Origin of the sequence: Mycobacterium vicinigordonae, assembly GCF_013466425.1 — a bacterium.
Taxonomy (GTDB): Bacteria; Actinomycetota; Actinomycetes; order Mycobacteriales; family Mycobacteriaceae; genus Mycobacterium; species Mycobacterium vicinigordonae.
The window spans coordinates 288,358-400,985 of record NZ_CP059165.1; the positions used below are offsets into that span (position 1 = coordinate 288,358).

Annotated in this window: 116 protein-coding genes, 1 pseudogene and 1 riboswitch (2 of these 118 only partly in view); of the genes and pseudogenes, 63 read left to right on the top strand and 54 right to left on the bottom strand. The window is 65.6% G+C overall.

Translation table 11 applies throughout. The annotated features are described in order from the left end of the window. The 3 genes in view from H0P51_RS01325 to H0P51_RS01335 are tightly spaced (at most 29 nt apart) and all read left to right on the top strand, a layout consistent with a single transcriptional unit that may run on beyond the window. Positions 1 to 501, top strand: partial view of a hypothetical protein gene (locus H0P51_RS01325; RefSeq protein ID WP_180916289.1) — the end only. It extends 612 nt beyond the left edge of the window; the window shows 501 of its 1,113 coding nt (coding positions 613-1,113); its start codon lies beyond the left edge, outside the window; the stop codon is at positions 499 to 501. A gap of 29 nt (positions 502 to 530) precedes the next feature. After that, positions 531 to 1,079 carry a UGSC family (seleno)protein gene (locus H0P51_RS01330; protein ID WP_180916290.1) on the top strand — a complete coding sequence of 183 codons (549 nt, stop codon included), beginning with the start codon at positions 531 to 533 and terminating at the stop codon, positions 1,077 to 1,079. 2 nt (positions 1,080 to 1,081) lie between these two features. Continuing rightward, a complete protein-coding gene (locus H0P51_RS01335; RefSeq protein WP_180916291.1) occupies positions 1,082 to 2,260 on the top strand; it encodes a CaiB/BaiF CoA transferase family protein in 1,179 nt (392 codons plus the stop codon). A gap of 227 nt (positions 2,261 to 2,487) precedes the next feature. On the opposite strand, the gene H0P51_RS01340 is transcribed toward H0P51_RS01335, so the two are convergent. Next, positions 2,488 to 3,027 (bottom strand): DUF3558 domain-containing protein, encoded by a 540-nt coding sequence (locus tag H0P51_RS01340; RefSeq protein WP_180916292.1) that lies wholly within the window; start codon positions 3,025 to 3,027, stop codon positions 2,488 to 2,490. A 190-nt stretch (positions 3,028 to 3,217) separates the two neighbouring features. Between H0P51_RS01340 and H0P51_RS01345 the strand changes: the two genes are divergently transcribed. After that, entirely contained in the window at positions 3,218 to 3,376 is a 159-nt protein-coding gene (locus H0P51_RS01345; protein ID WP_180916293.1) for a hypothetical protein, read from the top strand. A gap of 213 nt (positions 3,377 to 3,589) precedes the next feature. Here H0P51_RS01345 and H0P51_RS01350 read toward each other — a convergent pair whose 3' ends face one another. Further along, positions 3,590 to 4,402: a polysaccharide deacetylase family protein gene (locus tag H0P51_RS01350; protein WP_180918664.1), complete on the bottom strand. Its 813-nt coding sequence runs from the start codon at positions 4,400 to 4,402 to the stop codon at positions 3,590 to 3,592. Between the two features lie 208 nt (positions 4,403 to 4,610). Beyond that, positions 4,611 to 5,165 carry a pyridoxamine 5'-phosphate oxidase family protein gene (locus tag H0P51_RS01355; RefSeq protein ID WP_180916294.1) on the bottom strand — a complete coding sequence of 185 codons (555 nt, stop codon included), beginning with the start codon at positions 5,163 to 5,165 and terminating at the stop codon, positions 4,611 to 4,613. A gap of 68 nt (positions 5,166 to 5,233) precedes the next feature. Between H0P51_RS01355 and H0P51_RS01360 the strand changes: the two genes are divergently transcribed. Then, on the top strand, positions 5,234 to 5,884 hold the full coding sequence (locus H0P51_RS01360; protein WP_180916295.1) for a TetR/AcrR family transcriptional regulator: 651 nt from the start codon (positions 5,234 to 5,236) through the stop codon (positions 5,882 to 5,884). Here the strand turns inward: H0P51_RS01360 and H0P51_RS01365 are convergent. The 3 genes from H0P51_RS01365 to H0P51_RS01375 all read right to left on the bottom strand — a co-directional run bounded on the left by H0P51_RS01365 (position 5,881) and on the right by H0P51_RS01375 (position 8,321). Continuing rightward, on the bottom strand, positions 5,881 to 6,585 hold the full coding sequence (locus H0P51_RS01365) for a cutinase family protein (RefSeq protein ID WP_180916296.1): 705 nt from the start codon (positions 6,583 to 6,585) through the stop codon (positions 5,881 to 5,883). The two genes, H0P51_RS01360 and H0P51_RS01365, sit on opposite strands and share 4 nt — an antisense overlap. A 117-nt stretch (positions 6,586 to 6,702) precedes the next feature. Then, positions 6,703 to 7,680 carry an LLM class flavin-dependent oxidoreductase gene (locus H0P51_RS01370; protein ID WP_180916297.1) on the bottom strand — a complete coding sequence of 326 codons (978 nt, stop codon included), beginning with the start codon at positions 7,678 to 7,680 and terminating at the stop codon, positions 6,703 to 6,705. Between the two features lie 2 nt (positions 7,681 to 7,682). Continuing rightward, positions 7,683 to 8,321 (bottom strand): TetR/AcrR family transcriptional regulator, encoded by a 639-nt coding sequence (locus tag H0P51_RS01375; RefSeq protein WP_180916298.1) that lies wholly within the window; start codon positions 8,319 to 8,321, stop codon positions 7,683 to 7,685. Positions 8,322 to 8,438: 117 nt separating this feature from the next. Here H0P51_RS01375 and H0P51_RS01380 point away from each other — a divergent pair, with 117 nt between their 5' ends. The 4 genes from H0P51_RS01380 (at position 8,439) to H0P51_RS01395 (ending at position 14,164) form a co-directional block, all read left to right on the top strand. After that, on the top strand, positions 8,439 to 9,083 hold the full coding sequence (locus H0P51_RS01380; RefSeq protein WP_180916299.1) for a TetR/AcrR family transcriptional regulator: 645 nt from the start codon (positions 8,439 to 8,441) through the stop codon (positions 9,081 to 9,083). Between the two features lie 50 nt (positions 9,084 to 9,133). Continuing rightward, a complete protein-coding gene (locus H0P51_RS01385; protein ID WP_180916300.1) occupies positions 9,134 to 10,927 on the top strand; it encodes a flavin-containing monooxygenase in 1,794 nt (597 codons plus the stop codon). After that, positions 10,924 to 12,420 carry a flavin-containing monooxygenase gene (locus tag H0P51_RS01390; protein WP_180916301.1) on the top strand — a complete coding sequence of 499 codons (1,497 nt, stop codon included), beginning with the start codon at positions 10,924 to 10,926 and terminating at the stop codon, positions 12,418 to 12,420. The genes H0P51_RS01385 and H0P51_RS01390 overlap by 4 nt, the downstream gene beginning before the upstream one ends. Positions 12,421 to 12,550: 130 nt before the next feature. Continuing rightward, positions 12,551 to 14,164 carry a PE domain-containing protein gene (locus H0P51_RS01395; protein ID WP_180916302.1) on the top strand — a complete coding sequence of 538 codons (1,614 nt, stop codon included), beginning with the start codon at positions 12,551 to 12,553 and terminating at the stop codon, positions 14,162 to 14,164. Positions 14,165 to 14,200: 36 nt separating this feature from the next. Here H0P51_RS01395 and H0P51_RS01400 read toward each other — a convergent pair whose 3' ends face one another. Then, complete coding sequence (locus tag H0P51_RS01400; RefSeq protein WP_180916303.1) at positions 14,201 to 15,022, bottom strand: SDR family oxidoreductase; 822 nt, start codon at positions 15,020 to 15,022, stop codon at positions 14,201 to 14,203. Positions 15,023 to 15,083: 61 nt separating this feature from the next. Here H0P51_RS01400 and H0P51_RS01405 point away from each other — a divergent pair, with 61 nt between their 5' ends. Next, positions 15,084 to 15,677, top strand: a complete 594-nt coding sequence (locus H0P51_RS01405) for a class I SAM-dependent methyltransferase (protein ID WP_246398316.1) — start codon at positions 15,084 to 15,086, stop codon at positions 15,675 to 15,677. A 69-nt stretch (positions 15,678 to 15,746) separates the two neighbouring features. Here the strand turns inward: H0P51_RS01405 and H0P51_RS01410 are convergent, their stop codons facing one another. The 3 genes from H0P51_RS01410 to H0P51_RS01420 are packed head-to-tail and all read right to left on the bottom strand — an operon-like array spanning position 15,747 to position 18,020. After that, complete coding sequence (locus tag H0P51_RS01410; protein ID WP_180916305.1) at positions 15,747 to 16,565, bottom strand: SDR family NAD(P)-dependent oxidoreductase; 819 nt, start codon at positions 16,563 to 16,565, stop codon at positions 15,747 to 15,749. 7 nt (positions 16,566 to 16,572) lie between these two features. Next, positions 16,573 to 16,980: a nuclear transport factor 2 family protein gene (locus tag H0P51_RS01415; protein ID WP_180916306.1), complete on the bottom strand. Its 408-nt coding sequence runs from the start codon at positions 16,978 to 16,980 to the stop codon at positions 16,573 to 16,575. An 8-nt stretch (positions 16,981 to 16,988) separates the two neighbouring features. Next, positions 16,989 to 18,020, bottom strand: coding sequence for a zinc-binding dehydrogenase (locus H0P51_RS01420; protein ID WP_180916307.1), 1,032 nt, complete (start codon positions 18,018 to 18,020; stop codon positions 16,989 to 16,991). 131 nt (positions 18,021 to 18,151) lie between these two features. Here H0P51_RS01420 and H0P51_RS01425 point away from each other — a divergent pair, with 131 nt between their 5' ends. Next, positions 18,152 to 18,982, top strand: a complete 831-nt coding sequence (locus H0P51_RS01425; RefSeq protein ID WP_180916308.1) for a helix-turn-helix domain-containing protein — start codon at positions 18,152 to 18,154, stop codon at positions 18,980 to 18,982. Here the strand turns inward: H0P51_RS01425 and H0P51_RS01430 are convergent. The 3 genes from H0P51_RS01430 to H0P51_RS01440 form a co-directional block, all read right to left on the bottom strand. Continuing rightward, entirely contained in the window at positions 18,972 to 19,382 is a 411-nt protein-coding gene (locus H0P51_RS01430) for a DUF302 domain-containing protein (RefSeq protein ID WP_180916309.1), read from the bottom strand. The genes H0P51_RS01425 and H0P51_RS01430 overlap by 11 nt on opposite strands. 19 nt (positions 19,383 to 19,401) lie before the next feature. Continuing rightward, entirely contained in the window at positions 19,402 to 19,671 is a 270-nt protein-coding gene (locus tag H0P51_RS01435) for a metal-sensitive transcriptional regulator (RefSeq protein ID WP_180916310.1), read from the bottom strand. An 81-nt stretch (positions 19,672 to 19,752) separates the two neighbouring features. Next, positions 19,753 to 20,361, bottom strand: a complete 609-nt coding sequence (locus H0P51_RS01440) for a mycothiol-dependent nitroreductase Rv2466c family protein (protein WP_180916311.1) — start codon at positions 20,359 to 20,361, stop codon at positions 19,753 to 19,755. Between the two features lie 198 nt (positions 20,362 to 20,559). On the opposite strand from H0P51_RS01440, the gene H0P51_RS01445 reads away from it, so the two are divergent. The 4 genes from H0P51_RS01445 to H0P51_RS01460 all read left to right on the top strand — a co-directional run bounded on the left by H0P51_RS01445 (position 20,560) and on the right by H0P51_RS01460 (position 23,025). Then, a complete protein-coding gene (locus H0P51_RS01445) occupies positions 20,560 to 21,333 on the top strand; it encodes a DUF2127 domain-containing protein (RefSeq protein WP_180918665.1) in 774 nt (257 codons plus the stop codon). Between the two features lie 100 nt (positions 21,334 to 21,433). After that, positions 21,434 to 21,637, top strand: coding sequence for a hypothetical protein (locus H0P51_RS01450; RefSeq protein ID WP_180919291.1), 204 nt, complete (start codon positions 21,434 to 21,436; stop codon positions 21,635 to 21,637). A gap of 94 nt (positions 21,638 to 21,731) precedes the next feature. Continuing rightward, positions 21,732 to 22,196, top strand: a complete 465-nt coding sequence (locus H0P51_RS01455; protein WP_180918666.1) for an SRPBCC family protein — start codon at positions 21,732 to 21,734, stop codon at positions 22,194 to 22,196. A 22-nt stretch (positions 22,197 to 22,218) separates the two neighbouring features. Further along, entirely contained in the window at positions 22,219 to 23,025 is an 807-nt protein-coding gene (locus H0P51_RS01460; protein ID WP_180916312.1) for an SDR family NAD(P)-dependent oxidoreductase, read from the top strand. A gap of 3 nt (positions 23,026 to 23,028) precedes the next feature. Here H0P51_RS01460 and H0P51_RS01465 read toward each other — a convergent pair whose 3' ends face one another. Next, the gene (locus H0P51_RS01465) at positions 23,029 to 23,637 is read right to left on the bottom strand and encodes a DUF5134 domain-containing protein (RefSeq protein WP_180916313.1); all 609 of its coding nucleotides are present in this window, start codon (positions 23,635 to 23,637) and stop codon (positions 23,029 to 23,031) included. A 127-nt stretch (positions 23,638 to 23,764) separates the two neighbouring features. On the opposite strand from H0P51_RS01465, the gene H0P51_RS01470 reads away from it, so the two are divergent. Continuing rightward, the gene (locus H0P51_RS01470) at positions 23,765 to 25,690 is read left to right on the top strand and encodes a cytochrome c oxidase assembly protein (protein WP_246398962.1); all 1,926 of its coding nucleotides are present in this window, start codon (positions 23,765 to 23,767) and stop codon (positions 25,688 to 25,690) included. A gap of 12 nt (positions 25,691 to 25,702) precedes the next feature. On the opposite strand, the gene H0P51_RS01475 is transcribed toward H0P51_RS01470, so the two are convergent. From H0P51_RS01475 to H0P51_RS01490, 4 genes are all read right to left on the bottom strand, one after another. Next, complete coding sequence (locus H0P51_RS01475) at positions 25,703 to 25,921, bottom strand: heavy-metal-associated domain-containing protein (RefSeq protein ID WP_180916315.1); 219 nt, start codon at positions 25,919 to 25,921, stop codon at positions 25,703 to 25,705. Between the two features lie 21 nt (positions 25,922 to 25,942). After that, a complete protein-coding gene (locus tag H0P51_RS01480; protein ID WP_180916316.1) occupies positions 25,943 to 28,177 on the bottom strand; it encodes a heavy metal translocating P-type ATPase in 2,235 nt (744 codons plus the stop codon). A gap of 99 nt (positions 28,178 to 28,276) precedes the next feature. Further along, complete coding sequence (locus H0P51_RS01485) at positions 28,277 to 29,665, bottom strand: adenylate/guanylate cyclase domain-containing protein (protein WP_180916317.1); 1,389 nt, start codon at positions 29,663 to 29,665, stop codon at positions 28,277 to 28,279. 2 nt (positions 29,666 to 29,667) lie between these two features. Next, positions 29,668 to 30,273: a TetR/AcrR family transcriptional regulator gene (locus H0P51_RS01490; RefSeq protein WP_180916318.1), complete on the bottom strand. Its 606-nt coding sequence runs from the start codon at positions 30,271 to 30,273 to the stop codon at positions 29,668 to 29,670. A 137-nt stretch (positions 30,274 to 30,410) separates the two neighbouring features. On the opposite strand from H0P51_RS01490, the gene H0P51_RS01495 reads away from it, so the two are divergent. Continuing rightward, positions 30,411 to 31,328 (top strand): oxygenase MpaB family protein, encoded by a 918-nt coding sequence (locus H0P51_RS01495; RefSeq protein ID WP_180916319.1) that lies wholly within the window; start codon positions 30,411 to 30,413, stop codon positions 31,326 to 31,328. 65 nt (positions 31,329 to 31,393) lie between these two features. Here the strand turns inward: H0P51_RS01495 and rpsR are convergent, their stop codons facing one another. The 3 genes from rpsR to rpmB are packed head-to-tail and all read right to left on the bottom strand — an operon-like array spanning position 31,394 to position 32,061. Continuing rightward, on the bottom strand, positions 31,394 to 31,660 hold the full coding sequence (gene rpsR, locus H0P51_RS01500) for a 30S ribosomal protein S18 (protein ID WP_180916320.1): 267 nt from the start codon (positions 31,658 to 31,660) through the stop codon (positions 31,394 to 31,396). Continuing rightward, on the bottom strand, positions 31,661 to 31,825 hold the full coding sequence (gene rpmG / locus H0P51_RS01505; protein ID WP_180916321.1) for a 50S ribosomal protein L33: 165 nt from the start codon (positions 31,823 to 31,825) through the stop codon (positions 31,661 to 31,663). It lies immediately after the preceding gene. Next, positions 31,825 to 32,061: a 50S ribosomal protein L28 gene (rpmB, locus tag H0P51_RS01510; protein ID WP_180918667.1), complete on the bottom strand. Its 237-nt coding sequence runs from the start codon at positions 32,059 to 32,061 to the stop codon at positions 31,825 to 31,827. Before rpmB ends, rpmG begins: the two co-directional genes overlap by 1 nt. 75 nt (positions 32,062 to 32,136) lie before the next feature. Between rpmB and mrf the strand changes: the two genes are divergently transcribed. The 4 genes from mrf to H0P51_RS01530 all read left to right on the top strand — a co-directional run bounded on the left by mrf (position 32,137) and on the right by H0P51_RS01530 (position 36,165). Beyond that, positions 32,137 to 33,336 (top strand): ribosome hibernation factor-recruiting GTPase MRF, encoded by a 1,200-nt coding sequence (gene mrf, locus H0P51_RS01515; protein ID WP_180916322.1) that lies wholly within the window; start codon positions 32,137 to 32,139, stop codon positions 33,334 to 33,336. Further along, the gene (locus H0P51_RS01520) at positions 33,333 to 33,599 is read left to right on the top strand and encodes a type B 50S ribosomal protein L31 (RefSeq protein WP_180916323.1); all 267 of its coding nucleotides are present in this window, start codon (positions 33,333 to 33,335) and stop codon (positions 33,597 to 33,599) included. Before mrf ends, H0P51_RS01520 begins: the two co-directional genes overlap by 4 nt. A gap of 107 nt (positions 33,600 to 33,706) precedes the next feature. Further along, positions 33,707 to 34,597 (top strand): SDR family NAD(P)-dependent oxidoreductase, encoded by an 891-nt coding sequence (locus tag H0P51_RS01525; RefSeq protein ID WP_180916324.1) that lies wholly within the window; start codon positions 33,707 to 33,709, stop codon positions 34,595 to 34,597. An 8-nt stretch (positions 34,598 to 34,605) separates the two neighbouring features. After that, positions 34,606 to 36,165, top strand: a complete 1,560-nt coding sequence (locus tag H0P51_RS01530; RefSeq protein ID WP_180918668.1) for an AMP-binding protein — start codon at positions 34,606 to 34,608, stop codon at positions 36,163 to 36,165. A 1-nt stretch (position 36,166) separates the two neighbouring features. Here H0P51_RS01530 and H0P51_RS01535 read toward each other — a convergent pair whose 3' ends face one another. The 3 genes from H0P51_RS01535 to H0P51_RS01545 form a co-directional block, all read right to left on the bottom strand. Further along, positions 36,167 to 41,011: a cation-translocating P-type ATPase gene (locus H0P51_RS01535; RefSeq protein WP_246398319.1), complete on the bottom strand. Its 4,845-nt coding sequence runs from the start codon at positions 41,009 to 41,011 to the stop codon at positions 36,167 to 36,169. Between the two features lie 333 nt (positions 41,012 to 41,344). Then, positions 41,345 to 41,569, bottom strand: a complete 225-nt coding sequence (locus tag H0P51_RS01540) for a hypothetical protein (protein ID WP_180916325.1) — start codon at positions 41,567 to 41,569, stop codon at positions 41,345 to 41,347. Between the two features lie 63 nt (positions 41,570 to 41,632). Beyond that, positions 41,633 to 41,983, bottom strand: coding sequence for a cupin domain-containing protein (locus H0P51_RS01545; protein ID WP_180916326.1), 351 nt, complete (start codon positions 41,981 to 41,983; stop codon positions 41,633 to 41,635). A 187-nt stretch (positions 41,984 to 42,170) separates the two neighbouring features. On the opposite strand from H0P51_RS01545, the gene H0P51_RS01550 reads away from it, so the two are divergent. From H0P51_RS01550 to H0P51_RS01560, 3 genes are all read left to right on the top strand, one after another. Beyond that, positions 42,171 to 43,046 (top strand): rhomboid family intramembrane serine protease, encoded by an 876-nt coding sequence (locus tag H0P51_RS01550; protein WP_180916327.1) that lies wholly within the window; start codon positions 42,171 to 42,173, stop codon positions 43,044 to 43,046. Then, on the top strand, positions 43,043 to 43,504 hold the full coding sequence (locus H0P51_RS01555; protein WP_180916328.1) for an SRPBCC family protein: 462 nt from the start codon (positions 43,043 to 43,045) through the stop codon (positions 43,502 to 43,504). Before H0P51_RS01550 ends, H0P51_RS01555 begins: the two co-directional genes overlap by 4 nt. A gap of 225 nt (positions 43,505 to 43,729) precedes the next feature. Further along, positions 43,730 to 43,921 carry a ferredoxin gene (locus H0P51_RS01560; RefSeq protein WP_180916329.1) on the top strand — a complete coding sequence of 64 codons (192 nt, stop codon included), beginning with the start codon at positions 43,730 to 43,732 and terminating at the stop codon, positions 43,919 to 43,921. 16 nt (positions 43,922 to 43,937) lie between these two features. Here H0P51_RS01560 and H0P51_RS01565 read toward each other — a convergent pair whose 3' ends face one another. From H0P51_RS01565 to H0P51_RS01580, 4 genes are read right to left on the bottom strand one after another with little or no spacing between them, the layout of a single operon-like run. Continuing rightward, positions 43,938 to 44,705 (bottom strand): SDR family NAD(P)-dependent oxidoreductase, encoded by a 768-nt coding sequence (locus tag H0P51_RS01565; protein WP_180916330.1) that lies wholly within the window; start codon positions 44,703 to 44,705, stop codon positions 43,938 to 43,940. Further along, positions 44,702 to 46,300 carry an AMP-binding protein gene (locus H0P51_RS01570; protein WP_180916331.1) on the bottom strand — a complete coding sequence of 533 codons (1,599 nt, stop codon included), beginning with the start codon at positions 46,298 to 46,300 and terminating at the stop codon, positions 44,702 to 44,704. The genes H0P51_RS01565 and H0P51_RS01570 overlap by 4 nt, the downstream gene beginning before the upstream one ends. Then, the gene (locus H0P51_RS01575; RefSeq protein ID WP_180916332.1) at positions 46,293 to 47,045 is read right to left on the bottom strand and encodes a GntR family transcriptional regulator; all 753 of its coding nucleotides are present in this window, start codon (positions 47,043 to 47,045) and stop codon (positions 46,293 to 46,295) included. Before H0P51_RS01575 ends, H0P51_RS01570 begins: the two co-directional genes overlap by 8 nt. A gap of 12 nt (positions 47,046 to 47,057) precedes the next feature. Then, positions 47,058 to 48,680, bottom strand: coding sequence for an SMP-30/gluconolactonase/LRE family protein (locus H0P51_RS01580; protein ID WP_425489098.1), 1,623 nt, complete (start codon positions 48,678 to 48,680; stop codon positions 47,058 to 47,060). Positions 48,681 to 48,805: 125 nt separating this feature from the next. Here H0P51_RS01580 and H0P51_RS01585 point away from each other — a divergent pair, with 125 nt between their 5' ends. The 7 genes from H0P51_RS01585 (at position 48,806) to H0P51_RS01615 (ending at position 58,436) form a co-directional block, all read left to right on the top strand. After that, on the top strand, positions 48,806 to 49,696 hold the full coding sequence (locus tag H0P51_RS01585; protein WP_180916334.1) for an SDR family NAD(P)-dependent oxidoreductase: 891 nt from the start codon (positions 48,806 to 48,808) through the stop codon (positions 49,694 to 49,696). Further along, the gene (locus H0P51_RS01590) at positions 49,689 to 51,050 is read left to right on the top strand and encodes an aromatic ring-hydroxylating oxygenase subunit alpha (protein WP_180916335.1); all 1,362 of its coding nucleotides are present in this window, start codon (positions 49,689 to 49,691) and stop codon (positions 51,048 to 51,050) included. The genes H0P51_RS01585 and H0P51_RS01590 overlap by 8 nt, the downstream gene beginning before the upstream one ends. Then, positions 51,047 to 52,225: an LLM class flavin-dependent oxidoreductase gene (locus H0P51_RS01595; RefSeq protein ID WP_180916336.1), complete on the top strand. Its 1,179-nt coding sequence runs from the start codon at positions 51,047 to 51,049 to the stop codon at positions 52,223 to 52,225. The genes H0P51_RS01590 and H0P51_RS01595 overlap by 4 nt, the downstream gene beginning before the upstream one ends. Next, a complete protein-coding gene (locus tag H0P51_RS01600) occupies positions 52,222 to 54,063 on the top strand; it encodes a flavin-containing monooxygenase (RefSeq protein WP_180916337.1) in 1,842 nt (613 codons plus the stop codon). Before H0P51_RS01595 ends, H0P51_RS01600 begins: the two co-directional genes overlap by 4 nt. Next, a complete protein-coding gene (locus tag H0P51_RS01605) occupies positions 54,063 to 54,998 on the top strand; it encodes an SDR family NAD(P)-dependent oxidoreductase (protein WP_180916338.1) in 936 nt (311 codons plus the stop codon). Before H0P51_RS01600 ends, H0P51_RS01605 begins: the two co-directional genes overlap by 1 nt. 49 nt (positions 54,999 to 55,047) lie before the next feature. Continuing rightward, entirely contained in the window at positions 55,048 to 56,157 is a 1,110-nt protein-coding gene (locus H0P51_RS01610) for a CaiB/BaiF CoA transferase family protein (protein ID WP_246398964.1), read from the top strand. 335 nt (positions 56,158 to 56,492) lie between these two features. Then, a complete protein-coding gene (locus H0P51_RS01615; RefSeq protein ID WP_246398965.1) occupies positions 56,493 to 58,436 on the top strand; it encodes an acyltransferase family protein in 1,944 nt (647 codons plus the stop codon). On the opposite strand, the gene H0P51_RS01620 is transcribed toward H0P51_RS01615, so the two are convergent. Then, entirely contained in the window at positions 58,437 to 59,096 is a 660-nt protein-coding gene (locus H0P51_RS01620) for an O-methyltransferase (protein WP_180916340.1), read from the bottom strand. 61 nt (positions 59,097 to 59,157) lie between these two features. Then, a riboswitch (M-box (ykoK) riboswitch) is annotated at positions 59,158 to 59,331 on the top strand. Between the two features lie 232 nt (positions 59,332 to 59,563). Between H0P51_RS01620 and H0P51_RS01625 the strand changes: the two genes are divergently transcribed. Beyond that, on the top strand, positions 59,564 to 59,734 hold the full coding sequence (locus H0P51_RS01625) for a hypothetical protein (protein ID WP_180919292.1): 171 nt from the start codon (positions 59,564 to 59,566) through the stop codon (positions 59,732 to 59,734). 44 nt (positions 59,735 to 59,778) lie between these two features. Here H0P51_RS01625 and H0P51_RS01630 read toward each other — a convergent pair whose 3' ends face one another. Further along, a complete protein-coding gene (locus tag H0P51_RS01630) occupies positions 59,779 to 60,720 on the bottom strand; it encodes an NADP-dependent oxidoreductase (protein WP_180916341.1) in 942 nt (313 codons plus the stop codon). A 106-nt stretch (positions 60,721 to 60,826) separates the two neighbouring features. After that, a complete protein-coding gene (locus H0P51_RS01635) occupies positions 60,827 to 61,582 on the bottom strand; it encodes a L,D-transpeptidase (RefSeq protein ID WP_180916342.1) in 756 nt (251 codons plus the stop codon). 149 nt (positions 61,583 to 61,731) lie between these two features. Here H0P51_RS01635 and H0P51_RS01640 point away from each other — a divergent pair, with 149 nt between their 5' ends. Beyond that, positions 61,732 to 62,664, top strand: coding sequence for a LysR family transcriptional regulator (locus H0P51_RS01640; protein ID WP_180916343.1), 933 nt, complete (start codon positions 61,732 to 61,734; stop codon positions 62,662 to 62,664). Here the strand turns inward: H0P51_RS01640 and oxc are convergent. Continuing rightward, entirely contained in the window at positions 62,661 to 64,373 is a 1,713-nt protein-coding gene (gene oxc, locus H0P51_RS01645) for an oxalyl-CoA decarboxylase (protein WP_180916344.1), read from the bottom strand. The genes H0P51_RS01640 and oxc overlap by 4 nt on opposite strands. A 149-nt stretch (positions 64,374 to 64,522) precedes the next feature. Here oxc and H0P51_RS01650 point away from each other — a divergent pair, with 149 nt between their 5' ends. Then, a complete protein-coding gene (locus H0P51_RS01650; RefSeq protein WP_180916345.1) occupies positions 64,523 to 66,070 on the top strand; it encodes a FadD7 family fatty acid--CoA ligase in 1,548 nt (515 codons plus the stop codon). On the opposite strand, the gene H0P51_RS01655 is transcribed toward H0P51_RS01650, so the two are convergent. From H0P51_RS01655 to H0P51_RS01665, 3 genes are all read right to left on the bottom strand, one after another. Continuing rightward, complete coding sequence (locus H0P51_RS01655; RefSeq protein WP_343061758.1) at positions 66,026 to 66,577, bottom strand: hypothetical protein; 552 nt, start codon at positions 66,575 to 66,577, stop codon at positions 66,026 to 66,028. The two genes, H0P51_RS01650 and H0P51_RS01655, sit on opposite strands and share 45 nt — an antisense overlap. Positions 66,578 to 66,588: 11 nt before the next feature. Then, positions 66,589 to 68,757, bottom strand: coding sequence for an elongation factor G-like protein EF-G2 (locus H0P51_RS01660; RefSeq protein ID WP_180916346.1), 2,169 nt, complete (start codon positions 68,755 to 68,757; stop codon positions 66,589 to 66,591). 128 nt (positions 68,758 to 68,885) lie between these two features. Continuing rightward, positions 68,886 to 69,305, bottom strand: a complete 420-nt coding sequence (locus H0P51_RS01665) for a TIGR03668 family PPOX class F420-dependent oxidoreductase (RefSeq protein WP_180916347.1) — start codon at positions 69,303 to 69,305, stop codon at positions 68,886 to 68,888. A gap of 264 nt (positions 69,306 to 69,569) precedes the next feature. Between H0P51_RS01665 and H0P51_RS01670 the strand changes: the two genes are divergently transcribed. The 4 genes from H0P51_RS01670 to H0P51_RS01685 all read left to right on the top strand — a co-directional run bounded on the left by H0P51_RS01670 (position 69,570) and on the right by H0P51_RS01685 (position 74,610). Further along, complete coding sequence (locus H0P51_RS01670) at positions 69,570 to 70,616, top strand: S1C family serine protease (protein WP_180916348.1); 1,047 nt, start codon at positions 69,570 to 69,572, stop codon at positions 70,614 to 70,616. A 121-nt stretch (positions 70,617 to 70,737) separates the two neighbouring features. Next, positions 70,738 to 72,531, top strand: a complete 1,794-nt coding sequence (gene treS / locus H0P51_RS01675) for a maltose alpha-D-glucosyltransferase (protein WP_180916349.1) — start codon at positions 70,738 to 70,740, stop codon at positions 72,529 to 72,531. Next, complete coding sequence (locus H0P51_RS01680; RefSeq protein ID WP_180916350.1) at positions 72,528 to 73,883, top strand: maltokinase N-terminal cap-like domain-containing protein; 1,356 nt, start codon at positions 72,528 to 72,530, stop codon at positions 73,881 to 73,883. The genes treS and H0P51_RS01680 overlap by 4 nt, the downstream gene beginning before the upstream one ends. Positions 73,884 to 73,929: 46 nt before the next feature. After that, a complete protein-coding gene (locus tag H0P51_RS01685) occupies positions 73,930 to 74,610 on the top strand; it encodes a YoaK family protein (RefSeq protein ID WP_180916351.1) in 681 nt (226 codons plus the stop codon). Between the two features lie 18 nt (positions 74,611 to 74,628). Here H0P51_RS01685 and H0P51_RS01690 read toward each other — a convergent pair whose 3' ends face one another. The 6 genes from H0P51_RS01690 to H0P51_RS01715 all read right to left on the bottom strand — a co-directional run bounded on the left by H0P51_RS01690 (position 74,629) and on the right by H0P51_RS01715 (position 78,914). Continuing rightward, the gene (locus tag H0P51_RS01690; RefSeq protein WP_246398321.1) at positions 74,629 to 74,958 is read right to left on the bottom strand and encodes a hypothetical protein; all 330 of its coding nucleotides are present in this window, start codon (positions 74,956 to 74,958) and stop codon (positions 74,629 to 74,631) included. A gap of 92 nt (positions 74,959 to 75,050) precedes the next feature. Further along, positions 75,051 to 76,100: a diacylglycerol acyltransferase/mycolyltransferase Ag85C gene (gene ag85C / locus H0P51_RS01695; protein ID WP_180916352.1), complete on the bottom strand. Its 1,050-nt coding sequence runs from the start codon at positions 76,098 to 76,100 to the stop codon at positions 75,051 to 75,053. Between the two features lie 224 nt (positions 76,101 to 76,324). After that, positions 76,325 to 77,149 (bottom strand): ABC transporter permease, encoded by an 825-nt coding sequence (locus tag H0P51_RS01700; protein ID WP_180916353.1) that lies wholly within the window; start codon positions 77,147 to 77,149, stop codon positions 76,325 to 76,327. Next, the gene (locus H0P51_RS01705; protein ID WP_180916354.1) at positions 77,139 to 77,939 is read right to left on the bottom strand and encodes an ATP-binding cassette domain-containing protein; all 801 of its coding nucleotides are present in this window, start codon (positions 77,937 to 77,939) and stop codon (positions 77,139 to 77,141) included. The genes H0P51_RS01700 and H0P51_RS01705 overlap by 11 nt, the downstream gene beginning before the upstream one ends. Then, positions 77,936 to 78,388 (bottom strand): MarR family winged helix-turn-helix transcriptional regulator, encoded by a 453-nt coding sequence (locus tag H0P51_RS01710; RefSeq protein WP_180916355.1) that lies wholly within the window; start codon positions 78,386 to 78,388, stop codon positions 77,936 to 77,938. The genes H0P51_RS01705 and H0P51_RS01710 overlap by 4 nt, the downstream gene beginning before the upstream one ends. 28 nt (positions 78,389 to 78,416) lie before the next feature. Next, on the bottom strand, positions 78,417 to 78,914 hold the full coding sequence (locus tag H0P51_RS01715; protein ID WP_180918670.1) for a metallophosphoesterase family protein: 498 nt from the start codon (positions 78,912 to 78,914) through the stop codon (positions 78,417 to 78,419). 34 nt (positions 78,915 to 78,948) lie between these two features. On the opposite strand from H0P51_RS01715, the gene H0P51_RS01720 reads away from it, so the two are divergent. Next, positions 78,949 to 79,404, top strand: coding sequence for a MaoC family dehydratase (locus H0P51_RS01720; RefSeq protein WP_180916356.1), 456 nt, complete (start codon positions 78,949 to 78,951; stop codon positions 79,402 to 79,404). Between the two features lie 4 nt (positions 79,405 to 79,408). Here the strand turns inward: H0P51_RS01720 and H0P51_RS01725 are convergent, their stop codons facing one another. Beyond that, positions 79,409 to 80,704, bottom strand: a complete 1,296-nt coding sequence (locus tag H0P51_RS01725; RefSeq protein WP_180916357.1) for an acyl-CoA dehydrogenase family protein — start codon at positions 80,702 to 80,704, stop codon at positions 79,409 to 79,411. A gap of 93 nt (positions 80,705 to 80,797) precedes the next feature. Further along, a complete protein-coding gene (locus H0P51_RS01730; protein WP_180916358.1) occupies positions 80,798 to 81,502 on the bottom strand; it encodes a GAF and ANTAR domain-containing protein in 705 nt (234 codons plus the stop codon). Between the two features lie 221 nt (positions 81,503 to 81,723). Between H0P51_RS01730 and H0P51_RS01735 the strand changes: the two genes are divergently transcribed. Then, positions 81,724 to 82,329 (top strand): GNAT family N-acetyltransferase, encoded by a 606-nt coding sequence (locus tag H0P51_RS01735; protein ID WP_180916359.1) that lies wholly within the window; start codon positions 81,724 to 81,726, stop codon positions 82,327 to 82,329. A 32-nt stretch (positions 82,330 to 82,361) separates the two neighbouring features. Beyond that, positions 82,362 to 82,682, top strand: a complete 321-nt coding sequence (locus H0P51_RS01740; RefSeq protein ID WP_180916360.1) for a hypothetical protein — start codon at positions 82,362 to 82,364, stop codon at positions 82,680 to 82,682. 1 nt (position 82,683) lies between these two features. On the opposite strand, the gene H0P51_RS01745 is transcribed toward H0P51_RS01740, so the two are convergent. Beyond that, complete coding sequence (locus tag H0P51_RS01745; RefSeq protein ID WP_180916361.1) at positions 82,684 to 83,358, bottom strand: TetR family transcriptional regulator; 675 nt, start codon at positions 83,356 to 83,358, stop codon at positions 82,684 to 82,686. A gap of 70 nt (positions 83,359 to 83,428) precedes the next feature. On the opposite strand from H0P51_RS01745, the gene H0P51_RS01750 reads away from it, so the two are divergent. The 4 genes from H0P51_RS01750 to H0P51_RS01765 all read left to right on the top strand — a co-directional run bounded on the left by H0P51_RS01750 (position 83,429) and on the right by H0P51_RS01765 (position 87,272). Continuing rightward, positions 83,429 to 84,502 (top strand): flavin reductase family protein, encoded by a 1,074-nt coding sequence (locus H0P51_RS01750; protein ID WP_180916362.1) that lies wholly within the window; start codon positions 83,429 to 83,431, stop codon positions 84,500 to 84,502. A 29-nt stretch (positions 84,503 to 84,531) separates the two neighbouring features. After that, positions 84,532 to 85,644 carry a fatty acid desaturase family protein gene (locus tag H0P51_RS01755; RefSeq protein ID WP_180916363.1) on the top strand — a complete coding sequence of 371 codons (1,113 nt, stop codon included), beginning with the start codon at positions 84,532 to 84,534 and terminating at the stop codon, positions 85,642 to 85,644. Between the two features lie 66 nt (positions 85,645 to 85,710). Beyond that, positions 85,711 to 86,235 carry an SRPBCC family protein gene (locus H0P51_RS01760; RefSeq protein WP_180918671.1) on the top strand — a complete coding sequence of 175 codons (525 nt, stop codon included), beginning with the start codon at positions 85,711 to 85,713 and terminating at the stop codon, positions 86,233 to 86,235. Further along, complete coding sequence (locus H0P51_RS01765; RefSeq protein WP_180916364.1) at positions 86,235 to 87,272, top strand: LLM class flavin-dependent oxidoreductase; 1,038 nt, start codon at positions 86,235 to 86,237, stop codon at positions 87,270 to 87,272. The genes H0P51_RS01760 and H0P51_RS01765 overlap by 1 nt, the downstream gene beginning before the upstream one ends. Here H0P51_RS01765 and H0P51_RS01770 read toward each other — a convergent pair. After that, positions 87,269 to 88,393: a DUF1214 domain-containing protein gene (locus H0P51_RS01770; RefSeq protein WP_180916365.1), complete on the bottom strand. Its 1,125-nt coding sequence runs from the start codon at positions 88,391 to 88,393 to the stop codon at positions 87,269 to 87,271. The genes H0P51_RS01765 and H0P51_RS01770 overlap by 4 nt on opposite strands. Beyond that, the gene (locus tag H0P51_RS01775; RefSeq protein WP_180916366.1) at positions 88,390 to 88,965 is read right to left on the bottom strand and encodes a TetR/AcrR family transcriptional regulator; all 576 of its coding nucleotides are present in this window, start codon (positions 88,963 to 88,965) and stop codon (positions 88,390 to 88,392) included. Before H0P51_RS01775 ends, H0P51_RS01770 begins: the two co-directional genes overlap by 4 nt. 91 nt (positions 88,966 to 89,056) lie before the next feature. On the opposite strand from H0P51_RS01775, the gene H0P51_RS01780 reads away from it, so the two are divergent. Both H0P51_RS01780 and H0P51_RS01785 read left to right on the top strand, forming a co-directional pair. Continuing rightward, complete coding sequence (locus H0P51_RS01780) at positions 89,057 to 90,229, top strand: sulfotransferase family protein (protein ID WP_180918672.1); 1,173 nt, start codon at positions 89,057 to 89,059, stop codon at positions 90,227 to 90,229. 18 nt (positions 90,230 to 90,247) lie between these two features. Beyond that, entirely contained in the window at positions 90,248 to 91,129 is an 882-nt protein-coding gene (locus H0P51_RS01785; protein WP_180916367.1) for an alpha/beta fold hydrolase, read from the top strand. Between the two features lie 118 nt (positions 91,130 to 91,247). Here the strand turns inward: H0P51_RS01785 and H0P51_RS01790 are convergent, their stop codons facing one another. The 3 genes from H0P51_RS01790 to H0P51_RS01800 are packed head-to-tail and all read right to left on the bottom strand — an operon-like array spanning position 91,248 to position 93,178. Then, entirely contained in the window at positions 91,248 to 92,291 is a 1,044-nt protein-coding gene (locus tag H0P51_RS01790) for a zinc-binding dehydrogenase (protein ID WP_180916368.1), read from the bottom strand. A gap of 2 nt (positions 92,292 to 92,293) precedes the next feature. Further along, positions 92,294 to 92,506, bottom strand: coding sequence for a TOBE domain-containing protein (locus H0P51_RS01795; protein WP_180916369.1), 213 nt, complete (start codon positions 92,504 to 92,506; stop codon positions 92,294 to 92,296). A gap of 57 nt (positions 92,507 to 92,563) precedes the next feature. Next, positions 92,564 to 93,178, bottom strand: a complete 615-nt coding sequence (locus tag H0P51_RS01800; RefSeq protein WP_180916370.1) for a TetR/AcrR family transcriptional regulator — start codon at positions 93,176 to 93,178, stop codon at positions 92,564 to 92,566. Positions 93,179 to 93,292: 114 nt separating this feature from the next. On the opposite strand from H0P51_RS01800, the gene H0P51_RS01805 reads away from it, so the two are divergent. Continuing rightward, a complete protein-coding gene (locus H0P51_RS01805) occupies positions 93,293 to 94,645 on the top strand; it encodes a cytochrome P450 (RefSeq protein WP_180916371.1) in 1,353 nt (450 codons plus the stop codon). A 150-nt stretch (positions 94,646 to 94,795) separates the two neighbouring features. Here H0P51_RS01805 and H0P51_RS01810 read toward each other — a convergent pair whose 3' ends face one another. After that, on the bottom strand, positions 94,796 to 95,614 hold the full coding sequence (locus H0P51_RS01810) for a phytanoyl-CoA dioxygenase family protein (protein WP_180916372.1): 819 nt from the start codon (positions 95,612 to 95,614) through the stop codon (positions 94,796 to 94,798). A gap of 125 nt (positions 95,615 to 95,739) precedes the next feature. Further along, positions 95,740 to 95,934: pseudogene (locus H0P51_RS01815) on the bottom strand (hypothetical protein); the annotation flags it as partial. Between the two features lie 109 nt (positions 95,935 to 96,043). Between H0P51_RS01815 and H0P51_RS01820 the strand changes: the two are divergent. After that, positions 96,044 to 96,637, top strand: coding sequence for a TetR/AcrR family transcriptional regulator (locus H0P51_RS01820; RefSeq protein WP_180916373.1), 594 nt, complete (start codon positions 96,044 to 96,046; stop codon positions 96,635 to 96,637). Positions 96,638 to 96,735: 98 nt separating this feature from the next. Here the strand turns inward: H0P51_RS01820 and msrA are convergent, their stop codons facing one another. Continuing rightward, the gene (msrA, locus tag H0P51_RS01825) at positions 96,736 to 97,251 is read right to left on the bottom strand and encodes a peptide-methionine (S)-S-oxide reductase MsrA (RefSeq protein ID WP_180916374.1); all 516 of its coding nucleotides are present in this window, start codon (positions 97,249 to 97,251) and stop codon (positions 96,736 to 96,738) included. 105 nt (positions 97,252 to 97,356) lie between these two features. On the opposite strand from msrA, the gene H0P51_RS01830 reads away from it, so the two are divergent. From H0P51_RS01830 to H0P51_RS01845, 4 genes are read left to right on the top strand one after another with little or no spacing between them, the layout of a single operon-like run. After that, on the top strand, positions 97,357 to 97,863 hold the full coding sequence (locus H0P51_RS01830) for a nuclear transport factor 2 family protein (RefSeq protein ID WP_180916375.1): 507 nt from the start codon (positions 97,357 to 97,359) through the stop codon (positions 97,861 to 97,863). Further along, positions 97,860 to 98,894 (top strand): NAD-dependent epimerase/dehydratase family protein, encoded by a 1,035-nt coding sequence (locus H0P51_RS01835; RefSeq protein ID WP_180916376.1) that lies wholly within the window; start codon positions 97,860 to 97,862, stop codon positions 98,892 to 98,894. The genes H0P51_RS01830 and H0P51_RS01835 overlap by 4 nt, the downstream gene beginning before the upstream one ends. Positions 98,895 to 98,904: 10 nt before the next feature. Continuing rightward, on the top strand, positions 98,905 to 99,720 hold the full coding sequence (locus H0P51_RS01840; protein WP_180916377.1) for a class I SAM-dependent methyltransferase: 816 nt from the start codon (positions 98,905 to 98,907) through the stop codon (positions 99,718 to 99,720). Between the two features lie 34 nt (positions 99,721 to 99,754). Then, positions 99,755 to 100,129 (top strand): DUF427 domain-containing protein, encoded by a 375-nt coding sequence (locus tag H0P51_RS01845; RefSeq protein WP_180916378.1) that lies wholly within the window; start codon positions 99,755 to 99,757, stop codon positions 100,127 to 100,129. Here the strand turns inward: H0P51_RS01845 and H0P51_RS01850 are convergent. Beyond that, entirely contained in the window at positions 100,126 to 100,470 is a 345-nt protein-coding gene (locus H0P51_RS01850; RefSeq protein WP_180918673.1) for a nuclear transport factor 2 family protein, read from the bottom strand. The two genes, H0P51_RS01845 and H0P51_RS01850, sit on opposite strands and share 4 nt — an antisense overlap. Before the next feature lie 197 nt (positions 100,471 to 100,667). Between H0P51_RS01850 and H0P51_RS01855 the strand changes: the two genes are divergently transcribed. Both H0P51_RS01855 and dps read left to right on the top strand, forming a co-directional pair. Continuing rightward, positions 100,668 to 101,576: a DNA-3-methyladenine glycosylase family protein gene (locus H0P51_RS01855; RefSeq protein ID WP_180916379.1), complete on the top strand. Its 909-nt coding sequence runs from the start codon at positions 100,668 to 100,670 to the stop codon at positions 101,574 to 101,576. A gap of 67 nt (positions 101,577 to 101,643) precedes the next feature. Continuing rightward, the gene (gene dps / locus H0P51_RS01860; protein WP_180916380.1) at positions 101,644 to 102,195 is read left to right on the top strand and encodes a DNA starvation/stationary phase protection protein Dps; all 552 of its coding nucleotides are present in this window, start codon (positions 101,644 to 101,646) and stop codon (positions 102,193 to 102,195) included. 23 nt (positions 102,196 to 102,218) lie between these two features. On the opposite strand, the gene H0P51_RS01865 is transcribed toward dps, so the two are convergent. After that, positions 102,219 to 103,637, bottom strand: a complete 1,419-nt coding sequence (locus H0P51_RS01865; protein WP_180916381.1) for a chloride channel protein — start codon at positions 103,635 to 103,637, stop codon at positions 102,219 to 102,221. 112 nt (positions 103,638 to 103,749) lie between these two features. Here H0P51_RS01865 and H0P51_RS01870 point away from each other — a divergent pair, with 112 nt between their 5' ends. The 8 genes from H0P51_RS01870 to H0P51_RS29070 form a co-directional block, all read left to right on the top strand. After that, positions 103,750 to 104,721, top strand: coding sequence for a pirin family protein (locus H0P51_RS01870; RefSeq protein WP_180916382.1), 972 nt, complete (start codon positions 103,750 to 103,752; stop codon positions 104,719 to 104,721). Between the two features lie 2 nt (positions 104,722 to 104,723). Beyond that, positions 104,724 to 105,359, top strand: a complete 636-nt coding sequence (locus H0P51_RS01875; RefSeq protein ID WP_180916383.1) for a TetR/AcrR family transcriptional regulator — start codon at positions 104,724 to 104,726, stop codon at positions 105,357 to 105,359. A gap of 79 nt (positions 105,360 to 105,438) precedes the next feature. Next, positions 105,439 to 106,380, top strand: coding sequence for a class I SAM-dependent methyltransferase (locus H0P51_RS01880; protein WP_180916384.1), 942 nt, complete (start codon positions 105,439 to 105,441; stop codon positions 106,378 to 106,380). 20 nt (positions 106,381 to 106,400) lie between these two features. After that, positions 106,401 to 107,342 (top strand): class I SAM-dependent methyltransferase, encoded by a 942-nt coding sequence (locus H0P51_RS01885; protein ID WP_180916385.1) that lies wholly within the window; start codon positions 106,401 to 106,403, stop codon positions 107,340 to 107,342. A 118-nt stretch (positions 107,343 to 107,460) separates the two neighbouring features. Continuing rightward, positions 107,461 to 108,894, top strand: a complete 1,434-nt coding sequence (locus H0P51_RS01890; protein WP_180916386.1) for an aldehyde dehydrogenase family protein — start codon at positions 107,461 to 107,463, stop codon at positions 108,892 to 108,894. 39 nt (positions 108,895 to 108,933) lie between these two features. Further along, positions 108,934 to 109,794, top strand: a complete 861-nt coding sequence (locus H0P51_RS01895) for an SDR family NAD(P)-dependent oxidoreductase (RefSeq protein WP_180916387.1) — start codon at positions 108,934 to 108,936, stop codon at positions 109,792 to 109,794. Between the two features lie 8 nt (positions 109,795 to 109,802). Next, a complete protein-coding gene (locus tag H0P51_RS01900; RefSeq protein ID WP_180916388.1) occupies positions 109,803 to 110,771 on the top strand; it encodes an NADPH:quinone oxidoreductase family protein in 969 nt (322 codons plus the stop codon). Between the two features lie 688 nt (positions 110,772 to 111,459). Next, positions 111,460 to 112,628, top strand: the 5' portion of a protein-coding gene (locus tag H0P51_RS29070) for a PE family protein (protein ID WP_213016719.1). It continues 1,012 nt past the right edge of the window; only the first 1,169 of its 2,181 coding nucleotides appear in the window; it begins with the start codon at positions 111,460 to 111,462; its stop codon lies off the right edge, out of view.

The window sequence follows — 112,628 nt, forward strand, 5'->3', positions numbered from 1 at the left end:
CCCCACAGTGTCACCAACCATATTTCCGATGACCCGCAAGGGATCCTGGACTCCATCGCTTCGGCGATGAGCACCATCGCGCACAACAACGCCGTGCTCGGCGGGTCCTGCACCGTGGTGATCGGCGTGGAGCATGCCCACACTATCGCCTCTTTCGGCTGGTCACGGGACGACGTCCGGCGCTACCTGTGGCTCAACGGCACCAACGACTGGACCGACGTGAGCTACGGCAACCGCTACGCGCCGCCCGGTGGACAGACCTACAATCGCAATCTGCCCAAGTGGTATCCGCGCGAGGCGGGCCGGCAGGTACCGATCGTATTCACGCCCGACGACATTCACCTATTCGTAGCCGGCGGTTCCGCTGGACGATTCTCGGCGCTCCTGCCGGGGTGGAGCACCGCGACGACGCCGGTGCTACGTGCGGTCGAAGGAAGTGCCATGGAGCCCAATCTCGTTGCCCGCGAGCTGGACTGCCCCGATGGCGGCTGCCGACTCTGATGTCAGAACCCTGCGAGAGGAGCCAACGCATGAACGACTTCATCTATGACCCGTGCGGTGTCGTCGATGTGCAGACCATACCCACCGCCGCCCGCCCGCACGCCACTAAAGACCTGCGCCTGGGGGTGCTGAGCAATACCAAGTGGAACGCCGCCAAGCTGCTGCGCGCTACTGTACGTGAATTGAAGGACAGCGGAACGACATTCGCAACGGTCAATTTCTACGACAAGCACCACTTCTCCTCTGACGCCAGCCCCGAACTGATCGCACAGATCGCGGCCGAGAACGATATCGCGATGACGGCCATCGGCGACTGCGGCTCCTGCTGCTCGGCGTGCGTCAACGACGCGGTACGGCTGGAAGCAGCAGGGTTGCCGACGGTGGCCATCGTGACAACGGAATTCGAGCACGAGGCTCGGCTACAGCGCGAAGCACGCGGTATGGCCGAGCTGGAACCGGCGGTCGCTACGCACCCGATCAGCAGCCTGACCCTGGATCAGCTCGACGGTAGGGCGGCCGAGATCGCACCGCAAGCGCGCCGTATCTGGTTCGGCGCCCAGGTGGAGACAGCGTCGTAGCGATGAACACGGCTGCGGTGGGACCGCTTTCGCCAGTGCTGGTCGCCGATTTCTCCCGGGTCCTTGCCGGGCCGTTCTGCACAATGACCCTCGGCGACCTGGGGGCCGAGATCGTGAAGGTGGAACGCCCGGGCGGCGACGACACCCGAGCATGGGGCCCGCCGTTCGTCGACGGCGAGAGCACCTACTTTCTGGGTGTCAACCGCAACAAGCGCAGCATCGTCCTGGATCTGCGCGACCCCGAGGACCTCGCGGTCGCCAGGTCTCTGACCGAGCGAGCCGACGTTGTGGTGGAGAACTTCCGGCCCGGCACCATGGCCCGATTCGGGCTTGACGAGCCGACCCTCCGTCAGGCCAACCCTGCCGTTGTTTACTGCAGCATCTCGGCATTCGGCACTGGCGCCGGGCACGAGCTGGCCGGCTACGACCTGTTGGTCCAGGCGCTGGGCGGGTTGATGAGCATCACCGGGTCCGACGCTGATCATCCGACCAAAGTCGGCGTGGCATTGGTGGATGTGCTCGCGGGACTATTCGCGACCGTAGGTATCCTGGCGGCGTTACGGGAGCGTGACCGGACCGGACTCGGCCAACGCGTCGAGATTGACCTGATGTCGTCACTGCTTGCGGCCCTGGCCAATCAGTCCGCCAGTTACGTTGTGGCCGGAGAGGTCCCACGTGCTATGGGTAATGGCCACGCCAGCATCGCCCCTTACGACAGCTACCAGACTGGCGATGGTGCGATCGTCCTGGCGGTCGGCAACGACAAGCAGTTCACCCAACTCTGCCACGCGCTGAGTATTTCCGAACTAGCGCACGATCGGCAGTTCTCGACCAACGAACTGCGCGTGCACAATCGGGAGTTGCTGCGTGAACACCTCGAGCGCGCGTTGGCACCCAACTCAGCAGCTCACTGGTCGACAATACTTCCGGCACTGGGCATCCCCGCCGGCATGGTCAACGACATCGCAGGAGCCTTCGCGTTGGCCGAACAGTTGGGATTGCATCCGATCCACGACACCGACGACGGTGAGCACCTCGGCCGTCAGGTCGCCAGCCCGATCAAGCTCTCCGCCACGCCGGTGACGTATCGGACCAGGGCTCCGCGGCTGGGCCAGCACAGCAATGACATTCGAAGCTGGCTCTCGCGGCTCGCGCCGGGCGCAGCAACATCCATCCGCTAGGCTGCCGGGCACCGAACGGCGTGTGATGGCAACTTGACCAGCTGCATCAAGGAAATGTGGCCGAAGTCCATCGGTGGCGGCCGGTATTTCGGCGGATGGACCTACCCCACCTCCTGAAAACCACCGTCCGGAAACGGACTACATCTTGCTGGCCGGTACCGCGGGCTAGTTCTGCGCCGCGCGCAACGACTAATACATCAACTTCGCCACAACGTGGCCGTGACGGGTCACTTTGCGGCAGCGATACTTTGGCGCGCCAGTTCGGTAGCTATGTCGCACGGGTTGGGAAATGGCTTCCTATTGAATTGGATCGACCATTCGAAGAAGTCGTCCTGGAACTGGATGGCCACGTCGCACAGCCGGGCACCGAGCCGGTCGGTGGCCACGGCGACAAACCCGCTGTGTCCGTCGATGGTGATGTTGTCGACCGAGGTCCGGGTCAGATCTTCGTTCTTGCGCTCACGGCCGATGGGGCTACCGCGGAACCAGCTGAACGAAAACCACGGGCCGCTGATGCTGCCGTTGACCAGCCACTGACAGCCCAAGGAATTTCGGGCGGTGAGGACCAACCCCGCGGTGCCGGTCAGCTGGGCGACCGTCTGGTCGCTTACGCCCCCGCATTCCGGGAAGAACGGGCCGTGCGAGGCCTGCTTTGTGGTGCGGGGCGACGGCCGCGGCTGATCAGCGGAGTTGTGTGTCCCGCCGGGGCACGCGGCCAATAGCGGCACCGTGGCAGTAAGGACCGCCGAATACGCTACCTTCTTCATCCGCCGAACGCGCTGTTCATTCGCGTTGTGACGGTGTCGTCGAGGCGGCTGTAGCTGCACGGTCTCCTCCCTGCTGGACGGGCACCCTCCATCTTGGCCGACAGCTCGGCATATCACCTAAATAAGTGGCGACGCTCCGAATCCGTCACGGTGTTTGGCAGCGGCCGCGGGTTCGTAGCGGACAGGATCGGTGACTTCGTCCCGGACGGCGGGAGATCTGCGCCAGGTTCGCACGAAAGCTTGGTATGTCGTCAACGACCTCGGTATAGAAGCCGAAATCCTCGACGGTGTCGACGTAGGCGATGCGATGCCGGGATCGGTCATCTCAGAGACGATTTCGTATCCGTGATCCCGAAAGTGTCGTTTCTTGGCGACGAAGTCCATTGTCACCGTGCATAGTTGGTGAATGCCGCCGGCCGGGGGCGCCGCATCGACAACGAATCCGATTTGGAACAGCCGGTATTCGCCCTCGGGCCAGGCCGGTACCCTCGGCGTTGACACGTAGAGCGCCTTCATAATCTTCGGAGCTGGAGTCGGCTTGCCGCGGAAGCGACCGCCGCGGTCAGGGTGTCTTGAGGAAGACGTCGTTGAAGGTGACGGTGCGCAGATTGCGCGCGCGGATGATGTCGATCAGCTGGGGATAGACGTGCGTGACGGGCAGATGGTTGAGATGGCCGATCACGATGGCCTGCGGGGTGAAGTACTGGTCGGCCATCTTGACGATGTATTCCTCGGTGATCAGCGTCGAATCCGACAGTGATCCCGACCATAGCACCGGCACGCTGTAGCCGAGGTCGGCGGCCACCGCGTCGACGGCCGCATTGTGCTTGGCGTAGGGCGGGCGCCAATACGGTTTGGCGCCAACACCGTACGTCTTCTTGAGGAAGTCGTCGTTGCGAGTGAGCTGTTTGGCGATATCACCTTTGCTCAGCGTGGTCAGGTCGGGATGCGACCAGGTGTGGTTGCCAAGTTCGATCTGCCCCGAATCGACCAGCGGGCGCAGTGTGGCCAGGTTGTCGGTCCAGGAGTCGTACGTCCCGTTGACGAAGAAGGTCAGCCGGATGCCGGTGTCTTTGGCGAACTGGGTGTAGGCGGCCACGACTTCGGAGTTCGTGCCGTCGTCGACCGTCAGGGCCAGCAGATCACCGCTGCCGGGAAGCTGGCTCAGTACGCCACCCCCGGGCAGTCGGACTCGTGAACTCGGCGGTGGCGGCGGCAACAGCCCTGCGACGGTAGGACCAGGAGGTGGGGGAGCCGCCGCGGCGGCGGGCGTCTGAGCGAACGTGCGCGGCTGGGGGTCAACCATGCAGCGAGCCAGGCCCACGCTGGCGACGGTCGATGCGGCGAGGGATCCGAGGAAGCGGCGTCTGCTCAGCTCAGACATTCGACGGTCACAATCGAGCAGGTCCGCGACCCGATGCGCCACGAAGCGGGCAGGCCCGCGTTCGGGTTGCCAGGGTTGACACGCGACGACACCACAGCAGCGAACCGTACCATGACCAGCGCCGATACGCGGTGTTCGCAGCGGGCGGGTCGCTCACAGTCGTTGCGTCTGCCGTCACCACTAGACCTGCAATCGGTTCTTACTCGGGGTCGGCGGTGTCCCAGGGCACCACGCCGGAAACCCAGTGCGACAGTTCCTCGACCTGATCGTTGCGATGCAGGTGGCGCGGCGGGGTGGCAAAGGTCGAGTACGGTCGGCACCGGATCACCACGCGGTTCTCGCGGTCGCACATCGCCTCGACGGACGGGCGTGCCTCTTCGCCCAGCGGCTGGCCGGACATCCGCCCCGCGACCGCCATCATCACGTCGACCGCCAGGGCACGATCGGAGTCCAGAATCGCGTCGGCGTACACCTGCAGGTAGGTGAACGGCCAGCGCTCGTCGAGCACGCACAAGCTGATCTTGCCGTCGCGTTCAATGATTCGGGCCTTGCCGCGACCGGCCATGGTGGACACCAGCAATTCGTCGTCGTCGGTCGGGATGTAGTAGACGACCGACATCGCCGGCCCGTCGTTGCGGCGGCGGTAGCCGAAGACTGCGGTTCGGTGGGTGCGGACGAACTCGCGTCGCTCCGAGGGGAGCATGTCACGGTCGGTGGGGGCCGTGAACGGCTCCGCGGCCAGCGCAAGAAGCATGACGGAACATCCTTGAGGCAGGGGCGTTGATCCGAGTTTCAAATTATGGATACAGTGTGTCCATTAATATGGACGATGTCAACTTCGCCAGGCCCCGCGGGCGCCCGCCGCTGCCGTTTGACCGGATCCTCGGTACCGCACTCGATCTCGTGGACGAATGCGGCGCTGATGCGCTGTCGATGCGATCGTTGGCGCAGCGCCTCGGCTCGGGTACCGCCACGTTGTACCGACATTTCGGCGACCGGGCAGAACTGATCGCCATGGTCGTCGACCGGATGCTCGGTGAAGTGACGATAGACGCGCGGCAACCCTGGGATCGCGCGTGTATCGCGTTTGCGCACAGTATGTTTGATGCGCTGAGTCGCCACGGCAATGTTGCGTCGTTGCTTGTCGGCCACGTGCCGATGGGCGCCAACGCGCTAGCCCATCGCGAAGCGGTGCTATCGCTACTGCTCGAAAACGGCTTCAGCGGGCGCACCGCCGCGCGCACTTACGCCACCCTGTCGCGCTACGTCCTCGGATTCGCGATGCAGGTTCGGGGTTCAGCGTCCACCGAACGCGACGAAGACGAGCTAGCGGCGGCGTTTGGACGACTGGACCCCGAGCGGTACCCCGCGACGTCGGCCGCCGCCGGCGCACTGCCGGTGTCGCTGGCCGACGAGTTCGATTTCGGGCTGCGACTGCTGGTGTCCGGACTGCGCCGGCTCGAGCCGCGTTAGTTGCCGAAACCGGCCGGGGCGGGCGGTGGGCCCCCGAGGTGCGCGGCGGCGAATGCGACGCCCTGGTCGATCATCGCGCCGTCATCCGCGTACGAATTGTGCGCGGCGAAGTTCATGCCCTCCGAACACACCGGGTCGTCTGGTGCGCACACCTTCAGCGTCTTGGCTTGATACAGCGGACCGATGGCGACTGCCGGCTGGCCGAGAAATTCCATGGCCCGCACGTTGGGCGTCCCGAACAGCACGACCGAGGAGACGTGGTCGGCGACAGCGGGATCCAATGGTTTGGGCACGGTGGCCGGGTCGACTCCGTCGGGGACCTTGGCGGACGTGACGAATCCCATCACCGCCGCGCCCTGGGAGAAGCCGGAGAGCACCATCTTCGTCTTCGGGCAGGCCGTCGCCATCGAGTTGACGTGCGCCCCGGCGTCGCGGATGCCATCGATGCCGGTTGCCCACTCCTCACTCGCGGGATAGTTGACCGAGTACACGCCCAGCGATTGCGTGCCTATTCGTGGTCGCAGAGCGTCGACGAAGGCCTGCCCGGTCGCGCCCAGACCTTCCTCGCCGGTACCGCGCGCATAGACCACCTCGACATCGGGGCAAGGCTCTGCTGACGCGGACGGCATCGGGATTGACAACATTGCCGAACTCACGCCCGCGGCGACAACGGCCGCGGAACCAATAAACCTACCGATCATGGATACATATTTTGCCCACCTAACAGCATCCCAAACCACCCCTTACCCACCGAGGACGAGAAATTTCTCCCGATTTAACGCGGTGGTGTTGTTGATAGATGACAAGGCGAGGAGCAACTAGATGCGTGGGAGCACCTCGTCCACCAGTCGATGCAAGCTGGCCCAGCCTTCGTCGATAGGCAGCCCGCCGATCAACGGGTTTATCACGACATCCGTTCTGCCGCTCCCAATCTGGTCGACCAGTTGGTCGGGAGTGAGGATCTCCACCTGGTTGAGCCGACGCAGTTCCTCGACCGAGGCCGCGGGCGTTTCGTTGGGCCTGCGCACACCTTCACGTTTCCAAGCGCTGTACTCGGCTGTCTCGTTCATGATGAATCCGCCGTAACGCGCCCAGGCTTCGTCCGGGTCGGGGTGCAGCAGCGTGACGGTACTCCCATTCTCCGGGTAGTAGGCGAAGCCGGTCTTACCCTGAATCTCCAACTCCCTCTCGTACAGAGTCACCAACTCGGGCATCGCCATCGGGGGTGAGAACGGCAGCCCGAAACGTGCCGCCCGCCGTGCCGCCGCGGCCGTCATACCGCCGACGAAGAAGAACGGGTGCGGACGGGTGTACGGCTTGGGTGTGACGTTGACCACGGCCCCGTCGTACTCGAAAGGCTCGTCGCCCCAGGCCTTCAACAACACCGAGAGGCAATGGTCCATCAGTGCCCCGCGCTGTGACCAGTCTTTGCCGGCCGCGTGGTACTCCTCGGGGCGGTAGCCCAATCCGGCCACGAAGCTGAACCGGCCCTGGGTCAGGTTGTCGAGCACGGCGATGTCCTCGGCCAGTCGAATCGGATCGTAGAGCGGCACAATAAGAGCGTTGATGCTCAGGCGGGCATTCCGGGTGCGCCCCCCGATCGCCGCGGCCAGGATCAGCGGTGACGGCAGCCATCCCGTGGCGGCCAGGTGGTGTTCTTCGCCGCTGATCGCAGTGAAGCCGCTGCGGTCCGCGAACTCCGCCATGTCCAGCGCGGCCAGGTATCGGTCGCCGTGACGTGCCGCGGGGTCGGCGATGTTGGTCATGTTGAGTCGCAGCGCGGTGAGCAGGCCCATCGTCACGCGCTAGCGGTGGGTGTGGCGAACAACGTCCCGCGCAGTAGTTGTTTAGCGGAGTCCAGCGTCGCGGCGTAGGCATCCGCGGGCAGGCGCGCCGCCTGCTCCGACAGCCCGCGGGTGAGGGCACAGATGGCATCTACCGCGGCGGTCACGCTGGTCTCGGAGAGCAGCGCACCGTGGGCTCGGGCATCCTCGACGATTTCGGTGACGACAACGCGCAGGGCTTTGGACCCGGGATAGCTCGGACCGGTGTGTCGTAGCCGGGTGCTGCCTTGCGCGCGCCTCGCTCGCAGAAACGTCGCCAGCGACGGATGGTCGCGATTCAACAATCTCGACTCGTCCAGCACCGCTTCGAGCCGGTCGGTGATGTCGTCGGAGCGAGCGGCGGCGGCGCGCAGCCGCGGCAAGACGATACGTTCGATCTCATCGTCAGTGGCTTTGAGTAGATCGGCCTTGTTGGGGAAATAGTGATACAAGCTGCCGCTGGTCATGCCGGCTGCCCGGGCGATCTCGCGGATCGATGCGCGCGAATACCCGACTTCGGCAACACAGCGCATCGCCGCGTCGATGATGCGCAGCCGCGTCTGCTCGCCGACCGCGCCGGCCGGACGACCGAGTGCAGTTGGGCCGCCCGCCATCCCGGATACCTCCGCAGCCGCCATAATTAATTGATCGGTCGAATATATTTGACCATGGTCCGCGCCCCCGGTGCGGCTCCCTGATATGGCTGACGCTCAAGTGAGGACTCCACCGGCATGACCCGGACACAGCTGGGCCGTCCCGTCGGCGCCAGCGGCGAAGAGACCCGGCAGCGCATCATCGTTGCCACTATGCGGTGCGTCGCGGAGGTCGGCTATGCGAAGGCGACGATCCGAGAGATCGCCCGGATGGCTGGCGTGACCAGCGCCAGCCTGTACAACTATTTCCCGAACAAGTCGGAGCTGATGAAGGCGACGATCGCGGCCCGCGGCGAGGTCGCCATGCCGCGCCTTCAGCAGGCCGCCCAGGGGTCCGGAGGGGTGGTCGACCGGATTGCCGCGGTGCTCGACGAATGTGGTCATCTCATGCGCGAGTATCCGGATCTGGCCGCGTTCGAGTGGGCGATTCGGGCCGAGCACACCGAAATCGCGGCCGGGCTCGACCATTCCCACACCGAAGGCCCGCGGTTCGAAACGTTCCGCGAGATCATCGCGGGCGTCGTCGACGACGCCTATCGCAACGGCGAGCTGCGCGACCGGCAAGATTCGGGCAGCGCCGTCGATGCCGTCTACGCGCTCGTTTACGGCTTGACCGAATTGGCGGCCGCCGTGTCGCCGCACGACTACCAGGCCGCGTTGGGCGCTGCCAAAGTGCTGGTCAGAGGATCGTTGTTCGGGTCGGGGCGGCCTGCCGACACTTGATACGATCAACCGATTGATTAGGTCGGGCCCACGGAGAGTGAGGTCGAAGCTTGACCGAGACTGTGGGGAGCACGCTGGACGTCGAGGCGCTGCGTCGGAAGTATGCCGAGGAGCGGGCCCGGCGGTTACGACCCGACGGGATCGCGCAGTATGTGGAGACCGCGGGGGAGTTCGCGAGTTTCGCCGAGGATCCTTGGACGGACCATACGTTCGCGCGTGACCCCCTCACCGACGAAGTGGACGTCGCGATCGTCGGCGCCGGCTTCGGTGGGTTGCTCACTGCTGTGCGATTGCGGGAACTCGGTGTCGCGAGCATCCGGCTGATCGATCGGGCCGCAGACGTCGGCGGCACCTGGTATTGGAATCGCTACCCGGGCATCGCCTGCGACGTCGAGTCCTACGTGTACATCCCGCTGCTCGAAGAGCTCGGCTACATCCCGGAATACAAGTACGCCCCGGGCGCGGAGATCTTTGCGCACTGCAGGCGCATCGCCGAGCATTACGACCTGTACCGCAATGCCTGCCTGAAGACCGATGTCCATCAAATACGCTGGAATGCAGACACTTCCCGCTGGATCATCAAGACCAATCACGGTGATGTGATGCGGGCGAAATTCGTCTCGATGGCTAACGGCTATCAGGCCAAGCCCAAATTGCCCGGTATCCCCGGCATCAGTACTTTCCGCGGCCACATGTTCCATACCAGCCGGTGGGACTACGCCTATACCGGCGAGAGCCTGGAGAACCTGACCGGCAAGCGGGTCGGCATCATCGGTACCGGAGCGACCGCGGTGCAGTGCGTGCCGCACCTGGCCGTGGCGGCGCAGCGGCTGTATGTTTTCCAGCGCACACCCTCGTCGGTCGATGTGCGCGCCAACAGCCCGACAGATCCACAGTGGGCCAACACCTTACGGCCCGGTTGGCAGCGCGAACGCATCCAGAACTTCCAGATCCTGACCTCCGGCGGGCAGGCGGAGCGAGATCTGGTTGCCGACGCCTGGACGAGCATCACCCGCAAGCTGCCGGTGATGCGACACGACACCGACACGACCCTCAGTCCCGAGCAACGGACCCGCGACATCGAACTCGCCGACTTCGCAAAGATGGATGAGATCCGCGCGAGGGTGGCCGACATCGTGGTCGATCACGCCACCGCGGAGGCGCTCAAGCCGTGGTACGGGTACTTCTGCAAACGGCCTTGTTTCCACGATGACTACCTACAGACGTTCAACCGCGACAACGTGACTCTGGTAGACACGCGTGGTCTGGGCGTGCAAGAGATCACCGAGGCGGGTGTGGTTGTCGATGGCGTGACGTATGAGCTCGATTGTTTGATCTTCGCCACGGGTTTCGAGGTGGGCACCGACTACTGTCGCCGCAGCGGCTTCGAGTTGGTCGGCCGCGACGGCGTGTCTCTGACCGAACGGTGGCGCGACGGGGTCCGCACCTTTCAGGGTTTGTGCGCCAACGGTTTTCCGAACTGCTTCATCGAAAGCATCGCCCAGGCGGGGTTGACGGTGAACTTCCCTTACCTACTCGACGTGCAGGCCACCCACGCCGCGTGGATCATCGCGTGGGCCCTGGAACACGGTGTCTGCGAGGTCGAGCCGTCGGCCGCCGCCGAAGCCGCCTGGGTGGACACGGTGCTGCAGCGGTCGGCGGCGACCACCCAGCGGGCCAAAACTTGCACACCCGGCTATTACAACCGAGAAGGTAAGGCGGACAACAAGACTCGGCAGGGCAGCTTCTTCTTCGGTGGGCCTACTGAATATGCCGACATTCTTCAGGCGTGGCGTGCGGCCGGGGACCTCGAGGGTTTCGAGTTGCGTAGAGATCACCCGTGATCGGCCGGGGCCGATATGTTCTGGGGCGGCTGCGGGCCGCGACCCGGCGTCGGCGCGCACCCAAGGTAGCGATCATCGGGGCGGGGTTCGGTGGACTCGGAGCCGCGGTGGCATTGCGACGCGTTGGTATCGACGATCTGGTGATCCTCGAGGCTGCCGACGGTGTTGGGGGTACGTGGCGACGCAACACCTACCCGGGCGCCGCGTGTGACATCCAGAGTCACCTCTACTCGTTTTCGTTCGCGCCCAACAAGTCCTGGAGTCGAACCTACGCCCGGCAACCGGAGATCTTGGCCTATCTGGAGTCGGTTGCCGACGACTTCGACCTGCGCCGCCATCTGATGCTCGGCACCAGGGCGACCTCGGCCCGCTGGAACGGCGTGCGTTGGGACCTGTCTTTGGGCCATGGTGAGGTGTTGACCGTCGACGTCGTCGTCTGCGCGGTCGGACTGTTCGGCGCGTTGCGGTTCCCGGACATTCCGGGCCTCGATGATTTCGCCGGCACGCTGATGCACACCGCGCAGTGGGACCCAGGCGTGGACCTGGCCGGAAAGAACGTGGCGGTAATCGGTACCGGGGCAAGCGGGGTGCAGGTCATCCCCGAACTGGCCAAGGCCGCGGCGCACTTGACGGTGTTTCAGCGGACGCCGCCGTGGATGGTCCCCAAGGACGATCGTCCTTACAGCGCAACTGAATTGGCGCGATTTCGGCGCGACCCGCTGGCTACCCGCCGCACCCGGTGGCAGATCTGGAAGTTCCAGCACGACAACACCGCGACCATGGCCGACGATCCGGTGGTGGCCGCCCGCTCACAATTCGCGACGTCGTTCTTGGAGCGCGTCGTGCCCGATGAGCGGCTGCGGGAGGCCTTGAGGCCGGACTATCCGTTCCGGTGCAAGCGGGTGCTGTTGGGAGACGATTTCTACCGGGCGCTGCAGCGCGACAACGTCGACCTGGTGACCGATCCCATCGACCGGGTGACGGCGACTTCGGTGGTCACCGCTTCGGGTGGCGCGGTCGACGTTGACGCTGTGGTGTTGGCCACGGGATTCGAGACGTCGCAGTACCTGTCGGGCATCGAGGTGATCGGCCGGCACGGGCAGCGCCTACATGAACGGTGGGGAGCGGACCCCAGCGCCTACCTCGGTGCGGCCGTGGCCGGATTCCCGAACTTCTTCATTCTCTATGGGCCGAACACCAACCAGGGCGGCAATTCGATCGTCTACATCCTTGAGGCCGGGGCCCGGCTGGCGGCCAGCGCCATCACCCGGATTGCCCGTCGCGGGGGCTATCTGGATGTTCGCCCGGAAGCCGAGAAGCGATACAACGACCAGCTCTCGGCGGATCTCGAGCGCACCATCTGGACTCAGTGCACCAGTTATTTTCGTTCGCCGACCGGCCGCATCGTGACGCAGTGGCCGTACACGGAACTCGAGTATGCGCGCCGCACCTGGCGAGTACGCGGCGCGGACTGGGTGCACTGCCGAAATTGACGCCTGGCGGTTGGGCCCATGCCTGATAAATTATCAATCAGTTGATTAATCTGCTGAAAAAGCGAGTTCACGGCCGCGGCCCGAGTATACGATCAATTGATTGATTATTTACGCGCTCGGAAGGTCAGCTATGTCTTACGTGGTTGCGGTAGTGGAGTCAGCACAAACGGCATCGGCGGAGTTGATGCATGTCGGCGCAGCGCTGAGTTATGCGAATGCCGCGGCCGCACCGCCGACGACAGCGATCGCGGCCACCGCGGCGGATGAGGTATCGGTGGCTGTGGCGGCGCTGTTCGCCGGCCATGCTCAGGATTATCAAGAGCTCAGCACCCGATTCGAGGCGTCTTACCAGCGGTTCGTACAGCTGCTGAGCACCGGTGCCGGCAGCTATGCCACGGCGGAATCGGTCAATGCCGACCAGCTGGGCCAGACGGTGCTCGAGGTGGTCAACGCGCCGGCCCGCACGCTGCTGGGCCGACCTTTGATCGGCAATGGCGCCGATGGGGCGTCCGGTACCGGGCAGGACGGCGGGGCAGGCGGCCTGCTGTTCGGCGACGGCGGCAAAGGCGGTTCTGGCGCCCCCGGACAGACTGGCGGCAACGGCGGCAGCGCCGGTCTGATCGGCAATGGGGGTGCCGGCGGCCAGGGCGGGACGGCCGCGGATGCCAGTAAACCGGCACCCGTGGGCGGCAACGGCGGCAACGGCGGCTTATTGGTGGGCGACGGCGGCAACGGCGGGACCGGTGGTACGGGTAGCACCGCCGGCGCCGGCGGCGCCGGCGGGTCCGGCGGACGGTTCGCCGGTCACGATGGGGCCAGCGGAGCGACCGGAACCAAAATCAACGCCCCCACGAATCCCACCAACCCAACCAACCCGTCGGGCCAGAACGCCGTCGATGCCGCCAAAGACGGTGTCCTCAGTTCGTCCAGCGGCGGGACCATCACCAACAGCAATCTCAAAGAAATCTCCGGCATCGACGCGGGCATCAACAATCCGAATGTCTACTGGGTGCACAACGATTCCGGCGACTCGGCCCGCATCTTCGCGGTCGACGCCAAGACCGGGCAGACCTTGGCGACTTATACGCTGCAGGGCGCTACCGCGACCGACTGGGAGGACATCGAGGTCGCCCGAGGAGCCGACGGCAAGTCCTACATCTACGTCGGTGACACCGGCGACAACGGTCACTCGCGCAGCAGCGTGACTGTTTACCGGGTGGAAGAGCCCGCGGTCACCGGCACCGCCAGCAACCAAAGCAACGGGGCCCTCAACGGAGTCGAACAGCTCAAGCTGACCTACCCTGGCGGCGAAAAGATCAACTCCGAGGCACTGGCCGTCGATCCTCAGTCGCACAAGCTGATCGTCATCGAAAAGACCGATGGCGACGTCTCCCGAGTGTTCGCGACGGAGGACAGCGGCTACAGCGCCGTCGGCATGAGCAGCAGTAGGTTACTGACCAAGGTCGCGACACTGGATCTTTCTGATGCCAATTCCCAACTTGTCACCAGTGCCGACTTCTCGCCTGACGGGTCTGAACTGGCCGTCCGGACCTACGACGACGTCCTGTTATGGAACCGGACCACCGGCACCACCGCCTGGTCGCCGTTCAGCCAGCGACCGGTCGACGGACCGCTCGCTGGCGAGCAGCAAGGCGAGGCGATCGCCTTCCACCCCGAGGGGAATGGCTATGTCACCATCAGCGAAGGGATCAACCAGACGCTGCACGAGTACACGATCCGCTGATCCCACGATCTTCCGGCCGGTTCGTTCTCGGCTCGCCTAGGGGTTGCCGGTTTTCATCGCGGCGATCACGCCGCCGTCGACCAACAGGTCGGTGCCGGTGATGAACGTCGATTCGGGACCGAGTAGAAACGCGGTCGCCGCGGCGATGTCGTCGGGAGTACCGATACGACCGGTCCCCGACATTTCGATCATCGCGCGCATCCCGTCGCCGACCGCGGAAGCCAATTCTTCCTGGCCCATCGGGGTGGAGATGATCCCCGGGCTGATCGAGTTGATCCGGGCACCGCGGCGCCCCCACTGCGATGCGGCAGCGCGAACCCGAATATGGTTGGCCTGCTTGGCGATCGGGTAGGCGAAGGCCGACTCGGTGATGCTGTTGATGAAGTCGAGCTCCAGCAGTTCGCCGGGCGGGTTGTGTGCCAGCGACTTTTCGCGTTCCGGTGGCTGCGCGGCAAACATGTGGCCGGCCATACTGGCGATGACCACGCCGGCACCGCCCGGAGCTATGATCTCGCCGAACTCCTGCAGAACCAGGGCTGTCCCTAAAAGGTCGACTGCCATGACCGCTTGGGCGGACGCCTGGGCCGGGGAGAGTCCGGCGGTGTGCACCATCGCAGTGACGGGGCCGAGGGACGCGGCGAACTCGGCGAGCGCGTGCACCGACTCGGCGGCAGAGACGTCGACAGTCTGGCTCCTGACCTCATAGCCGTCGGCGGCGAGCGCTTCGGCAACTGAGGTCAGGGTCGCTTCGTTGTTGTCGGCCAGCAGGACTGTCTTGCCGCTGCCTAGCCGTCGCGCGATCGCTTGGCCCATGCCCCCCACGCCGATGACGGCCAGTACTTGCCGGTGTGCTGCCATTCCAACTCCTTGCGCTTTGCGCCCGTCGAAGAATAGGGGCTGCGCCGCTACGTTGGACGAAGTGTCGACGCGACAACCCTGGAATATCAACATTCATTACAACGCACTCGTGGATGCCGAGGTCCCGCCCAGTACCCAGCGGGTGCTCGACGTGGGGTGCGGCGACGGCTTCCTGGCCGCTCGACTGGTTCAGCGGATACCGCAGGTCGCTGCCCTTGATATCGACGGCGGCGTCCTGCAGCGTGCGCAGACCCGGTTCGCCGGCGCGCCGATCCATTGGATGCAGGGTGACGTCATGACGGTCGAGCTGCCCACGTTCGACGCGGTGGTGTCCAATGCCGCCTTCCACCACATCGACGACACCAAGGCCGCGCTGGCGCGTCTCTGCGCTCTGGTGTCGCCCGGCGGCACGCTGGCGGTCGTCACCTTTGTCAGAGTTTCGCTGCGCGAACTGTGGTGGCACCTGCCGTCGTGGATCGCCTGCACCATGGTCAATCGAGTCAGAGGCAAATGGGACCACACCGCCCCGATCAAATGGCCTCCGCCGGATACATTTTCGCAGCTTCGCTCCAACGTGCGCACGGTGCTTCCGGAGGCCCGCGTTCGCCGCTTGCTCTACGGCCGGGTGTTGATCACCTGGCGGGCGCCGGTTTGATGTGAGACCTCTCCGGGCCTGTACATCGCGACAGTCGTTGGGAGGGCCGAAATTTCCGAATTGCATGAGCTAATTGTCGGGACCCATGGATGCGGCGCTGGCCTGGATCATCAGATTCACCAACTGATTGCGGGTGAGCGAACCCATCATCTGAGTGGCGGCGCGCAAGTCCTCGCCCACGATCCAGGTCGGGCCGTTTGCGAGGTTCTCGAACGCCTCGGCAATCACGTCACTGACAGCGCAGGCGCCGGGCGGAACATCGTTGGGTGAGGCGATCTGGCCTCGGCTGTACTCGAGTTCACGCAACGCGGGCGTATCCGTCTTACCCAGGATCAGCCCCAAGACGTCGATTCCGTGGGGGTGCAGCTCGGCCCACAGCGCCTCGGCGAACACCATGTCGAACGCCTTGGAAGCGCCGTACGCGACCATGTTGGGGCCACCGGCCAACCCGGCGCCCGATCCGAAGATTACGATGCCACCTCGGCCCCGCTCGACCATTGGGCGCGCGAAATGATGGCACAACTGCATCGGCACCACGCAGTTGCGCTGCACCATCGACTCGGCCGCCTCGATCGGATTGGCCAGGAAGGGCTGGAAATTGGGGTCTGCCCCCGCGCAGTACACCAGTAATCCAAGCTCCAGATCGCTGGTCGCTTCGGCGATGACAGAAGCGGCATTCTTCGTTGCCAGATCGATTGCGAGAACCCGAGTTTTGGCTGTTGTAGTGGTATGGATCTGTGCGGCAACACTATCCAGCACCGGTCGGCGCCGAGCCAGCAGCACGACGTTAACCCCGTGTTCGGCCAGGCCCTTGGCGAACGCGGCGCCCACGCCGTCGGAGGCGCCTGCGACGAGGGCCCACGGTCCGTACTTGTCGGAAAACGTCATGCCCGGGCTACCCGACTGCTACGACGCGCACGGGGGTGAACTGGCGTCTTGAGATCCGCCACCCGTCGGTGGCGCGGACCAAGGCGTCGTCGTAGAACCCGATCGCGTTGACGCCACGCTGGTTGTCGGCGGCCATGATCACCGCGTCGATGTAGCTGCGGGCTTCGGCATGGTCGCCGTCGAGGGCGACGGCGATATTACTCAGCCGGTGCAGCGTGTATCCCGCCGCCGCGTGCACCAGGGCCATAAATTCGATCACCTCGACAGCCGTTCGCCAGGTGCCGATCTCACCGTAGTCGACGTCGCACTCGTCGGTGAAGACCGTGCCGAGCAGCTGGTACTCACGCCGGTCGATGGCGGTGGCGTAGCGGATGAGCAGGTCCGAAATATCCTGGCGATCTTCACGTTCGGTCATGCAGGCCCTCACTTGGGGTGGACGATGATCCTTGGCGGCCCGTCGGATTTGCGGACCAGTTCGAGTGCGTCGGGTACCTCGTCAAGGCTGATGATCCTGCCCACGCTCGGCAGCGGGTCCAACCGGCCCGACGCGATCGCCGCCAACGTCCCGTACCAGTCCTGCGGGTGCGGCCCGCCACCGAATTGGATGGTGACGCCCTGCCGGGTGGCGGTGGTGATGTCCAGGGTGTCGCCGGTGTACCAACCGCCCGCGCAATAGATTCGAGTTCCCATCTCGGCCTGCTCGACGATCCGCTGGATCAGACCGGCGGCCCCGACGCACTCGAAAACTACTGCGGTCCCGGGTAATCCGTGCTGTGCGCGCACCTCTCGGAAGGCGTCGAACGCTGACTGCGCGGCCGGGTCGACCACCACGTGCGCACCGAATCCGCTGCGGGCCAGCTCGCGGCGATCGGCCTTGTAGTCGGTGACGATGATCGGTTCGATGCCCCGGCTCACCAGAGCGGCGACCGCGGAGAGGCCGATTGCTCCGGCTCCGATAACGATCGGGACCTCACCGGATTGCAGCCGAGCCGACCGTACGTAGAACTCGCCCACCGCGAATGCGTCGGTGAGAGCGACCGCGTCGCTGGATACACCGCCTACGACCGGCTTGGCCGCCACTTCGGAAACCACCAGTAGCTCAGCGAAACTGCCCTGCGCCTCCGGATGCTGGCCGATTATGCGCAGGCCACCGGCTCCGCCATCGACCAGACGCACCGGCATCGCGGTCACCCGCTCGCCGACCGCGAACTGATCCGTACAGCCGGGGCCGAAACCGACCACTTCACCGACGAACTCATGGCCGAGCACGATGTCGCGGTCGTCGTCGTACAGGGACCGGCCGGTCGGATCGTCGACCGCCAGTTCCGGGTGGTCCATGAAGTGCACATCCGAGGCGCAGATCGCGGTGCTCAGCGTCTTGAGCAGCAATTCGCCCCGTCCCGGCACGGGATCCGGCGTCTCGCGGACCTGCAACCGGCCGTTCCGCAGCACCACAGCGTGCATCGCATCGACTTCCAGTATCTCGAATATTCGATATATGATCTCGAAATAACAATCTAACTGTAGGAAAGCCAAGAGTAGGGAGTCAAGCCATCCGCGGATCGAACTCGGCGCCTACCGCTCGGGTGCTCGACGTGGTGGAGCTGCTCGCAAGATCGGGCGACGCTCGACTGCGGTACTCCGACGTGGCGCGCGAACTCCGCCTGACCCAGGCGACCGCGCACGCGATCCTCAAGACGCTCTGCGACCGGGGCTGGGTCAGCCGCGACCCGGTGTCCAAGACCTTCGCCCTAGGCCCGGCGCTGGCGGTGGTCGCGGCGAGAACCGAGGTGGCGCGGCCATTAGCGCATTCGGCGCGGGCGGCCGTGCTGGCAGTATCCGCAGAGCTGGGGTATCCCGGCTCGGTGGTCGAGCGGTTCGGCGACTCGTTGGTGATCACGGCGTTCGAGGGCGCCGACGCCACCGAGCCCTCCGGTCTGCCCGGTGACCGCATTCCCTACGCGCCGCCATTCGGGGTCGCCTTCGCCGCCTGGGACACGCCCGAGGGGCAACGCGAATGGATCCGGCGCGGAGCCGGCTGCGACCGGGAACGGACACAGCGGTTGGAAGGCGTGCTGGCGCGAACCCGCCAACGCGGGTTTGACGTCGACTGCACCACCCCGGCGCTGGCGCAGGCCGCACAACTGGTCGGCGCGCTGCAGGGTGACGAGATGCCCGCTTCAGTACGTCAGCTCATGGACCAGCTTTTCGTCGAATTCACCACCAGCGGAGGATTTTTCGAAGACGATACCGGCGACGCGGCACTACCCGTGGTCACCATTGCGGCACCGGTGTTCGATCATCGGGGGCGGGTGGGCCCGATCGTCGCCGTGCACCCGCTGCGTGCCCTCACCCGCCAGCAGATTCAGACCGTAGGTGAGCGTGTGGCTGCAGCCGCCGCCCGGGTCAGCCGCTGAGCGCGCCAATTGCGGCCTGCAGCTTGGCGGCGGCGGCGTCAGCGATCTCCTGCAGGCCGGGTTGGTCGATGACGCGGACCATCAGCTGGGGATCCATGGCCTCGACAATGATTCCATCGGCAGGCCCGGCGGTGTCGGCGCGGACCACCACGTTGCAGGGCAGCAGCTGACCGATCTGGCGGTCTACGCCGAGAGCTCGATGTGCGAGCTGTGGGTTGCAGGCGCCGAGGATGGTGTAATCCTCTATGTCCTCGCCCAGCTTCTGCTTCAGCGTGGCCTTGACGTCGATCCTGGTCAGTACGCCGAAGCCCTGCTCGGCGAGCACCCGTGTGGTCTTGTCGATCGCATCCTCGAAGGAGCCATGCAGGGTAGTGGTCAAACCCGTTGTTTGCGTGGTCATTACGAATTCCCCTCTCGTTTCAGGCAAGTGCCAGGAAAAGCTTTTCAAGTTCGGCTTCGGTCAGCGGCGGCGAATCGCCATGCTTGGTTCCGTTGATGCAATCGCGCAGGCCGGATGCGACGATCTTGAACCCGGCGCGGTCTAGCGCGCGGGATACCGCCGCGAGTTGGGTAACCACGTCCTTGCAGTTGCGGCCCTGCTCGATCATCGTGATCACACCGGCCAGCTGACCCTGTGCCCGCCGCAGGCGATTGAGCACCGCGGCAATATTGTCATCGTGATCACTCATGTTTTCTCTCCGTCTCCCTGACCTTCGTCCGTTAAAACCAACGTACCCCAGGGGGTATTCCGGGGCAATGTAGGACGCGATTCAGGCATTCGGCCGCTGGACCTGGATGAACTCGGGGGTGGCGGCCAGTATGGTCAAGGCATCGAACAGCGCCTGGCCGGTCTCGAGTGTCGGCGCCGACGTCAGCACCGGGCCGAAAAGGGTCTTCCCGTCGATGCTCAGTATCGGGCTGCCGCCCGCCCCGCCGAGGGCGTCCTGGCTGGCCTGGTGTGCTTGGCGGACAGCCATATCCAGCGTCATGTCCGAGCACGCGTCGACCGAGGTGCGTTGGACCCCGGCGTCACGCAGGAGGTGCCCGGCAAGCTCCTCGCTCACGAGGGCCGACTGGTCGAAGTACCGCTGTCCGAACGAGAAATAGGCCACCGCGAGTCCCTTCGCGCCAAGCTCGGCTCGGACCGCCGCCATCAGTCGACCGACCCGCACTGAGTCGCGCATCCGCGCCCGTTGCGGGGTTGGCAGCTCGCGGCCTTCGTTCAGGATTGCTAAATTCATGAGACGCCAATCGATTTCGAAGTCCGCACGCTCAGCGACGCGGGCTAGCCAACGGGCGGTGTTCCAGGAGAAAGGGCATACCGGATCAAGCCATAGGGTGACGTCGTGGCTCGTCGTACGCCGTGCCGAAGGGTTCATTGCTGCCTCTCACAAATTTGGTAGGTACGCATCCCGCAATATACCCCGGGGGGTAATATTCACCGCAGTCGAGAGAGTATCGGCATATCGGATATAGCGAGCAGGACCGCGTGAGCCCCCTTGCGCGGTTTACTGCCTACGTTGAATGATCGGCCCATTCCCGATCAGCCGGCAGCGGGCCGGGCCGAAGGAGCGCACGTGGCCAAGAAGAACAACCGCACCGTCAACCGATGGGAGCTGGTTACCTGTGCCCTGAGCGGACACGCCACCTACGCTCCGGATGACGAGGCACTGGCCGAGCGTCTGCACGCCAAGACCGAACTCGGTGAGGTATGGCGTTGCCTGCGCTGCGGTGATTTCGCTCTCGGGCCGCCGCACGGGCGCGGCAAGCCGGAAGAAGCACCGACGATCATGCGCGGCAAGGCATTACGCCAGGCGATAATCATTCGAGCGCTCAGCATCGAACGGTTGGGCCGGGCAGTGGTACTTGGACTCGCGGCGTGGGCCGTCTGGACGTTCCGCGGTTCGCGCGGCGCCATCCAGGCCACCCTGGACCGCGATCTGCCGATTTTCCGTGCCGCCGGATTCAAGGTGGACCAGATGTCGGCCATCCACGAACTGGAGAAGGCGCTGGCCGCCAAGCCGTCCACATTGGCGTTGATCACCTGCCTGCTCGCCGCCTACGCCGTGCTGCAGGTGATCGAAGGCGTCGGATTGTGGCTGCTGAAGCGCTGGGGCGAGTATTTCGCCGTGGTAGCTACCTCGATCTTCTTGCCGCTGGAAATCCACGACCTGGCCAAAGGGATCACGATGACCCGGGTGGTGACCTTCAGCATCAACGTCGCCGCAGTGATCTACCTGCTGGTCTCCAAGAGACTGTTCGGACTGCGGGGCGGCCGCAAGGCCTATGAGGAGGAGCGCCACGGCGACCAGCTGCTAGACCTGGAACGAGCCGCGATGACGGCGGCCTGACGGTGTGACACAACCCGTCGAGTACCCGGAGTGTGCCGGATGCCATAGCGGGGTTCGCGCGCTGTTTACCCGATCGCCGCGTTTGCGCAACGCGGAACGGGTGAAATACAAGAACGTGATTTCACAAAGGAACGAAGCCGTGACCACACTGCAAAACTGGATCAACCAGAGTCCCAGCGGCTCCGACCTTGTCGCGCCGATCAAAGCGCGCGCCTGCCACGCCCTGTCCACCGTGTTGCGCACCGCGCCGCGTCGCTCAGCAAGCGGACCGCGCGTGATGGAGCGCGGCATAGAACGCTGCTGACCGGCCGATCGCCGACGACGACGCGTGGTTGAATTCGGCTATGGCGGAACCGGAATCCATGGCGGAACCGGAATCCATGGCGGAACCGGAATCTATGGCAGAACCGGAGCGAATCGTCAGCGCAACCCGGGAGATCGCCACCGACGCGGAGCGGATCTTCGAACTCATCGCGGATCCGTCCCTGCAACCGAGCTGGGACGGCAACGACAACCTGGCCACCTCTGACCACGGACAGCGGGTGCACAACGTCGGTGACGTATTCGTCACAACACTCACCCTGGGTCAAGACCGCCACAACCACGTCGTCGAATTCGTCGAGGGGCGCCGAATCGCCTGGCGCCCATCTGAACCCGGAAAAGAGCCGCCCGGGCATCTGTGGCGTTGGGAGCTGACGCCGATCAGCGCAACCCGCACCCGCGTCACCCACACCTACGACTGGTCCGCACTGACCGACGCCAACCGCCTGGCCCGGGCCCGCGCCACGACGGCCGATCGATTGCGCGCATCAATGGACCGCCTGGCGACGATCGCGGAAGCGACGCAGAACTCGACCGGGTGAACCTGCGGGTACGGTCCTGCATATGGCGCTTCCAGCAACAGGACCCGACCGCACGGCCGTCGTCACCGGCGCATCGTCCGGCATCGGCGAACAGTTCGCCCGCATCCTCACCGAAATGGGCCACCAGGTGGTGTTGGTGGCTCGCAGCGCCGACCGCCTCGCCCAGATCGCCGACCGGTTGGGCGCCAACGCGCACCCGCTGCCGGCAGACCTGTCCGACCGTGCCGCCCGCGCTGATCTCCCGGACCGGGTCGGCGAACTGGGCTTGACGCCCGACATTCTGATCAACAATGCCGGGCTATCCACACTCGGAGTGGTCGCGAAATCGGTTCCGGAGAAAGAACTCAACCTGGTTGAGGTGGACGTTGCCGCCGTGGTCGACCTCTGCAGCAGGTTCCTGCCCGGGATGGTCGCACGACGCCGGGGAGCCATCCTCAACGTGGCGTCGGTGGCGGGATTCGGGCCGCTGCCCGGACAGGCCGCCTACGGCGGGGCCAAGGCCTTCGTACTTTCCTACACCCACAGCCTGCGCGGCGAACTCAAAGGCACCGGCGTTACCGCCACCACCCTGTGTCCAGGCCCGGTAGACACCGGATTCGGCGAGGCGGCCGGATTCGACAAAGAAGAAGCCGAAGCAGCGCTTCCGCGGGTGATGTGGAAGCCGGCGGACCAAGTGGCTCAGGCCGGAATCGACGGCCTGGCACGCGGGCGGGCGGTCGTTGTCCCGGGGCTGGTCAACCGGGTGTCGTCGGCGCTGTTCCGGGTTGCACCGCCGGAATGGATGCTGCCGTTGCTTACCCGCAGTCATCCCGCGATGAAAGACGCGTGACGCCTAGTGTGTAAGGCCCATGTTGGTGAACATGATTGACATGCCCAGTGCCATTGTCGCCTGAGCCATGCAGAACAACCGCTCGCGCCGACCCTGGGTTCCGGGGTGTCGCCGCAGCGTGAGCAATCGATAGCCCCAGGCGAAGGTGGCCAGCGTGAATACGGTCGCCCAAACCCCATTGCCGATGTCGACCCAGCGCGGGCCGACCGCCGCCTCTCGCATCCCAGGCATGTCCATTCCCGGCATATCCGGCATGTCCTGGTGCTCTAACCCGGTCGGCTGGTTACTCATTACGTCGTACATCCAGGCCATCGCCAGCATCTTCACGACGTGGTACCCGCCCGCAAGACGTGCGGCCGCCGCTCGGGCGACGAAAACGGTCGTTGCCACAAACCAGACCGCAGCTGCCAGGAAGAAGATTTCGGCCGCCGTCGCCGGTACTTGCAGGCCCTGTGGCCAGGCCATCACCGCCATCGCTATTGCGGTCGTGATGTGCAGACCGTGGCTGATTAGCGAGACAACCGAACGTCGGTCGATGACCAGCGCCAAGCTCAGCGCACTGAGTAGGAACGTGCCTGTCACCACCAAACGCAACGGCAGGTCTTGGATCATTCACCGAAGACTATGCGGTCCGACGGTTGGCTACGACGCGCGGTCGTAAGCTGCAAGGGTGCACCCCGACGAGACCAGCGCCATCGCGCCGCCACCTGAACAGGTGACTCGACGGCACTGGGCGCGCATCGCGGTGCCGGCCGTCGGCTTTGCGGTCGTCGCGGTCGCCGTCGGGGCCTATGGGCTGATCTCCGGCCCACGTCGGTACGCCGAAGCCGGCAACCCGTATCCCGGCAGATTCGTCAGTGCCGCAGCCCCGGTCGGCTACTTCGTCACATCGCTGCTGGGGGCGCTGTGCCTGGGTGCGCTGATCTTGGTGGTGACGACGTCACGACCGGAACCCGACGGTCTGCTCGACTCGAATTCATTCCGCATTCACCTTGTGGTAGAACGTGTTTCGTTGGTATGGCCGCTTGCCGCCGGGGCGATGGCGGTGCTGCAGGCCGCACACGACACCGGGGTGGGGGCCGGTGCCTTGTTGGGCAGCGGTGCGCTCCTGGACGCGGTCACCGTTTCCGAGACGGCACGTGCGTGGGTCGTGGTGCTGATCTGCACCCTGCCGGTTGCGGTGACGCTGCGCTTCACCACCCGCTGGCTTCCGCACGTCGTGCTACTGGTTCCGACCGTGGTAGCCGTCGTGGCCCCGGCGGTGACGGGCAACGCTGGACAGGGTCCAGACCACGATTACGCGACCAGTGCGGCACTCGTGTTCGCGGTAGCACTGGCCACGTTGACGGGCCTGAAGTTGGTAACCGCGCTGACAGGAGCCTGCACCACCCGCCTGCTGGCGCTGCTGCAAGTCGGCGTCGGCGCGCTGACGGTGGGGTACGGGGCGCTGCTGCTCTACCTGCTGATCCCGGGCTGGTCGTTCGATTCGGACTTCGCTCGACTTGGGCTGCTCGCGGGCGCGCTGGTGACGGCGATGTGGCTGTCGGACTGCTGGCGGCTGGCCACCTCGCGCGGCTCGGGCGCGGTGCCGAACATGATGGGCGGACTGGCCATGATGGGCGGACTGGCCATGATGGGCGCGATGGGCGCGATCGCCGCCATGGCGACGCAGGTCGCCCCGCGGTTCCTGGAGCACCGCTACACCGGCTGGGATGTGTACCTGGGTTATGAGCTGCCGCACCCGCCCACCATTGTCGGTGTGCTGACGCTTTGGCGTTTCGACAGCTTCGTCGGGGCACTCGGCGTTGTGCTGGCGATCGGCTACACGGCGGGCTTTGTGCGGCTGCGGCGGCAGGGCAATCACTGGTCGGTAGGCCGCTTGGTGGCCTGGCTTGCCGGCTGTGCCTCGCTAGTGATCACCACCAGCTCGGGTGTACGGGCTTACGGGTCGGCGATGTTTAGCATGCACATGGCCGAGCACATGATCCTGAACATGTTCATTCCGGTGCTGCTCGTGCTCGGCGGGCCGGTGACGCTGGCCCTGCGGGTGCTGCCCGCCGCCGGTGAGGGCAATCCGCCGGGGCCGCGGGAGTGGTTGACCTGGCTGCTGCACTCTCGGGTGACGAAGTTCCTCTCGCACCCCGTCGTGGCGTTCATACTCTTCGTCGGATCGCCCTACATCGTCTACTTCACGCCCTTGTTCGACACGTTCGTCCGCTACCACTGGGGCCACGAGTTCATGACGATCCACTTCCTGATCGTTGGGTATCTCTTCTACTGGGCGATCATCGGCATCGACCCGGGCCCGCGGCGGCTGCCTTACCCGGGACGGATCGGATTGTTGTTCGCGGTCATGCCTTTTCACGCGTTCTTCGGCGTAGCGCTGATGACGATGACCTCGCCGGTGGGCGCGACGTTCTACCGATCGGTCAATCTGCCGTGGCTGTCCAGCATCCTGGAAGACCAGCACCTCGGTGGTGGGATCGCTTGGACCCTAACGGAATTGCCGGTCATCATAGTAATCGTGGCACTGGTGACCCAATGGGCGCGTCAGGACCGCCGCACCGCTGCCCGCTCGGACCGGCACGCCGACAGCGACTACGCCGACGATGATCTCGACGCGTACAACGCGATGCTGCGGGAGCTATCGCGGATGCGGCGCTGATGGGTTTGCCCGTCAGCCCACGACCGTGAAATTCCCTTCGCCATTCAAGGCCGCCTGAACTTGCTCGCGGGTGAGTTCAACGTTAGTCGAAATCCGCACGATAGAACTGCCTTTGGTGTCCAGGTCGATGCTGACGCCGGTCACCGGCTTCAGTTCGTTCAGCGCGGTCGTGATGGTGTCGACGCACCCTCCGCAGTGCAGTCCGTCCACGAAAAACGTCTGTTCGGCCATGGCTTGCAGCTTACCGGGAGCTTATCGGGCCCCGAAATTGCGCAGCCGCAGGCTGTTCGATACCACGAAGAACGAAGAGAACGCCATGGCAGCGCCGGCGATCAACGGATTGAGCAGTCCAGCGGCGGCGATCGGGATGGCGGCGACGTTATATCCGAACGCCCACAGCATGTTTACCCGGATGGTCCGCATGGTCGCGCGCGCCAGATCCAGCGCCTGTGGAACGATGGCCAGGTCGTCGCGCACCAGGATGACATCGGCTGCGCCGATCGCCACGTCGGTGCCACGGCCGATCGCCAATCCCAGGTCGGCGCAAGCCAAAGCGGGACCATCGTTGATGCCGTCGCCCACCATCGCGACTACCCGACCCGCGGTGCGCAGACGTTGAATCTCAGCCACTTTGCCCTCGGGCAGCACCTCTGCGATCGCGCTTTCGATACCCACTCGGGCGGCCACCGCATCGGCGGCAGACTGGTTATCACCGGTGAGGAGGATGGTTCGCAGCCCGCGCTGGTGCAGTGCTGCGATCGCGTCGGCCGCGGTGTCCTTAACGGTATCGGAGATGGCGACCGCGGCGCACGGCATGCCATCGACCGATACGAAAACGACTGTCTCACCGCGTGATTCACCATCGCGGCGGGCGGCGTCCAGAATCGCGTCGCAGGCTGCGGCGCGAGTGACCCAGGATGGCTTGCCGACCTCGACGCGGTGCTCGCCGACGACGCCCGACGCCCCGCACCCGGGCACCGCGGCGAAGTCGCTAACCGATGCGGGATCCGGTGCGGCTGCGGCGATTGCGGCCGCCACGGCATGCTCGGAGGCGGCTTCGACCGCGGCCGCCAACGCGAGCGTCGACTCGGCTGTATAGCCGGGAAGCACCGTCACACGGGTTACGCTCAGCGCTCCGACTGTCAGCGTGCCCGTCTTGTCGAACACCACGGTGTCGATGCCGCGGATGGTCTCCAGGGCCCGGTAGCCCTTGATGAAGATGCCCAATTGCGCGCCCCGCCCGGAAGCGACCATCATCGCGGTCGGGGTCGCCAAACCGAGGGCGCATGGGCAGGCGATCACCAGCACACCGAGTACTACCGAGAAAGCGCGTTCCGCCCCGGCGCCGCCGAGAAGCCAGGCCGCGCCGGCGAGTAGGGCGACCGCGAACACCGCCGGCACGAATACTGCCGCGATGCGATCGGCGAGGCGCTGCGCGCGCGCCTTCTGCCCCTGCGCCTCCTCCACCAGCCGGACCATGGCCGCGAATTGGGTGTCGGCGCCCACCGCGGTGGCTTTGACAGTTAACCGGCCGTCCAGCACGGTGGTGCCGCCGAGCACCGACGCGTTTGGGTGTACGCGCACCGGCTTGGCTTCTCCGGTCATGGCGCTGGTGTCGACGGCTGCGGATCCGTCAAGGACGACACCGTCCGCGGCGATCGTCTCGCCGGGTCTGGTCACGAAGCGCTGCCGCTTCTTGAGCTCGCCGGCCGGGATAACCAGCTCCGCACCGTCGTCCAGCAGCACCGTCACACTCTTGGCGCCCAGCTCCGCCAGTGCGCGCAGCGCGCCGCCAGCCTTGGACTTGGCGCGCGCTTCGAAGTAGCGGCCCGCCAGCACGAAGACCGTAACCCCGGCGGCGACCTCGAGATAGATCGCGTCGCTGTGCAGGATGGCCTGCCAGATGCCATGGGTTTGCCGGGGTGGGCGCGCGACCAGGACGGTGGACAGCGACCAGACGGTGGCCGCGACGATACCGACCGAGATCAACGTCTCCATGGACGCGGTCCGGTGTCGCACGTTGCGCAGCGCGACCGAATGGAAGGGCCAGGCCGCCCACGTCACGATCGGCGCGGCCAGGGCGATCAACGCATAGCCCCAACCGTCGAATCGGGTGCTGGGCACCATCGCGAACATCGTGGACAAGTCGGCGAGTGGCACGAACAGCACCGCGGCAACCAGCAATCGTCGTAGCAGGCTGCGGGCATGATCAGCGTCGGGGTCGGCGGGACTAGCCACTGACTCCACGTGCGGAGACGCCCGGTAGCCGGCCTTCGCCACAATCTGACACAGGTCTTCGGCCGCCAGGTCGATGGTGTCGATGGTCGCCACCCGGGTGGCGTAATTAACTGACGCTCGCACCCCGCTGACCTTGTTCAGCTTTGTCTCGACCCGCGCGGCGCACGCCGCGCAGGTCATGCCGGAAACGTCGAGCCGGACCCGCCGCACGGAGGTGAGGTCGGAGTCGTCCACGACGGGAGTCGCCACAATCCTCCTCAGCTCTCCTCGGCTATCAGGGCAAATGAGTCAATCAAGCCTACAAGCGCCCACCGACGGGCTCGGCGAATGCCTAACAGGGAAAGGCGCTTAGGATCGGGCCGCCACGCGCTCACAGATCAGGGCGCACAACCGCCACTGGCCGGGCACACCCTTGAGTTCCCGCTCGCCGCGGTCGGTGAACCGGTGTCGCGACCCGGTGACAATGTCGCGCACGGTGGAAGAGACCAAGATCTCGCCCGGTCCGGCCAGCGCCGCGACGCGCGCGGCGATATGCACGGCCATGCCTGCCACGTCACTTTTCGCGCCGCTTGTCGTGGCACCGCGCACCTCCACCTCGCCTGCGTGGATGCCGACCCTGATCTCGACACCCAGGACACGCACGGCGTCGACGAGCTCGTCGCAGCACGCCAGCGCGGCACTGGGACTGCTGAAGGTCGCCACGAATCCGTCCCCGGCCGTGTTGACCTCGCGGCCGCCGAACCGTTGGATCTCGTGCCGCACGACGGTGTCGTGGTTGTCCAGCAGGTCCCGCCACCTGTTGTCGCCGAGCTGCGCTGCGCGCTCCGTGGATCCGACGATGTCGGTGAACACGATCGTCGTCAAGACCCGCTCGGCGTCCCCGCCGCCGCGCACGCCGGTGACGAACTCCTCGATCTCGTCGAGCATCGGCGCGGTGTCGCCGACCCAGTACAGGGCGTCGTCGCCGGGCAGTTCAACCAGGCGTGCGCCGACGATGTGTTCGGCCAGATAGTGTCCGTGCTCGATCGGGCTGAACTTGCGGTTGTCCCGGAACAGGATCAACGTCGGCGCAGTGATGCGGGACAGGGTGTCGCGCACGTCGGAACGCCTGATCGCCAGAATGATTGCGCGGGCCATGCTGGGGGACGCGGCCCGATTACCCGCCATGTCCCACCAGGCGCGGAATGCGAGGTCCCCGGCGACGCTGGGAGCGATGATGCTCAGCATGTCGAAGCCTTGCTCCACGGCATCGGGTTCGATGGCGACCGTGGTGTAGGGATCGGTGTCGCCGATCTCGGCGCCGATCGGATAGTCGGGCGCCAGCAGAGTGCGCGCCGCTCCGTTGATGCTCACCAGGCTGCTCACCCGCTCGGGATAGTCGGCCGCCAGTACCAGGCCGGTCATCGTGGTGAAACTGGGGGCCAGGATCGTCGCCCGCTCGCAGCCGACCGCATTCATCACCGCGATCGCATCCTTGGCCCAGAATTTCGGCCCGATCATGTCGGCCGAGGACACCCGCGAAGACAACCCGATGCCGCGCTGGTCGTAGCGGATCACCCGGGCGAACGACGCCAACCTGCGGTGGAAGCGGTACATGGAGGGCTCGGAGTCGACAGTGTCGATCGGTATGGACGGACCCGGCAGCACCAGCAGGTCGGTTGGACCGTCACCGAATACCTGGTAGGCGATGTCGACGTCACCGCAGCTGGCGTAGCGAGTTCGTGGGACTTGCGCCACGCTTACAGGCTAATGATTGGCACCAGATATCGCGCCGCGTAATTGCGGACCGCCTGCTGATCGGACGTATCCAGGCGGTCAGTGGGGAACATGATTATCCCCGCCGCCACGCGCAGCAGGATGTCGGCGATATTGGCCAGGTCGTCGTCGGCCAGCTCGGCGCCGCAGCGCCGCAGCGTGTGGGCGATCCCGTCGGCGAACCGGTTGATTGGAAATGCCTTCGACCGCGAAAACATGCCGAACAATTCGGGTTCGCTCTCGGCGATGCGCGAATACAATGGCGAGTCCTGCACCAGTCGCACGCCGAGCGTGAACGCCTCGATCACTGCCTGCTGAGGATTTCGTCCGGTGGTGGCGTGGTCCAGCGTCGCGAAGAACGCCTCTCCCTCGCGGCGCATGACCGCCTCGAACAGGTCGTCCTTGGTGGGGAAGCGCCGGTAGATGGTGCTGCGGCTAACGCCGGCCCGCACGGCAACGTCTTCGATATTGGCTCGTCGCACCCCGTAGGTCTCGAAGACCGAACGCGCGGTGTCCAGGATGGCGTGCTCAATATCGCCGGGCGCGGCACCGGGTACCACCGGCGTCGCTTTCGGCCGGGTCTTGGACATGCCTGCCATTGTCGTCCGCCTGTTTGTGCGACGTTCCCCCCGGTAAAACCTAGCGTGTCGGATGGTATGTTTGAAACAAAGGTACGAGTTTGTTTCTCTGATTCAGATTTGTGCGCCCGTGCCCGAGGGGATTACTGATGACTGCTGAGCTTGGCTTCGAGACCGGTATCCGCGAAGCCGTGCCCATGCTGGTCGACGAAATCGCAGACGCGGCGCCGGTGCTGGGACCCGATTCGCTGATCTGGAAGTTCTACGGCGACTATCGCACTCAGCTCTTCGGTTTCCAGCGGGTCGCCGGTACCGAGAACTGCATCGAACAACTCGGGCAGGGGGTGCTGGACCACTCGGTGATCTTCAGCGACACCCTCGGCAGGGCCAAACGCACCGCACCGCCCCTGATGAAGACCGTCTACTCCGAGGACCCACACAAGTGGGGCCGCACGGTGCGGAATTTCCACAAGCCGATCAAGGGGACCATCAGTGACGGATCGCGCTACCACGCGCTCAATCCGGAATTGTTCTACTGGGCGCACGCCACCTTCGTGGATCAGGTTCTCTACACGGCAGACATGTTCATTCGCCGGCTGTCGCACGCGGAGAAGGAGCAGATCTTCGCCGAGAGCAAGGTCTGGTACCGCCTTTACGGCGTCAGCGACCGGGGCCAACCGCAGACCTACGACGAATTCGTCTCCTATTGGGACGGCATGCTCGACCGTTTCGTGCCCCACAAGACCGTGCTTTATGGCACCGGCTACCTACGGAAAGGCATTCCCGGCCCGCGCCGCATCCCCCGTCCGATATGGAGAGTGCTGTCCGCGCCGCTGAACTCCTACGCGCGTCTGGTGATCGTGGGGACTTGCCCGCCGCAGATGCGCGAGGTGTGCGAACTGCAGTGGAATGCCAAGAAGGAGAAGCGTTTCCAACGATTCGCCGCGGTGATGCGGGCACTGAATCCGCTGATCAACCGATTGCCGCTGCGCGTGGTCTATGCCAGCTGGGCGGCCGATGCCTGGGAACGCACGGGCATTGATCCGCGCAAGATCAACAACAGCTGAGCGCGGCCCGAACAACTGAAAGCGCGGTGGCGCACCGATCGGACCGGCACCCAGTGGGCCGGCCGCTAGGGAGCGGAAACGTATGGCAGCAAAGCCATCTCGCGGGCGTTTTTGATGGCGGTCGCGACCTGTCGTTGCTGCTGGACGGTCAGCCCGGTGACGCGACGGGAGCGGATCTTTCCGCGTTCGGACACGAACAACCGCAATGTCTTGGTGTCCTTATAGTCGACGGCGGCGAGACCGAGACTCCTCAGGACGTTTCTCTTCGGTGCCGCCGGTTTGACGGTGCTGTGCGCTGGGCGTTTCGGTCGTTGGGTCGATTTCTTGGCCATTTAGCGCTCCTCGCGAAACTCGACGTGTCGGCGCAGCACGGGGTCGTACTTTTTCAACACGAGGCGATCGGGATCGTTTCGGCGGTTCTTGCGGGTGACGTAGGTGTAGCCGGTTCCCGCGGTCGAGCGTAGCTTCACTATCGGACGAATCTCGTTGCGCGCCATCAGATATGCACTCCCGTTCGGCGTAGCCGCGCGACAACGGCCTCGATGCCGTACCGGTCGATCACTTTGATGCCCTTCGCGCTGACCCGCAGTGTGACGCGCCTGCCTTCCGAGGGCAGGTAGTAGGTCTTGGTCTGCAGATTGGGCGACCAGCGTCGCCGCGTTCTGCGGTGCGAATGGGACAACGAGTTACCGAAACCGACTGTGCGGCCGGTGACTTGGCAGCGGGCAGAAATTTCGAGCCTCCTGTTTCGACAACCTCTGCAGCGCACTGTAGCCTTAATGAAAATGATTTTCAATAAGGGGTGTCAATGAAGCGAACGCAGGTGGTGCTGGTGGCCGGCCAGGGTCCTACGGACGATGTGACGGGGACCTTATTACGCCAAACCGGGACCGCGGTGGTCGAGCATCGATTTGACGGTCAGGTGGTGCGCCGGACAGTCATCATGTTGAGCGGGGGCGAGCTGACCGCGGTCGAGGAGGCGCTGGAGTTGGCGCACGGCTGCCTCGCCTGCACCATCCGCAACGACCTGCTGGTGCTGCTGCGCAAGTTGCACCGTCGCTCGAACGTGGAACGCATCGTCGTGCACCTGGCGCCCTGGTTGGAACCCGAACCGGTGTGTTGGGCGATCAACCACGTCCGAGTGCGGGTCGGGCCGGGCTACCCGGACGGCCCGGCGGCCCACGACGTGCAAATCAGCGGTGTCGTCACGTGTATCGACACGGAGCGGTGGCTTAGCCAGTCCCTCGGCGATGACCTGTTGCCGGACGGCCGCACGGTGGCCCAGGCCGCCGTCGGTCAAGCCGAATTTGCCGACCTACTGGTGCTGACCCGGCCCGAACCCACCACGCTGGCGGTGCTGCGTCGCCTGGCTCCACGCGCTCGGATCACCGTCGGCACTGAACGCGTTGAACTGGCACTGGCGAACCTCGACGAGCAGTCCCGGTGTGGGCGCAGCGATTCGCCGCACGTGCCGCTGCTGGCCGGGCTACCCCCGCTAGCCCCCGACGGGCGCGTCACTATCGTCGAGTTCAACGCGCGCCGACCCTTTCGCCCGGAACGACTGCACGACGCGGTAGACCGGTTGCTCGACGGCGTCGTTCGCACCCGCGGCCGGCTGTGGCTGGCGAACCGCCCCGATCACGTCATGTGGCTGGAATCGGCCGGCGGCGGCCTGCGGGTCGCCTCGGCGGGCAAGTGGCTGGCGGCCATGACCCTCTCCGAGGTGGCCGGCGTTGACCCGGAACGGCGACTGTTCGCCGACCTGATGTGGGAATTCCACCACGGCGACCGGCACACCGCGATCACTGTGCTGGTCTGTGGTGCGGACCCCGCCGACATCACCTCGGTACTGCAGGCTGCGCTTCTCACCGACGCGGAGATGGCCGATCAAAGTCGATGGGACGGTTACGACGACCCCTTTGGTGACTGGCACCAGGACCCGTGCCATGAAACGCCGGACGCGGCGGGCGAGTTCTCCGCCCACCGCAGCGGCGGAGAACAAGCATGAAGCCAGGCATTCACCCCGACTACCACCCGGTGGTGTTCCAAGACGCGAACACCGGTGTCAGGTTCCTCACCCGATCCACGGTCTCGAGTTCTCGGACCGTCGAGTGGGAAACCTCGGCGGGACTGCGGTCGTATCCACTAGTGATCGTCGAGGTGACCGCCGATTCCCACCCATTCTGGACCGGAAAACAGCGCACCCTTGACGCGGCCGGCCGAGTCGATCGGTTCAACCGTCGTTATGGATTGGGTGGTCATCGGGCCTGACGGGACCGTTGAGCCGAGGGGGCTGGACGCACCCGGCCGTCAGCTGACATTGTGACCATGGGTCATTATGGGCTATGACGGCTGGAACGCACTCGAAGGACGCACCGATGAACCTGGTTTCGCAGGCTTTTGATTGGGGTGTCGACAGGTTGGCGAACCCGGCGCGGATATCGGATCCCGACCGGCTGCGCGCAGTCGTCTCCGGCAAGACCATCCTGGTCACCGGCGCCTCCTACGGCATCGGCGAGGCCACCGCGCGCAAGCTGGCCGCGGCGGGCGCCACGGTATTGGTGGTAGCCCGCTCGGTCGAACGTCTCGACGACGTCGCGGCCTCGATCAACGCCGGCGGGGGCCGGGCCGTGGTCTACCCGACCGATCTCAGCGACGAGGACGCCGTCAGTCACCTGGCCAAACAAATCTACGAAGATCACGGGCCACTTGACATCGTGGTGAGCAACGCGGGCAAGTCGCTGCGCCGCTCACTGCACGAACAGTACGACCGGCCGCACGACTTTGCGCGGACCATCGGGGTGAACTATCTGGGGCCGATCTGGCTGATGCTGGGAGTGCTGCCGGCGATGCGCGAGGCCGGCCGCGGGCAGATCGTCAACGTCTCGAGCGTCGGCGTGCGCGTGGCTCCCGGCCCGCAATGGGGTGCTTACCAGGCATCCAAGGGGGCGTTCGACCGCTGGCTACGCAGCGTGGCGCCGGAACTGCACGGCGACGGGATCGACGTCTCCACGATCTATTTCGCGCTGGTCCGCACCCGGATGATCGAACCCACCCCGCTGCTGGGCCGGCTTCCCGGTCTGACGCCCGACCAGGCAGCCGACGCGGTCGCCCAGGCGATCATCGAGCGGCCTCGCACCAACGAGCCGCCGTGGGTGTGGCCGGCCGAACTGGCCTCGGTACTGCTGGCCGGACCGGCCGAACGGGCCGCCCGGATCTGGTACCGCCGCTTTTTCACCGCGGCCGATAGCACGGGCGCCCGGTCGTGACGGACAGTATCGTGGCCACCGCAGTCCGCGCGGTGACGTCGTCGGGACTGCTTGGTCCACCCGGGCCGGCCGCGGCGCTGCGCGTCGTCTGCGAGGCGGCGCGGGGCGGCACCAACCTCTACACGCTGCTGGCGGTTTCGGCGGCCCGATGGCCGGATCGAACCGCGATCGTCGACGACGACGGCACGCTGAGTTACCTTCAGCTGCAAGCGTTCACCGAATCACTGGCCCGCACGCTGCTCGAGGCCGATGTCCAAGCGGGCCAATCCGTCGGAGTCATGTGCCGCAACGGACGCAACTTCGTCGCGGCGGTGTTCGCCACCGGCCTGGTGGGCGCCGACATCGTGTTGGTCAACACCGAGTTTCGCGCCGACGCGCTGGCGGGTGCTCTGGCAGGTCACCAGATCCGGACGATGTTCTGTGACAACGAGTTTCTCGACCAGATCCACCGCACCGCGGAATCGATCACCGCGATCGACCCGCAGCAGGTCCAAGCGCGCCGCGGCGCCAGGCCCCGAGTGGCGTCTTCGGGCCGCATCGTCCTGCTGACGTCGGGTACGACGGGAGTGCCCAAAGGAGTGCCTCGAAGGCCAAAGGTCAGCTCGGGGCTGGGGGTCGGCGTCACCCTGCTCGAGCGCACCGGTCTGCACGTCGGAACCCGAATGGCCATGGCGACACCCATGTTTCACGGTTTGGGGTTTGGGATGCTGACACTGACCGTCTGCCTGGGCGGCACGATCCTTACCCATCGTCGCTTCGACGCCGAAGCCACCCTGGCCCAAGCCTCGCTGCACCGCGCCGACTCGATGAGCGCGGTGCCGATCATGCTGGCCCGGATCCTGGACCTACCGCAGCGGATCCGGTCACGAAATCCGTTGTCCTACTTGCGGGTAGTGGTGTCCAGCGGTGACCGGCTCGAGCCTGGCCTGGCTCGGCGGTTCATGGATGTCTACGGTGATGTGGTCTACAACCTGTATGGGTCCACCGAGGTGGGCATCGGGTCTTTGGCCACACCCGCCGAGCTGCGCCGGTTTCCCGAGACGGTTGGCCGGCCCGTCGCCGGCTGCCCGGTGCGGATCTACAGCCGCAACGGCAGACCTGTCGGCCCCCGTGTTACGGGCCGCATATTCGTTGGCGGGGAACTGAATTCGGAGGGTTACACGGGAGGAGCCGTCCTGCTCGAACGCAAAGCCGTCATGGACGGCATGACCAGTACCGGCGACATGGGGTACCTCGACGAAGACGGCCGGCTCTACATCGTCGGACGTGAGGACGACATGATCGTGTCAGGTGGGGAGAACGTCTATCCCCGCGCACTGGAAAATGCTCTGGCCGGCCATCCTGACATCGCCGAGAACGCGGTTGTCGGTGTGCCCGACGAACAGTTCGGCAAGCGGTTGGCGGCCTTCGTTGTGCCGCGGCCGGATAGCGACATCGACGAGTCGGAGCTGCGAGAGTTCTTGAAGGGCAAGGTTTCCCGTTTCGAACAGCCTCGCGATATCAACATCGTGAGCAGCATCCCGCGCAATCCAGCCGGCAAGGTGATCCGTCGGGAGCTGTCCGGCTGAATCAGTCGGACTCCGACTCCTGCGACTCCAACGCCGGTGTCACCGCACCGACCGTTTTGTTCAGCCACTGCGGCGCCAGTACGGAGATCACCGTGGTTCCCGCGGTGGCGCCGATCACTCCCGTCCACGCAACGGGTCCCAGGGGTGTGCAACCGAAGAACTGGCTCAGTACCGGCGTCTGAATAATGCCGACCAACACTCCCGCACTGCCCAACGCGGTCGCGACCACCAGTGGACTGTGTCTGCGAGTCAACAGTGTCTGTGCCAGCTGCGTGGTCACCAACGCGGTCAAACCCATTGTGGACGTGCGTCGTTCCGTTCCGGGTGTCCACCGCCCGATCGTCCAGGCCGCGGTCGCACCGGCAGCCGTGACCACGCCGCGGTTGACGATCTGACGCATCAAGGTGTCACCCAGTGACGGCGTCGGTTGGGTCAGCACCTCGCGCTGACGGATGCGGCGAGCCGCCTCGACCTCTTCGTCGGTGAGACTCTCGTCCTCTTCGGGGTCGTCGTACTGCGAGGTGACCGCGACCGCGAGAGCAGGGAACATGTCGGTGAGCAGGTTCACCAGCAGCAGCTGGCGCGTCCCGACCGGCGCCCGGCCCTGCCCGAACGCGGTCCCGATGATGGTGAACAGAACTTCGCCGACGTTGCCGCCGACCAGGATGGTCACCGCGTCACGGACCCCCGCCCACATGCTGCGACCCTCGACCAGCGCGTCGAGCAGCACACCCAGGTCGTCGTCGGTCAACACGATGTCTGCGGCGCCGCGGGCGGCCGAGGAGCCGCGGCCGCTGACGCCGATGCCCACGTCGGCCATTCGGATTGCGGCGGCGTCGTTGGCGCCATCGCCGACCATCGCGGTGACACGACCGGAGCGCTGCAGCGCCGCCACGATCTGCACCTTCTGTTCCGGACTGACGCGGGCGAACACCTGGACGTCGGCGGCAAGCTTCGCGTGCCCCTCGGCGTCGATATTGGCAAGCTCTGCACCCGTCACCACCTGGGCGTCGGCGGGTAGACCGAGCTGACGCGCGATGGCGCGGGCGGTCACGGGATGGTCGCCGGTGATCAGCACCACGTTGCGATCGGCGGCCACTAGCTCTTCGATCAGTGGGCGCGACGAGACCCGGGCGGTGTCGGCCAGCCCGACATAGCCGAGGAGTTCGAGGTCGTGGGCGGCGGCGTCGACATCGTCGGCGTCGGTCGCTTCGTCGGACGTTTCGTGTACCCACGTGCGTTGCGCGACGGCGAGCACCCGCAGCCCTTGCTCGGCGAGGTGCTGCACCAGCGCGTCGGCGTGCCGCCGGTCAACATCTGGGTGGTCGAACCGGCAACGTGGCAACACCACCTCAGGCGCGCCCTTGAGCATCAACAGCGGCGCCTGGTTGGTGCCTGCTTGTGCGCCGATCGAGGCGGCGAAACCGCGGCTCGATTCGAACGGCACCTCCGCGAGGATGGTCCAGTCCGAATCACCGTGACCGTTAAGCGAATTGGCCGCCGTGATGATCGCCTCGTCGGTGGCGTGCGCGTGCCCCTGCCCGTCCTGCGGCTGGGTGGACGCGCGGGCCGCGGCCTGCAACACCGCAATAGACTGCGGGTCGCCGGGCGCGGCGAACGGACCCTCGGGATCGGCGTCCCTGGGCACGGCCCGCACGACGCGGAGCCGGTTCTCGGTGAGTGTGCCGGTCTTGTCGAAACAGATGGTGTCGACCCGGCCTAGCGCCTCGATGGTCCGCGGTGAGCGCACCAACACGCCCCGGGCCGTCAGGCGTTGCGCGGCGGCCAGCTGGGACAGCGTGGCCACCAAGGGCAGGCCCTCCGGGACCGCGGCGACGGCGATCGCGACGCCGTCGGCGACCGCCTGGCGTAGCGAGGAGCGGCGCAGCAGCGCCAAACCGGTCACGGTGGCGCCGCCGGCCAGGGTGAGCGGCAGCACCTTGCTGGTCAGCTCGCGCAGTCGGGCCTGGACGCCGGCGGACGTCTCAACGTTGGCGACCGCCGAGATGGCTCGCTGGGCGGCGGTGCCGACGCCGGTAGCGACGACGATCGCGCGCGCTCGCCCCGCGACGATCGTGCTGCCCTCGAAGAGCATGCTCGCGCGTTCGGGGTCGTTGACGGCGACGGAGTCCACCTGCTTGTCGACGGGCAGCGACTCACCGGTGAGGAAGGACTCATCGACTTCGAGGTCTTCGGCGACCAGGATCCGGGCGTCGGCCGGCACCACCTCCGGTGCGGCCAGGTCGATGACGTCGCCGGGGCGCAGCTTCTTGGCCGAGACGGTGGCCGTGCGGGTGGCGCTGCGAGCGGCTTCCAGGCGGCGGCGAGTCGTCGCCATCGCCGGCACCACCACGCGCCGCACCAGCTGGTCCTGTTCGGCGAACAGCTCCGCGGCCGCGGCCTCGGCCCGCAGACGCTGCACCCCGCCGGTGACCGCGTTGACGGCCATCACGCCGGCCACCAGCAGCGCGTCCACATTGCTACCGACGATTGCCGACGCCGCCGCGCCGACGGCCAGTATGGGCGTCAGCGGGTCAGCCAGTTCGTGGCGAGTGGCGATCGCCAGCCTTCCCAGCGCTTGAACGGGACCCCGCAGCGGGGCGACCACAGGCTCGTAGGACAGGTCGTCGAGCCGTCGCCGCCAGGTTGGGGTGCCGGGTTCGACCGCAAGCGGGCGCGAACCGCCGGCCAATCGCGAATAGACGATCTCGGGGTCCAACGCGTGCCAGGCGGTCAACGGCTGCGGCGTGGGATCGGGCAGCCGCAGCACCCGGGTGGCCGAGAAGGTTCCGGACAGCAGTGCCGTCGCCCCGGCGGCGTTGACCGGGTTGAGCCAGCGCCGGAAGGTCGCCGGGTTCGCAGATCGGGTGTCCTCGCCGGTGACCAGTAGCAACCCCGCCAGGGTGGTCCCGCCCTGGGCCAGGTGGACGGCGGACTCGGTGGCCGCGCGGGCCACCGGCAGCGCGGACAGGATGCGCACGGCGGCGGCTAGGTCGGTGCCGGTGATGATGTCGGCGGTCCACGGCGTCGCCGCGCGTGGGTCGTCGAGGGCGACACCGATGTCGGCGATGGCGAGGGCGGCCAGCGTATCGGTCGAGGCGAAGTCGCGGTGCAGCGCGGTGATCAGCAGCACCGGCCCGCGATCCGCCCGTAGCTCTCGCACCACCTTGAGTAGCGGTGTACCCGGCGGGTGCGTGGAGCCGACGCTGGCCGAGAGGTCCTCGGTACCGGCCACATGACGCAAGACCACCCGGGCGCCGGTGCGGTGCGCGGTCTGCAGCAGCGGGATCGCGTACGGGTCGACCTCCCATCCCACGTCCACGTGTCCGACGCGCCGGCCCTCGCAGATCAGGTCTGCGTGCTCCAAACCCTGCGCGGGTGCGGCCGACGGGCCTTGCGGCCGAAGCCATTTCAGCCGCGCCCCGGCGGCGGGCAATTCGTCGGCGTCGGGTTCGGGGGGTTCCTCCTCGTGCAGCAGCGCATCGGCGACCTCGTAGACGCGGTCGTCGTCCCAGCCGGGTTCCTCGCCCCACGCACTCAGCACCGCCCGATGGTCACCGCGCAGCGCGGCGCCGTCGATCACGACCACCTGCACCCGGTCCAGTCGGCGCAGCGCGCCGGGGTCCAGTACCAGCAACCCGGCATTGGCCAGGCCGCGGCCGAGCGTGCTGGCGAATGCCTGCCTGCCGAGGTGCGCTGCCTTCGGCACGCCGGCCAGAATCGCTTCCGCAGCTTCGGCGGCGCCGCCGCCGGCAAACAACGCGCCCGCGGCGGCGACCACCGAGCCGCTCGCTGCCTGGTTTACGTAATTCTCCAGCGGCCCGGCCATCGAGCCCTTCTCGGTGTCGATCGCGGCGTCGATGGCCCCGTCGACGACGACGTGGGAAGCCTCACCCGCCGCGGTCGCCGCCCAATTGTGCCGGGGAACCTGCTCGTCTCCCGCAGACGACAGCACCGGGACCACCGGAGCTTGCGGACGTTCGGGTGAGGCCAGTTCTGGTTCGCGTTCTCGCCAGCGCTGCCGGTGTGCCGCCGCTTCGGACAGCTGCAGGGTGCGCTGCACCAGATCGATTAGTGGTGTGCCCACCGACTGGCTGAGCCCGTAGGCCAGCGCGGTGGAGCCGCTTAGTGCAAGGTCGGTCCCGACCCGGCCGAGTTTGGACTCGAGCACGGCTACTACCCGCGGCTGATAGTTGATTAGCGCGGCTGCCGCTCGCGCGCTGCGCGGCGCCACCGGCAGGCGGGTGAACCAGCCCGTCACTGCCGCGCCCACGGCTATCACGTCCATCGTGGCGACGGTTAGTGGCACCAGGATCGCCAGCGGGTTCGCCGGGTCCGCGAAGGGTGCGGCCGGCGGCGCCGAGACCGAATCGGAGCCGGCGAGGTCGGCGGCGACCGCTGCCGCTGTGTCGCGTACCTCGTCCAGCACGGCGTCGGTGTTCGCGCCCGCGTCGACCTCGATGACCAGCCGGCCCAGCGCGCCCTCGACGTGCGCCTTGGCCACGCCGTCAATCCGGCGCACGGGCTCCTCGATCACCGCCGCGTACTCGTGCCACCGCGGAAAGGGCAGCAGGGGATCGAGGTCCAGATGGATGCGTCGGCCACTTTGCCAACGCACGGGTGGAGTGACCGGCTCTAGCGCGGCATCGTCAGACCCGAGCCCGATCGCCCGCCCGGTGGTTTGTGCGACCGACTGCACCACCGGCCCGACCAGTTCGGTGACCGGGCTGGTCAGCGTCTGCACCGCCCCGACAGCGCCCGCGGCACCGCTCACTCCGGCTTGGAATATTTGACCCGCTGCACCGGTGAGGGAACCGACAATGTCGGTTACACCCGGGATCTTCATTCAGCACCCTTCGACTAGGTCTACCTCGCCATCCTTCCGGCGTCGCGCGAAGCTGTCCACACGGCCCGTGCAGCTAGCAGTCCGAGAGGTTCGGCGGGAGGCCGAATGCGAACAAGAGCGCCGATGCTGGCACTCCGGGACAGCGGGTTGGCTGTTGGCGCCGGTGCGGGCCATCTCGCGGGCGACAACCATAACTACTTGAGCCGCATGGAGTTAACTCGCCGAGAGTCAGGTAGTCGTCGCAATTGCAATGGCGGCAACGAAATTGGCGTCACACGGATGTCGCGCCGGCCGTTGCTCGGTCACACGACGCGGAATGAACCTTCGAAATCGCTAGAGATGCCGATGGTTTGCCCGGCCGACGTGGTAACCGGTGGGGAAGGACTTTTCGATCACCTGAAGATGATGATCCACCCTGGATTCCAGCTCGAGGACGACGCAACCGTCGCCGACCGTCTTCGACTCGAGAACTATGTATCGCTGACCGCCATCGGTGATGGGATCGCCTGAATGCAAACTTTCGACGGGCACCAGTTCGGGAGTTCCGGGTGATTCCACCTTTGTCACAGTAGGTGAACCGGACCGGCGAGCCAATAGCCGCGCCCGCGTGCGCCGATGATGTCAGCCGGTGTTCTGGACCAGCACGCAGCGCAATCCGCCCGGGCCGGCGGTGAATCGTCGCCCCTGAACCCGTCGAGGCAGCCAAATCTGGCGGCCGGCGGTGAGATCGACCGCGTATTCCTCGGTGGTCAGTTGGCCGCTGCCCGACATCACCTGCACCAAGACATCGCCGCCGTGCGGCGCCGCGAGTTCGTCGTTCGGTTCCAGCACGATGACTCGCGCCTCGAACCCGGCCGGGTTGCCGTCTGGGTTGGGGACGGGTTCCCGGCCGGGTGAGTCGGTGCACCCGCGCGCGACAGCCGGCCGCCTGGCTTTATGCGACCTGCGGAAATCGACTTGGTGGTGGGTCATCGGTCGCCCTTCCGCCAATTTATACAAAGTTTGTTGTGTAAACGTTACCGTGGGGCACGCCGCCGAGGAACACGGCACAGCAAAACGACAGGAAGCTCTGCGAGGCCGTTAAGCGATCGAGCGGCGCGGCGTCAGCCGCCTTCACCCGTTCGACCGGGCGCAGCGGGCGCCGACAAGAATAGGTGCGATGAGTGGCGCAATCCCACCGAAACTGCCCTCCGATGCGCCGACCTGTTATCGGCACCCGGACCGTCAGACCTATGTCCGTTGCACCCGCTGCGAGCGCGCGATCTGCGGCGACTGCATGCGCAGCGCTGCGGTCGGTCACCAGTGCGTGGACTGCGTGCAGGCCGGCGCGGCATCCGTCCGGGACCCGCGGACCCGCTTCGGCGGCCGGGAACGAGCCGGCGCGCCGGTGGTCACCTATGTGCTGATCGCGCTCAACGTGCTGGCATTCGTGGCCGAGTTGGCGGCGGTAACAGTGCGCTACCAGTTCTGCCTGTGGCCGCGGGCTATCGCCAACGGCGAGTTCTACCGGCTGGTCACGTCGGCATTCCTGCACCTCGGCATAACGCATCTGCTGTTGAACATGCTGGCGCTGTACTTTGTGGGTCCGCCGCTGGAGATGTGGTTGGGCCGGCTGCGATTCGTCGGTGTCTACGCGGTGAGCGGGTTGGGCGGCTCGGTGCTGGTCTATCTACTCTCGGGGGTTGACACGCCGACGCTGGGGGCTTCGGGGGCGCTGTTCGGTCTGTTCGCTGCGCTGTTCGTTGTCGCGAAACGTCTGACCCTCGACGTCCGCTGGGTGGTCACCGTCATCGCCTTGAACCTGGCGTTCACGTTCGTCATACCGCTGCTCAGTTCCCAGCAGATCAGCTGGCAGGCCCACGTGGGCGGGTTGGTGACGGGCGGGTTGCTTACCGCGGCCTACGTGTATGCCCCGCGGCAACGACGAGACCTGGTTCAGGCCCTGGCCACGGTGTGCGCCGTGGCGGTGTGCGCGACGTTGATCTGGTGGCGCACGGCGGAGCTACTCGCGCAGTTCGCCGGCTCGACACCGTGAGCTGGTGGACCGCTCACGAGGAGCGAACGCTAACCGAGGATGTCCCGGCCCCACCGAGCCAGGTCCGGGACTATTACGTCGATCTGGACAACATCAGGCTGGTGCATCCGCTGATCGTGTCGGTGCGGCTGCTCGACCGCAGCGAAACCCGCGACGGATACCGGGTCAGCTATCAGGTGGTGGACCGGATTCCGCTGGGGCCGATCACGATGAAAGCCACCTACCGGGCCAGGCTGCACGTGCCGGTCGAGGGCGACGTGCGCACCGAGGCCGACCAATCGCCGGGAGTGCGCCTGCGCGGGACGGTGAGCTTCGAACCGATCGGCGGCGGCACCCGGGTGACTGAACGGATTCGGTTCGCCGCGCCCCGGCCACTGGCCGGACTCACCGTCCGCCAGGGAGTCAAAGCGCACGTCACGATGCTGTACGGCATCCGGCGACACTTCGAAATGCGGTGACGACAAGCACCGTTGGCGGCTCAGCCGTTGGCGACGGCGTTGGCGACGGCGCTGGGAGGCCCCAATCGGCCGTACTGCTGACCTTCTCAATCGTCCCTCGTCCGCGTATGGTTCATTTATACAACACATATTGTATAAATGAGGTTGGCTGTGCGGCCCGCAGCTCAGATAGACGCCCTGACGGCAATTCGGGTGCGCAGCACACGGAGCCGTGAAGGAGAAACGATGCGAGTTGTAGTAGACCGCGATCGCTGCGAAGGCAACGCCATCTGTGTGCGCATCACGCCGGAAGTCTTCGAACTCGACGAGGACGAGTACGCCACGGTGATCGCCGACCCCGTGCCACCGGAGTTGGAGGACCTCGTCGTTAAGGCCATCGCCGACTGTCCGCGCGCCGCGTTGTCCCGCACGGGTTGATTGGTGATCGCGAATGTCAGATGTTCCATGTCGAGTTCAGCGCGCGCTCGGACAGATATTTCGTCGAACTCCAACCGCCGTCGACCACGATCGTCTGGCCGTTGATGAATTCGCCACTGGGTGAGCACAAGAACGCCACCATGCTGGCGACGTCGTCCACGGTGCCCAACCTCTGATGCGGCGTCATCTCGATGTTGATTCGCCGGAAGCGCTCGTCTTGCAGCCGATGCTCCGTCATGGCCGTCTGCACGACACCGGGAGCCACCGCGTTGCAACGTATTCCCTGTGCCCCGTACTGGCAGGCAATGTGGGTGGTCATCGCCGTCAGCCCGCCCTTGGCCGCGGAGTACGCGCCGCCCCGCATGCCGCCTACAACGGCGAACGTCGAGGTGATGTTGACGATCCCGGACCCGGGTTGCAGGTGCGGTAACACCTCACGCACCAGACGGAACGGCGCCCGCAGCATCAACCCTAGGAAATGATCCAGGGATTCGTCGTCGGTCTCGTGCAGAGGTTTGGGGCTACCGATGCCGGCAGCGTTGACCAGGAAATCGATCCTGCCCCAGCGCTTCACGGCGGCATCGACGAGCCGGCGCGGCGCCTCGTCGTCGACCAGGTCGAGCGCAAGGGTGGCTATCCGCTCGTTCGATCGTGCCAGCTCGGCGAGCTTGGCTTGGTCGCGCCCCGTCCCCAGCACGAACATGCCTGAGTCGGCAAGCTTTGTCGCGCAACCGAATCCGATACCACCCGTCGCGCCGGTCACGATAGCTACCTGGCAGGTCACCGGTCCGCCTCCATCAGGGCCGCCTTGATCTGATGCTTGAGCACCTTTCCTGCATCGTTCTTCGGCAGGTCGTCCCAGACAACCACTTGCTCGGGAGTCTTGAAGCGCGCAACGCCCGCGGCCTCCAGAAAGGTGCGCAGTTCGGCGACGTCCGGGCCACCGCCACTCGCCGCCACCACGACCGCACAGGCCCGCTCCCCGGTGCGCTCGTCGGGAAGGCCGACGACGGCGATCTCCGCGATACCCGGGTGAGTGGCCAGCACGTCTTCGACCTCCTTCGGGGAAATGTTCTCGCCGTTGCGGATGATGATGTCCTTGGCACGACCGGTGACCAGGAGGTACTCGTCGTCGACCCAGCGCGCCAGATCGCCGGTGCAGAAATACCCGTCGGCGTCGAAAGAGGTTTCCTCATCCTCGGGATGCAGGTAGCCGACCAGCATCTGCGGCCCCCGCACCCGCACTTCACCGTCGACGAGCCGCACGTCGGCCAGCCCCGGGCGGCCATCGGTGTCGGCGGCGCGGTCGGGATCGGCCGGCGCACCCACCGTCGTCACCGGCACTTCGGTGGAGCCGTAGACCCGCGTCACCGCGGCGGACTCGAAATACGTTGCGGCACGGCGGATCAGCGACGGAGATACCGATGCGCCGCCACAGATGAAGAGCTTCAGGTCGGGCAGTCTCGTGTCCGCGCGCTCTGCGGCCACCAGTAGCTGCTCCAGAAAGGGCGTCGCCCCGGCCATGTGCGTGCAGCGCTGCGCCTGCATGAGGCGCACGGCGTCGCCGGCGTTCCAGCGGTCCAGCAGCACCGCGGTGGTGCCGAGTAACAGCGGCGCCTCGAATGCGTAGATAGAACCGCCGATGTGCGCGATCGGCGAGGCCACCAAAAACACATCGCCCGGGTCGACGAACCAGTGGTCCTGAATCTGGTGCATCAACGCCTGAATCGAGTTGTGGGTGTGCAGTACGCCCTTGGGCCGGCCGGTGGTGCCCGAGGTGTAGAGGATCATGCGGACAGCGTCGGGTTGCAGTCTGGGTAGCGGCGCGGCGGTCGGCACCGGCGCGTTCAACGATGCGTACGGAAGCTGCCCATCAGCGCAATCCCCGCGCAGCACGACGACATCCGGTGGCGAGGTCAATTCGGTCGCGACCCGGGTCAGCATCGCGGCGTAGTCGTGGCGGCCGAAAATCGACGGGATGAACAGCACGCGACTTTCGACGTCGTCGAGGATGAATCGCAGCTCGCGCTCCCGCAATGACGGCAGAATCGGATTGGCGATCATCCCGGCAAGAGTGCTGGCCAGATAGATCACCGCGGCTTCGTGCCAGTTGGGCAGCATGAACGACACCACCTTGCCCGGCGGGTGGCGCGCCAGCAGCTGGTGCGCCAATACCGTTGCCTGGTGGTGCAATTGGGAACAGGTCAAGCGATAGTCGCCATCGATCAGAGTCACCCGGCCCGGGGTGTCGTGTGCCGCCGCGCGCAACGTATCGGCCAAAGTGCTGTCATCCCAAAGACCTTCGGAATAAGCGTGTGCCGCACGCTCCTCGTCCCAGCGGAGTAACCGTCCGCCGATCAGCTTCCGGCTCTCAGCCACGTACGCGTCGCATCGTCATCGAATGCCGGAACCGGGATGCGGGGTGAGTGTTGATGGTCACCTGTGCGACCTGGCCATCGGAGGTGCGATAAATGCGCCGCACCTGCAGCGCGGGGCTGGCTGGCTCCACATCCAGGCCGTCGGCCAGTTCCGCCGACAGCAGCACCGCGTCGATCTCCTGCTGCACTTCGACGATACTGAGCCCGAACAGGTCCTCGATCAGCGGAAAGATCGGGCCCTCGTGGCGTTGCAGCAATCTGCCGACAGCCGCGAACGCGCGGTTGATGTAGTACTGGGTGCGGCACAGCGGCGACTCTGACTCGTCGGCCTGGCGGAAGCCGCGCACCGTCAGCCATTGTTCGCCCACGGTCAACCCGGTGCGCGCGGCCGAGTCGTCGTCGATGGTGACCATCGCGACCGACTCGATGACGAACCGGGTGCCGGTGGCGAACTCCAGCAGATCGTTGATCGACATCACATGCTGAACATAGGAATCCGACGACGGTCGCGGCACCACCAGTGTGCCGGTCCTAGGCCGCGACGACACCAGGTTGTCGTCGCGAAGCCGTCGCAGAGCTTCCCGAATCGTGTAGCGGCTCACCGCAAATCGCTCGCACAGCTCGTGTTCGGTCGGCAGTTGCGACCCGACCGGATAAACCCCGTCCACGATTTCCTTGCGCAGGGTGCGCGCCACCTGCAGATAGCGGTGGTCGACTACCTTGGCTTCCGACGGTGGGGGAGACAACGTTGCGGCCCTTCAGGATTCCCGGCACAAGGCCAGCAGGGTGCCGTCGCCATCGGCCGAGATGTACAGCGTGCCGTCGGGTCCGGCTGCGATACCGGCGAAGGGTCCCTGCGGTCCGGAGAACGGTGGCATACCGCGCAGTGGTTTGGGGGAGATGCCGGGCGGGGCGCCCAGCGGCAGGTCCGCGGCGATGGTGGTACGTGCGCCGCTGTCCAGGTCGAAGGCGACGACTTCCTTTGCGCCGGTGTCGACGACGTAAAGCTCACGGCCCCGCACCAACAGGCCCTGCGGTCGGTGCAGCCCGTCGAACGCCACGCTGCCGTCGAGACTGCGGACTCGGCCGGTCTCCGACACGAGGCACGTTCCGTCGTGATCGAGGGTAACGCCGACCGGATCATCCAGATTGGATGCCAACACCTCGACCTGACCGGCGCGGATCCCCAACACCCGACCGGCGCCGAGTTCGGCCACGTACGCCGCGCCGCTGGGGCCTACCGCGACACCATAGAGCTGGTCGAAACCTGTTGCTAGGATTTTGCTTTCGTTGTCGGCAGGCCGGTAGCGGGCAACCTCGCCGTTGGAAGTGGTGACGAAGAACTCGCCGGGGCCGGTGGCGGTCAGCCCACGTAAGAACCCCGGATAGCCAGGGCTGAACAGCATGCCGACCGTGCGCAGCGTGCCGTCGGGAAGCAGCGTGTAGAAGAAGGTGCCGTCCGCGATGTAGAGGTTGCCGTCAGGGCCGACGGTCAGGTCCAGCGGCCAGTTGAGTCCGCCTCGGAGTACTGTGCGATGCTCACCGCCGCCGAGGACTTCGGTGATCTCGCCGGTGAAGTTCGAGACGAGCAGCCGGTCGCCCGCGAACGTGCAGTTGTCCAGACCCGGATCCAGATTCGCCAGTACGGTGCGCCCGCCGGTGCGCGGATTGATGCGCAGCACCTGACCGCTATGTGCCTGGGTGGAGACGATGTGGCCCTCGGTGTCGAACTTCACCGAGTCCGGGACGCCGAGGTCGCCGACGACGCGTTCGACCGCGCCGCCTTCGGGGTCGATGCGCCAGATTTCGTTGGCGCCCATCACCGGGAAGTACAGCAACCCGTCCGGGCCGACCTCCATGGCGTTGGGCATCGGCACGTTCTCCAGCAACACCCGCGGCAGGCCACCGCCGCGGTCGAGCTCCATCAGCCGCCCGCCCGCGCGGCACTCGCCAATGAACAGCCTGCCCTGGTGCAAGGTGATGCCGTTGGCCGACGGCAGGTCGTCGCGAATGACGCGGGTGCGGCCGGCCGTGTCGCGTACGCTGACGCGCCCATCCATCACCTCGGTGGCGTAGAGGTTGCCGTCGGTGTCGAAAGCGACGTCGTCGGGCGCGATGATGTCGCCGCCCTTGGCGCTGACCGTCTCGATCAGGCCGGTCTCGATGTCGAGCGCGCTGATCTGGCTACCGGTCACCTGAGCGATGTAGACCCGGCCGTCCGGACCGGTGCGGATGCCGTTGGCGCCAAACAGTCGGCTGGGCGCGGTGAGCCGGGTCAGGCTCCAGCCGTCGGCCACGGCCGGCGAGTACGCGGCGGGGTAGCGGCCAGGCTGGCCATTGAATTGCCACGATCCGGTTCCGGCTATCACCGGTTGGACGATAGCAATTGAATATTGGTCCAGACAATAGCAACCGCGAGATCTCGTCCCGGCCTTGACGCGCAGGCTAATGGCAGAGAATCATACTCTCTAATGAGTGCACACCATTATCTTGTCCGGACAAATAAATGATCCGAGATCAGTTGGGGCTTGCCGGCCGGGTCGTCGTAGTCGCCGGCGCGGCGGGTGGCGGCATCGGAACCACCGTGACCAGGATGATCGCCGAGGCCGGTGCGACGGTGATCGGCGTGAGCCGCGGCCGGGACAACCTGGACGTGCACCTGGGCCCCTTGATGGATGAAGGGCTGCCGGTGGTGCCGGTGGCCGCCGACGTGTCCACCGACGAGGGCGTGGCGGCGGCCATCGAGGCGGCGCGACGCGCGGACGGCGAACTGCATGGTCTGGTCAACGTCGCTGGCGGCGCGGACCCATCGACGTGGATGCCGTCGACCCGGGTGACCCGCAACGACTGGCGCGAACTATTCACCCGCAACCTCGAGACAATGTTCTTCACCAGCCAGGCCGTCGCCGCGGAACTGAAAAGCCGGCGCCGCCCTGGGTCGATCGTGTCGATCTCGTCGATCAGCGGGATGAACACCGCACCGTTCCATATCGCCTATGGCACAGCCAAAGCCGCGATCGTGGCGGTGACGCGCACCATGGCGGCCGAACTGGCCTGTGACGAAGAGAGTGTCGGGGCCATCAGGGTCAACGCGGTGGCGCCCGGCGTCACCGAGACACCGGCGTCGCGCACCTATACCGACGACGACCCGCAACGGGACCGCCGGGCCATCGCGATGGGCCGACGCGGCCGCCCGGCGGAAATCGCTGGAGCGATCCTGTTCTTGCTGTCGGATTTGTCCAGTTACATCACCGGGCAGACGCTGCTGGTGGACGGTGGTCTAAACCTCAAATGGGGACACCTGGGTGCCGACAACACCTCGCTGTTCCTCAAAGACGAGTCCTTCCGGGCGGCGATCACGCGGTGGGACGAGAAGAAGGTGGAGAGCGATGGATGACGATCTGAGCGCCCCGGTCACGATCGGGGTGGATGCCTACATCTGTCAGGACTACGCCCGCGCCGAACGAGACAAGCTGTGGCGCAAGGTGTGGCAGCAGGTGGGCCGCGTCGAAGACCTGCCCAAGCCGGGCAGCTATCTGACCTATGACATTCTCGACGACTCGATCCTGGTGGTGCGCACCGGACCCGACAGTTTCAAGGCCCACCACAATGTCTGCGTGCACCGCGGCCGCCGGCTGGTCGACACCCCTGCCGGCGCGAAGAGCGCTTGCGGGCACAAGAAGTCGTTCGTGTGCGGCTTTCATGGCTGGACGTATGACCAGGACGGCAACTGCATCCACATCCCCGAGCGAGAAGACTGGCAGGGCGCATTAACTCCGGAGAATACCCATCTGGGGATGGTCAACGTCGACACCTGGGGCGGGTGGATCTGGATCAACATGGACCCGGCGGCCGAACCGCTGCGCGATTACCTCGAACCCGCAGCCACCATGCTCGACCCATTCAATCTCGCCGACATGCGCTGCAAGTGGCGAAAGTGGCTGCATTTCCAATGTAATTGGAAGGTAGCGATGGAGGCGTTCAACGAGACCTACCACGTAGCTACCACACATCCGCAGTTCAACAAGTTCGGCAACTTCCGCGGCTGGGCCGCAGCTCAGGGCAAGCACAGCAACATCGGCTACGACGCGCCGAAGGACCTGGCCGAGACCAAGTCCAAGATCCGGCTGGGCACCGGCGCCGACCCACGGTTGTCGACGGCCGAAATGCAGCTCTACACGCTCGAAGAAACCAACGCCACCACCACCAAGACGCTGGTAGACGCCGCGCTGCGGCTGGTCGACGAGCTGCCGCAGGACGCACCTGCCGACCAGGTGCTCAGCCACTGGCTCAGCTCGGCCCGCCGTGACGACGAAGCCCGTGGAGTGATCTGGCCGACCATCGACCCCGAACACCTCGCCAACAGCGGAACCGCATGGCAGATCTTCCCGAACTTCCAGATCGGGCAGGGCCTGACCACCGCGCTGTGCTACAGCGCCCGCCCGCACGGCTACCACCCCGACGAATGCATCTTCGAAGCATCCTGCTACGAGCTGTACCCCAAAGGCGAAGAGCCGCAGACTGAATGGGTGTACGCGCCGCCGGACGACCCGAACTGGCGCAGTGTCCTGCCGCAAGATTTCTCGAACATGGCCGCCGTGCAACAGGGCATGAAATCGCTGGGCTTTCGCGGCCCTAAACCCAATCCCTACATGGAGCGCAGCACCGCCAACCTGCACCGCAACCTCGCAAAGTACATGGGGACCGGAGCCCCGCAGCATCTAGCAACAGAGACGGAGATGAAGCGATGAAGGTCAATCTCGGGTTCGGAGCGCACAATTCACACGACTGGGAACGGGTTCTCGCCGAAGACTTCAGCCATCCGCCGGCCACCCCGGACTGGGAATGCGTGCAGAGCACGCTGGCGATCGCCGAGGTGGCCGAACCCTTGGGGTTCGACGGCATCTGGATGCCCGAGCACTGCGGAACCCCGTATGGAATGACGCCCAACCCGATTCAGGCGCTCAGCTACTTCGCCGGACGCACCGAACGAGTAAGCCTGGGCACCTTCGTCGTCGTCGCACCTTGGTGGCACCCGGTGCGGCTTGCCCACCAGATCGCCTACCTCGACATCCTCTCCAACGGCCGCTACGACACCATCGGCATCGGCCGGGGAGTGTCCAAAGGTGAGTTCGACGCCGTCGGCGTGCCGCGGGAGGAGAGCCGGCAGCGGTTCAACGAAACGCTCGATATCCTGCAACTCGCCTTCTCCGGCGAACGATTCGCCTACGACGGGGAAATCTTCAAAGTGCCGGAGATGTCACTGCGGCCCGAACCGCGAAGCCGCGACCTGTTTTCCCGCATTTACAGTTCATCCTCGACCGCAGAGTCGCTGGAGATTCTGTCGCGGCGCGGCATGGTCCCGCTGTTCGTGGGTAACAAGCCGATCGAGGACGCGGGGCGGGAAGTGCAGAAGGTCAACACCTTCCGCCAGGAAGAGGGTCTACCGCCGTGTCAGCCGAAGAACGTGATGTTCATGTACTGCACCCCCGACGCCGATGATGCGGCGAAGTCCGAGGAGTGGATCTACACGGCCAACCGCGACGTCACCGTCCACTACGGTTTCGCCGATGCCTCGAACTTCAAGGGCGTCAAAGGGTATGAGGCCTATGCGGCCCGGGAGGCTACCGCGACCGCGGTGCTGGCCTCGTCGGTCACCCATGACGCGAAGGGCGCGCCGAAGACGCCCGGCTACCACGCCTCCAACCTGCTGATCGGAACACCCGAGGAGATCTTCACCCGGATCAAGGCGGCGCAAGAAGCGTGCTCGTTCTCGGAGATGACGATCGTGCCGCAGTTCGGCACCATGCCCTACGACGAGGCGATGGCCAGCACCCGTCTGTTCGCCCAAGAGGTGCTGCCCGCTGTGCACGAGATGGCGGCGCCGCTACACCAGGCGGCGCTGCCGCAGAACGCACTAGCATGAGTGGAGTCTCCGATTGCCCGCCGACCGAGGGCGCCGATGACATCGACTTGGACGCCCTGCGGGATAAGTACCGGCAGGAGCGCGAAAAGCGCCTGCGTCCTGAAGGTTCCAAACAGTACATCGAGTTGGTCGACGACTTCGCCGGCTACTACGAGATCGATCCCCACTCCCCGGATCTGGTGCGCGACCCGATCTCGGCCGACATCGACGTGGCGGTGCTCGGGGGCGGCTTCGGCGGACTGCTATGCGGTGCACACCTGAAGAAGGCCGGCGTGGAGGACGTCCGGATCATCGAACTCGGCGGCGACTTCGGCGGCGTGTGGTATTGGAATCGCTACCCCGGACTGCAGTGCGACAACGAATCCTACTGCTACATACCGCAACTGGAAGAACTCAACTACATTCCCAGCAAGAAATTCGCCGACGGCACAGAGATTTACGAGCACTGCCGCCGGATTGGAAAGCACTACGGTCTCTACGATTCCGCGCTGTTCTCCACCCAGGTCCGGGCACTGCACTGGGACGAGGAGATCAGACGCTGGCGGGTCAGCACCAGTCGCGACGACGACATCAGGGCCCGTTTCGTGGTGGTCGCCTCCGGCCCGTTCCACCGGCCCAAGCTGCCGGGAATTCCGGGACTGCAGGACTTCCAGGGACACAGCTTTCACTCGTCGCGCTGGGACTACGGCTACACCGGCGGTGACGCCGCCGGGAATCTGGACGGGCTCGGCGACAAACGCGTCGCGGTGGTAGGCACCGGCGCGACCGCCATTCAGATCGTGCCCTTCCTGGGGCGGTACGCCAAGCACCTGTACGTCTTTCAGCGAACGCCGTCTTCGGTGGGCGCCCGCAACAACACACCGACCGACCCCGAATGGGTGCAGACGCTGAAGCCGGGTTGGCAGAAGGAAAGACAGCGAAACTTCCATGCTTGGACGTTCGAGGGAATGGCGCCGGGACAGCCAGACCTGGTGTGCGACTTCTGGACCGAACTCGGTCGCAACACCGCCGCCCGCGTGATGGCGCTGGAGAATCCCGCATCGATTACTCCCGAGCAGTTTATGGCCATCCGGGAGGAAGAGGATTACAAGGTCATGGAGCGGCTGCGGCGGCGCGTGGCTGAGATCGTCGAGGACCCCGACACCGCCGAGGCGCTCAAGCCCTACTACCGGTTCTTATGCAAGCGACCGTGTACCAACGACGACTACCTGCCGACGTTCAACCGGCCCAATGTGACCCTGGTTGACGTTTCGGGCACCAAAGGTGTCGAGCGGGCGACTCTAAAGGGGTTGGTGGCCAACGGTATCGAGTACGAGGTCGACTGCATCATCTACGCTAGTGGTTTCGAGATCACGACCGAGATAAGCCGCCGCTACTCGCTGGAGGCGATCGAAGGCCGCGACGGCCTGTCGCTGTTCGACTACTGGGGTGACGGCTACAAGACGTTGCACGGCATGACCAGCCGCGGCTTTCCCAATCAGTTCTTCACCGGCTTCACCCAGGTCGGTATCTCGGCGAACATTGCCGCCAACTACGAACTGCAGGGCGAGCACATCGCCTACATCATCGCCGAGGCGCTCAAGCGCGGTGTGACCGTAGTCGAACCCAGCCAGCAGGCACAAGACCAGTGGTGCAAGACGATCCGGGAGACGGCGATCGACAACTCGGCGTTCGACCTGGAATGCACCCCCGGTTACTACAACAACGAAGGTGGCGGCACCGAGGGCATCCGGTCGCACCTGGGCGAACCGTACGGACCGGGCTTCTATGCTTTCGGTGACCTGCTCGCCGAATGGCGTGCCACTGGGAAGCTGGATGGCCTCATTTTGGAGTCGTGATGACTGAGCTCCGATACGACGGTCGGGTGGCGGTAGTCACCGGCGCCGGGCGCGGGCTGGGGCGCGCGTATGCGCTGATGCTGGCTGCCCGCGGGGCCAAGGTGGTGGTCAACGACACTGGCGGCGCTCTGACCGGAGCCGGCCGCAACCTCGAACCCGCGCAGCAGGTTGTCGACGCGATCACAGCTGCCGGCGGCGACGCGGTCGCGTCGGCTGAATCGGTGACGACCGCGGCCGGCGGGCAGGCCATCATCGGGGCCGCACTGGACAATTTCGGTCGGGTGGACATCCTTATCCACAACGCCGGCACCGTGCGACGCGGATCGTTGAAGGAGATGAGTTACGAGGACTTCGATGCCGTCCTCGACGTCCACCTCCGGGGTGCGTTTCACGTGGTTCGGCCCGCGTTCCCACTGATGTGCGAAAAAGGTTATGGTCGTATCGTATTGACCTCCTCGATAGGCGGCCTGTACGGCAATCACGACGTCGCCAACTATGCGGCCGCCAAGGCCGGGGTGATTGGTCTTTCCAACGTGGTGGCGCTCGAGGGTGCCGCCGAAGGGGTGCGGTGCAACGTGATTGTCCCGTCCGCGGTGACGAGGATGGCCGACGGCATTGATATTTCGGCGTATCCGCCGATGGGAACCGACCTGGTGGCGCCGGTGGTGGGGCTGTTGGCGCACGAGTCCTGCCCGGTTAGCGGGGAGATGCTGATCGCCATCGCCGGCCGGGTGGCCCGCGCGGTGGTCGCCGAAAGCCCCGGGGTGCAACGCTTGTCGTGGACGGTCGAAAACGTCGCCGAAGCGCTGTACGCCATCCGCAATCTGGCCGCGCCGCTGGTATTTCCGGTCGTCCCGGACGGGCACGCCGACCACATCCGCTACAGCTTCGACTCGGCCGAGTGGGCAATGCGGGAGGAGGCGCACAGTGGCTAACTCGGGGTTCGGCCCGCTGGCGGGCGTCCGCGTCGTAGATCTGACCGCGATGGTGATGGGTCCGTACTGCACCCAGATCATGGCCGACATGGGCGCCGATGTGATCAAAATCGAGCCACCGCAAGGCGATGACACCCGGTACGTGTCGGTCGGACCCGCTCAGGGAATGAGCGGCGTATTCGTCAACGTCAACCGGGGCAAGCGCGGCATCACCCTCGATTTGAAGTCTGACGCGGGCCAGACCGCGTTGCATGCGCTCATCGAGCGCGCCGACGTGTTCATCCATTCCATGCGCGCCAAAGCGATCGCCCGCCTCGGACTGAGCTACGCCGACGTCGCCGCCATCAACCCGAACATCGTGTACACCAACTGCTACGGCTACAGCCGGCGTGGCCCCAACCGGGACCTGCCGGCCTACGACGACACCATTCAAGCCGCCTGCGGCATACCGGCCGTGCAGCAGCAGTTGACCGGCGAAGCTAATTTCGCCGGCACTATCCTGGCCGACAAAGTGGCCGGCCTCACCGCCCTGTATGCGACTACGATGGCGCTCTTCCATCGAGAACGCACCGGTGAAGGCCAAGAGGTGGAGATCGGCATGTTCGAGGCGATGGCGTCGTTCATGTTGGTCGAGCACGCCAATGGCGCCGTTTTCGATCCGCCCCTGAGTCCGGCGGTCTACCCGCGCGCCGTGGCACCCAACCGGCGGCCCTACCGCACCAGCGACGGTTACATCGCAGCCTTGGTCTACAACGACAAGCACTGGGCCGCTTTCGTCGACGCCGTGCGACCGGCGTGGGCCAGTGACCGGTACGACACGCTGGCCGGTCGGGCGGCGCAGATCGACACGGTGTACGCCCTGCTCGCCGAGACGTTCGCGCAGCGCACCACCCAGGAATGGCTGGACCTGTTGCGCGAGTTAGAGATACCCGCGTCGGCATTGTCGAGCACCGCCGCGCTGCTCGACGATCCACAGCTGGACGCCGTCGGATTTTTTGAGACGGTGCAGACCCCGAACGGCCCGGTGCGGTTTCCCGGTGTGCCGACATGGTTCTCCCGAACGCCCGGCAGGGTCGCGGGTCCCGCCCCGGAGCTGGGCGCCGACACCGATGCCGTGCTCGATGAGTTAGGTCTGACCGTCTCCGAGGCGCCCGGCTGATCCGAGCGCCGGTCTGCTAGGTGCAGACGCGGTCAATCGGCTCTGATTTCCCGACCCGCGGCATGCGTCCAGAAAGGCGAACTCGCCCTCGCGTGTCTGCGGGGTATCCGGCCGCACCGCCCCTAAGCTGGCTGGGATCACGAGGAGGGGCTCGACGTATCGGCATCAAACTCGGCGCCGGACGACAAGTTGGTCAGGGCGCGCTAAAAGCGGGCGATGAGCCGGGCGGGAAACAATCCGCACCGGCGCGTTCAGCATCCCGGCGCCGCTGGGTCGCCCCGGTTCCCCGGACCCGTCGCCGCGCGGTCTGGGACCGCTCGGAGCGGCAGACCGGCATTCCGGCCTTGGACGGCCTGCGCGCCATCGCTGTCGCGCTGGTGCTCGTCGGCCACGGTGGCATCCCCGGCGTCTCAGGCGGCTTCATCGGCGTCGACATCTTCTTCGTGCTCAGCGGTTTCCTGATCACCTCATTGCTGCTCGACGAACTTGGGCGCAGCGGACGAATCGACCTGACCGGGTTCTGGATTCGCCGTGCCCGCCGGCTGTTGCCGGCCCTGCTGCTGATGGTGCTCACCGTCGGCGCGGCCCGCGAATTCCTGCCCTACCAATCCCTCAACGGGTTGCGCGGGGACGCGATTGCCGCGTTCTGCTGGGTGGCCAACTGGCGGTTCGTCGCGCAGAAGACCGATTACTTCACCCAGGGCGCCCCCTCGCCGCTGCAGCACACCTGGTCGCTCGGGGTCGAGGAGCAGTACTACATCGTGTGGCCGCTGCTGCTGATCGCGGTGACGCTGCTGCTGGCCGCGCGGGCCCGGCGCTACTTCGGCAAGACCACGGTGGGCCACGTCCGGTTCAGCGCCTTCGTGATCGCGACCCTCGGCGCGCTGGCGTCGGCTGTGGCCACCATCGTCTTCACCTCCAGCGCCACCCGCGACCGCATCTACTTCGGCACCGACACTCGGGCGCAGGCGCTATTGGTTGGGGCGGCCGCATCGGCGCTGCTGGTCCGGGATTGGCCGGCTCTCAACCGCGGCTGGTGCCTGATCCGCAGCCGGTGGGGCCGGCGGATCGCGCGGGGGTTACCGATCATCGGGTTGGCTGCGCTGGCGGCGATCACCCACTACGCGTCCGGCAGCTCCGGGGAGTTCCGGCATGGTCTGTTGATCGCAGTCGCCGTCGCGGCGGTCCTGGTGGTCGCCCCGGTGGCGATCGAGCAGCGCGGCGCGGTGGCCCGCATGCTGGCCTGGCGCCCGCTGGTCTGGCTGGGCACCATTTCCTACGGCGTATATCTCTGGCACTGGCCGATCTTCTTGGTACTCAACGGCGAACGCACCGGCTGGACGGGGCCGGGGTTGTTCGCGGTGCGTTGTGGCGCCACCATCGCGGTGGCCGGCGTCTCGTTCTGGGCCATCGAACAGCCCATCCGGCGCTGGCGGCCGGAGCGGGTGCCGCTGCTGCCGCTGGCGGCCGCGACCGTCGCCAGTGCGGCGGCCGCGACGATCCTGGTGATCCCGGTGGGGACCGGCCTGCGCGAGGTGGGACTGCCGCCCGGAGTGTCGGCGGTTGCGGCAGTATCGCCGTCGCCGCCGGAAAGCCAGTTGCCCGCTCCCGGCCCCCGCGATCCCAACCAGCCGTTCACCGTCTCGGTGTTCGGAGATTCGATCGGCTGGACGATGATGCACTATCTCCCGAGCACCCCGGGGTTCCGCTTCATCGACCACACGGTCATCGGATGCAGCCTGGTGCGCGGGACCCCATACAGCTACATCGGCCAGACGCTGGAGCAACGCGCGGAATGCGACACCTGGCCGACTCGGTGGGCGGCACAGATCAGCCGGGACCGCCCCGACGTCGCGCTGCTGGTCATCGGTCGCTGGGAGACCGTCGACCGGGTCAACGAGGGCAAATGGACCCACATCGGCGACCCCACCTTCGACGGATACCTCAATTTCGAGCTGAACCGGGCATTGGACATCGTCGGCTCCACCGGCGTCCGGGTGCTGGTCGCCACTGTCCCCTACAGCCGGGGCGGCGAAAAGCCGGACGGCCGCCTGTATCCGGAGGACCAGCCGGATCGGGTCAATGAGTGGAATACCATGCTGCGCAACGCAATTAGCCAGCGTCGCAATGTCGGGATCGTTGACCTGAATAAGAAGCTTTGTCCAGACGGCGTCTACACCGCCAAGGTAGACGGCATCAAGGTGCGCAGCGACGGCGTCCACCTCACCCCGGAAGGGGTCAAATGGCTGCTCCCGTGGCTCGAGGAGTCGGTGCGCTGATCAGGTTCCGGTCCAGCAGCTGAGTTCCATGCTGTCGCTTTCCCGTGCGGGGAAGTTGAAGCTCACGAAACCGTTGGCCGGGCCGCGAACGTACTCGAGGTACGGGCGTGTGTCGGCAGCTTCGGTGTTGTCGGCCACCACCAGCGCACCCTCTGACAGCGACGGTTGCAGCAGCTCAATCACCGGGACGTACAGGTCTTTCCAGCCGTCGAGCAGGACGAAGTCGACCGGTCCGTCCAGCTGCGTCAACGTCGACAGTGCGTCGCCTTCCAGGATCGTGATCACGCCGTCCAATCCGGTGTCGGTGAAAGTCTGCTTGGCAGAGGCGATCTTGGTGTCGCTGAGTTCGGTGGTGACCACCCGGCCCGAGCCGTTGTCGCGAACCGCCGCCGCCAGATGAATGGCGGAAATGCCGAAGGACATGCCGAATTCGACGACGGTCGCGGGCCGCGTCGCACGCACCAGCGCGTAAAGCAGCCGACCTGCGTCGGGAGTCACCGGGATGTAGAACTCGCTCATCGCCTCGGTGCGTTCCGCTGCCGTCATCGGCCGGTCGAACTGACCGCGTCGCTCGCGCAATAGCGACATCTGATCCTGGGCGGCGGAGTACATCTTGTCGAGCGTCGAGGCGACCCTGGGGTCCCGCAGAGTATTAGCCATACGTCCAAGCCTAGGCCTCCGGTTTGACGTGCCTTGGTGTCGGTGCGACCATGGGATATTGCAAGCACCTCGGTAGGTGAGGCGTCTGCATGGACACAGGCCACTGACCCCGAACGTCGAGAGACGCCCCGGGTCAGGACAGCTCTTCCCGGCTCAAGGGTTGAGCCCAAGTGGCTTCCGGTCGTCAGGCCGGATACGCCGTGCAGTGCCAAAGCTCCGACGAGAGGGGTGTGGGGTTGGCGGGTTTCTCTCCGTCAGCTGGCTCCCTCTCGTTCAGGTGGATGTGGTGGCACCCGCGTGTGTCCTGGCTGCGAGGAGGTGAGGACGAGATGAGTCCCTGCGATTGTCCGATTCACAAATCAGTCTCGGCCCGATCCGGCTCCGGTGTTATTGCTGCTTGAGTTTGTTGCTGCACAGCTGCTTTCGATGATGAAGCCGGTCGGGCTCTACACGTCAGGAGTAGACCGATGACCACCATGACCACCGCCAAGATGTCCCTCGCACTCGCCCCCCGGTCACGTCGGCCGGCGATGCTGCGGCGGCTCGCCGACGGCTTGCACGCGGCGCTGAACATGACCGCGCAGCAGCGCGCCGAGACCTACGTGGCGCATATGCCAATCGCGATGATCGCGGACTAGGGGATGCGGTGGCGGGCGCCCAACCGGTGCCCCCCACCAAAGTGCTACGAATTCGTCGGCAGCAGCACGATTTTGCCGTGCGTGTGCCGCTGTTCGAGCACCTCGAAGGCGTCGGCCACTCGCTCGAGCGGGAACGTGGCCGCGATGTCGAAGTCGACGGCGCCGGTAACCACTAGATCGGCGATCTCGGTGAGCACTTCCGGCGTCGACGCTTCGGCGCTGCCCTCGGACTTGGCGCCTACTTCCGCTGCCTTCTGCATGGCAATGATGGTGTTAATCCGCTCGGGTGCGACACCGAGATCCACTGCGAGTTGGACGTATTCGGGACCGAACAAGTCGATGAACGCGTCTATCCCGTCGAGAGACGCTACGCGCAGGCGCTCGGCCAGAGCGTCGCCATATTCGACGGGCGTGACACCGTGCGCCCGGAGCCAATCCGCGTTGGCTTGACCGGCGATGCCAACTACCCGTGCGCCGTTCCGGACCAACAGTTGTACAGCGATGCTGCCGACCCCGCCCGCGGCCGCCGAGACCGCCACCGTCTCATCGGGTTGCGGCGCGACGGCGCGGACCGCGGCGTAGGCCGTTACTCCGACTACGTAGAGCGATCCCGCGACGGGCCAACTCATTGCGGAAGGTTTGCGGATCAGCTGACCCACCGGCACGGCCGCGTGGGTCGCGTGGCTGGACCGGTCCCAGCTGAAGCCCAACACTTCGTCACCGACCGAGAATTCGGTGACGCCCGGGCCGACCGCGATGACCACGCCGGCCAGGTCGCTGCCCTCGCCGGACGGAAAGGTGGCCGGAAACATCTCGTGCATCGCGCCGGAGCGGATCGCGGCCTCGCCGGGATTGATTCCTGCTGCACGGACTTCGACCACCACCTGACCCGGGCCGGGAGTGGGCATCGGGATCTCGGCGATGTACAACACGTCGCGGCCACCGTAGCGGTCGAACCGTACCGCGCGTGCGTTGTCAGACGTCATCTCGCCTCCTCTCGCCTACGGGACCGCGAATGTGCGGTGACGGCGAATTCCCGGGCTGAACTTCACCGCCCGGTTACGTTCGCGGACAACCAGATACAGCGCGAACTCAGGCCACCACGTCGATCGGGTCCCCGATGCTGACCATGTTGAAGTACCACGCGGCGTTGTCCGGGCTCAGGTTGATGCAACCGTGGCTCACGTTGGCATACCCCTGCGAGTTCACCGACCAGGGGGCGGAGTGCACGTACACGCCACTGCCGGTAACGCGCACTGCGTACTGGGCGGTGATCAGGTAGCCCTCCGGCGAATTGAGCGGGATGCCGATGGTGCGGGAGTCCATCACGACGGTGCGCTCCTTGGACATGGCATTGAAGTTGCCGATCGGCGTCGGGCGGCTGGGCTTGCCCATTGATGCCGGCATGGTGCGCAACACCTCACCGTTACGGCTCACGGTGAAGGTGTGTGCGGAGATGCTGGCGACGCCCAGCAACTCGTCGCCCGTTTCGTACCCCTCCGTGAGCTCCTGGACGCCTACCGAGATGTGCGTATGGGCCGGCCAGTACCGGTCCGGAATCCACTGCACGACATTGCCGTCCAGCCACTGGAAGTGACCGGTCATGTTGCTTGGCGAGCTGATCCGAATGGCACGTTCGGCCGCGCCGCGATCGATCACCGGAGCGCTGAAGGTCACCTGTACCGGGGTGGCGACGCCGACCACGGCGCCCTGGCCGGGAAACACCGAGGCCACCGCAGGGAGTGGGTGGGGTGCCGGGACGGCGCCGGTCGCTGGGCTGCCGGAGGCGGCCACGGCCATCGTCGCGCTGGCGACCAAAACGAAAAGACAACGAACCGCTCGACGCATTGGCCTTCACCCTTCGGGACGGTGCTAATGATAGTGCGGAAAACCCAATCGCCTATTCTAGTGGTTATTCGCCCGGAAGGGGTCATAGCAAACTATTCGAGCGTAGCGGGACGCCGATAGCACGGCCCGAAGCCCGCCGGGAGATGTGCATGCTTTTCAGCCAGTTGAACTACTTTGTCGCGGTTGCTCAGGAGCGGCATTTCGCACGCGCTGCCGAGCGGTGCCACATATCGCAACCGGCCCTGTCGTCGGCGATCGCAAAGCTGGAGCGGGAACTCAACGTTACGCTGATCAACCGCGGCCGCAGCTTCGAGGGACTCACCCCGGCGGGTGAGCGGCTCGCGGTCTGGGCCAAGCGCATCCTGGCCGAGCACGACGCGTTCAAGGCGGAGGCGCAAGCGGTGCAATCGGGCCTCACCGGCACCCTTCGGCTGGGTGCCGTACCAACCGCGTCGACGACGGCGTCGTTGGTGCTGTCGTCGTTTTGCTCGGCCCACCCCATGGCAAAGGTTCAAATCAGCTCGCGGCTGCCCGCTACCGAGCTGTACAGGCGACTGCAGGAATTCGAGGTAGATGCAGCCATCGTGCACCCGGTGCCACAGCACAACCAGGACATCGCGCTGCTCCCGCTCTATGAGGAGCGGTACGTCTTGTTGTCCCGGCCAGAGATGTTGCTGCCCGGTGCGACCACGCTAGGTTGGCCCGACGCCGCGCAGCTACCTCTGGCGCTGCTCACTGGGGATATGCGCGACCGCCAGGTCATCGACGCAGTCTTCGAGGAACGCGGCATCACCGTCAGCCCGCAAGTCGAAACAGACTCCGTCGCTTCGCTGTTCGCTCAGGTTGCCAGTGGGAACTGGGCCACCATTGTGCCGCACACCTGGTTGTGGATGACCTCGGCGCGGGGAGAGGCGCAGGTCGTCGAACTGATCGACCCGATACTGAAGGCTCCGATCATGTTGGCTACCAAGGCGACCGAGCCCGGTACGCCGTTGGTGCGTGCGCTGGTCGCATCCGCGCAGCAGCTCGCGCTCGACGACTTCTTCGACGCGCAGCTCCGCAGTATCGTCCGGCGGCGCTAGTCGGTCGCCGCGCGGCTGGGGTTGCGGCTCGCCAGGTGCCCGCTCTCCACGCCGGCCGCCGGATCGAGGGCACAGTCGATGATGCCCGGCCCGTTGGATGCCAATGCCTCCGTCAGTGCTGCTTCCAGTTCGGCGGGCGTGGACACGTGGTATCCCTTGCCGCCGAAAGCTTCTGCTAGCAGCTCATGGTGTGCTCCCGCGTTGAGCACGGTGGGCGCGAGATCTGACTGCGACGCCGCAGCCTCGTCACCGCGGTAGACGCCGCCGTTGTTGAGAACTACCACTGTGACGGGAAGTCGGTAACGGCAGATGGTTTCGATCTCCATGCCGCTGAATCCGAACGCGCTGTCACCCTCGATCGCGACTACGGGCCGACCCGTTTCGACCGCGGCGCCGATCGAGTAACCCAGGCCGATGCCCATCACACCCCACGTCCCGGTGTCGAGCCGATGCCGCGGCAACTCGATGTCGACGACATTGCGGGTCAGGTCCAGCGCGTTGGCTCCCTCGTTGACCACATATACGTCCGGGTTGCGCTGCAAAACAGCACGAATCGCGCTGAGCGCATTGTAGAACCGCATCGGGTGCGGGTCCTCGGCCAGGCGTTCGCGCATTTTGGCGTCGTTACGGTCCTTACGTTCGGCGAGTTCGCCGGTCCAGGCTGACGCGAGCGTGACGCGGTGGTCGGCCAATCCATCCAAGAGTGCCGACAGCACCGAACCGATATCGCCGGCCAGCGGCGCGGCGATCGGTTGATTGCTGTCGAACTCCGAAGCGGCGATGTCGATCTGGATGAACTTGGCATCCGCGGACCACTGCGGCGACTCCCCATGTCCCAGAAGCCAATTCAGCCGCGCTCCCACCAACAGGACCGTATCGGCACGGGCGAGGGCCAGTGAGCGGGCCGCGGCGACCGATTGTGGGTGTGCGTCGGGCAGCAGGCCCTTGGCCATCGACATCGGCAGGAATGGAACGCCGGTGGTCTCGACGAACTCCCGAATCACGTTGTCGGCCTGAGCGTATGCCGCGCCCTTGCCCAGCACGATCAACGGCCGGCGGGCCGCAGCGAACAGCTGCAACGCACGGTCGACGGCCTCGGGGGCGGGCAACTGGCGAGGGGCAGGATCGACAATGCGCCAGACCGTGTCCGCCGCCGCGGCGGCATCCATCGCTTGCCCCAGCACCTCGCCGGGTATATCGAGGTAGACACCACCGGGCCGACCGGAGATCGCGGTGCGAATCGCCCGCGCCACGCCGCGCCCGATGTCCTCGACGCGGCCAATCCGGTACGCGGCCTTGCAGAACGGCCGCGCGGCGCCGAGCTGGTCGAGGTCCTGGTAATCCCCGCGCTGCAGGTCCACCGCCGCCCGCTCGCTCGACCCCGAGAGTTGAATCATCGGAAAGCAGTTCGCGGTGGCGTTCGCCAGCGCGGGTAGTCCGTTAAGAAATCCCGGCCCAGAAGTGGTCAAGCACACCCCGGGCCGACGGGTCAGAAATCCCGCCGCGGCGGCGGCGTTGCCGGCCGAGGCCTCGTGCCGGAAGCCGATGTAGCGGATCCCCGCGGCCTGAGCGGTACGCGCCAGATCGGTGATCGGGATCCCGACCACCCCGTAGATGGTGTCAACGTCGTTGGCCTGCAGCGCGTCCACCACGAGGTGAAACCCGTCGGTCAGCCGCGTCCGGTCGGGAGTCGCAGATTCGGTGGTCATGCCCATCACTGTGGTCTGCCGAACCGCCGGTGTCCAAGAGCGGGTCGCTATGCAGTGATTCACGCCGTCTATCGACCGTTAGCGGATCGGTATTGGACAGTGAGTATCGGTCCCCGGCAGGGTTGCCCTACACGCAGAAGGAGAGCGCAGTGGCATCCCTACAGACATCCACGCTCGTCGACCTGATCGAGGCACACGCCGGCCCCGCACCGCAGGCGCCCGCGCTGGTGGTCACCGCCGACCGGGTGGCAATCAGCTATCGCGACCTGATCGGTCTGGTCGACGAGCTGGCTACGCAGCTGCGGCGGGCCGGCCTTGCGCTCGGCGACCGGGTGGGGTTGCGGTCGGGCAGCAACGCTGAGTTCGTCGTGGCGCTCTTGGGGGCGCTGCGCGCGGGTCTGATCGTGGTCCCGTTGGACCCGGCGCTTCCCGTTGGCGACCAACGCGCCCGCAGCGAGGCCGCGGGTGCACGGGTGGTGCTGGTGGACACCCAATCGGATGGCGCGCCCGAGCCGGCGGTGCGGTGGTGGCCGGTCACCGTGACCGTCGGCCCCAGTGCCGGGACGCATCAGGTCCGCCTCGATGTGGCCGGCGAACCGAATCAGAGCAGCTCGTCGCCGGAGGGCCTGCATCACGACGACGCGATGATCATGTTCACCGGCGGCACCACCGGGCTGCCCAAGATGGTCCCCTGGACGCACGACAACCTGGTCACCTCGGTCCGGGCCATCATCGCCGGATATCAATTGGGGCCGCAGGACGCGACCGTCGCGGTGATGCCGCTGTATCACGGCCACGGGTTGGTCGCTGCGTTGTTCTCGACGCTGGCCTCGGGTGGCACGGTGTTGCTGCCGGCGCGCGGGAAGTTCTCGGCGCATACGTTCTGGGACGACATCGACGCGGTGGGTGCGACCTGGTACACCGCCGTGCCGACCATCCATCAGATTCTGCTGGAGCGCTCAAGCGGCGACGCGGCCGGAAGTGGCCGGGCCACACTGCGTTTCATCCGCAGTTGCAGCGCGCCGCTCACCCCGGAGACGGCCCAGGCGCTGCACGCCGAGTTTTCCGCGCAGGTGGTGTGCGCCTTCGGCATGACCGAGTCCACCCACCAGGTGGCCACGACCTCGCCCGATCGTCAGGAGAATCCGGCTGCAACGGCTGGACTAGTCGGGCGCTCCACCGGACCACAGATCCGCATCGCCGGTAGCGACGGATCGTCCGTCGCGCCCGGCGGCGTCGGTGAGGTGTGGCTACGCGGCGCGACGGTGGTGCGCGGCTACCTCGGCGACCCGCAGATCACCGCGGCGAACTTCACCGACGGCTGGCTGCGCACCGGCGATCTGGGGACGTTGTCGCAGGCCGGCGACCTGTGCATCCGGGGCCGGATCAAGGAGCTCATCAACCGCGGCGGTGAGAAGATTTCGCCGGAACGGGTCGAGGGAGTGCTGGCCACCCACCCGAACGTCATGGAGGTGGCGGTATTCGGGGTGCCGCACCCGATGTACGGTGAAGCCGTCGCGGCGGTATTCGTGCCGCGTGGCTCGGCCCCGAGCGCCGGGGAACTCGCCGAATTCTGCCGGGACCGGTTGGCGCCGTTCGAGATTCCGGCCTCCTTCCGGGCTGCCGACGAATTGCCGCACACCGCTAAGGGATCACTGGACCGCCGCGCCGTGTCGCGGTTGTTCGGTGAGTCTTGAGAAATAAGCTGCACTCCCGTAACCGCTGTCGCACCATGCGGGCAGGGAAGCTGCCACGCTGCCCCACGCGGCCCGCGCACCGGACTCGCCGACACGATAGGTCTGTACCAGTGTGCCGACCGCCGCGGCCACGACAAAGACTCTAATCACAATGTGCACAACAGGTTTCACCGGGCGATCGCGGACTACGCGCAGCTGCGCCACCGCAAGCGCGGTCGCGGCGACCGCCAGCGTAGCGATCAGATACACCAGGGTTTCCCCCAATTCGGCGTGCCGATCGACGGCCGGCGAGGCACCCACCTTGCCGGCCAGCCACTCACCCGAACTGGTGGTCAGCGGGGTGACGACCAGCGTTATCACCGTCAGCACCAGGGTCAACCAGATCAAATGCTGCCGCGCTGCCGACCAGACCGCACACAGGATTGCCAGTATCGCCGACAGCGGACCCAGCACCACGACCAGGTGATTGAACAGGATGTGGGCCGGAAGTCCGTTGACGGTCGACATGTGGCGGCGGGCTACACGCTGGCCTTCACCCGGGCCGCGGCCGACTCGGGCATGGGTTCGTAGCGGGCGAAGGAGCGGGTGAACGACGCGGCCCCGTGCGCCAGGGACCGCAGGTCGATGGCATACCGGGTTAATTCCACTTGCGGCACTTCGGCGTTGATCACGGTGCGGTCGTGGCCGGCGGTCTCAGTGCCCAGCACCCGGCCGCGGCGTCCGGACAGGTCGCCCATCACCGCGCCGACGAAATCGTCGGGCACCAACACCGAGATCTCGTCGATCGGCTCGAGCAGGTTCACCTTGGTCGCCGCCGCAGCCTCCCGTAGCGCCAGCGAACCGGCCATCTGGAACGCGAAGTCCGACGAGTCGACGCTATGCGCCTTGCCGTCGAGCAAGGTGACCCGAATGTCGACCATCGGGTATCCCGCGTGGACACCCTTCTCCATCTGCGCGCGGACACCTTTTTCCACGCTGGGGATGAACTGGCGCGGAACGGCGCCACCGACCACCTTGTCGAGGAACTCGAACCCCCCGCCCTCCGGCAGCGGCTCCACCTCGATATCGCACACCGCGTACTGGCCGTGCCCGCCGGACTGCTTGACATGTCGGCCGTGGCCTTTGGCCTTGCCGCCCAACGTCTCTCGTAACGGGACGCGAAGCTCGACGGTGTCCACGGCGACGCCGTACCGGTTGGACAGCGCGTCGAGCACCACGCCGGCGTGCGCTTCGCCCATGCACCACAACACCACCTGGTGGGTCTCGGGGTTCTGCTCGATGCGCAACGTCGGGTCTTCGGCCGCCAACCGGCTCAGCCCGACCGACAGTTTGTCCTCGTCGGTCTTGGCGTGCGCCTCAATGGCGATCGGCAGCAACGGTTCCGGCATGGTCCAGGGCTTGAGTACCAGCGGTTCGGTCTTGTCCGAGAGGGTATCGCCGGTTTCGGCGCGGCTGAGCTTGCCAATGGCGCAGATGTCGCCGGCCACCACGGCGGAGGCGGGCCGCTGCTGCTTACCCAACGGAAACGACAGCACGCCGATACGTTCGTCCTCGTCGTGATCGGCGTGGATGCTGCCGTGCTCTTGCGAAGTCCCGTTGCTGCCGAAGAACGAAGAGAAATGGCCCGACACATGGACCGTCGCGTCCGGCTTGATCGTGCCGGAGAAAACCCGGACCAGGCTGATCCGGCCGACGTAGGGATCCGACGTCGTCTTGACCACCTCGGCAAGCAACGGTGCCTCGGTGTCGCAGGCCAACTCGTGGTGTGCGGCGCCCTGCGGCGTGAACACCTCCGGCAACGGATGTTCGCGCGGCGACGGAAAGCCGCGGGTGGCGACCTCGAGCAGTTCGTAGGTGCCCACGCCGGTACTGCTGCACACCGGGATCACCGGGAAGAACGACCCGCGCGCGACGGCCTTCTCCAAGTCTTCGATGAGCACCGACTCATCGATCGCCTCGCCGCCGAGGTAACGCTCCATCAGCGACTCGTCCTCGGACTCCTCGATGATTCCCTCGATCAGGCTGCCGCGCGCTGCCTCGATCCGGTCGGTCTCGGCGGTATCGGGCGCCGACTCGCTCCGTTTGCCCTCGGAATAGGTGTACTGCGTTTGCGACAGTAATCCGATCAACCCTGCGCAGTTCGTTTGGGAGGTAGGCAGATACAGTGGTAAGACCTTGTCGCCGAACGCATTCTGCGCCGCCTCGAGCGCTTCAGGGTAGTTTGCGCGGGCGTGGTCGAGCTTGGTGATCACCACCGCACGCGGCATTCCGACCCGATTGCACTCCTGCCACAGCGACTTGGTGGGCTCGTCGACGCCCTCGTTGGCTGCGATGACGAACAGGGCGCAGTCCGCGGCGCGCAGCCCGGCCCGCAGCTCACCGACGAAATCCGCGTATCCGGGGGTGTCGACCAGGTTGACCTTGATGCCGTCGTGGGTAAGGGACGCGACCGCCACACCCACCGAGCGCTGCTGGCGGATCTCCGCCTCGTCGAAGTCGCAGACGGTGCTGCCGTCGGTGACCGAGCCCGGCCGCGACAGCACCCCACCCGCCACCAGCAGTGCCTCGACCAGGGTGGTCTTGCCGCCCCCCGAAGGCCCGACCAGAACCACGTTGCGAATACCGTCCGGGCCGGTTGCGGTGGGGGCCGCACCTGCGCCCTGGCTAGCACTCACTCTGTCGGCCATGACATTCCTCCAGTTCTTCCTGGGCTGTCACCGGCTCCCGAATGCGGCATGTGATTCAGCCCACAGGACGCAGTGCCAACTTTTCCCCCAACCGGCGCGCAGCACAAGGGTCGGCCCCGGCCCCGGGGTCAGGCGTGCCAGCTGGACCAGCGGCGCACCGCGATTTCGATTACCGGGCCGGCCAGCGAAACAGATTGGTACTGAGGGTATTTGGCGCGTAGCAGGCGGCGCCCGGTGTGCAGTGCGTCGCTGTGGCGCAGCACGACGGCGGCGCCGTCGATGCGGACCCACCACAACTGGTTCCAGTCGTCGTCGTAATGGTCGACGAGCAGGCTGATCGCCGGGTTGCACTCGATGTTGGCCAGCCGACGCAATCGTTGAGTCGTCTTGGGTTTGGCGTCCACCCCGGTGTACACGGTTTCTGGACTGCTTTCTGAGTCCACCGCGAAGACCACCGGCACAAGGTGGGGCGCGCCGTCGGAGCCGACGGTGGCCAGTCGCGCGACAGGAGCCTGGGCGAACCAGACCTTCGGGTCGAATTGGCTCACGGCGCCCAGCCTAGAGCTGCCGCTGATCGGTGATATGAGTCACCAACGGCAACGCTCGATTAGGCCATTGGAGGGGTCGTCGGTTTAGCTGATGCAAGCGGGGAACTCAATTGCCGTCATTACTCGTTACAGCAATTACCCGATTTGGGGCCTGACCACCGTATTGAATGGGTATCTGGATTACGGTGGTGTAGGCAACGCCGCCTTCCGGACCCCATGGGCTGGGACAATTCAGTTCGTCATCCGACGCAGGAGGTTCACGGGATGAGCAAATTGCGCCACCGTTCACTCGGGTGGCTGGTCGCCGTTCTGGCCCTGGTCGGAATGACCCTCGCGATTCCGCCGGCGGCGGTGCAGGCCGCGCCGCTCAAGGACCGCCCCGCGATGCCACTCGACCCCTCTGCGATGGTGGCCCAGGTTGGGCCGCAAGTGGTCAACATCAACACCAAGTTGGGCTACAACAACGCGGTCGGCGCAGGTACCGGCATCGTCATCGACCCGAACGGTGTGGTGCTGACCAACAATCACGTGATCTCCGGTGCCACCGACATCAGCGCGTTCAGCGTCGGTGACGGCCGCACCTACGGCGTGGATGTGATCGGCTACGACCGCACCCAGGATGTTGCGTTGTTGCAGCTTCGCGGCGCAGGCGGGCTGCCCTCCGCGGCGATCGGCGGCGGCGTCTCGGTCGGCGAACCGGTGGTGGCGATGGGCAACACGGGCGGTCAGGGCGGTACACCGCGTGCCCTGAGCGGGAAGGTGATCGCCGTCGGCCAAACCGTGCAGGCGTCGGACGCATTGACCGGCGCCGCCGAGACGCTTAGCGGTTTGATCCAGTTCGACGCGCCGATCCAGCCCGGCGACTCCGGTGGCCCAGTGGTCAACGGTTCGGGTCAGGTCGTGGGGATGAACACCGCTGCCACCGAGAATTTCCAGATGTCCGGCGGCGGGCAGGGCTTCGCCATCCCGATCGGCACGGCGATCGGGGTCGCCAACCAAATCCGTGGCGGCGGCGGATCGCCCACCGTGCACATCGGGCCCACCGCGTTCCTCGGCCTCGGCGTCGTGGACAACAACGGCAACGGCGCACGCGTCCAGCGCGTGGTCGGCAACGCTCCCGCGGCATCGGTCGGTATCTCCACCGGTGACGTGATCACCGCTTTGGACGGCACCCCGATCAACTCGGCAACCGCCATGTCGGACGCCCTCAACGGGCATCACCCCGGCGACACCGTGTCGATCAGCTTCACGTCGAAGTCGGGTGTAGCTCGCACCGAGAACGTGACGCTGGCCGAGGGTCCACCAGCCTGACGTCCGGTTGCGGCAAGCCAATTCTTTTGGTATTGGCCGGGATTCGATGTCAGGTTCGGCACATGTCGTGGTGCGCGATTCTTAACGAGTCGGGTCGGGTACCCGTGGCATCGTGGATTTGATGAACGAGAGAATTGCCGTCCGGCAGGATCCCGCCCACGATCCCGCGAAGGGCAGCCATGTCGAAGGGGGTGTGGTCGAGCACCCCAACGTCGAGGACTTCGGCAATGCAGCCGCCCTACCGGCCGACCCGACCTGGTTCAAACACGCCGTCTTCTACGAGGTGTTGGTGCGGGCGTTCTTCGACTCCAATGCCGACGGTTCGGGTGACCTGCGAGGACTGATCGACCGCCTGGACTATCTGCAGTGGCTCGGCGTCGACTGCCTGTGGCTGCCCCCGTTCTACGACTCCCCGCTGCGCGACGGCGGCTATGACATCCGCGACTTCTACAAGGTGCTGCCGGAGTTCGGCACCGTCGAGGATTTCGTGGCGCTGATCGACGAGGCACACCAGCGCGGAATCCGGGTGATCACCGACCTGGTGATGAACCACACCTCGGACTCGCATCCGTGGTTTCAGGAGTCCCGCCGCGACCCCGACGGCCCCTACGGTGACTTCTACATGTGGAGCGACACCAGCGAGAAGTACACCGAGGCGCGGATCATCTTCGTCGACACCGAGGAGTCGAACTGGACGTTCGACCCCGTGCGGCGCCAGTTCTACTGGCACCGGTTCTTCTCCCACCAGCCGGACCTGAACTACGACAGCCCGGCCGTGCAGGAAGCGATGATCGACGTCATCCGGTTCTGGCTCGGCCTCGGTATCGACGGATTCCGGCTCGACGCGGTGCCGTACCTGTTTGCGCGGGAGGGCACCAACTGCGAGAACCTCCCGGAAACGCACGCCTTCCTCAAGCGCTGCCGAAAGGTGGTCGACGACGAGTTCCCGGGCCGGGTGCTGCTGGCCGAGGCCAACCAGTGGCCGGCCGACGTGGTGGAGTACTTCGGCGACCCCACCACCGGCGGCGACGAGTGCCACATGGCGTTCCACTTTCCGCTGATGCCGCGCATCTTCATGGCTGTGCGCCGGGAGTCCCGGTTCCCCATCTCAGAAATTCTGGCCCAGACACCGGACATCCCCGACATGGCGCAGTGGGGGATCTTCCTGCGCAACCACGACGAGCTGACGCTCGAGATGGTCAGCGACGAAGAACGCGACTACATGTACGCCGAGTACGCCAAGGACCCGCGGATGAAGGCCAACGTGGGGATCCGCCGGCGCCTGGCGCCGCTGCTGGAGAACGACTTCAACCAGATACGGCTGTTCAATGCGCTGCTGTTGTCGCTGCCGGGATCGCCGGTGTTGTATTACGGCGACGAAATCGGCATGGGTGACGTCATCTGGCTGGGTGACCGCGACGGCGTGCGGACGCCGATGCAGTGGACCCCGGATCGCAACGCCGGCTTCTCCACCGCCAACCCCGGCCGGCTTTATCTGCCGACCAGCCAAGACTCGGTCTATGGCTACCAGGCGGTCAATGTCGAGGCCCAGCGCGACACCTCGACATCGCTGCTGAACTGGACCCGCACCATGCTTGCGGTGCGCCGCCGCCACGACGCGTTCGCCATCGGCTCTTTCCACGAACTCGGCGGTTCCAACCCGTCGGTGCTGGCCTACGTGCGCGAAGTGGTCCGCGAAGACGACGAGAACGACGTGGTGCTGTGCGTGAACAACCTGTCGCGGTTCCCGCAGCCCATCGAGCTAAATCTGCAGCAATGGAACAACTACACACCCATCGAGCTGACCGGGCATGTCGAATTTCCGCGGATCGGGCATCTGCCCTATCTGCTGACCCTGCCGGGGCACGGGTTCTACTGGTTCCAGCTGTCCGCATCCGAGGAGGAGCACCGATGACCCGCTCCCACCAGTTGCCCTGGCAGCTGTGGCTTCCGCAGCAACGCTGGTACGCCGGCCGCAGCCGACAGCTGTCGTCCGCCGAGCCCGCAATTGTGGTGCCGTTGCGCGACGACCTCGAACTGGTGTTGCTCGACGTCGCCTACACCGACGGTTCCGCCGAGCGCTACCAGGTGATCGTCCGCTGGGATTCCGCGCCAATCTCGGAATTCAGCACGCTGGCCACCATCGGCGAGGTCGACGACCACATCGGTTTCGACGCGCTCTACGACGGCGCGGCACCCCAGTTCCTGCTGTCGCTGATCGCCGACTCCGCGGTCCGCGACGCCGACGGCACCCAGGTCAGGTTCGTCAGGGAACCCGATGTCGAGCTGCCGCTGGACGCATACCCGCGGGTTTCCGACGCCGAGCAGAGCAACACCAGCGTGATATTTGACCGGGCACCCGCAGCCATCTTCAAGGTGTTCCGGCGGGTCAGCGAAGGCATCAACCCCGACATCGAGTTGAACCGGGTGCTGGGCCGCGCCGACAACCCGCACGTAGCCCGGATGCTGGGAAGCTACGAGATTGGCGCGCCGGACGGCTCGCGTGATGCGACGTCCCCGCTGGGTATGGTGACTTCCTTCGCCGGCAACGCCGCCGAGGGATGGGCGATGGCCACCGCCAGCGTTCGCGACCTGTTCGCCGAAGGCGACCTGTATGCCCACGAGGTGGGCGGCGATTTCGCGGGGGAGTCCTTCCGGCTCGGTGAAGCCGTGGCTTCCGTGCATGCCACCCTGGCCGAGTACCTCGGCACCTCGCAGGCGCCGTTCCCACTGCAGCACATGCTGTCGCGGCTGTCGGCGTCGGTGGCCGCGGTGCCGGAGCTCAAGGAATACGCGGCCACGGTTGAGGAGCGGTTGGGCAAACTCGCCGACGAGCAGATCACGGTTCAGCGTGTGCACGGCGACCTGCACCTGGGGCAGGTGCTTCGTACCCCGGAGAGCTGGGTGCTGATCGACTTCGAGGGCGAGCCGGGTCAACCGTTGGCCGAGCGGCGGGCGCCTGATTCGACGATGCGCGATGTGGCGGGCGTGCTGCGGTCGTTCGAGTACGCCGCCTACGGGCCGCTGGTCGATCAGGCCGCCGATAAGCAGCTGGCGGCCCGGGCCCGGGAGTGGGTGGAGCGCAATCGCACTGCGTTCTGCGATGGTTACGCAGCCGGATCGGGCGTCGACCCGCGTGATTCGGCGCTGCTGTTGGCCGCCTACGAACTGGACAAGGCGGTGTACGAGACCGGCTATGAGGCGCGGCACCGGCCCACCTGGCTGCCGATCCCCTTGCGCTCGATCGCACGCCTGACCACCAGCTGACCCGCAGGATTAACGGCCGTTCGGCAAGCTCTGGAAGCATGCTTTTGTGCAGAAGGAGATTTACGACAGCGAAGCCAGGCTGTCCTGGGTACTGGCCGCGCTGGCCGGCGTGATCGGGGCCACCGCATTCACCCACTCCGCGGGGTACTTCGTGACTTTCATGACCGGCAACGCCCAGCGGGCGGTCCTGGGCGTGTTTCGCGACGACGTCTGGTTGTCGATAACGGCGGGGACGTTGCTGCTCTGCTTCCTGACCGGCGTGGTGGTCTCCTCGGTGTGTCGGCGACGGTACTGGGTGGCCCACCCGCACGGTCCGACGGTGCTGACCACTTTCTCGCTGGTGTTCGCCACCGGGTTGGACATCGTGCTGGGCGGCTGGGCGGAATCGTTGCTGGACTTCGTGCCGATCATGTGCGTGGTCTTCGGGATCGGCGCGTTGAACACCTCGTTCGTCAAGGACGGCGAAGTGTCGGTGCCGTTGAGTTACGTGACCGGGACGCTGGTCAAGATGGGTCAAGGCATCGAGCGCCACATCGCCGGCGGGAAGATCGAGGACTGGCTCGGGTATTTCCTGCTGCTTGCCAGCTTCATGCTGGGCGCGACCATCGGTGGTGCGGTCAGCCTGGTGGTCAGCGGTACCCAGATGCTCGGCGTCGCGGCCTTTGTCTGCGCCGTCACCACTTGCTACACGTACCTGCACGCCGACCGGCGCGGTCTGTTGGACTAAGAGTTGACCCATAATGGGTCATGTAGCGCCAATCAGCTTGGGTGCTGGTTGTTTTCGGCTTGTCCCGCGACGTCCACCTGGTGGGTGTGGTCTGTTCGGGGGCGTGCCGGGTGCTGCTTGTTCAGCAGAGGCGACCCTGGCTGTGCACTCGGCGGCCAGTGCCGTGACGAGCATGCCGGGGCTGAACAGCGCGATCCGTTTGCCCCACAACCGTGCCCAGGTCGAGATGCGGCAATCCTCCACGGTGATCCGGTTGCCGTCGGCAGCCACGATCGCCGCGGCGACCGCAGCCAAGCCATCAACCACAGCCCCCAAATCATCGCCGAACTCTGGAACCTCAAAACCCACGAGCGATTACAGGTCAACTCTTAGCTCCGGTAAAGAACATCGGCAGCAGCGCTGGCCGTTGCGCTGCTGCCGATGTGGTCTGCGGGACCGGGTTACGTGGCCGGTTGTCCCGGTTGTCCCGGTTGGCCCGGTGCCGCCGGGGCGGCGGCCGGCGGAGGCGTGTTGACCGCGTTGAGGACCGCCAGCATGTCGGGCTTCATCGCCATCAGCTGCTGGTTCCAGTAGTTCCAGGAGTGGGTTCCGTTGCTGGGAAACTGGAAGACGCCGTTGCGCCCACCGCTGGCCGCGTAGGTCTGCTGGAACTGCTGGTTGGTGCGCAGCGTCAGACCCTCGAGGAACTTCGCCGGCATGTTGTCGCCGCCGAGGTCGCTGGGGGTGCCGTTGCCGCAGTAGACCCATATTCGGGTGTTGTTGGCAACCAGGCGCGGAATCTGCACCATGGGGTCATTGCGCTTCCAAGCGGGGTCGGTGGACGGCCCCCACATGCTGTTGGCGTTGTATCCGCCCGAGTCGGTCATCGCCAGCCCGATCAGGGTGGGCCACCAGCCTTCGGACGGGTTGAGAAAGCCCGACAGCGAGGCGGCGTAGGGGAACATCTGTGGGTAGTAGGCCGCCAGGATCAGCGCCGAACCACCTGACATCGACAAACCTACAGCCGCGTTGCCGGCCGGTGAAACGCCCTTGTTGGCCTGCAGCCAGGCGGGCATCTCCCGGGTCAGGAACGTCTCCCACTTGTAGGTGTATCCCTGCCCGTTGCCTTGGGACGGCTGGTACCAGTCGCTGTAGAAGCTGGATTGGCCGCCCACCGGCATGATCACCGACAGACCAGACTGGTAGAACTCCTCGAACGCGGGCGTATTGATGTCCCAGCCGCTGTAGTCGTCCTGCGCGCGCAGGCCGTCCAGCAGGTAGACCGCGTGTGCCCCGCCGCCCTGGAACTGGACCTTGATGTTGCGGCCCATCGCCGGTGATGGGATCTGCAAGGTTTCGACCGGCAGGCCCGGCCGCGAGAAGGCCCCCGCGGGAGCGGGTGTGCCAACCGCGCCGACGAGACCAGCCAGCACGGCAGCGCCCACAGCTGCGATCGCCAGCCTGCGGGGCATGGTTTCAGCTGAGCTACGCAGCTTTTCAACGAACTTCATCGCGTCCACCCATCCCAAGAATTTCGTCCGCCGCTCGTCGCGGTCGAATGTGTTCTGGGCGAGTGAAACACGGGCGGTAGACCCAGTCCGGGTGTCACGGCCGTAAGGCTTTGTCGCGGTTGGCTAACGATTAGGAATCGGGCCGGACTCCGCGCAAATGTGGTCGCGTTCCGGTAACGATTCGCAACTAAATGCATTTCGTTGCGGCCCGGCGATGCGACAAATTACGCAACGAGGCGCCGCAAAACCTTTGACGCCGTAAAAATTCCGATCACCGGTGCGACCAACAGCACGACAATGTCCACCAGGTGGAAGGGCGTGTTGATCAACAGCGACCGCAACAAGTCAACCTCATAGCTCAGCGGGTTGACCTTGCTCAGCGCGTGCAGCCAGCCGGGCATCACGTCCACCGGGTAGAGCGCGTTGGAGGCGAAGAACAGGGGCATCGTGATCGCCTGACCGATACCCATCAGTCGGTCGCGGCTGCGCACCAACCCGGCCAGTGTCATCGATAGGCAGGCGAAGAATGCGGCACCGAGCATGACTGCAACCATTGCCGCCACGATACGAATCGGGTTGACGGTCAATCCGATTCGCATTACGTACGCCAGCGCCAACACGCCGACAACCTGGGCCACTGACCGCACGCCGGCGGCGAATGCCTTGCCGGTGATCAACGCCGACGCGGGCGCGGGCGTCACCATGAGCTTGGCCAGCACCCCGGCATCGCGATCCCAGATGATCTGGATGCCGTAGAAGATGGCGATGAACAATGCGGATTGGGCGATGATCCCCGGTGCCAGGAAAGCCAGATAGGAGACGTTTCCGGTGTCGATGACCCGCATGTGGCTGAACGTGGTCCCGAAGATGAGCAGCCACAGGGCGGGTTGCACCATTCGGGTCACCAGTTCGGTGCGGTCGTGTCGCAGTTTCTGCAGTTCGACGATAGCGAATGCGCCGATGCGGCCGGCAGTCGCTCGGACCCGGTCGAATCCATGCGGAGCGCGGACGAGGTTCAACGGCGGGATCGCAGCACGGTCAACCGACATTTCGCTCCGCCCTTCTGCTGGATCGGATTTCGCGCATGTCTGCCGGCTCGGCGTCCAGCCCGGATGCGGCGTAATGGCGGAACACGTCTTCGAGCGTTGCGGTCGGCGACACAGTGGCCTTCAACTCGCCGGGGGTGCCCACCGCCTGCAGCGCACCGTGGTGCATCAACGCGACCCGATCGCAAAGCGCATCGGCTTCCTCCATGTAGTGGGTGGTCAGCAGCACGGTCATGCCGAACATCTCCTGCATGCTGGTGACCTGCGTCCAGACACCGTCGCGCGCAATCGGATCCAGGCCCACTGTCGGCTCGTCGAGTACCAGCAACGACGGCCGGTTCACCAGTGCTTGGGCTACTTCCAGCCGGCGAACCATGCCCCCGGAGTAACTCGACGCGAGCTTGTCGGCCACGTCGAGCAGGTCCATGGCGGCCAGCGCCTGTTCAACCCGGTCGGTGCGCTCGTTGCGGGGAACGCCGTACAACCGGGCGAACCACTCCACGTTCTGCCGTCCAGTCAGTGCTGTCTCAATCGAAAGCTGTTGTGGCACGTAGCCGATATTGCTTCGAATATCGATGGTCTGGTGTCGCGCGTCGAGCCCGAAAATGCGCAATTCGCCTTGTTGGACCGGAGCCAGCGTCGTCAAAACCCGAACCACGGTGGTCTTGCCGGCACCGTTAGGACCGAGCAGACCCATCGTCTCGCCCGGCTGTACGTCGAACGTCACGTCATGGACGGCGACGTGTTCACCATAGCGATACGTCAGGTGTCGGCAGTCGATCGCCGCAGTCATTTCTTTCGCTCCTGAAGTTTCTTGGTCATCTGTTCGAGGACCTCCAATCCCTGGGCCAATACCCCGATCTGGAGCTCGTCAAGCTCGTCGAGTAGGTCGGTGAGCACCGCTCGGCGCAGTTGCGCGGTCGCGTCCATGACCTGCTGGGCCGACTCGGTGAGCCGCAACCGGCTGACCCGCCGGTCGGCGGGATCGAGTGTGCGATCCAGCAAGCCCGCGCAGCACAGCTTGGTGACCAGCGTGGAGGCGGTGTTGGGCACCAGCCCAAGTTCGGCGGCGGCCACACTGACCGAAACATCCGGTCGGCGGGAGACCAGTCGCAGCAACTCGGCCTGCGACTCGGTGAGCTGTCCGGGCGAGTACCCAGTACCTACCGCGCGTCGCAGTTGGCGGCGGAACCTGCCCAAGGTCCGCGGAATGTCGGAGGCGAGATCGGCGTGAGTGGTCACTGCGCTCCATAATACCTCTGTAGCCGAGCTATCTATTGATCCTGTGTAGAACGACGTCGGACAGCACGCCAGCGTCTGCGGTGGCGGTTAGGTAAGTGCAGTGGGGCTGCCTGCGGCGATCCGTCGGAGACCCCGGGTTGAGCAGCCGCAGGCCGGACGCAGTGGTGGTGTCCCACGGGATGTGGCTGTGGCCGAAGACCAGCACGTCGGTGTCGGCATAGCGCCGCGACATGCGCTCGTTGCGACCGGCAGAGGCGCCGGTCTCGTGCACTACGGAGAAGCGCAGTCCGCCCAGCTCCGCGTCGGCACGCTCCGGCAGCCGCGATCGCAGCTCCGCGCCGTCGTTGTTGCCCCAGCAGGCGAGGAGGCGGTTTGACCTCGCTTCGAGCTCGTCGAGGAGGTCGGGCACCACCCAGTCACCGGCGTGGATGACGACGTCGGCGGCCGCGACCTCGTCCCACACCTGAGCGGGCAGGTCACGCGCCCGTTTCGGGACGTGCGTGTCGGCGATCATGAGCAACCGCATAAGTTCTATGGATACCCGACGAGAGGATTGATCCATGCGCACCTTCGAGTCAGTCGCGGACTTCGCCGCTGCCGCGGGCGAGCCACTCGGGCACAGCGACTGGGTGGCTATCAGCCAGGAAGAGGTCAACCTGTTCGCCGACGCGACCGGCGACCACCAGTGGATCCACGTCGACCCGGAACGTGCCGCTCAGGGTCCGTTCGGGACGACCATTGCGCACGGGTTCATGACCCTGTCGCTGTTGCCGCGGCTGATGCACCAGATCTACCACGTCGAGGGCGTCAAAATGGGAATCAACTACGGCCTCAACAAGGTTCGGTTCCCGTCGCCGGTGCCGGTGGGCTCCAGGGTGCGTGCGACGAGCTCGCTGGTGAGCGTGGACGACGTCGGCAATGGTGCGGTGCAGGCGGTCCTGTCGACCATCATCGAGATCGAAGGTGCAGCCAAGCCGGCCTGTGTGGCCGAAAGCATCCTGCGCTACGTCAGCTGAACCGTCAGAACTCGGCAATCGCGTGCTCGAGCCGGGCGGCTAAGCGCGCCTCGGCTTCGGCCTTGCGGGTCGGTATGTGCTGCGACGGGAAAGGCGTTGTCACGGGCTCATATTCGCGCAGCGTGCGCCGGGCCACCGTCATCTTGTGCAATTCGGTGGCGCCGTCGGCGATCCCCAGCGACTCGGCGGCCACCATCATCTTGACGAACGGCATCTCGTCGGAGACGCCCAGCGCGCCGTGCAGGTGCAGCGCCCGCTGTGCGACATCGTGCAGTACCTGCGGCATCGCGACCTTGACCGCGGCGATGTCCCGGCGCACCTTCTGATAATCGTGGTGCTTGTCGATCAGCCACGCGGTGCGTAGCACCAGCAGCCGGAACTGCTCGATCTGGATCCAGCTGTCGGCGACCTTCTCCTGCGTCATCTGGAAATCCGACAACCGCCCGTGCCGGGTCTGCCTCGACACCGCGCGCTCACACATCATGTCGAAAGCCCTGCGCGCCAGAGCAATTGTGCGCATGGCGTGATGGATGCGACCTCCGCCGAGGCGGGTCTGGGCGATCATGAACGCCTGACCCTCGCCGCCGAGCACATGGTCGGCGGGCACTCTCACATCGCGGTAACGGACGTAGGCGTGGCTGGCACGTGTCGACGACTCGGTACCCACCCCGACGTTGCGGATGATCTCGATGCCCGGTGTCTCGGCGGGCACGATGAACAACGACATCTTTTCGTAGGTGCGGCCCTCAGGGTTAGTGACCGCCATGACGATGAAGAACGACGCATGCTTGGCGTTGGTGGAAAACCACTTCTCGCCGTTGATAATCCAATCGTCACCATCCCGGCTAGCCGAAGTGACAAAAAGTCCTGGGTCCGATCCGCCCTGCGGTTCCGTCATCGAATAGCAGGACGTGATCTCGCCGTCCAGCAGCGGCTGCAGATACCGGGCCTGCTGCTGGTCGGTGCCGAACAGCGCCAGAATCTCAGCGTTGCCCGAATCCGGCGCCTGGCAGCCGAACACCGAGGGTGCCCACCGGGACCGGCCCAGGATTTCGTTGAGCAACGCGAGCTTGACCTGGCCGAAGCCCTGTCCGCCGAGATCGGGCGTCAGATGGGCGGCCCACAGGCCCTGGTCCTTCACTCGCTGCTGCAACGGGCGCAGCACCGCCATCATCTCAGCGTTATGTTTGTCATACGGGTCGAGTGCCACCAGGTCCAGCGGCTCAAGTTCCTCGACCATGAATTGTTCGACCCAGTCCAATTTCGCCTGGTATTCCGGGTCGGTCTCGAAGTCCCACACGGTAGGCCGCCATTCCCCGGCGCAACGCCGCGCCGGCAATCTAGATAGAGCTGGTTGGCCAACCCATCGTATGTGCCAGCCTCAGGGCACCCGTCAACTGTCGGAGAGGCTTTTCCTGTTCTGGACTACCTGCCGCGCAATGTCGACCAACAGCGTGTTGGACTCTTGGGAAAGCCGCCGCAGCAGGTCGAACGCCCGCACGGAGTCGATGTCGAACTGCTGCATCAATATGCCCTTGGCCTGGCCGATGAGGTCGCGACTGGCCAACGCGCTTTGGAACGAGTGTTCCCGCAACACGCTGTCCCAGGCCAGCGCGGCGTGCGTCGCGAAGACGATCCCAATATCCACGGCGTCGTTGTCGAAGACATTGGGCGCGTCCGCGTAGACGTTCAGCGCCCCCAGGCTGTGGCTGCTGGTGAACAGTTCGAACGACAGAATCGAGCGGATCGTCGTCTCGGCCAGCGCGTCCCGCCGATACTTAGGCCAGCGGGTGTCGGATGTCAGGTCGTCGACACGCACGGTGTGGTGCTCCCACGCGGCGATCAGGCACGGACCCTCCAGGTATCGCTGCTGGATCTCGTCGAGCAGAGTGACATACCGGTGGGTGCTGGCCGGCGTCGAGATTTCCTGCTGCCGATTGACGACGGTCAGGCCCGCGTACTGTGCGCCCGGCACCGTCAGCGTGGCTTCGATAACCAGTTGGCTGATCGCGGCCTGGCTGTCAATGCCCGGGCGGTTGTGCAGCTCGCGGGCAAACGCCGCTATGCGGTGATGAAGTTCCCCGATGTCCTCTCCCACCGCGGCTCCCTTCTAGTTGCCGTGCGGCGCGCCCGCACACTATAAGACGTTGCCTGAGATGCTCATCGGCGGTCAAGAGTCTTTCGTCCCATCCGCCGATGATCCGCGTGCAGCTTGAAACACATTGCACAAAAACAGTTTTCGCATCCGTCATACTACGGTGCGGACGGGCTTGCCGGCCGGTCTGGCGCAGGAAATGGTGACGGCATACGGTAATTCGGATGACCCCTACCGTGCGTCCCGCGCAGAAATCCGATATCGGCGAGTTGGGCCAAACCCTGGGCCGGGCGTTCTACGACGATCCCGTGACGACGTGGATCCTGCCCGACGATGACAAGCGGCGACGCCACTTGGGTCGCGTGTTCGCCACGATGACCCGCCATCACCATCTGGCCGGCGGTGGCGTCGAAGTGGCCTGCGGGGGGCCGGCCATCGGCGCGGCGGCCCTATGGGATCCGCCGGATCGGTGGCGGGAGAGTGGGCGGGCGCAGCTGGCGCAGATACCGACGTTCCTGCGGGTGTTCGGTGCAAAATCCGCCCGCGGACGGGCGGTTCAGGAATTGATGAAGCGCGCCCACCCCGAGGAGCCGCACTGGTACCTCGCGGCAATTGGCAGCGACCCGTCGGTGCGCGGGCAGGGCTTCGGCAAGGTGCTGCTGCGATCCCGACTGCAGCGCTGCGACGCGGAGTACTGTCCGGCCTATCTCGAGTCGTCCAAGTCTGAAAATGTGCCATATTACGAGCGTTTCGGGTTCCGAGTCACCGGTGAGATCAAGATTCCCGGCGATGGGCCGATGCTGTGGACGATGTGGCGTGATCCGCGTTGAGGCGTTTAGTCGTTGCCGGCCTGGGCAACTAAATGCGCATGGCAGCCGGACCCGACGACACCCTGGACCCGAGTGAATCCACCGATTCCGACGAGGTCCGCAACGACGACGGCGACATCGTCGTCGACCCGCCCGATGACTGGAGCGAGGCGAATAAGTTCGGCATGACGGCGCGCGAGGAGCGGGAAGGCGAATCGCTGGACCAGAAGCTGGCCGCGGAGGAACCCGACGAACTCCGGCCCGCGCAGACGGATCCGGATCTGGCCGAACAACTGCCCGGCGGCGTGCACCGAGGTCAGATCGACGGTACGCCCGAGGACGGCAGTTCGCTGTTCACCGTCGTCGACGAATGACCTAAGGTTCGCTCTTCCAGCTCGCGACGCCGATAGCGATCATCCGCAGCTGTTTGACCGCGATCCGGCGAATCTCCTCCAGCGCCTCGGCGCCCTGGGCGTCCTCGATGGCCTCGGCGGTCACGATCATTGCGTTGACGAAAAGGCTTGCCAGCACGTTGAGATCCTCGGTGCTCCATTCGTTGAGTCGTGGAAAGCGAGCCAAGTCGGTCGCCAGCTCCGAGGTGATCAGTCGAATCTCGGTGCGGATCGCGTAGCGCAGTACCGAGAGCCCGGTAGAGCGTTCACGCGAGATAAATCGCCAGTGCTCACGCTGTTCGGCGACGCTTCCGATCAGGATCTCCACCGAGGATTCGATCACCCGGTTCGGGTCGAGTTTGCCGGCTCGCGCACCGCGCAACGTGTCGCGCAGGCTGCGGAACGACTCGTCGATCAAAACCAGCCCGAGCGCCTCCATCGAGTCGAAGTGCCGGTAGAACGCGGCGGGCACGATCCCGGCCTCACGCGTCACCTCCCGCAGGCTCAGGCCGCTGAAGCTGCGCTCGTTGAGCAACTTGAGGGCCGCGGCGATGATGGCGCGCCGGGTGGCCTCCTTGCGTTCCTCGCGTGAGGCCCCGTCGCGGCTCTTCTCCCTGCTGGTTCGCCGCGAGTGTGAGCTAGGAGTACGACTGTTCACTATGTGAACCGTAACACAGAACCCGAGAAAACCCTTGACCACCTGCGCCGACCGATGTCACGGTGTACACATGTTCACTCAAACTTTCACTCGGACGGTCGCAAAACGAGTCCTGAGTTCAAACCTGGTCGACGTGCTCACCGGCCCGCACGGCGTTGACCGTTACACCGAGCTTGTCACGCCGACGTGGACGTCGGGTGACGCCCGCGCCAAGGTGATCGACGTCCGGCGGACAACGCCGCGCAGCGTCACCCTGACGCTGGCTCCGAACGCCGCATTCACAGAACGGCACACCGTCAAAGCCGGGCAGTTCGTCAACGTGACCGTCGAGATCGACGGCCGCATGCACTCGCGGTGCTACTCGCCGGCCAACGTCGAGGGCAGCTCGCAGCTAGAGCTGACCATCGGCGTCCACGACGGCGGCCTGGTCTCGACCTACCTGTATGAGCAGGCCCGTCGAGGCATGGTGGTCGGCTTGGACGGCGTCGGAGGTGACTTCGTGTTGCCGGAGCGGCTGCCCCGGCGAATCCTGTTCGTCTCCGGCGGCAGCGGCATCACGCCCGTCATGGCGATGGTGCGCACACTGGTCGCCCAGGGGCACTCGGGCGAAATCGCCTTCGTGCAGTACGCGCGGACCGCTGAGGAAGCCTGCTATCGCGACGAGCTGGCGGCGATGCGCGACGTGCGGGTGCTGCACGGCTACACCCGATCCGGCACCGGCGACCTCGACGGCCACTTCGGGGCAGAGCACCTGGCCGCCGCGATGGACGCACCTGACGCGGTCTTCGTGTGCGGGCCAACCGCTTTGGTCGACGCCGTCAAAGCCCATTGTGAAAACGTGTTCACCGAAAGCTTCACGCCGCCGGTGATCGAAGCACCGGCCAACCCGACGGGTGGACGGGTGAGCTTCGGGGACAGCAAGGTCGACGTCGAAGATGATGGCCGCTCGATCCTGGAGCAGGCCGAATCGGCGGGGCTGACACCCAAGAACGGCTGCCGGATGGGCATCTGCCACACCTGCACCCGCCGCAAGACATCCGGCACCACCCGCAACCTGATCACCGGTGCTGTGTCCACCCAGCCCGACGAGAACGTCCAGATCTGCGTCACCGTGCCCGTCGGTGACGTCGAGATCGCCCTCTGACCACCATCGAATCATAGGGAGTAAAAGCCATGTCACAGAACAAGATCACTCTCACGAAGGAACAAGCCGACGCGTTCGGCCGCGAACTCGATGCCATCAAGGAACGTGTGATGGCAGACCTCGGCGAGAAGGACGCGGAGTACATCCGCAAGGTCATCAAGGCGCAGCGCGCCCTGGAGGTGGGCGGTCGCGCACTGCTCTTCCTGCCGCCGGCCTGGTTGCTGGGCACCGGGATGCTGGGCATCGCGAAGATCATGGACAACATGGAGATCGGCCACAACATCATGCACGGTCAGTACGACTGGATGCGTGACCCGACGATCTCCGGCGGCGACTTCGAATGGGACACCGCCTGCCCGGCCGACCAGTGGCGGCACTCGCACAATTACATGCACCACACCTACACCAACATCGTCGACATGGACCGCGACATCGGTTACGGCATCCTGCGGATGAGCGAAGATCAGAAATGGAGCCCGTACTTCCTGGGCAACCCGGTTTACGCCTTCCTGCTGATGGTGCTCTTCCAATACGGTGTCGCGCTGCACGAGCTGGAAACCGAGCGCATCCGCTCCGGCGAGATCCGGCTGCGCGATAAGAAGCAGACGCTGAAAGAGATCTGGGCCAAGACTCGTCGGCAGACGCTCAAGGACTACGTCGCGTTCCCGCTGCTGGCCGGCCCATTCGCGCCGTTCGTGTTCACCGGCAACCTGACCGCCAACCTGATGCGCAACGTGTGGTCGTACATGATCATCTTCTGCGGCCACTTCCCGGACGGCACCCAAGAATTCACCGTGGAGGAGACCAAGAACGAGACCCGCGGCCAGTGGTACTTCCGCCAGGTGCTCGGCTCGGCGAACCTGACCGGCGGCAGGCTCTTCCACCTGCTGTCGGGCAACCTGTCGCACCAGATCGAGCACCACCTGTTCCCGGACATGCCCGCCCGCCGGTATGCCGAGATCGCACCCGAGGTGCAGGAGATTTGCGAACGGTACGGAATCCCCTACAACAAGGGGCCGCTGCTGCGGCAGTTCGGGACGGTTGTCCGCAAGATTGTCCGGCTCAGTGTCCCGGACGCTTGGCTGCCAAACGCCAACGCCAAGAAGTCCGCGAATGTCGAATTGGCACCAGTCGCCGCCTGAGTAAACCTACTGACCTACAAAGCCCGAGGCCTCGCAATGTCGAAGCCTCGGGCTTTGAGGTCTTTAATGTATGGGGTGGAGTGGACCGGCGCGCGCTATGCGGACAACCCGACCGTGCAAGCTTCCACGTGGATCGACGCCGATCCACAGCGGGTCTGGGATCTGGTATCCGACATCGAGCTGATGCCGACCCTGAGCAATGAGCTACAGCGGGTCGAATGGCTCGACGGAGTGACCGGCCCGCGGGTCGGTGCCCGCTTCGTCGGCTACAACGAACACGACGCATTCGGCAAGTGGAGTAGCACGTCGCAGATCGTTTCGTGTGATGAACCGCGCGAATTCACCTGGGCGGTAGGCGAACCCACCTACCCCGCGGCAACCTGGCGGTTCCGCCTGACACCGCAGGATGGCGGCACCACGCTGTCGTACTGGACGCAGATGGGTCCGGGCCGCTCGGGATTGTCCAATGCCATCGATGCAATGCCGGACAAGGAACAGAAGATCGTGTTCGTGCGGCTGCGTGAGTTCGAAGCGGCCATCGACAAGACACTGGCGGCGATCAAGAGACTGGCCGAGCACGGGGTGCGCTGATGCGCACCGCCACGACGGTCGAGCTGTCGGTTGCGCCCACGCAAACCGTGGAATTCGTGGTCGAGGCCGAGAAGCTGGGCCTGGACGTGTGCTGGGTCGCTGAGGCGTGGGGGGCCGACGCGCCGTCCGCGCTGGGTTATCTGGCGGCCCGCACCGAACGGATGCTGCTCGGGTCGGGGGTTCTGCAGGTTGGCACTAGGTCGCCGGTGCTGGTCGCCCAGACTGCGATGACGTTGGCCAACCTGTCGTCCGGACGGTTCCTGCTCGGCCTGGGTGCCTCCGGTCCGCAGGTGATTGAGGGGTTGCATGGTGTCTCGTTCGCGCGGCCGCTAGCACGCGTTCGCGAGACCGTCGAGATCATTCGAGAAGTCTTCACGGGCGGAAAAATCTCCTATGTTGGCAAGGAATTCCAGATTCCACGCCCAGGCGAGGCGAAGCCGATGCGGTTGTCGACTCGCACCGAGCACCCGATCCCGATCTACCTCGCTGCGTTATCGCCCGCGATGCTGCGGCTGACCGGGAAGGTCGCCGACGGCTGGCTGGGCACCAGCTTCGTACCCGAGGGCGCCGGGCAGGCCTACTTCGCCCACCTCGACGAAGGTATGGCCGATGCCGGGCGTACCCGCGCCGACATCGACATCTGCCAGGGCGCCGAAGTCGCGTTCGCCCGCGACGAGGACGAATTGCGCGCCATGGTCGCAGCGCGCAAGACCGAACTGGCCTTCAGCCTCGGCGGCATGGGGTCGGCCAGCACCAACTACTACAACCAGGCGTATAGCCGGCAGGGCTGGAGCGACGTCGCCGCCCAGGTGCGGAAACGCTGGCAGGCGGGGGACCGGTCGGGCGCGGCCGCGCTGATCACTGACGAAATGGTGCTGGCAACCACCTTGATTGGGACCGAGGAGATGGTGGTTGCGCGCCTTGCGGATTGGCGGGACGCCGGGGTCGATACGGTACGGCTGTACCCCGCCGGTGACACGCTGGACGCCAAGCTGAGCACGCTGGCCCGGGCGATCGAACTGGTCAACGCCGGTTAGCTCACCTCGGTGGGGGCGTCAGCCAGCTTTACCAACTTGACTTCCGGCCGGGCCGGGACATGGTCGGCGAGAAACCAGCGGAAGGCCAGGTTGCCGCGCGGATAGCCCAGCGTCGTGAGCGAATTCGGGTGTGAAGTCCGCTCTTTGGACAACACGACGGTCACTGAGCCGTCGCTGTTGGGCACCGCGCTGTGGCAGTTGACCGAGCAGCGGGCGTCGGGGCCCTCCGAGGCGCCGAAGGTGGCCATGAACTGGTTCCAGACCACGAGGTTCCAGAATCGGCACGCGGGCGGCCGATGGGTGATAACAAGTGCTTCGTCGTTCCCCGGACCATCCTCGAGGACGAAACTGCCGTATGCGTAGCAGGCGTCGCGCGCCGACCAGCCGAAGTTGGCGTCGGGCACTTGATAGGGATCAGCGAATTCGTTTGCGGCGTAGGCGACTTCGTGACCGAGAGCGTGCTCGTCATCGGCGCGGGTGCCCACCGCGAGCGGCACGATCGCGAACATGGTGCGCAGCCACGTAGTCACCGCTGCCAGCCGCTGTGCCGTCTCGGCGTCACCGTGCCGGATCGGATCGGCGTCGTCGAGCGCCTCGATGTTCCAGGTGACGGGTCGGCCGGTCGACGGGTCGGCCTGATAGTCCCGGGTCATCAGCATGGCCGCGTCGGGCGTCGCCGGGAACTCGAAGCTGAAGTTGCCGTTGGCGTCGACGTCGAGGTCGGTGTCGCGGACGATCGAGACGACGCGGTCCGACCAAGCGCCGGGCGAAGGCTCGTTGTAGGCCGTCAACGAAAAGTACACGCTGTCGCCCTTGTTGCCGCTGATCCGGTAGCGCCGCTGCGGATCCACCGGGCAGCAGAAGTAGTAGGCGTCGGTGTTGTCGCCGCCCCAGCGGCGGTCGCGGCGGAATGGAGTGTTGACCGCGAAGAACTGCGGCCGACCGGGTTCGGTGAACAGGTAGGTGTCTAGTGCGACGCCCAGCGTGGTGGCCAGCATGCGGTAGCCGTCGGCGATATGGCGGTCGTCGGTGACGGCTTTGTCGCCCTCGAGGAAGCCGCGGTCCAGCTCGCCGAGGGTAGCGAGCAGCTCTTTCCATGCGGCGGTCGATTCGTGTGTCATCCGCTGATTCCTTTCAGGAGCAATGTGGTGGTGCGATCGACCCAGGCGTCGTCGAGTTCGCTGATACGAGTGAGCAGGGCGATCAACGTCAGACCGGCGATGGCCTCGGCCAATTCGGTGGCCGATACGTCGGCCCGGATTTCGCCGCGTGCGGCGGCGGTCCGCAGGCGTTCGGCTAGACCCCCGGTAAAGATGCCAGCGAACCGTTCCAACAGCGCTTTGTGCAAGGTCGGGTCGGCGGCCATCTCGGCGACCAGTCCGGGCAGCGCCGCGCGGGCGGCGGAGGTGGTGAGCACGGCGGTCGTGCGTCGCACCATTTCGCGCAGGTCATCGGGTAGCGACCCGCTGTCCGGGATTTCAGTGGCGGCGCCGATTGGGAACACCGCCTCGTGCACCAGATGTGCCTTGCTGGGCCAACGACGGTAGATGGCGGGTTTGCTGGTGCCGGCGCGCTCGGCGATCGCCGAGACCAACAGGCCGGGGTAGCCGGTCGCGGCGAGCAGCTCGACGGTGGCGTTGAGCACCGCGGCGTCGATGCGCGGGTCACGGGGCCGACCGAGATCTAGAACCATTACGAAACTCAGAGTAACATAAGTCGCCGTGACCCGTCTTGACGATCTTGAGAAGCCACAGTTCAGTGCGCAGGCGCAGCCGATCCTGGACATGATGGCCACGATGGCCCCGGACTGTCCGCTTGATTCTGCCGCTCTGCACGCCAGAGCCACCGCGGATACCGGGTTGTCCGACTTCGGGCCGACCGATTACCGCGAACGCCTCGATGTCTACCTCGCCGCGCTCCACGAGATCGACGGCATGCACGACGCCGGGGTGGTCAACTTCCACGGACAGCTGCTACAACTGCTCAAGAACCGGCTGCTACTGACCGACCTGAAGAGCCGGCACCCCGAGATAGACGACCTCGAACTGCATTCGCCCGTGGTGATTGCGGGCCTGCCCCGCACCGGCACGACCCACCTGCATAACCTGCTTGCCGCGCCTCCCACCTTTCGCACCATGCCGTACTGGGAGAGCAACGAGCCGTTCCCCCTTCCCACTGAAGCCGGCGCAGACGCTGATGCGCCGGATCCGCGGCGCGCCCGTATGGACGTCGCCGTCAGCGTAATCAACCTGTTGATGCCGCATTTCGCGCTGATGCACGAAATGACCACCGACCACGTCCACGAAGAGATTCAGCTGTTGGCCAACGACTTCTCCACGATGTTGTTCGAGACGCTCGGCCATGTACCCCGCTGGCGCGACTACTACCAAACTCACGATCAGACACCGCATTACGAGTACCTGGCAAGTCAGCTCAAGGCGATGCAGTTCCTGCGCGGCGGACGGCGTTGGCTGCTCAAGTCCCCGCAGCATCTCGAACAGGTGCCGGTGCTCGATCGCGTATTCGGCGACAGCATTGTCGTTTTCACCCACCGTGACCCGGTACCGGTGGCGCTGTCGATGATCGCGATGATCACCTACTCGGCGCGCATGCACCGTTCGCCTGTGCCGGTGCGACAGATCGCCGAATACTGGATCGATCGCCTCGACCGGATGCTCGCCGCGCTGGTCCGTGACCGCGACACCCTGGGGCACGACCGCTCGATCGACGTCCGGTTCGACGACTTCATGGCCGAAGAACTGGGCGTCGCTAAGCGGATTTACGCACTTGCCGACGAGCCGTACACCGACGAGGTCCGCAGCGCCGTCGGCGCCTACCTGGCTGGCCACGAGCGGGGCCGGTTGGGCAGCGTCGAGACCTCCTGCGAAATGTTCGGGTTGGACGAAGGCGAGTTGCGGGAGCGCTTCGCGCCCTACGTCGAACGCTTCCTGACCTGAGGACTAGCGTTTGAAGCCATGATCGCTATGCCCGCAATGGACGGCGTCGAACACCGATATGTGGAACTAGGCGACGTCACCATCCACGTCGCCGCGGCGGGCCCGGTCGACGGGCCGGCGGTGATGCTGGTGCATGGCTTCCCGGAGAACTGGTGGGAATGGCACAAGCTGATCGGACCCTTGGCCGCCGACGGCTATCGGGTGCTGTGTCCCGACCTGCGAGGCTCGGGGTGGAGTTCGGCGCCGCCGTCGAGCTACACCAAGGACGAGATGGCCGACGACCTCGCCCGCGTACTGGACTCGCTGGGCGTCGCGAAGGTCAAGCTCGTCGCCCACGACTGGGGCGGGCCGGTCGCGTTCATCATGATGCTGCGCCACCCGGAGAAGGTGACGGGCTTCTTCGGCATGAACACCGCGGCGCCGTTTGTGAAGAACGACCTCGCATCGCTGCGCAACCTGTGGCGATTCTGGTACCAGATCCCGATCTCGCTGCCGGTGATCGGTCCCCGATTGCTTGGCGATCCGAAGGCCCGGTTCGCCCGAGCCCTGGGTTCGTGGGTCGGCGGGGGATTCAAACTCGCCGACGAAGACATTCGGCTCTACATCGACCGGATGCGCCAGCCGGGCCATGCCGAGGCCGGATCGCGGTGGTATCGCTCGTTCCAGACCAAGGAGATGGTGCGCTGGGCGCGCGGCGAGTACGACGACGTCCGCGTCGAGGTGCCGGTGCGTTGGCTCACCGGTACCCGGGATCCGGTGATCCGTCCGGAGATGGCCGACGTATATGCCGACCACATAAGCGATTTCGAGGCCGAGCGGGTTGACGGAGTCGGGCACTGGATCGTGCACCAGCGGCCGGATCTGGTGCTCGATCGGGTGCGCGCGTTCCTGCTTCTCTAGGTCCGGCCGATGGTCGTGACCCGCTGCGCTCGGCCTTCGGCCGCGCTTGCGATCACGACGCCGGCTGATGGTCGTGACCCGCTGCGCTCGGCCTTCGGCCGCGCTTGCGATCACGACGCTAGGGCTGGACCAGGATCCGGATCGGGTTACCCTCTTGGCGCTCCAGCTTCTCGATGCCGGCGCGGATGTCTTGCAGCGGGACGATTTCGCTGATCGAACGTGAAATATCAAGGCGCCCGTACGACACCAGCTCCGCGAGGGTCTCGATGTCGACGTTCTGATAGCCGAGATGGCCAAGCACCTGCTTGCGGCTCAACCCAAACATGGCGGTAGGGCCTACTGTTGGGGACTCGGCGCTCATCCCGACGCCGACAAGCCGGCCGCCGCTGGTCAGAGAATTAAGCGCCTGCTCGAACGTCACCTTGAGACCGACGGCATCGAACGCCACATCGAGCAACCGGCCGCCGGTGACCTCTGCGAGCTTGTCGCGCAGTGCGTCGTCGCGAGTGTCGAACGCGTAATCCGCACCGAGCTGCAGTGCCCGCTCCAACACCGCAGGGTTGACGTCCAGGGCGATCACCGGCACGGCGCCAACAAGTTTCGCGAGTTGGACGATGTGGGTTCCCACACCACCGACCCCCCACACCCCAACCGACTCCCCGACGGCGACCTTGCCGGTGCGCACGACTGCGCCGAACGGTGTGGACACCGCGTCGGCCAGAATTGCGGCCTGTTCCAGCGGCACGTTGTCCGGGACGCGGGTCAGGCCTGCCGCCTGGGCAAGGGTGTATTCGGCCCAGGCACCGTCATAAGCGAAGGCCATCAACTGAAGCCGCAGACAGTTGACGACATCGCCGCGACGGCAGTTGGGGCAGTGCTGGCAGGGTCGGCCGGCGGCCACCACCACCCGGTCACCCACGGCCCAGCCGGTCACGTCGGGGCCGAGTTCGGCGATGGTTCCGGAGGCTTCGTGCCCCTGGGTGACCACGGGCGCCTGGGCGGGGAAGGTTCCGTTGATCAGGCTCAGGTCCGAGTGGCAGATGCCGCAGAACGCGACCTTGACCAGGACTTCGCCAGGTCCGGGTCGTGGTATCGGAACATCTTCCAGCACAACACTTTTAGTGTCAGCGTAGAAGCGCTCGGCGCGCATGGTGGACGCCATAGTCACTCGACGCCGATCGTCACTTCGGTGGACTTGATGAACACGGTCGCGGGCTGCCCGACTTGCAGGCCGAGTTCGACCGCCGCGTCCCTGGTGACCGAGGACGTGACGATCTGATCGCCACCGTCGAGACGGACCTTGACGATCGCCATCACGCTGCCGAGATCGACCTCGGCGATGATTCCCTTGAGCTGGTTACGAGTGGACAGGCGCATCGTCGAGGCCCTCCGGTGTCGATGATCGGGACTGAACGAGCCTAACCCGCGGTGGCCTCAATGTCGGGGGCCCAGCAACGCAATCGAGGCGTCGACGGCCGGCTCGACGACTTCGCGGGGCGGCCTGCCGTCCTCGACCGCGAGGGCGACGAGTTCGCGCAGACCGCCGACCAGGATCACCGCCAGCGGTTGGGTCAGCGGTGGCAGGTCCGCGCGCTGGAAACCCGGGCTACCGCTGAGATCGACAAGGAGATTGGTGAGCACTTCCAATCCGTGGCGCTGCACCGGCCGGGCGACCTCGCCGAGGTAGGTGAATTCGCGAATCCAGCTCAGGGTGATGGCGGGCCGGGACTCGATGTGGCCGACGTAGCCCTCCACCGCTTGGCGAATCTGCTGGTGCCAGTCTGCCTCGGGATCGACGGCGGCCCGAATGTCCTGGGCCAGGACGGTGATCTCGACTTGCAGCAGCTCCAGGAAGCACTGTTCCTTGCTGGGGAACTGGTCGTAGAAGGTGCGCTTGGAAGTGCGGGCGTGGCGGACGATGTCGGCCACGGTGGTGGCACGATATCCGCGCTCACCGATTGAGGCGGCCAGACCATCGAGCAGGCGAAGACGAAACGGTTCGGGCACGGTTTCCTCGGCCAGGTCAACATTGCCAGCCGCGACGGTCACCGGTGAGTCCCTTCCCTTGTCAGGCCTGGTACCACAGAGTACCGTACCTGGAAAGCCCTGTGGTACGCCGTGGTACCACCGCTGGACTCGGGCAGATTTGGAGCGCAGACACCAATGAGCACCGAAGCTGTAAGCGATGTGACAACCGCCCCACGCGTGGACGACGTCCGGTTGCCGCCAGCAGTGCGGGGCCCGAAGCTGTTGCAGGGCATAGGGTTTACTTTCCCCCGCCGCTGGTTCATCGATCGCATGACGCGGCGCCACGGCCCGGTCTTTATGGTGCGGATTCCGGTGTTCGCAAACGTGGTGGTGGTCGGTGACCCGCAGCTGGCCAAGCAGGTGTTCACCACTAGCCCCGACGAGCTGGGCAACATCCAGCCCAACCTGAGCCGCCTGTTCGGCTCGGGTTCGGTCTTCGCGCTCGATCGTGACGATCACCGTCGTCGCCGCCGACTGCTGGCGCCGCCGTTCCACGGTAAGGCGATGAAGAAATACGAAGCCATTATCGAAGAGGAGACGCTGCGCGAGACGGCCAACTGGTCGCAGGGCCAGTTGTTCGAGACGCTGCCCTCGATGAACCGCATCACCCTCAACGCGATCCTGCGGGCGATCTTCGGGGCCGACGGAGCCGAACTCGACGAGCTACGCCGCATCATCCCGCCTTGGGTCACCCTGGGCTCGAAGATGGCGCTGATGCCGCAGACCAAACGCAGCTACGGTCGCTTCAGTCCGTGGGGCCGGATGGCCCAGTGGCGCAAGCAGTACGACGCCGTCATCGACAAGTTGATCGCCGCCGAACGCACCGACCCGAACTTCGCCGACCGTACCGATGTGCTGGCTCTGATGCTGCGCAGCACCTACGACGACGGTATGGTCATGTCCCGCAAGGACATCGGGGACGAGCTACTTACCCTACTGGCCGCTGGTCACGAAACCACCGCGTCGACGTTGGCGTGGGCGTTCGAGCGGCTGACCCGGCACCCCGAAGTATTGGCGGCGCTGGTCGCGGAGGCCGACGAGGGCGGTAGCGAGCTGCGTCAGGCGACCATCTGGGAAGTCCAGCGGGTAAGCAACGTGATCGACTTTGCGGCCCGAAATGTCAACATACCGGCGTATCGGCTCGGTGAATGGACTATCCCGCAAGGGTATTCGATCATGACGTGCATCTCGCAGATCCATCAGAACCCAGCGGCGTTTCCCGACCCGCAGCGCTTCGACCCGCAGCGCTTTGTCGAGTCCAAGCCTTCGTCATTCGCGTGGATACCGTTTGGCGGTGGCACCCGCCGCTGTGTGGGCGCGGCCTTCGCCAACATGGAGATGGACGTGGTATTGCGAACGGTATTGCGCGAGTTCACGTTTGAGACTACCGATGCGCCGGGCGAGCGCTCCCGCAATCGTGGAGTGGCATTCGTGCCAAGGAAGGGTGGCCGTGTCGTCGTGCACCGGCGGCGCTGTGGTGAAAGATGAAATAGCGCAGGACCGAGCCACGTTGCTCACCCGGATCATCTCCGAGAGTGTCGGCAGGTCATTCGGTGCGATCGAGGAAGCCAAGGCGGTGAACGGCTGGTGGTCGTACGGCAGTGGCGATGCTCGCCTTTGGCGGTCCTCCGCTACGCGCTATCCCGCATCGTGGCCGGCTGACTGGCCATGGCCTGCGGCAGATTTCGTGGCCAGCTGGGTGGCCGTTGCCTCAACGAGACGGCGTGGATCGCGCCCGTCGACATAGCCGATGAAGGGTGGGTAAAGCCCGTAACCGAGCAGTGCCTGCACGCGGGTCGGGTACTGGGCGGCGACGGCAGGAGGCACGGCCAGTGTCATCGTCTCGATGGGTCTTATCCACGGTTCGCAGAATTGCGTCGTGATCCCCAACCGAGTCGTGTCGCTGACGTTGGCACCGCCACGATGGTAAGTGGTGCCCAGAAACACCACCGCTGAGCCTGCGCTCATTTCGATCTTGCGGATCCGCGAGTCGAACTCATCCGGAGCCTCGCCTCCCCATAGATGGCTGCCCGGCAGGATTTCGGTGGCACCGTTCGTAGCCGTGAAGTCATCGAGCGCCCACACAGCAGACACGCCGAGGTGTTGGCGCGGGCGGGGCAAGGCGCAATGCCCGTCGTCTGGATGAAGCGCTTGCGCGGTCTCGCCCGGATGCACATTTATCACGATGTGCGCCGAGAGCAGGTACGCCGGATGAAGAAGTTGGTCCAGCAACGCCGCCAGGTCGGGATGTGTTGCTAGAACGGCAGTGGACGGTGCCTTGGCGAGTACCGCATAGACGCGTTGGGACCGTAGACCCTCGAAGTCGTTGCGGCCGAAAGGCGCCGATGCCAGTAACGGTGCCATCTCGTCGCGAATGAGTTCGACTTCTCGGGCGCTCAGTACGTCGTGAAGCACGACGTAGCCCTGCGAGCGGAGCTGCGCGAGCGAGGAGCTCATTGCAGCCAACGACTCTGCGACGATGCCGTGAGCGCCGCGCTGGATCGGTTCTGCTCCATCATGAGCGCCGCGAAGCGATACAAGGCCAATAGCGAGATGAACCCGAACATGAAAAAGATGACGCTGTGACCGAACACCGCCACCACGAGCGCCAGTGACGTGATCGTCTGCGGGATGACAGGCAAGCCCGCGCCACCGGTCAATATCCCCGAACGCATGGTCATCACGACCCAGACGACGCAGGCGACGCCCATCGCCACGTCGATCGGATTCGCCCGGCGCGCTTGACTACTCGTACGGTCGTCGGTGCTCGTGCTCATTCGCCACAGCCCTTCCGATCATGGATCCACCGTGTGCTAGCAGCCCGTCAGGCGAACATTAGGCTAGAATAATATTCTAGTCAATGGGCGATTCCAGTATTGTTCGGTGATGCCCACCGCCGCGAAGACCGGCGCTCCGCGCCGGCGTGCGATCCTCGATGCAGCGCTGACGATCTTTCTTAAGAACGGGGTGGCGGGTACCACCATCGAGGCTCTGCACCGTGAATCTGGGGCCAGCGTGGGCAGCATCTACCACTTTTTTGGGAGTAAAGAAGGCGTCGCCGCCGAGCTATACATCGCCACACTCCGCGACTACTTCGACGCCTATCTTGCTGCCCTGCAGGGCAACTCGAGCGCGCGCGGCGGGATCGAAGGGTCTGTGCGCACTCACCTAGAGTGGGTCGCCTCAAACGAGATGCGCGCGCGCTATCTGTTTCATTGCCGAGAGTACGAGGTAATCGAGGAGTCTCGGCCGGCGACCTCCGCCCTGAACGAACAGTTCTATAGCGAGGCCAACGCTTGGCTGCAGCCGCACGTGGAGAGGCGCCGCATTAAATTCCTACCGCCCCGGTTGTGCCAAGCGCTCTGGATGGGACCCAGCGTCGAATATGCCAGGCTATGGCTCGCACGGGCGGCGGAGTTCGACATCTACGATGCAGCGCCGGTCCTAGGTACGGCGGCATGGAACGCTCTCAAGGTTTGATCCTCTGCACCCACGGCCATGCCGGTGCTCCAGCCCGTTGGGTGCCCACACCACGCCCGTAAGTACTGGCTGCAGCCTTCCGGGGAGCGGCAAAACCCCTACCGGCTGGCGTCGGCCCGGCGCGGCAGTTTCCAGCCGGGCCGCACGAAATGGCAGGTGTAGCCGTGTGGATAGCGCAGCAGGTAGTCCTGGTGTTCGGGTTCGGCCTCCCAGAAATCCCCAACCGGGCTGACCTCGGTGACCACCTTGCCCGGCCACAGCCCCGAGGCGTCGACGTCGGCGATGGTGTCCAGCGCGATCCGCTTCTGCTCCTCGCCGGTGTAGAAGATCGCCGACCGGTAGCTGGGCCCGCGGTCGTTGCCCTGCCTGTCCTTGGTGGTCGGGTCGTGGATCTGGAAGAAGAACTCCAGTAGAGCGCGGAAGTCGGTGACGCTCGGGTCGAAGATGATCTCGACGGCCTCGGCATGTGTGCCATGGTTGCGGTACGTCGCATTGGGCACGTCGCCGCCGCTGTAGCCGACGCGCGTGGACACCACGCCGGGCTGCTTGCGGATCAGGTCCTGCATGCCCCAAAAGCAGCCTCCGGCGAGAACTGCGCGTTGTGTGTTCGTCATGTCGCGTCCCTGCTTTCACGTCAAATCAGTTTCACCCGGGCCCTCCCGATTATCCGGAATCGCGGCCCCTCGACAAACATTGGTAGAACATGTTCTAGTTTTGGCGTGAGCAGCCCGAAATTCTCCAAGAGTGAACTGGCGGCAGCCTTCGAGAAATTCGAACAGACCGTTGCCCGCGCCGCCGAAACGCACGACTGGGACGCCTGGGTGCAGCACTACACGCCCGACGTCCTGTACATCGAGCACGCGATGGGCACCATGCACGGGCGCGACGAGGTCCGCACCTGGATCGAGCGGACGATGTCGACCTTCCCCGGCAGCTACATGGTGGAATTCCCATCGCTGTGGTCGGTGATCGACGAGCCCACCGGGCGGGTGATCATGGAACTCGACAACCCGATGCGAGACCCCGGTGACGGCAGCGTGATCACCGCGACCAACATCTCGATCATCACCTACGCCGGTGACGGCCTTTGGCGCCGGCAGGAAGACATCTACAACCCGCTGCGCTTCCTGCAGGCCGGACTCAAGTGGTGCGAGAAGGCCCAGGAGTGCGGCAACCTCGACGCCGAGGCCGCCGCCTGGATGAAGCGCAACGGCGGCGGCCGGTGAGCGGCAAACCGAAGCTGGTCATCGGCGCCAACGGATTCTTGGGTTCGCACGTCACGCGCCTGCTCGTGCAGGACGGCCACCAGGTGCGCGCGATGGTGCGTCCCACGGCCAATACCCGATCCATCGACGACGTGAACGTGACCCGCTTCCACGGCGACGTCTTCGACACCGCGATCGTGCGCGAAGCCATGGATGGCGTCGACGACGTGTATTACTGCGTGGTCGACACCCGGGCGTGGCTGCAGGACCCGGCGCCGCTGTTCCGCACCAACGTCGAGGGGTTGCGCAACGTCCTGAATGTCGCCAAAGACGCTGGGCTGCATCGATTTATCTTCACCAGCAGCTATGCGACGGTCGACCGTCGGCACGGGCACGTGGCGACCGAGAAAGACCGGATCCCGCCGCAGCGCCGGGTGAGCCCCTACGTCCAGTCTCGGGTGCAGGCCGAGGACCTGTTGCTGCGCTACGTCGCCGACCACGGCTTGCCTGCCGTGGCGATGTGCGTCTCCACGACCTACGGCGCCGGTGACTGGGGCAGAACCCCGCACGGCGCGTTCATTGCCGGCGCAGTCTTCGGCAAGCTGCCGTTCCTGATGCGCGGCATCCAGCTCGAAGTCGTGGGCGTCGACGACGCGGCGCGGGCCATGATCCTGGCCGCCGAACACGGTCGAAACGGCGAAAAGTACCTGATCTCCGAACGAATGATCCCGTTGAGCGACGTGGTGCGCATCGCGGCGGACGAGGCTGGGGTGCCGCCGCCGCGCCGGGCCATCCCGGTTCCCGTGCTCTACGCCCTGGGTGCGCTGGGCAGCCTGCGGGCCAAGCTCACCGGCAACGACGCCGAGCTCAGCCTGGAGTCGGTGCGGATGATGCGTGCCGAAGCCGACGTCGACTCCGGCAAGGCAGTCCGGGAGCTGGGTTGGCAGCCGCGCCCGGTGGAGGAGTCGATTCGCGAGGCCGCGCGCTTCTGGGCGGCCATGCGCACGGCCGGCAACACCAGCAAGACTGGCGAAGCGAGCCGATTGGAATAAGCTCGCGACAATGGAACGAGTTCATGTCGATCTCGACGGACCACCCCAGACGATGCTGGCGACGCTGTACGCGAAGGCCCTCGACGCCGACGCGCCGAATTCGATCCTGCACGACGAGTTCGCGAAATCCGCTGTCGCACAGATTGATTACGACTGGGCCGCGACCTCGATCACCCCGCGGCGAGCTCCGTCGGTAGCCGTTCGCACCGCCCATTTCGACAACTGGACGCGCCAATTCCTGGACGCGCACGAGCAGGCCACGGTGCTGCACGTCGGCTGCGGTCTGGACGCCCGCGTATATCGGCTGGACCCCGGACCCGGCGTGCGGTGGTACGACATCGACTATCCCGACGTGATCGCGCTGCGCGAGCAGGTTTACCCGGCGCGCGACGACTACCGGATGGTGGCGGCCTCGGTCACCGACCCGAGCTGGCTGTCCGAGGTACCGGCCGACCGCCCCACCCTGTTCCTCGGCGAAGGTCTGACCATGTACCTGACCGAGGACGACGGGCTTGCGTTGCTGCGCCGCGTCGTCGACCGCTTCCAGTCGGGCGAGCTTCAGTTCGACGCCTTCAACACGCTCGGAATCCGCACCCAGGTCATCAATTCGGTGGTCCGGCGCTCCGGTTCGACACTGCACTGGGCGATCGACGGGCCGTCAGACATCCTGGGCGCGGTTCCGGGGACCCGCCTACTGGCCTGGGAATCAGTCTTCGACAGCGATACGTTCCACCAAGTGTCGCCAGTGGTGCGCTGGATCGGCCGGGCGATGGCCATTGTCCCGGCGATGCGGAACATGGCGCAGTACCACCGCTACGCGTTCTGACGAAAATGCGCGTTCTGATGAAAAGAGGTCGATCATGAGCCACCCGGAAATCAAGGAGCCCAGTGCCGGACACCCGATCACCATCGAGCCGACCGCAGACCGGGTTCAGGTCCGCGTCAACGGCGAACTGATCGCCGATACCACCGCCGCGCTCGGACTGCAGGAGGCCACCTTGCCCCTGGTGCAATACATTCCGCTGGCCGATGTGGCGCGGGACCGGATCGTGCGCACCGAGACCACCAGTTACTGCCCCTTCAAGGGTGAGGCCAGCTATTACAGCGTCACTACCAGCGCCGGTGAGACCGTGCCGGACGCGATCTGGACCTACGAGCAGCCCTATCCGGCGGTCGCGGCGATCGCCGGGCACGTTGCCTTCTACCCGAACAAGGCCGAGATCACGGTCGGTTAGGGAAACATCCGCGCGAAGGACTGAGTGTCGCTGTATTCGCGCAGCGAGGTGATCACGCCGTCCTTGGTGTCGAAGATGCAGACGAAGGGGCTCTCGTACTCGTCGCCGATGGACCCGACTCCCTCGACCTGGCCCTCGATCACCACGGTCTCGCCCTCGTTGACGCAGCGCAGCAGTTCGATGTTGACCTCGAACAGCTGTTTACGACGGTTGTTAGCGCGGCGCATCGCATCCTTGTCCATCGTCGTGCGTCCGACGATGCTCCAATAGGTGAAGTCGTCGCTGAGCAGCGCGAACCCTTCATCGAGGTCCCCGCCCTCACACAGGCTCTGCAGGAACATCCATGCCAGCTCGGCCTGCGGGTCGTCGAAAGGCGTCGTCACGGCGTCATCACCACGTCATCCTGTAACGGGGGATGGTTGGCGGTCAATTGACGGCGGTGTCGAACAAAACGGTGGTGTCGAACAGAACGGCGATGTCGAAACATAACGGCGGTGTCGAACATAACGGCGGTGTCGAACAAGGGAGACTCAGAGCGGTGATCGCACGTACCGTCACGTTCCCCGGCGCCGGCGGCTTTGGGCACACGCTGGCGCCGCTGCGACGCGGCCGGGGTGACCCCTGCTTCCGCGCGCTCGTTGACAGCACAATCTGGCGCACCAGCCTGCTGCCGTCCGGGCCCGTCTCGGCGCGCATCAGCAGGGTCTCCCCCGACAGCGCCCACTGCCAAGCGTGGGGAGACGGAGCGGCCGAATTCGTCGACTTGTTGCCCGCAATGCTGGGCGCACACGACGACGCGTCAGATTTTGCGCCGCAGCACCCGACGGTTGCCGCGGCGCGCCGCAAGGTGCCGTCCTTGCGACTGGGCCGCACCGGGCAGGTGCTCGAAGCGCTGATCCCGGCCGTCATCGAGCAGCGCGTGCCGGGCGCAGATGCCTTCCGCTCCTGGCGGGTGTTGGTCACCAAATACGGCACAACCGCACCCGGCCCGGCGCCGGATGGGATGCGGGTGCCGCCGTCGGCCGCGGGGTGGCGGCGCATTCCGTCCTGGGAGTTCCATCTCGCCAACGTCGATCCCGGGCGGGCACAGACGGTGGTGGGCTGTGCGCGGCGGGCGTCATCCCTGGAACGGTTGGCCTCGATGCCGCCAGCTCGGGCGCGCATGGCGCTGACGTCGCTGCCGGGTGTCGGAGTATGGACGGCGGCCGAGACGGCGCAACGGGCCTTCGGCGACGCCGACGCATTGTCCGTCGGCGACTATCATATCTCGAAGATGATCGGTTGGACGTTGCTCGGATACCCGATCGACGACGCGGAAATGGTCGAATTGCTCGAACCGATGCGTCCGCACCGACATCGGGTGGTGCGGGTGCTCGAAGCCAGTGGTCTGGCCTACGAACCGCGGCGCGGTCCGCGGCTGCCGGTACAGCACATCAACCGGATGTGAGTGGTTAGCGCTGCGGCCTTCGGGTACCCGCCTTGGAGGACGACAAGCGACTTTCAAGGGGAAACCGATGACGCAGTTCACGATTCCGGGACTGACCGACAAGCAGGGCGCGCGCCTTGCCGAGATACTGCAGCGCCAGCTGAGTACCTACAACGATTTGCACTTGACGCTCAAGCACATTCACTGGAATGTGGTGGGTCCCAACTTCATCGGCGTACACGAGATGATCGACCCGCAGGTGGACGCGGTACGCAAGTTCGCCGACGATGTAGCCGAACGCATTGCGGCACTGGGTGCTTCACCGAAAGGGACGCCAAGCGCGATCCTCGAGGACCGCGATTGGGACGACTACTCGGTGGATCGCGACACCGTCCAAGCCCACCTGGCTGCACTGGACTTGGTCTACAACGGGGTGATCGAGGACATTCGCAAGGCCATCAACGAGACCGACGAACTCGACCAGGTCACTCAGGACCTCTTGATCGGGCAGGCCGGCCACCTGGAAAAGTTCCAGTGGTTCGTTCGTGCGCACCTGGAGAGTTCCGGCGGAAAGCTGGACCACGCGGGAGTGACCACGGAAAAGGCGGCCGCGAAGTCGGCACGTCGCAAGGCGGGATGACGCACCCTCGACGCGTCATTTCACTACTCGTTTGATCTGCGCTTGCGTTCCGCCACGGCGACTTCACGATTCAAGCGTTGCGCCTCGTAAATGGTGACGTTAGTGCGTGAGATCAATAGTGAGGCTATTCCCACCGCAAGGATTGCTCCGGGCACCACGGAGAACGAGCCCGTCATTTCCGCAACCATGATCATGATCGCCAGCGGGGCGCGCGCGACGCTGCCGAAACACGCCATCATGCCGACCACGACGAAGATCCCCGGCTGTTCGGGAACCCCAGGGAGTCGGGCCAATTCGCCGATGCGCCACACTGCCGCGCCGAGAAAGGCTCCGATCACGATGCCGGGCCCGAACAAGCCGCCGGAACCGCCGCTTCCGATGGACAGGCAGGTCGCGACGATCTTGGCGACCGGCAATAAAAGGATGATCCAGAGCGGGATGGCCAGCAGCGAAGAACGGTCGGCGGCCAGCTGCGCCCAGCCGTAGCCGCTGCCCAGAATCTGCGGCACTGCCAGGCCCAGCAACCCGACCAGCAGGCCTCCCACCGTGGGTTTCACCACGGGTCCGCCCGGCAGCCGGCGCACCAGCGCCACTGCGGCGTGGAATGCGCGCGCGTACAGGTAGCCGACAGCTGCCGCGACCACTCCGATCACCACGAACCACAGCAGTGGCCAGGCACGCTCGAAGCGGTACTCGGCGTCGATGTAGCCGAAGAGCGGATCGAAGCCCAAAAAGGCGCCGAGCACCGCGTAGGCCGTTCCGGATGCGATGAACCCGGGCAGCAGCGTGCGGTTGTCGAAGTCGTCGCGATAGATGATCGATCCGGCGAGTACTGCCCCGCCGAGGGGCGCGGCGAAGATGGCGCCGATACCCGCGCCGATACCGAGTGCCACGGCGACGCGGCCGTCGTCGTCGGACAGATTCAGTCGTCGGGTCAGCAGCGAGGCGAAGCCGGCGGAAATCTGCGCGGTGGGCCCCTCCCGTCCGGCTGAGCCTCCCGAACCGATGGTCAGAGCACTGGCGATCATCTTCACCAGCACTGCCCGGCCCCGGATAGCCCGCGGGTTGATGTGCACCGCCTCAATGGCCTCGTCGGTGCCGTGCCCGGTGGCCTCCGGGGCGAATCTGGCGACGATTAGCGCGGACAGCAGGGCCCCGCCCGTCGTCACCAGCGGTATGGCCCAAGCGCGGGCAAACCGCGCCGACCCGTGGCTGCCGCCTTCACCACGGGGGGTGGGAACGTCGTAGTCGGCCAGGTAGCCGAGCAGGAACGCCCCGGTGTATTTCAGCGCTTGGTAGAAGACGACCGCGGCCAGACCGGAAATGACGCCGATCGTGGTACCCAGCAACAGCCATTTGGGCAGATAGCTCGCCTTTTGGATCGAGGCGCCGAACCGTCCGCCAGCGGATTCGGGAGGTGCCTCATCCTGAGGGTCCGACATGGTCGGCAGGTTAACAGCGCCATGAAAGTGCGCAGCCCCGTGTGCCCGCCCGAGGAATAAACGGACTGTGGTCCGGTTATATGGGACAACTTCGAAAAATCAGGAGGTAACAATGCCGGCTATAACCGCGGACACATTGACCCTGCCCCGGGTGGCCCCGGCCGGACCAGCAGACACCGAGCGGCCGGTCCAGTCGGTCACGACAGGTCCCCGCGGCTACGAGGGGTTGGGATTCCCGGTGGTCCGGGCCTTCGCCGGGGTCAGCGCCGCCGCACTAGACCCGTTCGTGCACATGGATCAGATGGGTGAGGTGGACTACGAACCGGGCGAGCCACGAGGCACCGACTGGCATCCGCACCGCGGCTTCGAGACGGTGACGTACATGATCGACGGGACCTTCGCCCACCAGGACTCGCACGGCGGCGGTGGGCTCATCGCCAACGGCGCAACCCAGTGGATGACCGCCGGGTCGGGCGTATTGCACATCGAAACCCCGCCAGCCGAGATGGTGCACAGCGGCGGCGTGTTCCACGGCATCCAGCTCTGGGTGAACCTGCCGAAGCGAGACAAGTTCGCCCCGCCGCGCTACCAGGCCATCGAAGGCACTGACACCGAGCTGCTAGCGTCCGAGGACGGCGGCGCCCTCATCCGCATCATCGCGGGGGAGATCGACGACAACGCCGGTCCTGGCGTCACTCACACCCCGATCACGATGGCCCACGCGACAGTAGAAAGCGGTGCCCGCTTGAATATCCCGTGGCGCCGGGACTTCAACGCCTTGGTCTACGTGCTGTCCGGGGAAGGTGCGGTCGGCCCCGTCGGACACCCGATCAAGCAAGGACAACTAGCCGTCCTCGGGCCGGGCGACCGGATCACCGTGTCGGCGAGAGCGGGGCGGCGAACCCCCTTGGACGTGTTGATCCTGGGAGGGCAGCCGATCCGCGAGCCGGTCTTCCACTACGGACCGTTCGTAATGAACTCCAAGGCCGAGGTGATCGAGGCGCTCGAGGACTATCAGGCGGGCAAATTCGGCAGTATCCCCCCGAACGCTCTAATGCCGCACCGTGGCGATGGCACACTCTAGGAATGCCACAAACGGCAAGTCGCGGGCCTGGGCGACCCCCCGCCGCAAAAGCTGACGAGACGCGTAAGCGCATTGTGAATGCCGCGCGTCAGGTGTTCAGCGAACGTGGCTACGAGGGTGCGACGTTCCAGGCCATTGCGATGCATGCCGATCTGACCCGGCCGGCGATCAACCACTACTTCGCCAGCAAACGGGTGTTGTACACCGAAGTGGCCGACCGCACCCTCGAACTGGTAGTCAGCGCCGGAATTGAACGCGCTCGCGGAGAGTCGACTCTGATCGGCCGGCTTGCCTCGTTCATCACCGTCGCGATGGAGGCGGACGCACAGCATCCTCGCACCGCCGCGTTCATGGCCACCGCCGTGCTGGAGTCGCAGCGGCATCCCGAGCTGAGCAACGCCGACAACGACGCCGTGCGCACCACTCGAGAATTTTTGTGTTGGGCGGTCTCAGAGGCGGTCGCGAGCGGGGAGCTCGCGCCCGGCGTCGACGTCACTGCGGTTAGCGAGTCGCTGCTGCTGGTGCTGTGTGGAGTGGGGTTCTACGCGGGCTTCGTTGGCAGCTATCAGGAGGTCGAGAACATCCTCGGGACGTTGCGGCAGATGGTTGCCGGCGGGCTTTGGACGTCCACGGCCTGAGGCGCGCTGATCTGGAACGCGGTGAGCTGCCGCACAAACCGTATAGGTTGCCTAACTTATTAGGTATCATGGCCGAGTCATGACTGATCTGGACTCGCCCTCCCTGCCTTCATTGCGAACCGCTGGGGACAGCTGGCACATCACCGAGAGTGTCGGCGCCACCGCTTTGGCGGTCGCCGCGTCGCGTGCGGTGGAGACAGCCGGAGAGAATCCCCTGATCCGCGACGAGTTCGCGGGGCTGCTGGTCGCCTCGGCCGGTCCGGCCTGGGCCCGACTGGCCGACCCTGGCATCGCGTGGCTCGACGGAGACGAGCACGGTCGACGGATACACCGGGTCGGCTGCGACTACCAGGCGGTGCGCACCCACTACTTCGACGAGTACTTTGCTGCCGCCGCCCAGGCCGGCATCCGGCAGATGGTCATTCTGGCCGCCGGCCTGGACGCGCGGGCCTACCGGCTGCAATGGCCGACGGGTACTCAGGTGTACGAGATCGACCAGCCCAAGGTGCTGGAATACAAGGCCGAGATTCTGAGTTCCTCCGGCGCGGCTACCACGGCGGCACGGCATGCTGTCGCGGTTGACCTGCGCGACGACTGGCCCGCTGTGCTGACCTGCGCCGGTTTTGACCCGGGCCAGCCGACCGCGTGGCTGGCCGAGGGTCTGCTGGCCTACCTGCCCAGCGATGCCCAGGACCGCCTCTTCGAGATGTGCTCCGCCCTCAGTGCGCCGGGCAGCCGGATCGCCGTCGAGGCGTTCACTATGGTCGTCAACGGCAACCGCCAGCGCTGGGACCGGATGCGCGACCGGCTCGGTCTGGACGTGAACATCGGGGCCCTGACCTATCACGAACCGGACCGCTCGGATCCGGCTCAATGGCTCACCGACCACGGCTGGCAGGTCGACGCCGTGGCCAATCATGAGGAAATGGCCCGACTGGGCCGTCCGGTGCCTGAAGACCTGATCGGCGAGGCAATCACGTCGACTCTGATGCAAGCCCATCGCACCGGCTCAGCCATCTAAGCAAGCGGGGGAGTACGCCAATGAGCACACTGCGCAGCCACGACGACACCTGGGACATCAGGACCAGCGTCGGCACCACCGCCGTGATGGTGGCCGCCGCCCGGGCCGTCGAGACCGAACAGCCTGACGCGCTGATCCGCGACCCTTACGCGAAGCTTCTGGTGACCAGCGCCAACGCCGGCGTGCTGTGGGAGGCCATGCTTGACCCGGACGTCGCGGCCAAGGTCGCGACGCTGGACCCCGAAGCCGCCGCCATGGTCCAGCACATGCGCGGCTACCAGGCCGTCCGCACTAATTTCTTCGACACGTTCTTCGCCGACGCCGTCGCCGCCGGAATCCGGCAGGTGGTCATCTTGGCGTCGGGCCTGGACTCGCGCGCCTACCGGCTGGATTGGCCGGCCGGCACCACGGTGTTCGAGATTGACCAGCCCCAGGTGCTCGAGTACAAGTCGACGACCTTGGCCCAAAGCGGTGCGACCCCCTCGGCCGACCGCCGGGCCGTGGCCGTCGACCTGCGCCAGGACTGGCCCGCGGCGCTGCGTCAGGCCGGTTTTGATCCGGCGGTTCCGACGGCGTGGCTGGCCGAAGGCCTGCTCATGTATCTGCCCGGTGAGGCGCAGGACCGGTTGTTCGCCCAGGTCGGTGAGTTGAGTGCGCAGGGTAGTCGGATCGCCGCGGAAACCGCGGCCAACCACGCCGACGAGCGTCGCCAGCAGATGCGCGAGCGGTTCCGCAAGGTTGCCGAGGAGATCGGGCTGGAGGAAACGGTCGACGTCGGCGAGTTGATGTACCGCGACGAAAACCGCGCCCCGCTGGCTGACTGGCTCAACGACCACGGTTGGCGGGCCACTGCGCAGAGCTCGGTCGATGAGATGCAGCGCATGGGCCGCTGGGTAGTCGAGGTGCCGATGGCGGATGACCGGGACGCCTTCTCCGATTTCGTGACGGCTGAGCGCCGGTAGTTCTTCTTTCCCTTGCCGTCCTATTGCCGGCAAAGCCGGGTGGCTAGGATCGCGTCTATCACCCAATAGGCGACCGCGCAGAGCACCACTGCGGGCACCTCGGGAAGGAAGGACAACGATGACCACCGAATCCCCGCCCGCCCCCACGCAGACCACGGCTGCCCCCGAAGCAAGCACCATCCCTGAGACTGTTGCCCGGCTACGCAAGACTTTCGCATCCGGCCGCACCCGCAGCTACGAGTGGCGCAAGCAGCAGTTGCTGGCCCTGGCCAGGCTGGTGGAGGAGAACGAGCCCGCCATCGCCGCCGCGCTGGAAGAGGACCTGGACCGCAACCACGTCGAGGCGTTCATCGCCGACATCGCCACCACCGCGGGCGAGGCCAAGTACGCCGCCAAGAAGCTGAAGAAGTGGATGCGGCGCAAGTATCTGCTGCTGGAGGCGCCGCAGCTGCCCGGCCGCGGCTGGGTGGAGTACGAGCCCTACGGCACCGTGCTGATCATCGGCGCGTGGAACTACCCGTTCTACCTGACGCTGGGTCCGGCGGTCGGCGCGCTGGCCGCCGGCAACGCCGTCATCCTCAAGCCGTCGGAGATCGCCGCGGCGTCGTCGCGGCTGATGGCCGAGTTGGTGCCAAAGTACTTGGACCGCGACGCGGTCGCGGTGGTCGAGGGCGACGGCATGGTGAGCCAGGAGCTGATCGCCCAGGGGCTCGACCGGGTGATGTTCACCGGTGGTACCGAGATAGGTCGCAAGGTGTATGAGGGGGCGGCGCCGCACCTGACACCGGTGACGCTGGAGCTCGGCGGCAAGAGCCCCGTGGTGGTGGCCGCCGACGGCGACATCGACGTGGCGGCCAAGCGAATCGCCTGGCTGAAGATCCTCAACGCCGGTCAGACCTGCGTGGCACCCGACTACGTGCTAGCCGACGCGTCCATCCGTGATGAGCTGGTCGACAAGATCGGCGCTGCCCTCACCAAGTTCCGGTCCCAGGAAAACCAGGCCGGCATGCGCATCGTCAACCAACGCCAGTTCGACCGGTTGAGTGGCTACATCGCCAAAGCCGAAGCCGACGGCAGCGCCAAGGTCGCCGTCGGCGGCAAGTGCGACGCGGACAGCTTGCGCATTCAGCCGACCGTGGTCGTCGATCCCGCCGCCGACGGACCACTCATGCAGAACGAGATCTTCGGACCGTTGCTGCCGGTGCTCACCGTGAAGAACTTCGACGAGGCCATCGAATTCATCAACGCTCGGCCAAAGCCGCTGTCGGCGTACCTATTCACCAAGTCGAAGGACATTCGGGAGCGATTCATCAAGGAAGTGCCGGCTGGCGGCATGCTGATCAACCACATCGCATTCCAGGTGTCGACGGCCAAGTTGCCGTTCGGCGGCGTGGGTGCGTCCGGAATGGGCGCCTACCACGGCAAATGGGGATTCGACGAGTTCAGTCACCGCAAGTCGGTGCTGACCAAGCCGACGCGTCCCGACTTTTCCAAGATGATCTACCCGCCCTATACCGAGCGCGCCTTCAAGCTCGCGCGAAAACTGTTCTGACTCAATCGATATCGCCAAGCGCTTAAAGAAAGGAAACTTATGCCCGGAGTGCAGGACCGCGTCGTCGTAGTAACCGGAGCCGGCGGGGGATTGGGCCGTGAATACGCCCTGACCCTCGCTCGTGAGGGCGCCAGCGTCGTCGTCAACGATCTCGGCGGCGCACGTGACGGCACCGGCGCCGGTTCGGCGATGGCGGACCATGTCGTCGCCGAGATTCGGGACGGCGGTGGACGTGCGGTTGCTAACTACGACAGTGTCGCCGAGGCCGAGGGCGCGGCCAACATCATCAAGACCGCGCTCGACGAGTTCGGCGCGGTGCACGGTGTGGTGAGCAACGCGGGCATTCTGCGCGACGGCACCTTCCACAAGATGACGTCGGAGAACTGGGACGCAGTGCTCAAGGTGCACCTGTACGGCGGGTACAACGTGATCCGCGCGGCCTGGCCGCATTTCCGCGAGCAGAGCTACGGCCGCGTGGTCGTGGCAACTTCCACCAGCGGACTATTCGGCAACTTCGGCCAAACCAATTACGGTGCAGCCAAATTGGGGCTGGTGGGCCTGATCAACACCTTGGCGCTGGAAGGCGCCAAGTACAACATCCACTCCAACGCGGTCGCCCCGATCGCCGCCACCCGCATGACCGAGGACATCATGCCCAAGGAGGTGCTGGAGAAGCTGACGCCCGAGTTCGTCGCGCCGGTGGTCGCCTATCTGTGCACCGAGGAGAACGCCGACAACGGCTCGGTATTCGTGGTCGGTGGCGGCAAAGTTCAGCGTGTTGCGCTGTTCGGCAACGAGGGCGCCAACTTCGACAAGCCGCCCACCGTGCAGGACGTGGCGGAGCACTGGGGCGAGATCACCGACCTGTCGGCGGCGACAAAAGCTGGCTTCAAGCTGTAACCAATTCAGTGAAAGCCTGTGTGGTTCAGGAGCTTCGCGGCCCGTCCGGCATTGTCTACACCGATATCGACGACGTAGGAGATGGTGGCGGCAACATCGTTATCGAGGTGCGCGCCGCCGGCGTGTGCTTTCCCGATCTGCTCTTGACCAAAGGCAAATACCAACTCAAGTTGCAGCCGCCGTTTGTGCCCGGCATGGAGACCGCCGGAGTGGTGCGTTCGGCCCCGGTGGAATCTGGTTTTCGTGTGGGCGAACGAGTTTCGGCATTCGGCGTGCTCGGCTGTTATGCCGAGCAGGTGGCGGTGCCGGCCTCCAATGTGATCCGCAGCCCCGATGAACTCGACGACGCCGAAGCGGTGTCGTTGTTGGTGAACTACAACACCATGTATTTCGCGCTGTCCCGCCGGGCGGTGATGCGGCCGGGTCAGACGGTACTGGTACTTGGCGCCTCCGGCGGGGTGGGCACCGCGGGCGTACAGATCGCCAAGGCGTTGGGGGCCAGCCAGGTGATCGGTGTGGTGCACCGCGACGCCGCGATCGACTACGTCAAGGCGCTGGGTGCCGACCATGTGGTGCGCGTGGCGCGGGGCTGGGTCGAGCGGGTGCTCGAGCAGACCAACGGCCGGGGGGTGGACATTGTCGTCGACCCGGTCGGTGGGCGGGCCTTCGACGACGCGATCGATGTGCTGGCCATCGACGGCAAGCTGCTGGTGGTCGGATTCGCCGCCGGAAGCATTCCCACGCTGACCGTCAACCGGCTGCTGTTGCGTAACGTCGGCGTGCTGGGTGTCGCGTGGGGTGAGTATCTGAACACGGTGCCCGGCTCGGCGGTGCTGTTCTCCTCCGGTCTCAACCAGCTGGTCACGCTCGGATTGAAACCTCCTCCACCGCAACGTTATCCGCTGTCCGAGGCGCGCGCCGCACTGCAGAGTCTGGACCAGGGTGGCGTTCTGGGCAAGGTGGTGCTGGAGCCCTAGGGTGGATTTCCGCGATGATGTCGCTGGCCGCGTGTTGGAAGACCCGCACCTCGAATTGTTACATACACCCGGCCGACTGAGACCGAAAACACCGTTAAATCCACCGTTCTCACCGAAGGTACACCGGTGATCACCCGCTTGGCGGTCACTGCCAACGCTGGCTTCTTTAACGCTGCGTTGGTCGAACTCACTACTGGCTTCACCGCCACCAACCCCCAACTGCCCAAGTTATCGGGGTCGGTGTAGGACGGCTTCGAAGAAGGCGGCATCGTCAATTCCGGCTACTACAAACCCGGTACATGGCTAAGCAGCGGCGAGTCATTGGCATATGCCCGCTGGGCTTCAACACATGACAGTGATTTCCGTTGTAGTGCAGTAGATTACGTCCGCCTATGTGTACACGACGACGATTGGCAAGGTTGACAGGCCGGCCACGTTTACTGGACCGCCGACACAACAACTGGCCTAACCCCAGCCAGACCGAGCGCGCAGCTTCACGGGCTACCCCACCCATGCCGAAGTTTTCCAGCCCCCTTTCCCGCCAGCGGTCGCCCGTGTCTACGGGAGGATTAGAACAACGTCCTACGAATGCGTTTCGCGATTCGCCACGGCAGCCGAATGCAGCACGTAATCTTGCTCCTCATCGGATGATTCAGATTTCCCGCAAGTGTGATGAGGAGAACCAGCCGTGTCGCATCTTGTTGCCGCACCGGACGTGATCGCGACCGCTACCAGGCAGTTGTCGGGAATAGGATCTGCAATCGGCCACGCTAACGCGGCAGCAGGTCCAGCGCTGCAGATTGTGGCCGCGGCGCAAGATGAAGTGTCAACAGCGATCGCGACATTGTTCAGCAACCACGGGCAGCAGTACACGGGGTTGAGCGCACAGCTGGAACGGTTTCATGACGACTTCGTGCAGGCTTTAGGTGGCGGCGGATTCAGGTATGAGGCCGCCGAGGCCGCCAACGTCTCGCTGCAGACGTTGGAGCGGGACGTGCTGACGGCGATCAATGCGCCGACCAATACGTTGCTAGGGCGTCCCTTGATCGGCAACGGCGCGAATGGGGCCGCAGGGACGGGACAAGCCGGCGGGGCCGGTGGCCTGCTGTGGGGTAACGGCGGTAATGGCGGGTCAGGTGCGCCGGGGCAGGCCGGTGGTGCGGGCGGTGACGCAGGCCTGTTCGGCGAGGGTGGCATCGGCGGGCGCGGCGGTAATGCGGTCACCCCCGGTGGGGCCGGTGGGGCCGGCGGGGCCGGTGGGGCCGGCGGGTGGTTCGGCGGCAGTGGCGGGGCCGGCGGCGCGGGCGGTGACGGTTTGGCCGCCGGTTCCGCGGGTCTGGCCGGCGGGGCCGGCGGGGCTGGTGGGGCCGGCGGGCCAAACCGGGCCCTCGTCGGTTTTTCCGGCGGGGCCGGGGGGAATGGGGGCAACGGTGACACCGGTAGCGATGGGGCCACCGGCCTCTCGGGCGGCGGAACCGGCGCCGTCGGGATGAACGGCGGGAACGGGGGTGCCGGCGGCCGTGGCGGCGCGAACTCCGGGTGGTTCGGCCTTGGCTCGCTGTTCGGCACCGGCGGGGACGGCGGCCACGGAGGCTCCGGGGGCCTCGGCGGACACGGCGGGGACGGCGGATTGGCCGTGTCGAGTGTCGGGGGCGCCGGCGGTCATGGGGGAGCCGGCGGTAATGCCGGCGACGGCGGCGCCGCGGGATCGGCGGGACCGCTCGGGCTGAACAGCGCACACGCGGGGGCTGCCGGTGTCGGCGGCAAGGGCGGCGCAGGCGGCAACGGTGCCCAAGGCGCCAACCAAACTACTAACAGCGGCGGCTGGAATGGAGGCGCGGGTGGGGCCGGCGGCAA

Coding starts and splice junctions, on each gene's coding strand:
- H0P51_RS01330 (WP_180916290.1), top strand. CDS start 531: ATGAACGACTTCATCTATGACCCGTGCGGTGTCGTCGATGTGCAGACC.
- H0P51_RS01335 (WP_180916291.1), top strand. CDS start 1,082: ATGAACACGGCTGCGGTGGGACCGCTTTCGCCAGTGCTGGTCGCCGAT.
- H0P51_RS01340 (WP_180916292.1), bottom strand. CDS start 3,027: ATGAAGAAGGTAGCGTATTCGGCGGTCCTTACTGCCACGGTGCCGCTA.
- H0P51_RS01355 (WP_180916294.1), bottom strand. CDS start 5,165: ATGCTTCTTGCGCTGGCCGCGGAGCCGTTCACGGCCCCCACCGACCGT.
- H0P51_RS01360 (WP_180916295.1), top strand. CDS start 5,234: ATGGACGATGTCAACTTCGCCAGGCCCCGCGGGCGCCCGCCGCTGCCG.
- H0P51_RS01365 (WP_180916296.1), bottom strand. CDS start 6,585: ATGATCGGTAGGTTTATTGGTTCCGCGGCCGTTGTCGCCGCGGGCGTG.
- H0P51_RS01370 (WP_180916297.1), bottom strand. CDS start 7,680: ATGGGCCTGCTCACCGCGCTGCGACTCAACATGACCAACATCGCCGAC.
- H0P51_RS01375 (WP_180916298.1), bottom strand. CDS start 8,321: ATGGCGGGCGGCCCAACTGCACTCGGTCGTCCGGCCGGCGCGGTCGGC.
- H0P51_RS01380 (WP_180916299.1), top strand. CDS start 8,439: ATGACCCGGACACAGCTGGGCCGTCCCGTCGGCGCCAGCGGCGAAGAG.
- H0P51_RS01395 (WP_180916302.1), top strand. CDS start 12,551: ATGTCTTACGTGGTTGCGGTAGTGGAGTCAGCACAAACGGCATCGGCG.
- H0P51_RS01400 (WP_180916303.1), bottom strand. CDS start 15,022: ATGGCAGCACACCGGCAAGTACTGGCCGTCATCGGCGTGGGGGGCATG.
- H0P51_RS01410 (WP_180916305.1), bottom strand. CDS start 16,565: ATGACGTTTTCCGACAAGTACGGACCGTGGGCCCTCGTCGCAGGCGCC.
- H0P51_RS01415 (WP_180916306.1), bottom strand. CDS start 16,980: ATGACCGAACGTGAAGATCGCCAGGATATTTCGGACCTGCTCATCCGC.
- H0P51_RS01430 (WP_180916309.1), bottom strand. CDS start 19,382: ATGACCACGCAAACAACGGGTTTGACCACTACCCTGCATGGCTCCTTC.
- H0P51_RS01435 (WP_180916310.1), bottom strand. CDS start 19,671: ATGAGTGATCACGATGACAATATTGCCGCGGTGCTCAATCGCCTGCGG.
- H0P51_RS01440 (WP_180916311.1), bottom strand. CDS start 20,361: ATGAACCCTTCGGCACGGCGTACGACGAGCCACGACGTCACCCTATGG.
- H0P51_RS01455 (WP_180918666.1), top strand. CDS start 21,732: ATGGCAGAACCGGAGCGAATCGTCAGCGCAACCCGGGAGATCGCCACC.
- H0P51_RS01460 (WP_180916312.1), top strand. CDS start 22,219: ATGGCGCTTCCAGCAACAGGACCCGACCGCACGGCCGTCGTCACCGGC.
- H0P51_RS01465 (WP_180916313.1), bottom strand. CDS start 23,637: ATGATCCAAGACCTGCCGTTGCGTTTGGTGGTGACAGGCACGTTCCTA.
- H0P51_RS01475 (WP_180916315.1), bottom strand. CDS start 25,921: ATGGCCGAACAGACGTTTTTCGTGGACGGACTGCACTGCGGAGGGTGC.
- H0P51_RS01490 (WP_180916318.1), bottom strand. CDS start 30,273: ATGTCCAAGACCCGGCCGAAAGCGACGCCGGTGGTACCCGGTGCCGCG.
- H0P51_RS01495 (WP_180916319.1), top strand. CDS start 30,411: ATGACTGCTGAGCTTGGCTTCGAGACCGGTATCCGCGAAGCCGTGCCC.
- rpsR (WP_180916320.1), bottom strand. CDS start 31,660: ATGGCCAAGAAATCGACCCAACGACCGAAACGCCCAGCGCACAGCACC.
- rpmG (WP_180916321.1), bottom strand. CDS start 31,825: ATGGCGCGCAACGAGATTCGTCCGATAGTGAAGCTACGCTCGACCGCG.
- mrf (WP_180916322.1), top strand. CDS start 32,137: ATGAAGCGAACGCAGGTGGTGCTGGTGGCCGGCCAGGGTCCTACGGAC.
- H0P51_RS01520 (WP_180916323.1), top strand. CDS start 33,333: ATGAAGCCAGGCATTCACCCCGACTACCACCCGGTGGTGTTCCAAGAC.
- H0P51_RS01525 (WP_180916324.1), top strand. CDS start 33,707: ATGAACCTGGTTTCGCAGGCTTTTGATTGGGGTGTCGACAGGTTGGCG.
- H0P51_RS01535 (WP_246398319.1), bottom strand. CDS start 41,011: ATGAAGATCCCGGGTGTAACCGACATTGTCGGTTCCCTCACCGGTGCA.
- H0P51_RS01545 (WP_180916326.1), bottom strand. CDS start 41,983: ATGACCCACCACCAAGTCGATTTCCGCAGGTCGCATAAAGCCAGGCGG.
- H0P51_RS01550 (WP_180916327.1), top strand. CDS start 42,171: ATGAGTGGCGCAATCCCACCGAAACTGCCCTCCGATGCGCCGACCTGT.
- H0P51_RS01560 (WP_180916329.1), top strand. CDS start 43,730: ATGCGAGTTGTAGTAGACCGCGATCGCTGCGAAGGCAACGCCATCTGT.
- H0P51_RS01585 (WP_180916334.1), top strand. CDS start 48,806: ATGATCCGAGATCAGTTGGGGCTTGCCGGCCGGGTCGTCGTAGTCGCC.
- H0P51_RS01590 (WP_180916335.1), top strand. CDS start 49,689: ATGGATGACGATCTGAGCGCCCCGGTCACGATCGGGGTGGATGCCTAC.
- H0P51_RS01595 (WP_180916336.1), top strand. CDS start 51,047: ATGAAGGTCAATCTCGGGTTCGGAGCGCACAATTCACACGACTGGGAA.
- H0P51_RS01600 (WP_180916337.1), top strand. CDS start 52,222: ATGAGTGGAGTCTCCGATTGCCCGCCGACCGAGGGCGCCGATGACATC.
- H0P51_RS01605 (WP_180916338.1), top strand. CDS start 54,063: ATGACTGAGCTCCGATACGACGGTCGGGTGGCGGTAGTCACCGGCGCC.
- H0P51_RS01610 (WP_246398964.1), top strand. CDS start 55,048: ATGGTGATGGGTCCGTACTGCACCCAGATCATGGCCGACATGGGCGCC.
- H0P51_RS01620 (WP_180916340.1), bottom strand. CDS start 59,096: ATGGCTAATACTCTGCGGGACCCCAGGGTCGCCTCGACGCTCGACAAG.
- H0P51_RS01625 (WP_180919292.1), top strand. CDS start 59,564: ATGACCACCATGACCACCGCCAAGATGTCCCTCGCACTCGCCCCCCGG.
- H0P51_RS01630 (WP_180916341.1), bottom strand. CDS start 60,720: ATGACGTCTGACAACGCACGCGCGGTACGGTTCGACCGCTACGGTGGC.
- H0P51_RS01635 (WP_180916342.1), bottom strand. CDS start 61,582: ATGCGTCGAGCGGTTCGTTGTCTTTTCGTTTTGGTCGCCAGCGCGACG.
- H0P51_RS01640 (WP_180916343.1), top strand. CDS start 61,732: ATGCTTTTCAGCCAGTTGAACTACTTTGTCGCGGTTGCTCAGGAGCGG.
- oxc (WP_180916344.1), bottom strand. CDS start 64,373: ATGACCACCGAATCTGCGACTCCCGACCGGACGCGGCTGACCGACGGG.
- H0P51_RS01655 (WP_343061758.1), bottom strand. CDS start 66,577: ATGTCGACCGTCAACGGACTTCCGGCCCACATCCTGTTCAATCACCTG.
- H0P51_RS01660 (WP_180916346.1), bottom strand. CDS start 68,757: ATGGCCGACAGAGTGAGTGCTAGCCAGGGCGCAGGTGCGGCCCCCACC.
- H0P51_RS01670 (WP_180916348.1), top strand. CDS start 69,570: ATGAGCAAATTGCGCCACCGTTCACTCGGGTGGCTGGTCGCCGTTCTG.
- treS (WP_180916349.1), top strand. CDS start 70,738: ATGAACGAGAGAATTGCCGTCCGGCAGGATCCCGCCCACGATCCCGCG.
- H0P51_RS01680 (WP_180916350.1), top strand. CDS start 72,528: ATGACCCGCTCCCACCAGTTGCCCTGGCAGCTGTGGCTTCCGCAGCAA.
- ag85C (WP_180916352.1), bottom strand. CDS start 76,100: ATGAAGTTCGTTGAAAAGCTGCGTAGCTCAGCTGAAACCATGCCCCGC.
- H0P51_RS01700 (WP_180916353.1), bottom strand. CDS start 77,149: ATGTCGGTTGACCGTGCTGCGATCCCGCCGTTGAACCTCGTCCGCGCT.
- H0P51_RS01705 (WP_180916354.1), bottom strand. CDS start 77,939: ATGACTGCGGCGATCGACTGCCGACACCTGACGTATCGCTATGGTGAA.
- H0P51_RS01715 (WP_180918670.1), bottom strand. CDS start 78,914: ATGCGGTTGCTCATGATCGCCGACACGCACGTCCCGAAACGGGCGCGT.
- H0P51_RS01720 (WP_180916356.1), top strand. CDS start 78,949: ATGCGCACCTTCGAGTCAGTCGCGGACTTCGCCGCTGCCGCGGGCGAG.
- H0P51_RS01735 (WP_180916359.1), top strand. CDS start 81,724: ATGACCCCTACCGTGCGTCCCGCGCAGAAATCCGATATCGGCGAGTTG.
- H0P51_RS01740 (WP_180916360.1), top strand. CDS start 82,362: ATGCGCATGGCAGCCGGACCCGACGACACCCTGGACCCGAGTGAATCC.
- H0P51_RS01750 (WP_180916362.1), top strand. CDS start 83,429: ATGTTCACTCAAACTTTCACTCGGACGGTCGCAAAACGAGTCCTGAGT.
- H0P51_RS01755 (WP_180916363.1), top strand. CDS start 84,532: ATGTCACAGAACAAGATCACTCTCACGAAGGAACAAGCCGACGCGTTC.
- H0P51_RS01760 (WP_180918671.1), top strand. CDS start 85,711: ATGTATGGGGTGGAGTGGACCGGCGCGCGCTATGCGGACAACCCGACC.
- H0P51_RS01765 (WP_180916364.1), top strand. CDS start 86,235: ATGCGCACCGCCACGACGGTCGAGCTGTCGGTTGCGCCCACGCAAACC.
- H0P51_RS01770 (WP_180916365.1), bottom strand. CDS start 88,393: ATGACACACGAATCGACCGCCGCATGGAAAGAGCTGCTCGCTACCCTC.
- H0P51_RS01775 (WP_180916366.1), bottom strand. CDS start 88,965: ATGGTTCTAGATCTCGGTCGGCCCCGTGACCCGCGCATCGACGCCGCG.
- H0P51_RS01780 (WP_180918672.1), top strand. CDS start 89,057: ATGATGGCCACGATGGCCCCGGACTGTCCGCTTGATTCTGCCGCTCTG.
- H0P51_RS01785 (WP_180916367.1), top strand. CDS start 90,248: ATGATCGCTATGCCCGCAATGGACGGCGTCGAACACCGATATGTGGAA.
- H0P51_RS01790 (WP_180916368.1), bottom strand. CDS start 92,291: ATGGCGTCCACCATGCGCGCCGAGCGCTTCTACGCTGACACTAAAAGT.
- H0P51_RS01795 (WP_180916369.1), bottom strand. CDS start 92,506: ATGCGCCTGTCCACTCGTAACCAGCTCAAGGGAATCATCGCCGAGGTC.
- H0P51_RS01805 (WP_180916371.1), top strand. CDS start 93,293: ATGAGCACCGAAGCTGTAAGCGATGTGACAACCGCCCCACGCGTGGAC.
- H0P51_RS01810 (WP_180916372.1), bottom strand. CDS start 95,614: ATGAGCTCCTCGCTCGCGCAGCTCCGCTCGCAGGGCTACGTCGTGCTT.
- H0P51_RS01820 (WP_180916373.1), top strand. CDS start 96,044: ATGCCCACCGCCGCGAAGACCGGCGCTCCGCGCCGGCGTGCGATCCTC.
- msrA (WP_180916374.1), bottom strand. CDS start 97,251: ATGACGAACACACAACGCGCAGTTCTCGCCGGAGGCTGCTTTTGGGGC.
- H0P51_RS01840 (WP_180916377.1), top strand. CDS start 98,905: ATGGAACGAGTTCATGTCGATCTCGACGGACCACCCCAGACGATGCTG.
- H0P51_RS01845 (WP_180916378.1), top strand. CDS start 99,755: ATGAGCCACCCGGAAATCAAGGAGCCCAGTGCCGGACACCCGATCACC.
- H0P51_RS01850 (WP_180918673.1), bottom strand. CDS start 100,470: ATGTTCCTGCAGAGCCTGTGTGAGGGCGGGGACCTCGATGAAGGGTTC.
- dps (WP_180916380.1), top strand. CDS start 101,644: ATGACGCAGTTCACGATTCCGGGACTGACCGACAAGCAGGGCGCGCGC.
- H0P51_RS01865 (WP_180916381.1), bottom strand. CDS start 103,637: ATGTCGGACCCTCAGGATGAGGCACCTCCCGAATCCGCTGGCGGACGG.
- H0P51_RS01870 (WP_180916382.1), top strand. CDS start 103,750: ATGCCGGCTATAACCGCGGACACATTGACCCTGCCCCGGGTGGCCCCG.
- H0P51_RS01875 (WP_180916383.1), top strand. CDS start 104,724: ATGCCACAAACGGCAAGTCGCGGGCCTGGGCGACCCCCCGCCGCAAAA.
- H0P51_RS01880 (WP_180916384.1), top strand. CDS start 105,439: ATGACTGATCTGGACTCGCCCTCCCTGCCTTCATTGCGAACCGCTGGG.
- H0P51_RS01885 (WP_180916385.1), top strand. CDS start 106,401: ATGAGCACACTGCGCAGCCACGACGACACCTGGGACATCAGGACCAGC.
- H0P51_RS01890 (WP_180916386.1), top strand. CDS start 107,461: ATGACCACCGAATCCCCGCCCGCCCCCACGCAGACCACGGCTGCCCCC.
- H0P51_RS01895 (WP_180916387.1), top strand. CDS start 108,934: ATGCCCGGAGTGCAGGACCGCGTCGTCGTAGTAACCGGAGCCGGCGGG.